The following is a 115,343-nucleotide window of genomic DNA, read 5'->3' on the forward strand; positions in this document are numbered from 1 at the left end:
TAACGTCCTGCGAGTGGTGCAAGATACGCCCGATGAAAATTTCATCCACTTCAGCGCGGTAGATCACAATATGCTGTTCGAAAGGCAGCGAATAGATCTGCTGACCTAAATCCGGTCGTTTACGACCTAAATCAAACATGGAGAGTTTGTCGAAGAGCTGAGCGAATCTGGCGCTATAGTCATCAGCTAACTGCTCTCCATAATTCCAGTAGCCATAAATCCAGATCTTCATTAGATCTGCATCAGCTTCCGGTTTTATCGTGATGGTCCTTTTCATAAATGCCTACCCTGGCTTTTGCTCGTCTTAGAAAATCTTCATGATCCCACTCTTTTCCCGGGCCGCTTTCAAAGCCCTCTCTGACCAACTCTCTGAGCTTTTCCAGCTTTGATTCCGCCTGCTTCTCACGCAGCAAGCGTAGCGAGTCGCGCACCACTTCGCTTTGCGTACGGTAGTCGCCGGATTCAACCAGAGATTCAACAAACTCGCGCAGTTCATCGCCTAAATCGATCGTCATGGTACGTGCCATCATCGTTATCCAGTGTAAGAGTATTTCTTACATTCTGGCACTTTTTTGCGCAACAGGGAATGCGCGTTGCAGCGCAGTTACAGGCTGAACTGCGAGGCAACGCGAGAGATTTTAGGCAGATGATACGGGAAACAGGCGGTCGTCGCGCAACAGATGATCGTTACCACGGCGGCGGGTGAAGCCGCTGCGGTCGAAGAATTCCAGAATCTGTATCGCCACTTTGCGCCCGGTGCCAAGCTGGTTGCGGAAGTCGGCGGCGCTGGTGCTGCCCTCTTGCGCGGCACGGCTCCGAATCAGATCGGCGAAGATCTGGATCTGGTCGCTGCGATAGTAGCGATCGCGAACGATCGCGGTGATATGTCCGAGCCGCGCAGCAGTGAGCAGCAGCGAGCGAATCGCCTGTTCATCCTGCTGCAGCGCCAGCGCGATATCGCGCACCCACAGCGGCTGATCGCCAAACAGCGGGCCGACCTGCTGCCAAAGAGCTTCTTCCTGCGGATTAAAGCGCGGTTCGAAGTCGGGCAGATGCAGCCAGCCTTGTCGCTGTTGTAGCTGACCTTGCGCCAGCAGTTGATCAATCAGCGCTAACACCCATTCCGCAGGCTGATGCGGCATTGCCACACGACGCAAACGATCGTGGCCGATGCCCGGCACCTCGGGATGCTGCTGATGAAAATGCGCCAGTGATTCCAGCAGCTTTTGCCGCCATTGTGCTGCCTGCGCGGCACTCATTAGCGCGTTATCAAGCTGCACCGGCGCTGCATGCTTGATCAGTGCATCCAGCGCGGGCTCGGTAAGCTGGCGCGCCCACGCCAGGTCACGCCGTTCTGTCGGTTGATAGGCCAGATGCGCCTGCAGGCTGGCGTCATCATCTTGTGCGGCGGCCAGCTGCTGTAGCCAGGCAAGATACTCCGCCTGACGTTTGCCGCGCTTTTTACTGTTGAGCAGCAGCACGCGCGCGCCGCCCAGCGTGTGCTGTGCGTTGCTGTCGCGGATAATCAGCCGATCGTTTTCGGCCAGCCACAGCGGCTGATTCAGCACCAGTTCCGCGACATCATCCGCCAGCAGCGTAATGCGTCCAGTGACGTGGCTGGCGGCGTGGTGGAGATGAATCGGCTGCGACGCGCTCTTCAGCGGCTGCAGCAAGCGCAGCGCCACGGTTAAGCGCGTGGTGCCTTCCGCTCTGGCCTGTGACAGCAGCCAGTCGCCGCGCGCGATCTGCGCTTTTTCCACATCGCCGACGATATTCAATGCGATACGTTCACCGGCCTGCGCGCGCGTCACCGATTGGTTCTGCGCATGCAGCGCGCGCACGCGCAGCGGCAGATTCAGGCTGCTAAGCCAAAGAGTATCGCCGACGTTCACTTCGCCCGACAGCGCGGTGCCGGTGACCACCAATCCGCTGCCTTTCAGCGTGAAGGCGCGATCAATAGCGAGACGGAAACGGTAACGAGAGTCGAAGGCCGGTTCCGCCAGCGTGCTGAGATGCTGGCGCAGCGCGTCGATGCCTTGCTGGGTGTGGCTGCTGGTGACAAATTGCGGCACCGCCAGCCAGCCGAGTTGTTGCGTGAGCTGCGCCACCTGCCGCTGGACTTCCGCGATGCGCGTTTCATCCACGCGATCGGCTTTGGTCAGCGCCACGCTGAGCGGCGGCTGTCCGGCCAGGCTCAGCAACTGCAGATGTTCGCGGGTTTGCGGCATCACGCCATCGTCGCAGGCCACCACCAGCAGCGCATGATGAATGCCGCCAATGCCCGCCAGCATATTGGCGAGAAATTTCTCGTGGCCCGGCACATCAATAAAGCCGAGCACGCGACCATCCGGCTGCGGCCAGTACGCGTAGCCGAGATCGATGGTCATGCCGCGCCGTTTCTCTTCCGGCAGGCGATCGGCATCCACGCCGGTCAATGCCTGTAGCAGCGCGGTTTTGCCGTGATCGACGTGTCCAGCGGTGGCAATAATCATGACGCTAAGGCCTGAATCAGCGCGCTTTCATCATCAAGGCAGCGCAGATCCAGCCACAGTTTGCCTTCCTGGATGCGGCCAATCACCGGGCGCGCTAAGCTGCGCCAACGCTGTGACAAATTGACGAGCTGGCTACCGCGCCCATCGCGTGGCGTGAAGGTGAGGGCGAAACTGGGAAGGCGTTCAACCGGTAGCGATCCGCTGCCGATTTGGGATGAACAGGGCGCAATCGCCAGCGAAAAGTCATCTCGATAAATCTGTTGTAACGCGGGCAGCAATCGTTCAGCTTGTTGCTGAATATCCTGCGCTGGACGGGTGAGCAGCCGCAGCGTCGGCAGGGCTTCACGCAGCGTTTCCGGCTGACGATAGAGCTGTAGCGTGGCTTCCAGCGCCGCGAGCGTCATTTTGTCGACGCGCAGCGCGCGTTTCAGCGGATGCGACTGGAGCTGATCAATCAGCGTCTGCTTGCCGACGATAATCCCCGCCTGCGGACCGCCGAGCAGTTTGTCGCCGGAGAAACTTACCAGACTGACGCCTGCGGCGATCAGCTGCTGCGGCATCGGTTCAGCCGGCAGACCAAATTCGGTCATATCGATCAGCGATCCGCTGCCAAGGTCGGTGATCACCGGCAATTGATAAGCGTCACCCAGCTCAACCAGCTCTGCTTCCGTTACCGCATGGGTAAAGCCCTGAATCTGATAATTGCTGGTGTGCACCTTCATCAGCAGGCCGCTGTTTTCCGCGATGGCGGCGCGATAATCTTTCAGGTGCGTGCGGTTGGTGGTACCTACTTCCACCAGTTTGCAGCCCGCCTGGCGCATCACGTCAGGAATGCGGAAGGCGCCGCCAATTTCCACCAGCTCGCCGCGCGAGACAATCACTTCGCGCCCCGGCGCTAACGCGGCCAGCATCAATAACACGGCGGCGGCATTGTTGTTAACGATACAGGCCGCTTCCGCGCCGGTTAACTCGCACAGCAGCGCGCTAACCGCACGATCGCGGTGGCCGCGCGCCGCATCATCCAGCGCGTATTCCAGCGTGACCGGCTGACGCAGGCAATTCACCACCGCGTCGATAGCGCGATCGCTCAGCTGTGCGCGGCCAAGATTGGTGTGCAGCACGGTACCGGTGAGATTGAACACCGGACGCAGCGCACTTTGCTGCTGTTGCTGGCTGCGGCGCAGCGCTTCATCCGGCCAGTTCAGGTGCCACTCTGGCAAGGTTTGGTGCTGCTGAATATGGTCGCGCGCTTCCTGCTGCATGCTGCGCAGCTGGCGCGTGGCGAAGGCGGTTCCGTGATCGGCAAGCAGCGGCTGCAGCGCGGGATCGCGCAGCAGGCTGTCGATAGCAGGTAATTGGCTGTACAGGGTTTTCATCGGGTGACTTACAGAGAGGGCGGAACGGTGCGGGCAAAGCTTTCGCGCGCAAACAGGTTTTCGGCCAGCTTCACCAGCGCCGGGCGATTTACGCACCAGTTTGGCAGCACGCGGCGGAAGTTGAGGTAACCAATCATGCAGCCGGTGGCGATATCGGCCAGATTGAGCGTGCCGCTATTGAGCCATTCGCCTTGGGCGGCGGCGGTTTCTAGCGCATCGAGGCCGCGTTGGATTTTATCACGGTTGCGCAGCAGCACCTCTTCGGATTGCTGATCGCCGGGACGCATCTGCTCGCGCACGATCATCACCGCCGCATCGTTGATGCCGTCGGCCAGTTTTTCCAGCTGGCGGATGTGCAACGCATGCAGCGCATCATCGGGCAGCAGCGCAGGCGCATCGCCGCGCAGCTCAATGACTTGCGCGATGATCGAAGAGTCGAACCAGGTGAGCTGGTTGTCGTCAATCAGCGCCGGTACTTTGCCCAGCGGATTGTACTGCGGTACATCGCTGTCATCGATCCACGGAGAGTGATTAACGAATTCGAAAACCAGGCCTTTTTCCAGCAATATCACTGATATTTTGCGGACAAAAGGGCTGGTGTAGCTGCCAATCAGTTTCATCGTGCGCCTCCGTGTTGAATGAAAATACGCGATAACAAACCGCACATATCCGTAGCGGCGCGCTGGCACAATGCGCGATAAATCGCGCCGCTACGGACCGCAGAAACATGGGAAAAGCTAATCGCCGGGGAACATAAACGGATTCAGACTGCTGCGGGCGAATCCTTCCTGCTCCATGCGGGCATCCAGCACCAGCGAGGCTAAATCATCGGCCACCGGCTCCACGGCGGGATCCTTCTCCTGATACAACATCTTCAGGTAGGTACCGCAATCGCCGCAGCTCTCTGCTTTCACTGCCGCTTTTTCGCTGTCCAGCGACCAGTAATGCAGATCGCCGGTTTGTTCACAGTTGGAGCACTTGCTGCGCACCACATACCATTCGCTTTCACACAGATTGCAGTGCAGATAGCGCAGCCCTTGCTGGCCTACGCTCATGTGCACCACGCTGGTGACCGGCACGCTGGCGCATACCGGGCAGAACTGGCGATGCTCACCGTATTCGGCGCGCGCTTTGCCGGGAATTAATGCCGCCATCTGCGCCCAGTAAATCGACAACGCCGCCCAGATGAACGGCGATTTGTCGCTGCTCACCTGTGCGAAATCGCCTTCCAGCAGCGCATGTGCCAGATTTTCCAGTTCGGTAGTGGAGGATTTTTCCAGATTCTCCAGCACTGCCAGCGCCTGGCCGCTCATCTCTGGCTTCAGCTCGGCGATCAGCGAATGCAGCAAACGCTGCCAGTGCGCATCGCGCGGATAGGTGTGGATATCGAGCGGCGGTTTGCCCTGCTCGGCGCTCTGCGTCAGCCGCTGCTGCAGATCAAGCTGTAGCGGATGGTCATACAGCACGATCTCCTGCGCCTCGGCGATCACCGCGGCAAAGCGCAGGTAATCACCCAGCGGATTCTTCGCGGCCAGGTCGCGCAAACGTGCCGCACGGCGGCTATACAGATTTTTCAGCCGGGGGAAAAGTAACGGCGGAACTTGCTCCGCCGTGTGCTTTTCGCTTTTCTCCAGCTGGTCCTGCGGGATGATGCGAATACTCATCAGGGACGTTTTTCCTGTTGTGTTTGGCGTTGGCGCTGCTCGCGATACCAGCGTGGGTGATGTTTCTTCGCCCACGCGGCCGGAACCCAGCCCTCAACCATGGCGGTAATGGTGCCTTTTACCCACAAGGCGGCGTAAATGTGCACCATAATCACCACGATCAGCGCCACAGCTGAGACCGAATGCACCACTAGCGCGATGCGAATCAGCGGAATAGTGAAGGCACCGGCAAAGTACGGGCGCCAGATAACAATTCCGCTCACCAGCAGCAAGACTAAGCTGATGATAGCAGCCCAGAACACACACTTCTGCCCGAAGTTGTATTTGCCGGTATCGCCGACCTCTTCGTTTTGCACGATTTTGTGGATGTTTTTCGCCCAAACCAGGTCTTCGCGATTGATCAGATTATGTTTCCAATAGCGTAAGAACATGATGATAAAGGCGGCAAACATCACCGTGCCAACAAACGGATGCAGGATACGCGCCAACTGCGGCGTGCCGAGCACGTGCATCAGCCAGTTAAATGACGGGAAAAAGAAACCCAGTCCGCTCAGCGCGGCGAGCACAAAACAGAACGCCACAATCCAGTGATTGATGCGTTCCGGTGCGCTGTAGCGCACCAGACGATCGCGTTTTTTCATTATTCGCGCTCCTCTTTTTCGTGCAGGTTCTCGTCCTCATCCTCTTCCACGCGGTTTGGCCCTACGCCAACGTAGTGGAACACGGATGCAGCAAAGGTAGCGGCAAAACCGATCGCCGCCAGCGGTTTCCAGATCCCTTTCCAGAACGTTACCGCCGGGCTGATGCTCGGATTATCCGGCAAACCGTGATAGAGCTGCGGTTTGTTGGCGTGGTGCAGCACGTACATCACGTGCGTACCGCCGACGCCTTCCGGATCGTACAAGCCGGCGTTGGCATAGCCGCGCGTGTTGAGCTCGGCCACGCGTTCACCGGCCAGCGCCTGCATATCGCTTTTGCTGCCGAAGTGAATCGCGCCGGTCGGGCAGGTTTTCACGCACGCCGGTTCCTGACCGACATTGACACGATCGACGCACAGCGTGCATTTATACACGCGGTTGTCCTCTTTATTCAGACGCGGCACATCGAACGGACAGCCCGCAATGCAGTAGCCGCAGCCAATGCACTGTTCTGACTGAAAATCGACGATGCCGTTGGCGTACTGAATAATCGCGCCTTCAGATGGGCAGGCTTTCAGGCAGCCGGGATCGGCGCAGTGCATGCAGCCATCCTTGCGGATCAGCCACTCTAACTTGCCGTTCTCCTCCACTTCTGAGAAGCGCATCACCGTCCAGGATTTGGCGGTCAAATCGGCAGGATTGTCGTACACCCCAACGTTATGTCCCACTTCATCGCGGATATCGTTCCACTCCGAGCACGCCACCTGACACGCTTTGCAGCCGATGCAGGTGGTCACGTCGATCAGTTTCGCCACTTCCTGCTGATGGTTACGTGCCTGCGGGGCAGGCGTGAGTCCATTGGTGGCGGAGCGGCGGATAATGTCTTGAGATTGATAAGCCATATTCGTTCTCCTTACACCTTCTCGACGTTGACCAGGAACGCCTTAAATTCTGGCGTCTGCGTGTTGGCATCACCGACAAACGGCGTCAGGGTATTAGCGATAAAGCCTTTTTTCGCCACGCCCTGATAACCCCAGTGAATCGGAATGCCGATGGTATCGACGATTTTGCCGTCGACGTTGAGTGGACGGATGCGCTTAGTGACCACCGCTTTGGCTTTGATGTAGCCGCGATTGGAGCTCACTTTCACCGTGTCGCCCTGCGCGATGCCCAGCTTGTTGGCCAGCTTCTCGCCGATTTCAATAAACTGTTCCGGCTGCGCGATGGCATTGAGCCGCGCGTGTTTGGTCCAGTAATGGAAATGCTCGGTGAGACGATAAGTGGTGCCGACATACGGGAACTGCTCCGCCTGGCCCATCGATGCCAAATCGTCCTTGAACACGCGCGCCGCCGGGTTGGATACCACGTTCGGATGCAGCGGGTTGGTGCCGATTGGCGTTTCAAACGGCTCGTAGTGTTCCGGGAACGGACCTTCGGCCATTTTATCGAGCGCAAACAGGCGGCCCATGCCTTCCGGCTGCATAATGAACGGCCCGACATCGCTGCCGGGTGCGGCGGCGCTGTAGTCCGGCACATCCATGCCGCCCCATTTGCTGCCATCCCACTTCAGGATCTGACGTTTCGGATCCCACGGATTGCCTTGCGGATCAGCCGAGGCGCGGTTGTAGAGAATGCGGCGGTTGAGCGGCCACGCCCAGCTCCAGTTCAGCGTATTGCCCAAACCGGTGGGATCGGTGTTGTCGCGGCGCGCCATCTGGTTGCCGTCCGGCGTCCAGCTGCCGGCGAAAATCCAGCAACCGCTGCTGGTGCTGCCGTCATCTTTCAGATGGGCAAAGGTGCTGAGCTGTTGGCCTTTTTTCACCAGCAGCGTGCCTTTGTCATCGTATACATCCGCCAGCGCTTTGCCGTTGTTCTCCATAGCCACTTCTTCCGGCGCCGGATTTTCTGGCGTCAGGTAGTTCCAGCTCATGTTCAGCACTTGCTCAGGCAATGCGCCGCCCTCACTGGCGTACATTTTGCGTAGGCGTGAATAGATGCCGGAAAGAATCTCGCCGTCATTGAGCGCTTCGCCCGGTGCATCCTGACCTTTCCAGTGCCACTGCAGCCAGCGGCCGGAGTTAACGATTGAACCGTTCTCTTCGGCGAAGCAGGTGGAAGGCAAACGGAACACTTCGGTCTGAATTTTTGACGGATCAACATCGTTAAACTCGTCGTGATTCTCCCAGAAGGTGGCAGTTTCGGTGTTGAGCGGGTCGATGGTGACGAGGAACTTCAGCTTCGACAGTGAATCAATCACTTTGCGCTTGTTCGGGAACGACGCCACCGGGTTGAAGCCCTGGCACAGATAGCCGTTGACCTTGCCTTGCGACATCATCTCGAAGTACTGCAGCACGTCGTAACCTTTATCCCACTTCGGCAACCAGTCGAAGCCCCAGCTGTTTTCCGCCTGGGCTTTGTCGCCGAAGAAGGCTTTCATCTGGCTGACAAAGAATTTCGGGTAGTTGCTCCAGTAGTTTACCTGGCCCGGCAGCAGCGCTTTCGGCGTGTTGGCAGCAAGATAACTCTGCAGATCGGTGTGTTTTTCCGACGGCAAAGTCATGTAACCCGGCAAACTTTGCGACAGCAAACCGAGATCGGTCAGACCCTGAATATTCGAGTGACCGCGCAGCGCATTGATGCCGCCGCCAATCATGCCCATGTTGCCGAGCAGCAGCTGAATCATCGCCATGGTGCGGATGTTCTGCGCACCGACCGAGTGCTGCGTCCAGCCGAGCGCATACAGGAACGAGGTGGTGCGATCGCGCGCGCTGGTTTCGCCAATCAGTTCACACACGTGCAGGAAGTCCGCTTTTGGCGTGCCGCAGATGCGTTCAACAATTTCTGGCGTGTAACGGCTAACGTGCTGCTTCAGCAGGTTCCATACGCAGCGCGGATGCGTGAGCGTGGTGTCGCGTTTGGCGAAGCCGTCGGCGTCCAGCTCGTAGTTCCAGCTGGTTTTGTCGTATTTGCGATTCTCTTCGTCGTAGCCGCTGAACAGGCCATCTTCAAAATGATAATCCTCGCGCACGATCAGGCTGGCATTGGTGTACGCCTGCACATATTCATGCTGGATTTTGTCGTTTTGTATCAGCCACAGCAGTACGCCCGACAGGAAAGTGATGTCGGTGCCCGAACGAATCGGCGTATAGAAATCGGCTACCGATGCCGTACGCGTGAAGCGCGGATCGATAACAATCAGTTTGGCTTTGTTGTGAATCTTGGCTTCCATCGCCCAGCGGAATCCCACAGGATGCGCTTCAGCGGCGTTCCCGCCCATCACAACGATCAGATTGGCATTACGGATGTCGACCCAGTGATTGGTCATCGCACCGCGACCAAATGTTGGAGCAAGACTTGCTACCGTTGGTCCGTGTCAAACGCGTGCCTGGTTGTCGACCGCTAACATGCCGAGCGATCGGGTAAATTTCTGGGTTAAGTAGCCGGTTTCGTTGCTGGATGCGGAAGCACACAGCATGCCGGTGGAGAGCCAACGGTTTACCGTCACGCCCGCAGCGTTTTGCGCCACGAAGTTAGCGTCGCGGTCCGCTTTCATCAGCCTGGCGATGCGATCAAAGGCATCGTCCCAGCTAATGCGCTGCCATTTATCGGAGCCTGGCGCGCGGTATTCCGGGTATTGCAGGCGACTTTCACTGTGGATGAAGTCGAGCAGGCCTGCGCCTTTCGGGCACAATGCGCCGCGGCTCACCGGATGATCCGGATCCCCTTCAATGTGGAAAATGGTCTCTTTGGCGTTTTTCGCGCCGTCACCGAGGCTGTACATTAACAAGCCACAGCCAACTGAGCAGTAAGTGCAGGTGTTACGGGTTTCGCGTGCGCGCAGCAGTTTATACTGTCGCGTTTCCGCCAGCGCTACCTCTGGCGCAAAGCCAAGCAGCGCTGCCGTTGTCCCTGCCATACCGCCAGCACAGACCTTGAAGAATTTTCTTCGGCTGACGTTCATGGATTATCCTTTCAACATGAATGATTTTTTACTTTTGCAGAGCAGTGAATCGGGCGTCACAATAACCCGACGAATATTGCGGCAATAGCGACCTAATATTACCACTACTTTAGTAAGGTTGTTATGTGAGGCGAAAAAAGTGACAGAGAATGAGCAGGAAAGTCACATTAATGTGAATAAGATCTCAGGTGCGGTGCAGGCGCAGGTGCATCAGCGGCGTGATATCAGCCTTGCGGAAACAGACTGGCTGGCGCAGGAAGTACCGGTGGCGCTGGTCTATAACGGCATTTCGCACGTTGTGATGATGGCGACACCCAATGATTTGGAAGCTTTTGCGATAGGTTTCTCGCTCTCGGAAGGCATTATTGCGCGCCCGGATGAAATCTTCGGCATCGATGTGGTGCCGGGCTGTAACGGCATTGAAGTACAGATTGAACTCTCCAGCCGCCGCTTTATGGCGCTGAAAGAGCAGCGCCGCGCCATGGCTGGCCGCACCGGCTGCGGCGTGTGTGGCGTGGAGCAACTCGATCAAATCGGTAAGCCATTACAGCCGCTGCCGTTCAGCCAAACCTTTGATTTAGCCAATCTGGATAAAGGCCTGGCGCAGCTGCGCGATTATCAGCCGATCGGCAATCTCACCGGCTGCACGCACGCGGCGGCGTGGATGTCACCGCAAGGCGAATTGCAGGGCGGGTATGAAGATGTCGGTCGCCATGTGGCGCTGGATAAACTGCTGGGGAATCGCAGCCAGCAGCCGTGGCAGCAGGGCGCGGTGCTGGTTTCCAGTCGCGCCAGCTATGAGATGGTGCAGAAATCCGCCATGTGCGGCGTGGAGATTCTGTTCGCGGTGTCGGCTGCGACACAGCTCGCCGTTGAGGTGGCCGAACGCTGCAATCTCACGCTAGTCGGCTTTAGTAAACCGGGCCGCGCCACGGTTTACAGCCATCCGCAGCGGCTGCGTTAAACCACCTGCACCTGCGGCAGCGCCTGTTGCAGCGCCGTCAGCGCGCCGGGTTTTACCGCGCCGCTGTCGCAAATCAGCAGGTCGATTTCCGCAATCGCTGCATAAACGGTGCGGCTCATCACGCCGAGTTTGCTGTGATCCGCCAGTAAAATGGTTCGGTTTGCCTGCTGTACCATGGCGCGGGCAATCGCCGCTTCGTGGGGATGAAAACTGCTGGCACCGTTTTTCGCATCGATGCCGACCGGCGAAAGCAACGCGACATCGGCGCGATAACGATAAATTTCCCCAATCGTCATCTCCCCGCGCGTTTGCTGCGCGCCCGCCATCATCATGCCGCCAATTAAAATCACCTGATTATTCAGCGTCTCATGCTCTTCCGCTGCGCTCAGCGCCAGCGCGGCCTGCAGGCTGTTAGTGATGATGGTTAAACCCGACATGGTGCGCAGTTGTTCGGCCAGCATGGTGGTGGTGGTGCCGGCATCAAGGAACAGCGTTTGGCCAGACTGGAGATGTTGCGCGGCAGCAACCGCAATTGCGCGTTTCTCTTTCGCCTGCGCGTTACGGCGCACCTGCAGCGGCGGCTCTGGCTGACTATCGACGGCGACCAAACCGCCATGCACCCGCCGCGCCAATCCCTGCGCTTCCAGCTCAATAATGTCGCGCCGCGCGGTTTCGCGCGAGATGCCAAGCTCATTGATGATGCGTTCGGTGCTGAGCTGATGTTGCGTGGTCAGCAGCGCGCGAATGCGGTGTAAGCGGGTTTCCTGCAGCATGACTTTTCCCTGTGGCGTGTTCAACCTGGGCCTAAGCTTACCTGAGTGTCATTGCGCCGTCATGTGTATTTGGTTGTATTTGTGTATTTGGTTGCATTTGTCGCCAAAGCAGGCATGATATTGGCAAACGGCGATTTCGCATGCACCCCTTTCACCTTCGCAACGGGAGTTACCATGGCTACACGTTCTACCATCATGGATACCAACAGTTTTCGTGCTGAGCACGCCGACGGACTGGATGCGGCAACCCGCAAGCTAACCGACAAGCGCAGCAAAGTGTTGGGCGAGTCGTATCGCCTGTTTTACCGCAAGCCGGTGCACTTAGTGCGCGGCGAAGGGCAGTATGTGTGGGATGCCGCCGGTGATAAATATCTTGATGTGTACAACAACGTGGCGAGCATTGGTCACTGCCATCCGGCGGTGATTGAGGCGGTGAATCAGCAGATGAAGATGCTGAACACTCACACGCGCTATCTGCACGAACGCATTCTCGATTACACCGAAGAGCTGCTGGCGACCACGCCAGATGCCATCGATCGCGCCATGTACATGTGTACCGGTTCGGAAGCCAACGATTTGGCGATCCGCGTGGCGCGGGCTTTCAGCGGCGGCACCGGCATTATCGTGTCGCAGGAGGCGTATCACGGCACCAGCGATCTCACGTCAGGTGTGTCGCCCGCCCTCGGCAGCGGACAGCCGTTGGCGGCAACCACGCGTCTGGTTTCACCGCCGGATGCCTATCGCGTGAATGCGCCCGATCTCGGCGAGTGGTTTGCCAATGAAATCCAGCAGCAGATTGACGATATGAAAGCGCACGGCATTAAGTTTGCCGGCTTCCTCGCTGACTCGATCTTCTCATCCGATGGCGTATTGCCGAACCCGCGCGGTTTCCTGCAAAAAGCGGTCGATGTGGTGCATGCCAACGGCGGGATTTTCATTGCCGATGAAGTGCAGCCGGGCTTTGGTCGTACCGGCGATGCGTTCTGGGGCTTTGCGCGTCACGGCGTGGTGCCTGATGTGATCACCACCGGCAAGCCAATGGGCAACGGCATTCCGGTTTCAGGTTTGCTGGCGAAAAGCGATGTGCTAGCGGCATTCAGTGACGAGATTCCTTACTTCAACACCTTTGGCGGTAATCCGGTGGCGATGGCCGCCGCGCAAGCGGTGCTGACGGTAATTAAAGAAGAGGGCTTGCAGGAGCACAGCCGCGTGGTGGGCGCCAGGCTGTTGAGTGAACTGCAGAAACTGATGGATCGCCACGAGTCGATCGGCGACGTGCGCGGTGCGGGCCTGTTTATTGGTTTCGAACTGGTGCAGGATCGCGCCAGTAAAACGCCGGATAAAGCGCTGGCGCTGGATTTGATCGAGAAACTGCGCGAACACCGCGTGTTGACGTCAGTGGCGGGACCTTACGGCAACGTGCTGAAGTTGCGTCCGCCGTTGGCGTTCCAGGAAGCGGATATCGATTGGCTGGTGGGCGCGCTGGATAAATCGCTGAGTGAGCTGGGGCGTTAACAGATCATTGATTGTGCACATTTTGTCGCGGCGCGATTTATCGCGCAATAAATTGCGCCGCTACGATATGTGCAGGTTTACGCAGCTGCGGTTTCCTCGGCGAAAATGCTCTCCATCTTCTGCCACGCCTGCGCGACATCGTCATCCAGATTAAACAAACCTGACGTGCCCACAATAAACACATCCACGCCGGAAGCGGCGATTTGTTTAAAAGTGCGCGCATTGCATGAACCATCAATTTCGGTCAGATAGTGATAACCGTGCTCTTCGCGCATGGCGATTAACTGGCGAATCTTATTCAGCGTTTGCGGGATAAATGTCTGCCCGGCGAAACCCGGATCCACTGACATCACCGTGACTTTATCCAGCAGGTGCGCATATTCACGAATAGTTTCTGCCGGTGTGGCCGGATTTAACACCACGCCGCAGCGACGGCCTGCGTCTTTAATTTGCGTCAGCAGGCGGAAAATTTTGTTATTAGCGGTTTCCGGGTGGAAGCTAATAATATCTGCGCCGGCCTCAATGCACATTGGGATAATATCTTCCGGATGATTTACCATTAAATGCACATCAATTGGTACATCAGTAATTTTACGCAGGTTCTCAATAAAGAACGGCGACAGCGTAATATTCTTCACATAGCTGCCATCCATAATATCGACATGATAAAAGGCAGCGGTGCTATTCATCGCTTCAACCTGCTCGCGAAAACGCGTGAGATCCATGCACATTAAGGAGGGGGAGAATTTGGCTTGCATAACTTATTTCCTCATTACAACAACAGCGCCCGCAGGCGCTGTTGATGACATCAATGGAAGAACGAAATAATGTGGCCGAGCACAATACCAACAATGCCGAAGTCGGCATCACCGAAGGTGGTGGAAGCGAAGCCGAGGTCGCCCATCAGCGGCAGCAGAATCGCTGGCAGGAAGGAGATCAGCAAGCCTTGCACAAAGGCGCCGATCACTGCGCCGCGACGTCCGCCAGTGATATTGCCGTAGACGCCGGCGGTCGCACCGCAGAAGAAATGCGGTACCAGACCCGGAACAATAACGCTTAGACCAAACAGCGGACACAGGAACATGCTGATCAAGCCGGCGGAGAAGCTCGACAGGAAGCCGATGATTACCGCGTTCGGCGCGAACGGGAACACGGTTGGGCAATCCAGCGCCGGTTTGGCGTTGGGTACCAGCTTATCGGCGATACCTTTAAAGGCCGGCACGATTTCGGCAATCACCATGCGCACACCGGCGAGGATGATATAGACGCCCGCAGCAAAGGTGATCGACTGAATGATGGCGAACACAATGTAGTTTTGGCCGCCACTGATGCTTTCGGTGAATTCTTTACCGGCAACCAGAACCAGCGCGATAAACAGAATCATCATGGTCAGCGAAATCGCTACCGATGAGTCGCGCAGGAAGTTGAGGGTTTTCGGCACCTTCAGCTCTTCAATCGACGGGCTGCCTTTACCGACCATTTTGCCGACTAACGCGGAGAGCAGATAGCCGGTTGAGCCAAAGTGGCCGAGCGCCAGATCGTCCGAGTTGGTGATTTTGCGGGTGAACGGCTGCAGAATCGCCGGGCAAACCACCATCATGGTGCCGAGAATCAACGAACCAATCAGCACCAGCCAGAAGCCGTGAATGCCGCCTACCGACAGAATTACCGCCAGCATCGCCGACATATACAGCGTGTGGTGACCGGTCAGGAAGATGTATTTCAACGGGGTAATGCGCGCCAGCAAAATGTTCACCAGCATACCAAACACCATGATCATGGCGGTTTCGGTGCCGTAACTTTTCTGCGCCAGCGCGGCCATTGCATCCGTATTTGGCACTACGCCCTGAATATTAAAAGAGTGCTCAAACAGCTGGCTGAAGATGGTCAATGTGGCCGCAATTAAATTGGCCCCGGCGATGAGAATAACAAAACCCATGATGGTTTTAAGCGTACCGGAAATAACATCAGAAACCGGTTTCTTTTGCAGTAATAAACCAAACAGGGAAAAAAGGCCGACAAGTATAGCGGGTGTTCCAAGAACATCCTTAATTATAAACTGCAGCATAACTTACTCCATAGTGAGTAAAGTTTTTCGGGATAAACTGTTATTAGATATTTTCAGCCAGAATTTCTTTAATCTTTGCATTATCCAGCAGGTTTGTCAGACCAACGACTTTCGCGCTGTGCCCGGCTAATTGGTCGGCAATATCTTTTGCGGCAATGATTAAATCAGCCTGTTCAGATTTCGCAGAGGTTAAATCGGTGTGGCCCACTTCCGCCTCTTTGCCTAATTCCGCCACAATCTTCTTCACGTTCATTTCAACAATAAAGCTGCTACCTAAACCATTTCCACACACAATCAGGACTTTTTTCATCATAGGGTTCTCTGGTTATTTATTTTCAATGACAGCTTCAATCGCTGACAGGGTAGAAGCCGACAGCAACTGCTGCAGGCGGGATTCGTCGCTGAACACGTCCGCTAAGGCGGTGATCATCTGAATGTGATCGTCACCAGATACCGCGCACAGCATGATGACCACATAAACCGGATCGTTTTCATCGGCCTGAAAATTCACGCCATTTTTCACATGCAGCAACGACAGGCCGTTTTTGCGCGCGCCTTGTTCCGGGCGGGCGTGCGGCATCGCCAGGCCCGGCGCCAGCACGTAGTAAGGACCGAGTTCGGCATGCGAAGTGAAGATGGCATCGAGATAAGCCGGGCTGATCGCCCCAGCGGCCAGCAGCGGTTCGGCAGATAATCGCACTGCTTCCTGCCAGTCGCTAACCTGCTCGACTACCCGAATATGTTGCGGCGTTAGCCATTGAGTGAGCATCAGTCATTCCTGTTTATTCGTCGATGGAGTGCAATGTAGGTTATTTTCTCAGCGGTTTTCTGTGATGATTGTCGCAAAAGTTAGCGCTAACACCGTTATTGTTAAAAAACGTGTTATCGCTAACATTTCCTTGCTGTGCGTTTGTCTTGGTTGCAAGCACCTGACATGCTCAATCATTCTGAAAAGATCGCGGGGTGAGGCATGCCCGAAACTGTGGTTTTTCACATGGCGCGTTAACAGATTTGGTTTTAAGCTGCGTCCTGGCAAAAAAGTAGCGAGTAATGCAGGAGATCGCATGACAGAAAAAAAACGGCGCGGTACCGGTAAAAGCACTTTAGCCGATGTTGCCCGTTTGGTGGGCGTAAGCACCATGACAGCGTCGCGCGCGCTACGCATGCCGGAGAAAGTGTCGCCTGAAATTCGCGCCAAAATCGATGCGGCAGTGATTGAGCTCTCCTATGTGCCGAATGTGCAGGCGAGCAATCTGGCATCGGCCACATCACGCCTGATTACCATGGTGGTGCCATCGTTTGCCACGCCGGGCAGTGCGATTGTGTCCGAAGCGCTACAGGAAGTGCTGCGGCCGCAGGGCTACAACATGATGCTGGCGGAAGCCAACCATTCGGCGGCAGAAGAGAGCGAGCTGATCGAAATGTTGCTCTCCTATAATCCGGCGGCGATGGTGCATTTCAATTTCGATAACGCCGCCGAAGCGCATCGTCTGCTGAGCAATTCCGGGCTGCCGGTCATGGATATTGGCGGCGTGCATCAGGATTCGGCGGGGATCAGCATTGGTGTCGATTACGCCAAAGCGATTCGCAAACTGGTGCAAAGTCTGGTCGAGCGCGGCTATCGCAATCTCGGTTTGCTGTGCACGCAGAGTAATAACACCATCTTCCGCCAGCTGCTGAATGGCTGGCACAGCGGCATGCTGGCGATGAATCAGGCGCCGCATCGCGTGGTGACCTCGCCGAAAATGCCGACCTTTGCCGCCGGGCACAGCTTGCTGGCGGAAATTCGCCTGACCTGGCCGGAGCTGGATGTGCTGATTTGCACCAGCGACGAAGTGGCCTGCGGCGCTATTATGGCGTGCCATGCGGCGGGGATTGCGATTCCTAGCCAGTTGGCGATTGCCAGCATCGGCGGCGGTCCGCTAGCGGCCGTATGTTCGCCGCCGCTCACCAGCATTGTGCTGCCGTATGAAGAGATGGGGCGCATGGCGGGTAAACGTCTGCTGGCGGCGCTCAAAGGTGATGAGCCGCCAGCCATCAATGAACTGCCGGTGCAGCTAAAACTGCGCGCCAGCAGCCACAAGGTGTAGCCGTGCGTGCGCACCTTTTCCCAGATTCATCAAATCCTTATCAATTCTAAGGCATTGATAACCCTTTTACGGATCATGTTTTTAACTATAATGATCCGACTGCTTACGCGGCACGCCCAGTGAGGTGGTGCTGCAAAACACTAAAATGGAGAGGAAGAACATGAGTTATTCACTGCCATCCCTGCCGTATGCGTACGACGCACTGGAACCGCACTTCGACAAGCAGACGATGGAAATCCATCACACTAAACACCACCAGACCTACGTTAACAACGCTAACGCTGCGCTGGAAGGTACCGAATTCGCTGACCTGCCGGTAGAAGAGCTGATCACCAAACTGGATCAGCTGCCAGCAGACAAAAAAGGTCCACTGCGTAACAACGCAGGCGGCCACGCTAACCACAGCTTCTTCTGGAAAGGTCTGAAGCTGGGCACCTCGCTGCAGGGCGACCTGAAAGCCGCCATCGAAAAAGATTTCGTTAGCGTTGAAGCTTTCCAGGCTGAGTTTGAGAAAGCCGCGACTACTCGCTTCGGTTCAGGCTGGGCGTGGCTGGTGAAAAAAGGCGACAAACTGGCTGTGGTTTCAACCGCAAACCAGGATAGCCCGCTGATGGGTGAAGCCGTTGCTGGCGTTTCAGGCACGCCGATCATCGGTCTGGACGTGTGGGAACACGCTTACTACCTGAAGTATCAGAACAAACGTCCTGATTACATCAAAGCATTCTGGAACGTAGTGAACTGGGACGAAGCTGCAGCGCGTTTCGCTGCTGCGAAGTAAGTTCAGGCGATAGCCGCAACGCACTAAACCGGTGATCTCTTCACCGGTTTTTTTTCGCCTTTATAAACCCTTGCTAAACGACCTGAATATTCCCGCACACGACTATTCCGCTGCGAAAGCTATTAACCTGCCGTTGATAATTTGGGGCATATAGTGGCGATAATTTGTCTCGCCAAGCCTAAATAATCATGTCTACTATCACAACTTCTGTGACGAATAATGATTCGTCAGCACCGCTATTTTTGCCGTTAATAAGCGGAAAGTTCAGGCCAAATAAATTATGGAATAGCGGAAGATTTCGCGCGAAATTTGCCTTAAGATCGCTGGTGTTTCCTGTAACTACCTTTAATTACCTGCACCAGTTGGCGCAATTATCTGCGTTACCACAGCTGTTGACCATGCAGGGTTTGCTGCCGGCGAAGCCACATCGTCCTTATCTGCGTGCGGGATTCAGCGTGGCGCAGCGCGCACAGGCGATCATCGATCACTATACGTTGATGGATCAGTTAGATAATGCGGCGCTGCGTCAGCTGTTGCAGAGTCCGGGTGATAATTTACTGGCCAGCCTGAGCGGCAAAAATGATGAGACGTATGTGATTCACTGCTGTCCGGGCCGCTTTGACCGTGAAGGTGAAATTACTTTGGAATTGCGCTATGAAACGCAGTTAATTGCGTCGCTCTCTTTCTCAATTATTCGCGAACAGCAGAAGCGCACGTTATTAATTGGTGGATTGCAGGGGCCGCGTAAGCATATTTCCAACGATGTGATTCGCGATGCCACCAAAGCGGCGCACGGCGTATTCCCAAAACGCCTGCTGATGGAAGTAGTATTTAATCTGGCGGAACAGTGTGGCGTTGAGGCGATCACCGCCGTTGGCGATACCACGCACGTGTTTCGCAGCCTGCGCTACCGTCACAGTAAAGGTGATAAGTTCTTTGCCAGCTACAGCGAGTTTTGGTTGTCGTTGGGTGGCGTGGCGCGTGGCGATGAGCTATTTACGTTGCCGTTACGCGCGGAGCGTAAAGATTTGGAAGAGATTGCCAGCAAGAAGCGCGCCGAGTATCGCCGTCGTTATGCCTTGCTGGACAGTCTGAATGAACAAGTTCATCAGGCGGCGGGCATCCTACGCGACGTTTCACACGCCGCGTAAGTCAAGATTAGAACGGCTGCTTCGCGTAGCCGGTCATCACTTTCAGTCCCATCTCACGTCCGAGCGCGGTCATTGGGTGTACCACCACCAGGCCGCGCACGCTTTTCTTGAATGCGCCCATGTTGGCTTGTTCTTTTTTGGTGATTTCGCGGCTAAAGCCCAGCTTCTGCAGCTGTTGCGCTTCTTTGCTCAGCTTCTCGGTGCGCACACCGCGCAGGCGCTCAATTTCCAGCTCCAGCTTCTCTTTTTCACGCAGCAGTTCACCGAGCTTTTCGGCATCGCCAGAGGCTAACAGCGGGGCTTCTTTGCGGTTGAGCGCATCGAGCTGATCGCTCAGAAGTTTGATCTCGGCTTTTTCTTGTTCTTTCATTGGGGGAAAACTCGTTAAGGAAAACAGGCAAAGGATACATCAAATTCAGGCAACTTTGCAGCGCATGACTTCGCGCGATAAATCGCGCCGCGACAATGCGTGCTGATTTAAGACGTAGATGCCTCACGCGCACTTATCCGCAGCGGCACGCTTCATCGTGCTTGTTCATACAAAAACTACAGCGCCGGCTTTTTAAACACCTGCTTATGCGAAATCCGTGAAATCAGCTCGGTGAGCGACAGCACCATGGTTGAACGCACCATCTGCAGATAGCGCTGTTGCTGCATGGAGCGCAGTTGGTCGTCGTCGCGGTTGAAGTCTGGCTGCGGTGGCCAGGCGGCCACGCAGTGCAGTTCGCCAAACGGGCCGAGGATCTCATCATCGGTAAAACGATAATCGCTGATGTCGTGATTCAGCTCCTCACGCAGCGCCAGCAGCAGTTCACAATCTTCGTACTCATGCCGGTTGATCACGCCCAGGCCGTAAATCAGCTTGAGGCGAACCGAGAGTTCGCCCAGCGGACCATCACCCAGCAGCAGCGGTTCTACCGCGTATTTAACCGCGTAATCGTCCTTGCGAAACACTTGCAGCACCAGCAGGTTAACCGCTTCGGTCAGCAGCTCAACGGCGGCGATCAGGAAGCTTCTCACCGAACGACCGGCGTTCAGGCGCTCAAGCACCCGGTTTTCAAAAGCCTGCTTCTCTTCCATCATTGCCTGCATCGTTCAGCTACCGCCAGCGGGCACGCAAGCGCGCCCGAGTTAACCACTTAAGGGCGCGCATTATGCCATAGCGTTGTAAGCGCTCACCACTGAGGTGACCACTTCGCTGTTGGCATCCAGGCCAGAAATTTCCGCCAGCGTGGCTTGCGGGCCTTTTTCTGCCAGCAGCGCGACCAGTTCCTGTGCCTGCGGATCGGCTTCGCTGCGATAGTGCATCGCGGCGGCAATGCCCTGAACCAGATTATCGTGCGGCAGCTGATACTCCAGCGTGCCCAGCGTTGGCTTGATCAGGCGATCGCCCGCGCTGAGTTTACGCAGTGGCTGACGACCGACGCGCTCAACGTCATCTTTCAGGTACGGATTTTCGAAGCGGGTGAGGATTTTCTGGATATAGGCAGCATGTTTATCGGCTTCAAAACCATAACGCTTGATCAGCACGGCGCCGCTCTCCTGCATCGCGCCTTGCACTACCGCACGCACGTTCTCATCGAGAATCGCGTCACGAATGGTAGCGTGACCAGCCAGCTGGCCGAGATACGCGGTGATGGCGTGACCGGTGTTAAGGGTGAACAGCTTGCGCTCAACGAATGCCATCAGGTTGTCGGTCAATTCCATGCCAGGAATGTTCGGCAATTCCCCTTTGAACTGGGTTTTATCAACAATCCACTCGCTGAAGGTTTCAACTGTCACTTCCAGCGGATCGGTGGTGCCCGCTTCGGACGGCGGCACGATGCGGTCTACCGCGGAATCCACGAAGCCAACATGCGTTTCAACCCATGCGTGATACTGCTCTGGCAGCGCTTTTAGCACGTGCTGTTTCAGCTGGCTGGTACCGCGCACCATGTTTTCACAGGCGATGATGTTGAGTGGACGCACATTACCGCTGTCGCTGCGTTTGGCCAGACCTTTCGCGACGCCACCGGCGATGCGCTCCAGAATCTGCGGACCAACCGCCGTGGTCACGATATCAACCTCAGCAATCAGCGTAACGATGTCATCGCTGGTGCTGTTAACGGCGCTCACGCCTGTTACGATTTCGACTTTTGCCTGTTCGCCAACCACATGAACCGGATACTCATGACGGGCGTTAAGGGCATCAAGTACCACCTGATTGACGTCAGCAAACACCAGCTCGATGACGGCATCTGCCAGTAACTTACCGATAAAACCGCGACCGATGTTACCTGCTCCAAAATGTAACGCTTTCATAAATTTGACCCATATCAAATGACGAAAGGGCGGGCAAGTCCGCCCCGGAAATGTGGGACGGGCTTACCCGCCCCAGGGAAGGTAAAACGGGGTATTACGCTTTGACGGTGCTGCCCGAGAGCAGATCCAACACGTCCTGCACGCTGGTGGTATTGGCCAGCTTCTCAATCACGCTGTCATCATCCAGCGCGTTGGTCAGGCTGGTAATCACCTGAATGTGCTCGTTATTGCGAGCGGCGATACCAATCACCAAACGCGCCACGTCTTCTGGCTCATCACCAAACTGTACGCCCGCCGGATACTGACAGAACACCACGCCGGTTTTCAGCACGCGGTCTTTCGCTTCTACAGTACCGTGTGGCACAGCAATGGATTCACCGAGGTAAGTTGGCGTCAGCTTTTCGCGTTCCAGCATCGCTTCAACATATTCCGGCTGCACGTAGCCGCCTTTCACCAGCTGCTCACCCGCAAAGCGAATCGCCTGCTCTTTATGGGTGGCACTCAGACCAAGGAACACGTTGTCTGCACCCAGTTTGAATAGGTGCGCATTGCCTTCGTCGTAGCTGTCAGCCAGCGTGGTCTGCACGGTTTCACGACGCGCTTCGCTGCGGTTAGCGGCCACCAGACGTTCGGTCAGGTTGCTGTACAGCGCGCTATCGAGGAAGTTGTTCAGCGAAATGTGCTGCGCCTGCGGCGCCTGACGCATTGCACGTTCGGTCAGATCGCGGTGGGTAATCACCAGATCAACGTCGCCCGGCAGCGAGTTAATCGCCGTGTTGGTGACAGAGATATTGCTCAGACCTGCGTCCTGCACTTTCTTACGCAGCACGCCTGCACCCATCGCACTTGAACCCATACCGGCGTCACAGGCTACGATGATTTTACGCACGTGGTTCAGGTCAACGCTCATCGCATCGCCAGCGACTGGCGAACCGGCAACAGCCTGACCTTTTGACTGCGCTTTCATATCCTGCATGCGCTGTGTCGCCGCTTCGATATCTTCATCTTCTTTCACTTTGCTGGTTTTCAGCAGGATAGCTGAGACCACAAAGGAGACGGCAAACGCAGCGATAATGGCAGCGATATTCGCGAAGTAAGCGCCTTTTGGCGTCATCGCCAGCACCGCCAGGATAGAACCTGGAGAAGCCGGAGAGACCAGGCCGCCGTTCAGCAGTGTCAGGGTGAATACGCCAGTCATACCGCCGAGAATAACCGCCAGCAACAGACGCGGCGCCATCAGCACGTATGGGAAGTAAATTTCGTGGATACCACCAAGGAAGTGGATGATCGCTGCACCGCCTGCAGATTGTTTGGCGCTACCGCGGCCAAATACCATGTAGGCAACCAGCACGCCCATACCCGGACCAGGGTTGGCTTCAATCAGGAAGAAGATTGATTTGCCCGCCTCGCTCGCCTGCTGGATACCCAGCGGAGAGAAGATACCGTGGTTAATGGCGTTATTGAGGAACAGGATTTTCGCCGGTTCAACAAAGATTGAGGTCAGCGGCAGCAGGTTGTTCTGCACCATCAGATTCACGCCCGCGGCGAGAATGTGAGACAGGCCTTCAACCAGTGGACCGATAGCGACAAACGCCAGCAGCGCCAGCAGCATACCGATGATACCGGCCGAGAAGTTGTTAACCAGCATCTCGAAGCCGCTTTTGATCTTGCCATCAACAACGCGGTCAAAGGATTTGATCGCCCAGCCGCCCAGCGGACCGGCAATCATGGAGCCGAGGAACATCGGCATATCGGCACCGACGATCACGCCCATGGTGGTGATCGCACCGACCACGCCACCGCGATCGCCGCCAACCAGACGTCCACCGGTGAAACCAATCAGCAGCGGCAGCAGGTAGGTGATCATTGGGCCGACGAGTTTCGCCAGCGTTTCGTTTGGAATCCATCCGGTTGGGATGAACAGCGCAGTGATGATACCCCATGCGATAAACGCACCGATGTTAGGCATCACCATATTACTCAGAAAGCGACCAAAGCTCTGAACCTTGACCTTTACTGATGAGGACATAAACCCACCCCTTATTGAGACGCGCTGCAATAAGAGAGCGCGTTTGTTTTTGTTTGAACGTTACGGCGGGGGCCGTGGCATTACTGTATGCACGCGGACTCTAGCACTAGTTTATTACGCTGCGTAGAGCTGCACCTAAGTGTGATGCAGATCACGCTAAGCTGGGGTGATTGGGGGGCAATAAGGTGATATCGATCACAAAAATGCGCTGTAAGAAAGCAACGATGCCGAAAAATTAAGCAAAACAAGGCGATGAATGTGACTTAAGTCACCTTTTAAAGTGGGCGCTTTGTTGTGTAAGTGTGATCAATGTCACAAACTATTTTTGGTCGAAAATGCGCCAGATCACAATATGCTGCAGCAGATAAGTGAGCTGTAAGGAAGTGACGAAATTCTGAAAAGGGATAACAGACTTTCAGGGTCGCCATTGATGGCGACCACTAAAATAGTTCGGCTGTTACAACCCGCCTTGCACCGCATTTTGCGCTTGCGTCAGCGCTTGCGCGTTGCTGGAGAGATTGCTCATCAGCGTGTTGTATTGCGTTACCTGATCCTGGGTTGGGAACTGTACGCCGCCATCGTTGAAGGTTACGCGCGTGCCTTGCGATTGCAGATAGTCGCCGGTTTGCACGGCTGCCTGGCTCAGCGCCTGCAGCTGTGGCAGCAGCGGAATCAGCGTGCTCGCTGGCTGCGTCACGACTTTGACGTAGGCCGCGTCATACACTTTCTTCAGATCATCCGGCTGCTTCAGGGTGGCTTTGCTGCTGTCCGCCTGCATTTTGGCGCTCTGAATCTGCTGGGTCAGCACGCTCAGATTGCCGCTGGCCTGGCGCAGGCTATCGCGACGCGTGAGGTAATCCTGCGGTACACGAATCGCTGCTAACTCATCAACCACCGGGCGCATACCTTGCTCAATCGCCTGATTGGTCTGCTGCGAGAAGCCATAAAGGATGGCGTAGTCGCTGGCGTAGTTGCCGAAGGTTTGCTTTTGGTTTTCACTCAGGCTTGGCAGATGTTCGCCGCTGCGCATCACCGTGTTCTGAAGGAAGTCACTGAACGCTTTACGCTGATCGCCCTCTTTGTCACCGCAGGCTGTGAGTTGCAGCACCACTAACGCGCTGACCATCAGCATGCCGGTACGCATCCAGATGCGAGAAATTCCTGACGCCATGATGAACTCCTGTTATGGCTAATTCGATTCGATGGGAATGGTCCTAAAGGATAGTGCAATGGCCTGACGGGTACAACGGGCGGCGTTTGCCTGGTGCGCATAAATGCGCACCCGGTAAGGAAATGGCGAAATTCCAGGGTCACCCATTATGATGACCGTTTTAACACGTTAAATCAAAACACCAGCGCCTGCCCATCCTTACGGCTTTCAGTGGCGGCGATATAGAAGCCTTGCGGATCGCGCACAATCGCCTGCGCACCGCCGAAGTTATAGCCGAGCAAAGGATCTTCCAGCGTGATCTGGTGCCCCATCTCGCGCAGCTTCGCCAGCACGTTACGGTCGATGCCGGGTTCAACCACCACCGCACGTCCTTGCTCAACGCGCCAGCGCGGTGCATCAATCGCTGCCTGCGGGTTTTGCTTATGCTGCATGATGCGCAGCGCCATCTGCAAATGACCTTGCGCCTGCATCGGGCCGCCCATCACGCCAAACGACATCAGCGGCTGGCCGTCACCGTCGAGGGCAAACGCCGGAATGATGGTGTGGAACGGACGTTTGCCGCCGGCGACCACATTGGGATGCTGCGGATCGAGTGAGAAACCGCAGCCACGATTTTGCAGGCTAATGCCGGTGCCCGGCACCACTACGCCAGAACCGAAGCCCATGTAGTTTGACTGTATAAAGGAAACCATCATGCCGCTGGCATCAGCGGTAGAAAGATAAACCGTGCCGCTCTGCTGCGGGGAGCCAAAGGTAAAATCTCCGGCCCGATCGGGATTAATCAACTGCGCGCGCTGTTTTAAATACTCATCACTGAGAAGCAATTCTGCCGGGAACTCGAGGTGATCGTAATCGCTGACATAGCGATCCAGATCGGCCAGCGCCAGCTTCATCGCTTCAATCGACAGATGCAGCCACGGCACCGAATCCGGTTCATAGCGGCCGATATCCCACTGTTCGAGAATGCCCAGCGCAATCAGGGTGGCGATGCCCTGACCGTTCGGCGGCAGTTCCTGCACCGATCCGCCCGCAAACGGACGCGATAACAATTCTACCCAGTCGGCGCGATGATTTTTCAGATCATCAAGGCTCAGCGCCGCACCATGCTGCTCAGCAAACGCCACTATCTTTTCAGCCAGCTCGCCACGATAGAAGGTTTCACCGCGCGTTTCGGCGATTTTTTGCAGCGTTTCGGCTTGCGCCGGATTACGGAACAGCTCGCCGGCACGCGGCGGTCGTCCATCAGGCGCAAAGCACTCGACAAAACCAGGCTGATCTTTCAGCTTGTGGTAGGCGCGCTGCCATAGATGACCAATCAGCGGTGAAACCGGGAAACCATCGCGTGCGTATTCAATGGCCGGTTGCGCTAGCGTGGTGAGTGGTAGCGTGCCAAAGCGTTCGGCCAGCTCCACCCACGCCGAAACCGCGCCCGGCACGGTGACCGCTTCCCAGCCAATTTCCGGCATGGCATCGCGCCCGGCAAAGCGTTCCGGGTTCCATGCGGCGGGCGAGCGGCCCGAGGCATTCAAACCGTGCAGCTGTTTGCCATCCCAGATAATCGCAAAGGCGTCACTGCCGAGTCCGTTGCCGCTAGGCTCCAGCACGGTCAACGCCATTGCACTGGCAATCGCCGCATCTACCGCATTGCCGCCCTGTTGCAACATACGTATCCCGGCCTGCGCCGCCAGCGGCTGCGAAGTGGCAACCGCGTTGCGTCCCATCATCGGTACGCGGTGTGAGGCATAGCTAACGTTAAAATCCAGTTCACTCATGATCGTTCCTTAGTGTGAGGCATCACGTGGGTCGAGCGCGTCGCGCAAACCGTCGCCCAGCAGGTTGAAGCCCTGCACAGTGAGAAAAATAGCCAGGCCGGGAAAATCGACATCCACGGCGCCTGTTCGAGAAAGCCTTTGGCGGTATTCAGCATCGCACCCCATGAAGGCGAGGGCGGTTGCTGGCCGAGGCCAAGGAATGAGAGGCTGGCTTCGGTAATGATCGCCGAAGCAATCGCCAGCGTGGCCTGCACCAGAATTGGCGACAGCACATTGGGCAGCACGTAACGCAGGATGATCCAGCGATCGGGCAGGCCAATCGCTCGCGCGCCGTCAATGTACTCTTCGTGGCGAATGGCGATCACCTGGCCGCGCGTCAAGCGCGCGAAAATCGGCATCGCAGATAAACCGATGGCAATCATTGCATTTGATAAGCTCGGGCCGAGAAACGCTCCCAGCGCGATTGCCAGAATCAGAAACGGGCATGCCAGCAGCGCTTCGATAAAGCGCGAAATAATGCCGTCGCACCAGCCTTGCCAGTAACCGGCAATCAACCCAAGCGGCACACCAATCAGAATGGCGATCAGCACCGAAATGCAGCCCGCCAGCAGCGAAGTACGCGCGCCCCACACCAGGCGAGACAAAATATCGCGCCCCAGCTCATCGGTGCCAAACCAGTGCAGCACCGTAGGTGCTTTACGCACCGCAAGGAAATTGGCTTTGATGGGATCAAACGGTGCCAGCCACGGTGCCAGCAGCGCCACGGCGACAAACAGCAGCACAATCACCGCACCAATCAGCGCACTTTTATTACGCAGAAACTTTTTCAGCACCCGACGATTCGGCTTTGCCACTGCAGGCAGTGCGCCAGCGGTTAATACCTCGCTCATGGTCAGCCTCGCATTTTCGGGTTAATGATCATATAGAGCACATCGGCCAGCAGATTGAGCAGCAAGAAGCCAATCGCCACTACCAGCACCACGCCTTGCACCACGGCGTAATCACGGTTGAATACCGCATCGACAATCATCTTGCCAAAGCCGGGCAGCGTGAAGACCTGCTCGGTCAGCACCGCGCCACCCAGCAACTCGCCAAACAGCAGCGTGGTGAGAGTAACTATCGGCATCAGCGCATTACGTAACGCATGCTTGAGCACCACTTTCTTTGCCAGCAGCCCTTTGGCGCGTGCGGTGCGAATGTAATCCGCTTTCAGCACGGCGATCATTGAAGCGCGAGTGTGGCGCATTAACGTGGCGGCCAGTCCGGTGCCAAGCACCAGCGCCGGCAGCAGCAGCGTTTTCAGGTTCTGCGCCACATCTTCGCTAACCGGCACAAAACCCGATGCCGGCAGCCATTGCAGGTGTACTGAGAACAGCAGAATCAGCAGAATACCGAGCCAGAAGTGAGGCACTGAAATCCCGGAAAGCGCGACAAAGTTGGTGGTGTGATCGACCCAACTGTCTTTGCGCACTGCGGCGATGATGCCCATGCTGATGCCAATCACCAGCGCGATAATCATCGCCAGCAATGACAATTCCAGCGTGACCGGCAATTTGCTGGCGATCAGCGCCGTCACCGGCTCTTTGGTGCGCAGCGACATGCCCAAATCGCCGGTTAGCGCATTACCCATCCAGGCGAAATATTGCGCGGGAATCGGATCGTCCAGATGATATTCTGCCCGCAGCTGGGCGATAACCGCCGGATCGCGCTCTTCGCCCGCCATCGCCAGCACCGGATCGCCCGGCAGCAGCTTTTGCAGTGCGAACACCATAATGCTCACCAGCAGCAGCGTCGGAATGGCCAGCAATAGCCGTTTTACAATCAGTTCCAGCATCCTCGCTCCTTAGCGGTTTACTGCGCCAGACTTACGCCAGCCAAACGTACCAATCCGTCCGGCCAGGCTTTGAAGCCTTGCAGTTTTTTCGACATGCCAAAAATGCGTGGCTCAAAGTAGAGGTAAGCAATCGGCATATCGCTTTGCAGTTGGTTCACCACCTGGGTGTAGAGCGCCTGACGCTGTGCCTGGTCGTTGGTGAGACGCGCGGCATTCAGCCACTCATCGACCTGCGCATTGCTGTAGCGTCCGTCATTGAGCGTGCCTTTGCTGTTAATAAACGAATAGATGCTGCCGTCCGGATCCGGACGACCAGACCAACCCGACAGGCTAAGCTGATAATCCCCACGCTGCTGGCGATCCAACAGGGTGGCGAACTCACTCATTTGCAGATTGAGGTTGAAACCGGCTTCACCGACCATCGCCTGAATCACCTGGCCCACCTGCTGCGCGGTCGGGTTATTGCTGACCAGCAGCGTCAGATTCAGCGGTGTGGTAACACCCGCAGCCTTCAGCAGTGCTTTGGCTTTCTCAACATCGCGCGGTGCGATCGGTGTTTTGACGTGATACGCGCTGACCGGTGAAAACGCCTGATTGGCTGGCGTATACAAGCCTTCAAACGCCACCTGATTCAGCGCATCACGGTCAATCGCCAGTGAGAACGCTTCACGCACCCGCGCATCTTTCAGCGGACTATTAGCATCGACTTTGCCGTTGTTGATATTGAAAGTGATGCCCTGATAACCAAGACCTGTGACTTTTGCCAGCGCCAGTTTGCTATCGGCTTCAACGGTTTTCACATCGCTGGCGGCCACGCCTTCGGTGAGATCCAAATCGCCGGCACGCAGGTTTGCGAGGCGCACGGAAGCATCCGGGATCGGCAGGAAAATCACCTTATCGAAGTGATAGGCGCCTTTATTCCAGTAATTGTCATAGCGCTTCAGCACGATGCGATCCTGCTGAACACGGCTGTCGAACTGATACGGGCCGGAGCAGACCGGATGAGCGGCGAAATCGGGCTTTTTCGCCGCTTCCGGTGCCAGCATGGCTCCGGCGCGGTCGGTCAGCTGGCTCAGCAGCGCCGCATCCGGGTTTTTCAGGTGGAACTTCACCTGCATCGGGCCGCTCACTTCCACGCTTTCAATCGAGGAGATTTCACTTTTACGCAGCGAACCCGGCAGCGTTTGCGCACGTTCGATATTGAATTTCACCGCTTGCGCATCAAATTTTTCGCCATCGTGGAAGGTCACGCCGCTGCGCAGATTCATGGTCAGCGTTTTGCCGTCCTCGCTCCACGCCCAATCGGTCGCGAGACCCGGTACCACTTTGAGGTTTTGGTCAACATCGACCAAACGATCGCACATGGCCGCAAACACAAAACGGCCGTAATAGGTGCGCGCCAGATGCGGATCGAGCATGTCGGGATCGGCGCCCAGGCCGATGCGAATCACGCTGTCAGCCTGGCTGTGGGCGCTAGCCCCGAGCAGTAACAGACCGCTGAGGGCGGTTAATAACGTATGACGAGCTTGCTTCACGGTGTATCTCCAGAGGTTAGGCTTGCTGATTCACCGCCTGCTCAAACAGGGCGCGGCGACGTAAAAAAGCGGCGGAAGGTGGCGCAAGGGTGATGACGCTGCGATCGCGATTAATCTCCTGCCAGCGGTGACAGGCAATTTGACGGCCGCCGCTCAGCACCTGATTAATCGGTTCAAACTGGCGACATTCCGCTGTGGCATAGGGACAACGGGTATGAAAACGGCAGCCGCTAGGTGGATCTGCTGGGTTGGGCAAATCACCCTGCAGCATTGGGATGGTGCGACTGACGCCCGGCTGCATTTGTGGCGCGGAGGCAATCAACGCTTGCGTATAAGGATGGAGCGGCGCATCAAAAATCTCATCGACGCTGGCCAGTTCGACAATCTGACCGAGATACATCACCGCCACGCGATCGCTCATATGCCGGATTACCGCCAAACCGTGCGCCACGATCACCATCGTCAGGCCAAACTGCTGTTTCAGGCTCTCAAGCAGATTCACCACCTGCGCCTGCACGGACACATCCAGCGCTGAAACCGGCTCATCGCCGAGCAGTAATTTCGGCTGTGAGGCCAGCGCGCGGGCAATACCAATGCGCTGGCGCTGACCGCCTGAAAACTCGTGCGGGTAACGTTCGGCCCAGGCCGCAGGCAGGCCAACGGTGCGCAGCAGTTCGGCGACGCGCGCGTGGCGCTGATCGCGGCTCATCTTTTCATGCAGCCACAAAGGTTCGCCAACAATCTGCTGCACCGTCATGCGCGGATTGAGCGAGGCAAACGGATCCTGAAAGATAATCTGCAATTCGCGACGCAGCTGATTGAGTCGCGCGCCGCTGGCATCGGTGATGCTTTCGCCCTGATAGAACACGTCGCCGGCGCTGGCGGCCAATAAACGCAGCAGCAAACGTCCCAGCGTCGATTTACCGGAACCGGATTCGCCGACAATCGCCAGCGTTTCGCCCGGCATCACCTTTAGCGCAACGCGATCGACCGCCGTCACGCCGCGATTGCGTGAAAACAGCCGGTTGCCCGTGGAGAAGGTTTTGCTTAAATCGCGGCACTCTAAAATCGGCTTCATGCACTTTCTCCCAGCGTGACGTGTTGCTCTAACGGAGCGCGGAAACAGGCCACATGATGATCGTTCGCCAGTGCGCGCAACGCCGGACGATGCTGGTGGCAGCGTATTTCGGCGAAGGGGCAACGCGTGGCAAAGCGGCAGCCAGCCGGCATATTTTCCGGCAACGGCACCTGGCCGGGAATGGTAGCTAACGCCCCTTCACGCGCGCTCAGGCTGGGAATTGAGCCCATCAGGCCAATGGTGTACGGATGCTGCGGATCGTTGAAAATACGCTCCACGCTGCCGCTCTCCACCACCTGACCGGCATACATCACCGCCACGCGCTGCGCCACTTCGGCTACCACGCCGAGGTCATGCGTGATCATCAATACTGCGGTGCCAGTGTCCTGTTTTAGGGTGTTTAACAGCGCCAGAATTTGCGCCTGAATGGTGACATCGAGCGCGGTAGTGGGTTCATCGGCAATCAACAGTTTTGGCTGGTTGATCAGCGCCATGGCAATCATCACGCGCTGGCGCATGCCGCCGGAAAGCTGATGCGGATAGGCTTTCAGCCGCTGTTCCGCTGCTGGAATTTGCACTTTTTGCAGAATCGCCAGCGCCGCGTCCATTGCCTGGCGCTTACTCACTTTGCGATGGCGCATCACCGCTTCGCTCAGCTGATCGCCAAGCGTGAAGGCTGGATTAAGCGAGGTCATCGGTTCCTGAAAAATCATCGCCAATTGGTTGCCACGCAGGCTGGCGTATTCACTGCTGCTGAGTTGGCGCAGATCGCGGCCATCAAACAGCATGTCGCCCTGCAAGATTTGCGCACTGTCAGGCTGCAAACCCATTAACGTGAGTGAGGTGATGCTTTTGCCGCAGCCCGATTCACCGACCAGCGCCAGCGTTTCTCCCGCCTGTAGCTCCAGAGAAATATCATCCAGTACCGTGACCGGCGAACCACGAAACTGCACGCGCAGATTGCGTAGCGATAAAACGGGATGTGCGGTCATGGCGCTTCCTCCTGACGGGAATAGAGCGTTTCCATCAGCGCCTGTTGCAGCGCAAGCAGATGCTCACGCATCGCCGCTGCCGCTTCATGGGGCTGGCGCTGGGCGATGTGCATCACCAGCCGCTGATGATGGGTGTCATAGTTATCCAGGCGCGCCGGGGTGCGTGCCTGCACCCGCAAATGCTGCCAGCCGGGATCGCGGCGTACCGCATCGACGGCATCAAACAGCCCGAGCATCAGGCGATTGCCCGCCGCTTCGGCGATGGCGCGATGGAAGGCGCTGTCCCACAGTTCATGCTGATCGCCATCTTCAGGCGGCGTGATGGCGTGCATGCGCTCCAGCAGGCGTTTCATTAAGGCGATTTGTTCTTTGGTGGCGCGCAGGGCGGCAAGACGTGCCAGCCCCGGCTCCAGCTGCAAACGCGCTTCCATCACTTCAAGCAGATTCGATTGCTGCGGCAGATCCTGTAGCACCAGCGGCTGCACTGGCGCGGAGGGCCCAACAAAGGTGCCTTTGCCCTGTTTACGCCAGATGCGGCCCTCTTCTTCCAGCACATCTAATGCCCGGCGAATTTCACGGCGACCGATGCCAAACCGCTCGGCTAACTCACGTTCGGTGGGCAGCGCGCGATCGGGCGTGTGCTCCTGCTGCTGAATCAGCTGGCGCAGTTGCTCAAGTGCGGTGCTGGAGTTGCGGCTGGTTTCTGGCGTGTCATTCATGATTGGTTCGCCTGTTTATGCATCAGAAAAAGATCGGTAATCGCCGCGTATCCAGCACTTTTGCTGATGAAAGGCGAATTCGGCAGCTTTCTTAGCGTAGGCAAGAAGTGAACCAATATTTAATTGGTTCGGATTGGCGTGTCATCAATGTGTGATAACCACATGATCGCAAAGTAAAAGTTTTTTCAGTGCCGGTTGAGAATTGCGATAAGCGTCAACGTCCTCACCGGCATGCTGCTTCACGGTGGTGCGCGCGCGCTGCTTATCTGTGCAATGCCAGCAGTGCGGCGACGCGCGGTGAGTTAATAACCGATGGTTTTCAGCGGGATATAACCTTGGCATCTATTTTGTATGTGTTAACGCAGATGCAGGAGCGATAGCGGGCAACCGAGGTCGCCAGACAATTTGCAATGGGTCACTAGGGTTCCGGTCGAAAGATGCTGGTCCGAGAGTGACCGACCGTCCTCTGACGGTTACACGGCGGGAAAAAAGCCCGGGAGGAAAGCGAGAACGTTGCTCGCCGCCTCCTGCTTTTTTTCGTCCGTTAACGCCAGAGGAACCATCATGATCAAAGCCTGCCTTCGCCTGCTGTTGCTTTGCACCATCACGCTGTTCAGCGTCAACACGCTGGCCGCCGACAAACCCTCCTTTAAGATTTGCTGGTCGATCTACGCGGGCTGGATGCCGTGGGATTACGCGCAGCAGAGCGGCATCGTCAAAAAATGGGCTGACAAATACGGCATCGATATCCAGTTTGTGCAGGTTAACGACTATATTGAGTCGGTGAATCAATACACCGCCGGGGGTTTTGCTGGTTGCACCATGACCAACATGGATGCGCTGACCATTCCGGCCACCGGCGGCGTGGATAGCACGGCGCTGATCGTCGGCGATTACTCCAACGGTAACGACGGCATTCTGCTAAAAGGCGCGGGCAACCTCTCAGCGCTGAAAGGCAAGCCGATAAATCTGGTCGAACTCTCGGTTTCGCATTACCTGCTGGCGCGGGCGCTGGAGAAATCCGGCATGAGCGAGAAAGACGTCAAAGTGGTGAACACCGCCGATGCCGATTTGGTGGCGGCGTTCGGCACCGCCGACGTCAACGCTATCGTTACCTGGAATCCGCTGCTCGCCGAAGCGGAGAAGCAGCCGAACAGCCATCTGATTTTCTCTTCCGCGCAAATTCCGGGCGAAATCCTCGATCTGCTGGTGGTCAACAGCGCCACGCTGCAGAAGTATCCGCAGCTCGGCAAAGCGCTGACCGGCGCATGGTATGAAACGTTGAAAACCATGTCCGGCCCAACCGACAGCGCTAAAGCGGCACGTACACAAATGGCGCAGGCTTCCGGCACCGATCTGGCGGGCTTTGACCAGCAGCTGGCCGCCACGCATCTGTTTAGCGATGCCAAAACCACCCTCGATTTCGTCCAAAGCCCACAGCTCAAAGCCACCATGCAGATGGTCGCCGAGTTCTCTTTTAAGCACGGTTTGCTGGGCGAGGGCGCGCCGAGCGCCGATGTGGTTGGCGTGGCAACGCCTGCGGGCAATTGGGGCGATGCGGGTAACCTCAAACTGCGCTTCACCGATGAGTACACCAAAATGGCCGCCGCCGGGCAGCTGTAAGCGAGGCGATGCCGATGCGTAAGTTGATCAACTACCAACCGCTGCCGCTGGGGCGCTTGCTGCTGGGCATTCTGCCGCTGCTGGCGCTGCTGCTGGTGTATCTGTTCGCGTCGGATGCGCGTCTCAGTCTGAATGCGGCAGACAAGCTGTTGCCGGGCTTTAACGCCATGGGCGACGCCATCAGCCGCATGGCATTTCAGCCCAGCCCGCGCACTGGCGAATATCTGTTGTGGAGCGATACCGCCGCCAGTCTGCTGCGTTTGCTGTGTGGTGTGGCGATCAGCGCGCTATTGGCGCTGGCGCTGGGTCTGTTCACCGGCGCGCTGCCGGTGGTGCGGGCGGTGCTGGCGCCGCTGGTGACGCTGTTTGCGTTGGTGCCGCCGCTGGCGATTCTGCCGATTCTGTTTATCTGTTTTGGTCTCGGCGAAGTATCGAAAGTGGTGCTGATTGTCATCGGCATTACGCCGCTGATTGCCCGCGATTTGCAGCTGCAGGTGCAGAAGATCCCGCGCGAGCAGCTGGTAAAAGCGCAGACGCTCGGCGCGCACAGCGCACAGATTTTATGGCGCGTGATCCTGCCGCAGCTGATGCCGCGCCTGTTGGTTGCGGTACGGCTGTCGCTGGCGTCGGCGTGGCTATTTCTGATTGCCGCTGAAGCCATCGCCGCCACGGAAGGCCTGGGTTATCGCATCTTCCTGATGCGGCGTTATCTGGCAATGGATGTGATTCTGCCCTACGTGGCGTGGATCGCGCTGCTGGCCTTCCTGCTCGACCTGTTGCTGCGGCTGGTTAGCCGTCGCTGCTGGCCGTGGTATCACGCGAAATAAGGGGCGAGCGATGCCGTTACTGCAACTGAAAAACCTTGAGAAACATTACGGCCAGCAAGTGGTGCTGGAGCGCCTCAACATCGAGGTTGAAGAGGGCGAGTTTGTGGCGATTGTCGGTGCGTCCGGCTGCGGCAAAACCACCTTCCTGAATATGCTGCTCGGCACTGAAGCGCCCAGCAAAGGCCAGCTGTTGCTGGATGGCGAACCTATCCCCGACGAACCGGATGCGCATCGCGGCGTGGTGTTTCAGCGTTATTCCGTGTTTCCGCATCTGACGGTGCTGGGCAACGTGATGCTGGGCGACGAGTTCAGCAGTGCGCGTTGGCTGGGCCGCGTGTGGGGAAAGAAGCGTCAGACGATTCGCCAGCGCGCGCAGGCCATGCTGGCGCAGGTCGGGCTTGAACGGGCACAGAATAAATATCCGCATCAGCTGTCGGGCGGCATGCAGCAGCGTCTGGCGCTGGCGCAGGCGTTGATGAAGCAGCCGCGCATTTTGCTGCTCGATGAACCCTTCGGCGCACTCGATCCCGGCATCCGTAGCGAGATGCACCAGCTGATCACCCGTTTGTGGCAGCAGCATAACCTGACCATTTTCATGATCACCCACGATTTGAAAGAGGGATTTAGCCTTGCATCGCGTCTGCTGGTGTTCGACAAGCTGCGCCACGATCCGCACGCGCCTGAAGCCTGGGGCGCGACCATCACTTACGATCTGCCGCTGGATCGCGCACAGCCATCCGAACCGCAGGTCGCCTAAAGGAGAAAACCATGAAGCCTTACCAAACCTTGTTGCCGAGCGGCGCACACTGGTCGCTGGTGATGCGCAGCGGCAGCGCGCTGACCCTCACCGATGTCGAAGGTGGCGCCAACGTCGGCCTGCTGTTTTACAACCCGGAAAACCTGCTGGAGCGCTATAACGCGCCCGACACCCTGAAGTGCCAGCACACTTTCCGCCTCACCGCCGGTCATTGTCTCTATTCAGATATGGGACGTATTTTCTGCGGCATCGAACACGACAGCTTCGGCTGGCACGAAAGCGTGTGCGGCACGCTGAATGCCGTACAAACTGCCGCGCGTTTTGGTGCCAGCACCTATCAGCAGGCGCGCAATCTGCGCCATCAAAATGGCTACGACAGTTTTCTCGTCGAGCTGGCCAAATATGGGCTCGGCCGGCGCGATATGGCGTCCTGCCTCAACCTGTTTGCGCAGGTGCGCGCCGACGACAGTGGCACTTTGCAGCTGGAACGTCAGGGCGCGGCGGGTGCCAGCGTGCGTTTACGTTTCGCGATGGACACGCTGGTGCTGCTGCACACTTGCCCGCATCCGCTCAGCGCATCGCAGGATTATCCGCGCCACCCGGTGCAGATCGAACTGGATGCGCAACACGCGCCGCTGCCGGCGATGTGTCTCGAGCGCGACGAGAATCAGCGCGGTCTGCGCAATAACGCGCTGTATCAACTGCAAGGAGAAATGTGATGATCATTGAAAGTCAGCGCAATCCAGCCGAAGCGCGCTTCCAGCAGCAAATTGATGCCGGTGATTACTGGCTGCAGCGCATCGAGGCGGGCCAAACGCTACGCATCACCGATCTTGAAGGCAATCAAGCCGCAGATACGCTGTTTTTCAATGCTGATGACACCGCCGAACGCTACAGCATGAGCGACACGCTGCGCGGGCAGAACAATGTGTTTCTGACGGCCGGCAGCGTGCTGCGCTCGAACTTTGATCGCCCGATGCTGACCATCACTGCCGATACCTGCGGCCGTCACGACACGCTCGGCGGCGCTTGTTCGTGCGAAAGCAACACGGTGCGCTATGACCTGGAGAAGCGCCATATGCATTCGTGCCGCGATAGCTGGATGCTGGCGGTGGCGGAACAGCCGGAGTTTGGCCTGACGCGCCGCGACATCACCCACAACATCAACTTTTTCATGAACGTGCCGGTGACACAGGATGGCGGATTGACCTTTGCCGACGGCATTTCTGCGCCGGGCAAATATGTCGAGATGCTGGCGCACATCAACGTGCTGGTGCTGATCTCCAACTGCCCGCAGCTCAATAATCCCTGCAACGGTTACAACCCAACGCCGATTTTAGTCAGCGTGTGGTGATTTTCTGACGCAACGGGACGACCCGTTTTCTGCCGTCAATGCTACGCAGGACGACCTGCCGCAACGAGAGTATTCAGTCATGATTGATCGCGTATTAATTGCCAACCGTGGCGCGATTGCCGTGCGCATTATTCGAACCCTGCAAGCCATGAATATCCGGGCGATTGCCGTGTACGCCGAAGCCGACCGTCATGCGCGCCATGTGCGTCTGGCGGATGAAGCCTGGTCGCTCGGTGAAGGTCAGGTGCGAGACACTTATCTCAATCAGGATAAATTGCTGGCGATAGCCGCGCAGAGTGGCGCGCAGGCGCTGCATCCCGGCTACGGTTTTCTCAGTGAAAATCCGGAGTTTGTCACGCGCTGCGAAGCGGCGGGCGTGCATTTTCTTGGGCCGAGCGCCGAGCAGATGGCGGCCTTTGGCCTGAAACACAGCGCGCGTGCGCTGGCTGAACAGAATAACGTGCCGCTGCTGCCGGGCAGCGGCTTACTGGTTTCGCTGGCCGAGGCGCAGCAGATGGCGGCGCAGATTGGCTATCCGGTCATGTTGAAAAGCACCGCGGGCGGCGGCGGCATTGGCATGCAGCGCTGCGACGATGCCGAACAGCTCGACGCGGCATTTACCCGCGTGAAGCGCCTCGCTGGCAACAACTTCGCCGACGATGGCGTGTTTTTAGAGAAGTTTATTGCGCGTGCGCGCCATATCGAAGTGCAGATTTTTGGCGACGGCGCAGGTGAAGTCATCGCGCTCGGCGAGCGTGATTGCTCGGCCCAGCGCCGCAATCAAAAGGTGCTGGAAGAGACGCCCGCACCGGGCTTGAGCGCTGCGGTGCGCGCGCAGTTGCAGGCCACCGCCGTAAGGCTGGCGCGGGCGGTGAACTATCGCAGCGCGGGCACGGTGGAATATGTTTATGACGATGCCAGCCAGCAGTTCTGGTTCCTCGAAGTGAACACGCGCTTGCAGGTGGAACATGGCGTCACCGAAATGGTGTATAGCGTTGATCTGGTGCGCTGGATGGTGGAACTGGCGCAGCAAAAATTGCCGCCGCTGGCCGATTTGCAGCCGGTGGTGCAAGGTCACGCCATTCAGGTACGGCTTTACGCCGAAGATCCGGCTAAGCAGTTCCAGCCCAGCGCGGGATTGCTCAGCCATGTGCAGTTCCCGACTACGATTGAGGGCGCTACGCTGCGCATCGACAGCAGCGTTGAGAGCGGCATGGAGGTTTCGCCATTTTACGATCCGATGCTGGCGAAACTTATTGTACATGCCGCAGACCGTACCAGCGCGCTAGGCAGCATGGCGCAGGCGCTATCCGCCACCGAACTGTACGGCATCGAAACCAATTTGCTGTGGCTGCGCCAGCTGTGCACGCTGCCGGACGTGCAGCAGGGACGCATCATCACCGCCACGCTCGGCACCCTGCAGTGGCAGCCGCCAACGCTGGATATTCTCAGCGGCGGCACCTTAACCACAGTGCAAGATGCGCCGGGCCGCATCGGTTATTGGCATGTTGGCGTGCCGCCTTCCGGTCCGTTCGACAGCCGCGCATTCCAGCTGGGTAATCGCCTGTTAGACAATGATGCGCAGGCCGCCGGGCTGGAGATCACCTTGCGTGGCCCGACGCTGCGCTTCAACCAGGCCTGCAGTTTTGTCCTGACCGGCGCGCCGATTGCCGCGCAGCTTGATCAACAAACGATACCGATGCATCAGCGGCTGACGGCGCAGGTCGGGCAAACGCTGACGCTCGGCGAAGTACGAGATGGCAGCCGCAGCTATTTGCTGCTGGCCGGTGGCCTCAATACGCCGCGCTATCTGGGTAGCCGCAGCACTTTCACCCTCGGCAAATTTGGTGGTCATGCCGGACGCGCGCTGCGCGCCGGTGATGTGCTGCATCTCGCCGCGCCGCAGGTGCTGACAGCGGCCAGCTTGCCGGATAATTTGCTGCCGTCACTGAACGGCAGCTGGCAGCTGCGGGTGATTTACGGTCCGCATGGCGCGCCAATCTTCTTCACCGATGATGACATCGCGGAATTTTTTGCCGCTGAGTGGCAAGTGCACTACAACTCCAGCCGCACCGGCATTCGCCTGATCGGCCCCAAACCGACCTGGGCACGCAGCGATGGCGGCGAAGCGGGCATGCATCCCTCGAACATCCACGACAATGCGTACGCCTTCGGCACCGTGGATTTTACCGGCGATATGCCGGTGATCCTCGGCCCCGATGGCCCATCGCTGGGAGGTTTTGTTTGTCCGGCAACGGTGATCGAAGCCGATCTGTGGAAGCTGGGGCAGCTGAAAGCTGGCGATCGCGTCCAGTTCCAACCGATCGAACTTGCCACCGCCGATCAACTGGCGCAGGCGCAGCGTGACGAGATCATCAAACTGCAATCTCAACCGATTACAGTGAACGCGGCGCTGCCCTTGATTGATCCGGTTCTGCACCATCATGCGGCAACGGAGCAACGTCCTTCGCTCTGTATTCGGGCGGCGGGCGACCGTTTTCTGCTGGTGGAATATGGCGATTTGCAACTGGATATCGCGTTGCGTTTTCGCGTGCATGCGCTGATGCAATGGCTGGAAGCGCACCCGCTGCCGGGGCAACTGGAATTGACGCCTGGCATCCGCTCGCTACAAATTCATTATGACGCACAAATGTGTGCCAGAAGTGAGCGAGTGGCGCAAATATTGCACGCTGATTTAGCATTGGGTAGCCTGGCCGATGCGGCCGTGCCTGCGCGCACCGTCTGGCTGCCACTTAGCTGGGATGATGCGGCCTGTCGTGAAGCGATTGTGCGCTACGACCAATCCGTCAGACCGAATGCGCCGTGGTGCCCAAGCAATATTGAATTTATTCGCCGCATCAATGGGCTGGATAGCATTGAATCGGTAAAAGAGATCGTATTTAGCGCCTCTTATTTGGTCATGGGATTGGGCGATGTCTATCTCGGTGCGCCGGTGGCTACGCCACTCGATCCGCGCCATCGCCTGGTGACCACCAAATACAATCCGGCGCGCACCTGGACGGCGGAAAATTCAGTCGGTATCGGCGGCGCTTATATGTGCGTGTACGGCATGGAAGGGCCGGGCGGCTATCAGTTTGTTGGACGCACTATGCAGATGTGGAACCGCGATCGCCCCACAGCTGCGTTTACCCAGCCGTGGTTACTGCGCTTCTTCGATCAAATTCGCTTTTATCCGGTAGATGCCGACGAGTTGCTGCAGATTCGTGAGCGTTTCCCGTGGGGCGATTATCCGCTACGCGTGGAACAGGGTGAATTCCGCCTCGCCGAGTATCAGGCGATGCTGACGCAGCACGCGCAGGAGATTGATGCCTTCCAGCAGCAGCGCCAGCAGGCGTTTGATGAGGAGTTGGCGCGCTGGCGAGCGGAAGGGCAGTTTACCTTCGATAGCCAGCTGCAAGCGCAGAGCAGCGAAGAGAGTGTGGTGCCAGCCGGTTGTCATCCCGTTGAGAGCCAGGTGGCGGGCAGCGTGTGGCAATGGCTGGTGGAGGAAGGCAGTGAAATCAGTGCGGGGGCCACGGTCGGCATTCTCGAATCAATGAAGATGGAAATCCCGATCGTCGCGCCCGTCAGTGGAAAAATCCATAGTCTGACGCGGCAACCTGGGCAGCAAGTGCAGGCAGGTCAATTGCTTATGGTGATCGACCCAAAAGTGGCATAAGAAAGAATAAAAAATAATCAGGAATCTGGCAGCAAAGTCGGGGATATGTCCCATACTTAGAAACCCGAACTATTGTTGCATTGCCCTGACATCTTTTGCAGTGCTCAACAGGCTGTGTCCCGCATCGGTTTGATAATAACTATGCGAAACCGCTTCGGGATACAGCCTGATCGTCCGGTTTCAGCGCCTGGTGGCGCTTACCTCTCTACTTTCACGTGCTTCATAGTGAGTTTTTAAGGAGTTCTCTATGGAATTAAAAGATCCCATGATCGAGTTGCTCAGCAGCCTTGAGCAGATTGTTTTGACACGTGACGCGAAGCCATCCGTATCAGAAATTTCAATCAATCAGACTACAGTTCCCGAGCCGCAGCGTTTACGCGAGATGACCGGCATGCAGGTTGACGAATTTGCCCGTGTGATGGGTGTCAGCGTTTCGTCAGTGAAAAGCTGGGAGGCGCAACGTACACGTCCTTCCGCTACGGCGCGTAAATTGATGAAGTTGTTGCAGGCCAACCCTTATTTAGGGCGTCAGCTGCTGGAGTAATCCCTTTTTTGGGATGATCCAACCCGCCTTGATGGCGGGTTTTTTAATTTATGGCGCCATACTTTGCTGCCTGTTTAACGAACCAGCTCTCCGGCACGCTGTACGGCGGTTGCGCTAACTGCGCAAGCCCTTGTTTGATGGTCTGTTCTGCCTGCCGCCAAAGATGGCTATCGCCCTGGCGCAACAGCTGAATCTGAATTTGCTTTTCCACCAGATAGACGCGCGCAAAGTCGGCATCGTACTGCACGATGGCGCGGGTGTTGTCGATGATGTCGGCCAGCTTGATGGTTTGCGCTTCGGGCGAGGCATCGGCGGTATGACGAAAATGCGCCAGCTTGCGTGCGGCGCGGTTTTTTGCCGCAGGCTGCGCGCTGTCGGTGAGCTGGTCCACCAGTTCCGCCACGCGCGGGCCGAAATGGCGTTCGATATCGTCAATGGTGCTGGGCGTGTCTTCTACCGTGTCATGCAGCCAGGCGGCGGCAATCATCTGTTCATCATCGGTAACGCTACGCACTAATTCGGCGACGGCAGCCGGATGCACAATGTAAGGCTCGTCAGTGTATTTGCGACGTTGACCCGCAGCGGCATGCGCCTCAGTGGCATAACGGCGCGCTTGCTCTTCCAGTGAATCTCGCATATTTCACTCTCCCAGAGAAAAGTCGCTTGCAATTATCTAGCGCGCTATTTATATTGAAACCCATGAACAGTAATCAAGATGACAAAAAAGTGAAGCAGGCGCCACTTCAGTTAGATCAGCAGCTCTGCTTTGCACTGTATTCGGCGAATCTCGCGATGCACAAAGTCTATCGCCAGCTGCTATCAAAGCTGGAGATTACCTATCCGCAATATCTGGTGATGCTGGTGCTGTGGAATCAGGACGATGTGACGGTCTCTGAGATTGGCGAGCAGCTGTTTCTTGATTCAGCCACGCTGACGCCGCTGTTAAAACGTCTGGAGAGCGCGGGTTTATTGCATCGCCAGCGTTCCCGTCAGGATGAGCGTCAGGTTGTGGTAACGCTGACCGATGAAGGTCGTGCGTTGCGTGACAAAGCAGAAAGTATTCCGGAGGCCATTCAGTGCGCAACAGCCTGCGATGACCAGGTGATGGCATCTCTGAAAGCTCAGTTAGACGAGTTGCGCGATAGCCTTTACCGCGCCAATTAATAAACAGGGGAAGTCGCTGTCCCGACAACCCAAAAGATGACGTTCAGGTTTGCGCATAATAAGTAGTGCGCGATTATATAGCGAATTAATGAGGTTATTATGTCTTTAGAAAAAGTTGTTTACACTGCAAAAGCTAAAGCTACCGGCGGTCGTGATGGTCGTGCTACTTCTTCCGACAACGTGCTGGATGTAAAACTGGGCGTGCCAAAAGAGATGGGTGGCGCAGGCGGCGAAGTGACTAACCCGGAGCAGCTGTTTGCTGCAGGTTATTCAGCGTGTTTCCTCGGCGCGATGAAGTTTGTGGCTGGCCGCGACAAGATTTCGATGCCGAAAGATGCGTGGATTGAAGGCGAAGTTGGCATTGGCCCAATCCCGAACGGTTTCGGTATTGAAGCCAAACTGAATATTCATCTGCCAGAGATGGATGCAGCTGAAGCGCAGAAGCTGGTAGATGCGGCACACATCGTTTGCCCATACTCAAACGCAACGCGTGGCAATATCGACGTGACGCTGAACATCATCAACTAATTGATGTTATTCACGATAACAGGCTCCTGTGGGAGCCTTTTTCACATCTGAATAAAACGCTAACCGGTTCGATTAGAAAATTTATCTGGTCTTACCATTGGTTAAATGTTCTACTGCTCGGCTTCGCGCCATCGCCCTTTCGCCAGTCGGAATCGTCCCGATCCTGCATCTTGCGTCACGCTTTTAATGCGGTTTAGCGAACTCTGCTGTCTTTAAACAGTCACATAACGGTTGATACAACGACACCAGGTCGGGAATAGAAAATTTTCATGAATTATATTAAAAGTTTAACGCAGCAAAAGCTGTCTCTGCTGCTTGCGTTATATCTCGGTATCTTACTGAATTTACCGATATTTTATCGCCGCTTTGACGGCTTCTTAACGAAATCCAATATCTCTAACTGGCTCTCTGCAGCGGCGGAAGTGATGGCAGCGGTACTGCTGACTTTCTTCCTGATGCGCTTGCTGTCGCTGGGCGGCAAATGGGTTTACCGCATTCTCGCCACACTCACCGTGATCATCTCTGTTGCCGCCGCCTATTACATGGCGTTCTTCAACGTGGTGATTGGCTACGGCATTATCGCCTCGGTGATGACCACCGATATCGATCTCTCTAAAGAAGTGATTGGTCTGCATTTCGTGCTGTGGATGGTGCTGGTGAGTGCGTTGCCGCTGCTGCTTATCTGGCGCAATAAGCTTAGCCAGACACTGATTGAACAACTTAAAACGCCAGGGCAACGTTTGAAGCCGGTAGCCATTATGCTGCTGAGCGTGGCGCTGGTCTGGCTGCCGATTCGCTATTTCGACAAGCTGCAGAAGGTGAATGAAGAGATCACCAACATCGATTTGCCGAGCTATGGCGGCGTGGTGGCGCACTCGTATCTGCCATCCAACTGGATTGCCGCGCTGGGCCTGTTCGCCTGGACCAAAGTTGATGAAGAGTGGGATGGCCAGAAGTTACTCGATCCGGCAAAAGAGTTTACTTACGTCGCGCCTGCGGGCATCGACGATACCTATATGGTGTTTGTGATTGGCGAAACCACGCGCTGGGATCACATGGGCATGCTCGGCTACGATCGTGATACCACGCCGAAGCTGTCGAAAGAGAAGAACCTGGTCGCGTTCCGTGGTGAATCTTGTGATACCGCCACCAAGCTATCGCTGCGCTGCATGTTCGTGCGCGAAGGCGGCACCATGGATAATCCGGGCCGCACGCTGAAAGAACAAAACGTTTTCGCCGTGTTGAAAGAGCTGGGCTTCACCTCTGAGCTGTTCGCGATGCAGAGCGAAGTGTGGTTCTACGATAACGCTGACACCAATAACTTCTCGTTCCGTGAGCAGATTGGTTCAGAGAAGCGTAATCAGGGCAAAGCGGTCGATGACATGCTGTTAGTGCCGGAGTTGCAGGCATCGTTACAGCGCTTCCCGAAAGGCAAGCACGTGGTGATTCTGCACACCAAAGGCTCGCACTACCTTTATTCACAACGTTATCCGCGAGACTTCGCGCGCTATCAGCCGGAGTGCATGGGCGTTGATGAGAAGTGCAGTAAAGCGCAGTTGATTAACGCCTACGACAACTCGATTTTATACGTTGATACCATGCTGGATAGCGTGCTCGATCAGTTGCGTGATAAGAAGGCGATTGTGTTCTACGCCTCCGATCACGGTGAATCAATCAGCGAGAATATGCACTTGCACGGTACGCCGCGCGAGATGGCGCCACCGGAGCAGTTCCGTGTACCGATGATGGTGTGGGCTTCTGATAAGTATCTTGAAGATCCAACCAACCGCAGCAACTTCGAACGTTTACAGGCGCAGCAGCGCGTGGGTAAAACCCATCGCCATGTTGAGCTGTTCGACACCATCATGGGTTGCCTCGGCTACACCTCGCCGGACGGCGGAATTAAAGACGCAAATAATTGGTGTTCAGCACCAGCGGCCGCGCCTGCTAAAGCGCTGTGATTTTTTTGGGGTTGTTGACCGCTGCTTGCTTTCCAGGCGATCAGTTGGGTTTTCAGTAAAAGGCATTGACGCTTTTTTAGCAGCGCAGTAATATGCGCCCCCATCGGCGAGTAGCGCAGCTTGGTAGCGCAACTGGTTTGGGACCAGTGGGTCGGAGGTTCGAATCCTCTCTCGCCGACCATCTTTGAAGAAACCTGCTTTTATAAGCAGGTTTTTTTTCGTCTGTAATTTGTTGGGTCTTGTGCCGATCAGGCTGAAATACAGGGCCGCTCCGTAAAGTCGCCGTGGACACATCCCTGTGGGCTCTGCCGGCGCATCCCTGCGCCGGAAGCTTTACTCCGCGGCCCTGTATTCCATCCTTCTTCAAACTCCTCTGCATTTTTTTAACAGCAAAACAGAAGCCAACCTGGCGATGGGAAGGCGGCTCGTTTAGCAAAGCGTCCGCCGCAGGGATGCGGCGGTCGAGGCTACAGGGACGTATTCACGCCGACTTTGCGTTCGAGCCGCCTTTCCTGAGCAACGCACCGAGCGAATAGCAAAATCCCTAAATATACCCATTCCATCCCCTAAACCAGCAATACTCACCATTATCTCCACTAACTCCCGCGTACCCCACGCCAAATCGAACCCGCGCGCTTAATTCGCGAAACATTCTTCTTATGACCGGTTTATGCATCATGCTGATTTCTTATGCCATTTCCCTAGCACATTCCGCTGCCTGAACGTCATAACGCACGCAGAATCGTTCAGATATTCAACATTTACCAATAAGTTTTGTGTGTTTTTTAGCGGTGATAATCACTGCTATTTGACTACATAGCCAGATAATCACGCGGCATTGAGCGCTTTATCACCTTTTTTAATTTTGGCTTAGGCTGAGAAGGGTGTTTTTTATCGTTGCTTGCACTTAGTCACACTCTATGTAAATAACCCCACACTGTATTGACGTTCATTGCAACTGTTGACAAATTGATGCGTCAATAAAATGTAGAGAAGGACGTGTCTGACAGATTCCACGGTGCCAGCACAAAAAAATAACCGCTCACATTTTGCTTACTCTTAATTGACCTGCCCGAACCGCATAAAAAAATCAGAGGTCGGGCGACGCACACAACATCACATCACAATGGAGCAAAACATGATCAACTCCCTGGCTAAATCCAGGATGCTGAAGGTCGGTCTCAGCCTGATTGCTATGACCGTTGCCGCTGGTGTCCAGGCGAAAACCCTCGTTTATTGTTCAGAAGGTTCGCCGGAAGGCTTCAACCCGCAGCTCTTCACATCGGGCACCACCTACGACGCAAGCTCGGTACCGATCTACAACCGACTGGTTGAGTTCAAAACCGGTACCACCGAGCTGCAGCCAGGTCTGGCAGAAAAATGGGATGTCAGCGCGGACGGTAAAACTTATACCTTCCACCTGCGTCAGGGCGTGAAGTGGCAAACCACCAAAGACTTCAAGCCAACCCGCACCTTCAATGCCGATGACGTCGTGTTCTCCTTCGAGCGTCAGCTCGACAAAAACAACAAATATCACGGTGTTTCTGGCGGCAGCTACGAATACTTCGAAGGCATGGACATGCCTAAGCTGATCGCCAAAATCGAAAAAGTTGACGATTACACCGTACGCTTCACGCTGACGCGTCCTGAAGCGCCGTTCATTGCTGACCTCGGCATGGACTTCGCCTCAATCATTTCTAAAGAATATGCCGACAATATGCTGAAAGCGGGCACGCCTGAGAAGCTGGACCTCAATCCAGTGGGCACCGGTCCGTTCGTACTGCAGCAGTATCAGAAAGACTCGCGCATTCTGTATAAAGCTAACCCAGACTTCTGGGGCACCAAGCCGAAGATTGATCGCTTAGTGTTCTCCATCACGCCAGACGCCTCTGTGCGTTATGCGAAACTGCAGAAAGGCGAGTGCCAGGTCATGCCGTACCCGAACCCGGCCGACATCGCCAGCATGAAGAAAGACGATAAAATTAACCTGATGGAACAGCCTGGTTTGAACGTCGGTTACCTGTCGTTCAACACCGAGAAAAAGCCGCTGGATAACGTGAAGGTGCGTCAGGCACTGACCATGGCGGTGAACAAACAAGCCATCATTGATGCCGTTTATCAGGGCGCTGGTCAGGCCGCGAAAAACCTGATCCCACCAACCATGTGGGGCTACAACGACGACATCAAAGATTACGCTTACGATCCTGAGAAAGCCAAAGCGCTGCTGAAAGAAGCAGGTATGGCTGATGGTTTCTCCATCGACCTGTGGGCAATGCCGGTTCAGCGTCCATACAACCCGAACGCACGTCGCATGGCGGAAATGGTTCAGGCTGACTGGGCGAAAATTGGCGTGAAAGCCAAAATCGTCACCTTCGAATGGGGCGAGTACCTGAAACGCGCGAAAGCCGGTGAACACCAGACCGTAATGATGGGCTGGACCGGTGATAATGGGGATCCGGATAACTTCTTCGCCACGCTGTTCAGCTGTGCAGCGGCGAAAGACGGTTCTAACTACTCACGTTGGTGCTACAAGCCGTTTGAAGATCTGATTCAGCCAGCCCGTGCTGAAGCCGATCACAACAAACGTATTGAACTGTACAAACAGGCTCAGGTAGTGATGCATGACCAGGCTCCAGCGCTGATCATCGCCCACTCAACCGTCTACGAGCCAGTGAGTAAGAAAGTCTCTGGTTATGTGGTTGATCCATTAGGTAAACATCACTTCGAAAACGTCGATATCCAGGAATAACCTTTCGGATTATCGCGGTCAGGGCCAGCATTGCTGGCCCTCGGGCGGCACCTTCGCCGCCCGTATTCCGCTCTTTTTTTCCGGCAAATTCTACTAATGAAGCGCTTCTTGCGTCGCGTCCGCCTTTGGCTGGCTGCGAGTGTTGAGCAATGTTGTCCCCGGCGGTAACGCTGTGGGAAATGTCAGAGAACCAGGCTTATGCTGCAATTCATACTCCGACGTTTGGGCCTTGTCATCCCAACGTTCATCGGTATCACGTTATTGACCTTCGCGTTTGTCCACTTGATCCCCGGCGATCCGGTACTGATCATGGCCGGCGAACGCGGTATCTCTCCTGAACGTCACGCGCAATTGATGGCGCAGTTTGGCCTCGATCAGCCGATGTGGAAGCAATACATCACCTACATCAACGGCGTCTTACACGGTGACCTCGGCATCTCGCTGAAAAGCCGTATCCCGGTTTGGGACGAATTCGTACCACGCTTCAAAGCTACGCTGGAACTGGGCATCTGCGCCATGTTGTTCGCGGTCGCTGTCGGCATTCCTGTTGGCGTGCTGGCCGCGGTAAAACGCGGCTCGATCTTCGATCACACCGCCGTGGGCATCTCGCTCACTGGTTACTCGATGCCGATTTTCTGGTGGGGCATCATGCTGATCATGCTGGTCTCGGTGCAGTGGAACCTCACGCCGGTCTCCGGGCGCGTCAGCGACATCATCTTCCTCGACGACAGTCATCCGCTCACCGGCTTTATGCTGATTGACACGCTGCTGTGGGGCGAAGAGGGCGATTTTAAAGATGCGGTGATGCACATGATTCTGCCGGCCATCGTGCTCGGCACCATTCCGCTGGCGGTGATCGTGCGTATGACGCGCTCCTCGATGCTGGAAGTGCTGGGTGAAGATTACATCCGCACCGCGCGCGCCAAAGGGCTGACGCGTATGCGTGTGATTGTGGTGCATGCGCTGCGTAACGCCATGCTGCCGGTCGTCACCGTGATTGGTTTGCAGGTTGGTACGCTGCTGGCCGGTGCGATTCTGACCGAAACCATCTTCTCGTGGCCGGGACTCGGTCGCTGGCTGATCGAAGCGCTGCAACGCCGTGATTATCCGGTGGTGCAGGGCGGCGTGCTGCTGGTGGCGATTCTGATCATCGTGGTCAACCTGCTGGTTGATCTGTTGTACGGCGTGGTCAATCCACGTATCCGTCATAAGAAATAAGGGGGAATCATGTCTGCTGTTGATCCCGCAAGCGTAACTGCTGCACCCAAGCCGATGACCCCGTTGCAGGAATTCTGGCACTACTTCAGGCGTAACAAAGGCGCGGTTATCGGCCTGATTTACATCGTTCTGATGCTGTTAATCGCTATCTTTGCTGATGTGCTGGCACCGCACGCACCGGCTGAGCAATTCCGTGATGCCTTGCTGCATCCGCCAGTTTGGCAGGAAGGTGGCAGCTGGAGCTACATCCTCGGTACCGATGACGTGGGCCGCGATGTGCTGTCGCGCCTGATGTACGGCGCGCGCCTGTCGCTGCTGGTTGGCTGCATGGTCGTCGTGCTGTCGCTGATTCTCGGCGTGATATTTGGCCTGATGGCTGGCTACCTTGGCGGCGTGGTTGACGCCATCATTATGCGTGTGGTCGATATCATGCTGGCGCTGCCAAGCCTGCTGCTGGCATTGGTGCTGGTGGCAATCTTCGGTCCGTCGATCGTTAATGCCTCGCTGGCGATTACCTTCGTCGCCTTGCCGCACTATATCCGTCTGACGCGTGCTGCGGTGCTGGTTGAAGTTAACCGCGACTACGTTACCGCCTCAAGCGTGGCGGGTGCCGGTACGCTGCGCCAGATGTTCATCAATATTCTGCCTAACTGCCTGGCACCGCTGATCGTGCAGGCATCATTAGGTTTCTCCAACGCCATCCTCGATATGGCGGCGTTGGGCTTTCTCGGTATGGGGGCGCAGCCGCCAACGCCGGAGTGGGGCACCATGCTCTCCGACGTGTTGCAGTATGCGCAAAGTGCCTGGTGGGTGGTGACATTCCCTGGAGTGACCATTCTGCTAACGGTTCTGGCATTCAACCTCATGGGCGATGGTTTGCGTGATGCACTCGACCCGAAACTCAAGCAGTAAAGAGGCACCGAGATGGCGTTATTAAATGTAGACAAATTATCGGTGCATTTCGGCGACGAAAAAACACCGTTCCGTGCGGTTGACCGCATCAGCTATCAGGTCGAGCAAGGCCAGGTAGTCGGCATCGTCGGGGAATCCGGTTCCGGTAAATCGGTCAGCTCGCTGGCGATCATGGGCCTGATCGATTATCCCGGCCGCGTGATGGCCGAGAAACTGGAATTCAATCAGCGCGACCTGCAGAAAATCTCCGAAAAAGAGCGCCGCCAGTTGGTGGGCGCCGAAGTAGCGATGATCTTCCAGGACCCGATGACCAGCCTCAACCCTTGCTACACCGTGGGTTTCCAGATCATGGAAGCGCTGAAGGTGCATCAGGGCGGCAGCAAACGTACCCGTCGTCAGCGTGCGATTGATCTGCTCGATCAGGTGGGCATTCCCGACCCGGCATCGCGCCTGGATGTCTATCCGCATCAACTGTCGGGCGGGATGAGCCAGCGCGTGATGATCGCGATGGCGATTGCCTGCAAACCGAAGCTGCTGATCGCCGATGAGCCGACCACCGCGCTCGACGTGACCATTCAGGCGCAAATCATCGAACTGCTGCTGGAGTTGCAGAAGCAAGAGAACATGGCGCTGATCCTGATTACCCACGATCTGGCGCTGGTGGCCGAAGCGGCACAGCACATCATCGTAATGTATGCCGGACAAGTGGTGGAGAGCGGTAAAGCGGTGGATATCTTCAAAGCGCCGCGTCATCCCTACACGCAAGCCTTACTGCGCGCGCTGCCGGAGTTTGCTGCGGACAAAGCGCGTCTGGCCTCGCTGCCTGGCGTGGTGCCGGGTAAATACGACCGCCCAACCGGCTGCCTGTTAAATCCGCGCTGCCCGTATGTGACCGATCGCTGCCGCCGCGAAGAGCCGGAGCTGCGCGACATTCCTGGCCGCCAGGCCAAATGTCACTTCCCACTGGATGATGCCGGGAGACCGACTTATGAGTCTTGATAACGATAAGCAGGATTACCTGCTGCAGGCGATTGACCTGAAAAAACACTACCCGGTGAAGAAAGGTCTGTTTGGCCAGGAACGTCTGGTCAAAGCGCTGGATGGCGTCTCGTTCAACCTCGAACGCGGCAAAACGCTGGCGGTGGTCGGCGAGTCTGGCTGTGGTAAATCCACGCTGGGCCGCTTGCTGACGATGATTGAAACCCCGACCGAAGGCCAGCTGTTCTGGCACGGTCAGGATCTGTTGAAACACGATCCGCAAGCGCAGAAACTGCGTCGCCAGAAAATTCAGATCGTGTTCCAGAACCCGTATGGCTCGCTCAATCCGCGTAAGAAAATCAGCCAGATTCTGGAAGAGCCGCTGGTGATCAACACCTCGCTGACCAAAGCGGAGCGCAAGGAAAAAACGCTGGAGATGATGGCGAAGGTTGGCCTGAAAACCGAGCATTACGATCGCTATCCGCACATGTTCTCGGGCGGCCAGCGTCAGCGTATCGCTATCGCGCGTGGTTTGATGCTCGATCCTGATGTGCTGATCGCCGATGAGCCGGTCTCGGCGCTCGACGTGTCGGTGCGAGCGCAGGTGTTGAATCTGATGATGGATTTGCAGCAGGATTTAGGTTTGTCCTACGTCTTCATCTCGCACGATCTCTCCGTGGTGGAACACATCGCCGATGAGGTGATGGTGATGTATCTCGGCCGCTGCGTTGAGAAGGGCAGCAAAGAGGCGATCTTCAGCAATCCGCGTCATCCTTACACGCAGGCACTGCTGTCGGCGACACCACGCCTCAACCCGGACGATCGCCGCGAGCGCATCAAACTGACGGGCGAGTTGCCAAGCCCGCTCAATCCGCCGCCGGGCTGTGCGTTTAACGCACGCTGCCGTCGTCGTTTTGGCACCTGCGTTCAGCTGCAGCCAAAACTGAAGCAATATGGCGATCAGCAAATCGCCTGCTTCGCGGTGGATCAGGATGAAAATCAGCCGGTAGGCGTGTCATAAATTACTGCCATAAATGAATCAAGGCTCCTGCGGGAGCCTTTCTTTTTGCTGATTAATACATGAGATAAATTAACGACAAAAAGGGTTACTGCCAAAGCCCTGACAAAAGCATTACGCCACTGCATCTGTGAACAATTGGTCCTGATTTAGATATATAGCGTAAAGGCAAATTCCTATTTTCATCATCATTGTGTGAGCAATGTCACTGCAGAATAAAATCCATAACTTGCAGCGCAGTAGAGGTTTTTCAGTAGCTTAGGTTAAAATCCCCTGCGTGATTATTTCTGTTAATTGATACTAATTAATCTCCGTCCATAAATAACTGCATGCTTTTTGCATTCCCGCTTTTTCAATCTTAAAGATAGAATTGTTTTATTGAATGCGCTGTTTTAGTAATCAGATTTGTCTCACCGTCTTTTAATGTGTGTGATATATTCGCGGAAAATTCTCTCCCGCTTTTACAGGCTCTGATCATGAAGAATTACGACGATCTGCAGCGTTTTAAAGAGAAAACGCAGACGCTTGACATCGCTTTTAAGGATATGTCCGGTCAATCGCAGGAAGCCGATCAAAGTCAGTGGGCGTTACTGCGTCAATTGACCACCGAACAAGAGCCTGAATTAGGCAGCGGTCAGCGCATTGATATGCCGCAACCACAGCCGATTCGCGGGGATGAATTCAGCGCACCGCCGGAACCGGCTCAGGCTGCACCAGCCAGCCCGACGCGCGCATCGATTCTCGATAGCCTGAACGCACCTGCCGCCGCGCAACCGGAGAGCGGCTCATCGCTGTTTCCGCCCGCGCCGTCGGTTAAGCCGCTCTCCTCTGCGACGCCATTAGCGCCGAAAGCCACGCTGGTCGAGCGCCAGGCGACAACCTCACTGTTTCCACCAGCAAAACCTGCCGCCGCGCCAGCCGCTCAGCCTGCTGCTGTTGCCGCACCGGCAGCTCCCGCGCCAATCGCGCCAGTGCCTGTGCCAACCCTGGCCGCTGCGGTTGAACCGGCACGTCCGGCTGCGCCGGCCCCGTCTCGCTTTGGTGCGCTGTTCCGCTCGCGTCCAGCCGAGCCGGCTAACCTGTCAAAAGAAACACCGTTAAAACCGCTACTGGAGAAGATTGCGCTATGCCGTTAGTTTGTGTGTGCTCGCCAAAAGGGGGAGTAGGGAAAACCACCATGGCGGCCAACCTTGCGTGGAGTCTGGCTCGCGCTGGCAGCAAGGTATTGGCAATCGATTTCGATGTTCAGAACGCCTTGCGCCTGCATTTCGGTGTACCGCTGAATGATGGTCGCGGCTTTGTGGCACGCTCTGAAGATCAGGCTGACTGGAGCCAATCGATTCTGACCACCGGCGGCAATATTTTCGTCATGCCGTATGGCGAGGTGAGCGAAGAGCAGCGTGAACGCTTTGAAGAGAACCTGGTAAAAGATCCGCATTTCCTGAAGCGCGGGCTGGATACGGTGCTGAATTATCCGGGACTGGTGATTATCGCCGATTTTCCCCCCGGTCCGGGTCCGGCGCTTAAAGCAATGCAGGCACTTGCCGATATGCATTTAGTGGTGATGTTAGCGGATACCGCCTCGGTCTCTTTGCTGCCGCAAATAGAAAATGACCGCATGATCGGTCGGCCGCTGAATAATAAACGTGGTCACTATTTTGTCCTTAACCAGAGCGATAACCGCCGCAATATTAGCCGTGAAGTCACCGCTTTTATGCAGCAGCGGTTGGGTGAGAACTTATTAGGCGTGGTTCATCGTGATGAAAGCGTCGCGGAAGCCAATGCCTCGCAACAATCGGTTTATGATTTCAGCCCAGCGTCTGCAGCTGCGTTTGATATCGAATTAGTGGCAAAACGCGTAGCCAATATCCTGGATATCACCGTGGGTAACGGCGAAGTTCAGGCACCTTTTCGCAGCCACTATTAATAATGAGGCCGACTCCGGCCACATAATAACAACACAGCTTCTTCAGGGTGAATCATGAGTAAACTCGGGTTTTACCTGCTGCTGCTGGTGCTTGCACCGGTGGCGGCGGTAATTGTCATCACGCCTATGGACAGCCAGAAGCAATATATATTTGGCTTAATCAGCATCGGGATGATGTTTTTACTGGGCTTCAGCAAAAGCCGCAAAATAACCATCGTTATGGTTATCTTATCCGCGCTGATGTCGACCCGATATATCTGGTGGCGTACTACGGAGACGCTGCAATTCAATTCTGAGATTGAAGCGATTCTCGGTATCGGCTTATATCTGGCCGAACTGTATGTCTGGCTGATCTTAATTCTCGGCTTCCTGCAAACCACCTGGCCATTAAAACGCACCATCGAACCTTTGCCGGATGATACCAGCCTGTGGCCGACGGTGGATATCTATGTTCCGACCTACAACGAAAGCCTCGATGTGGTGCGTGATACCGTGCTGGCGGCGCAGTGTATTGATTACCCGCGTGACAAGCTGAAGGTCTATTTGCTGGATGACGGTAAGCGCAGTGAGTTTGCGGTATTTGCCGCCGATGTTGGCGTGGGTTACATCACCCGTGACGACAATAATCACGCTAAAGCCGGTAACCTCAACCACGCGATGAAGATCACCAAAGGTGAGCTGATTTGCATCTTCGACTGCGATCACGTGGCCACGCGCACCTTCCTGCAGGCGACGGTCGGTCCGTTCCTGAAAGATCCAAAGCTGGCGCTGCTGCAAACCCCGCACTACTTCTATTCACCGGATCCGTTCGAGCGTAACCTGCGCGCGGCGCGCAGCATCCCGAACGAAGGTTCACTGTTCTACGGCCCGGTGCAGCAGGGTAACGATAACTGGAACGCCACCTTCTTCTGCGGTTCTTGTGCGGTGATTCGCCGTAGCGCGCTGGAAGAGATCGGTGGTTTTGCGGTGGAAACCGTGACCGAAGATGCGCATACCGCGCTGAAAATGCAGCGTCGCGGTTGGGGATCGGCCTTCCTGGCAATTCCGCTGGCGGCCGGTCTGGCGACCGAGCGTCTTGGCCTGCACGTCGTGCAGCGTAACCGCTGGGCGCGCGGCATGACGCAGATCTTCCGCGTTGATAATCCGCTGTTTGGCCGTGGATTGAAGTGGCAGCAGCGTCTGTGCTACCTCAACGCCATGCTGCACTTCCAGTTTGGCTTGCCGCGCGTGGCGTTCCTGACGGCACCGCTGGCCTACCTGCTGTTTAACCTGAATATCATTCATTCGTCAGCCTCGCTGATTTTCGCCTACGTCCTGCCGCATCTGGTGATGTCGCTCTACGTCAACTCGCGAATGAACGGCAAGTTCCGTTACACCTTCTGGGGCGAAATCTACGAAACCGTGATGTGCTTCCACCTCGTCATCCCAACGCTGCTCACCATGCTGGCGCCGAAGCGCGGTAAGTTTAACGTAACGGATAAAGGCGGCCTGCTCGATCAGGGCTTCTTCGACTTCCACATCGTGCGTCCACATGTGATTGTCGCGGTGCTGCTGTCGATCGGCATCATCGCGGGCGTGGTGCGCGCTACTGCGCATGACTACTTTGGCGTCGATCCTTACGTTATTGCGCTCAACGTCGGCTGGGCGGTATTCAGCCTGGTTATCCTGATGGCGGCGATTGCCGTGGCGCGCGAAACCAAGCAGGTGCGTAAAACCATCCGTATTGAAGTGCAGATTCCGGCGGTGATTCACTACGCCAGCGGCATCTCGTCACGCACGAAAACCAGCGATCTGTCGATGGGCGGCGCGCAGTTGGATGCGCCGGACAATCGTCACGAGCACGATGAAATTGAAGAGATCGATCTGCTGCTGAAGTCGGGCACCATCACCATTCCGGTGAACAAAATCTCCGGCGATGAGGAGAGCATCCGTCTGCGCTTTGGCGATATGCCGCTGTCGCGCCGCCGTGAGCTGGTGCGCGTGGTACTGGCGCGTGCCGATGCGTGGATTCAGCCGGAGTATAAGCAAGACAATCCACTGGTTTCGCTTGGCACCATTATTCGTACCGTCTTTGAGCTGTTCTGGCTGACCTGGAAAGATCGCCGTGAGAAGCGTAAGCGTGACAACCAGCCCGCAGTAAAAGAGGACAGCGCTGCATGAAGAATTTGACGCAAAGGTTGCTGGCAAGCTCGCTGGCAACGGCGCTGCTGCTCGCGCCAGCGTGGGCCGAAACCCCGCCAGTCACTCAGGATAGCGCTGCACTTTCAGACGTGCCGCCGCCGCAAGGCATCGAAAATACTGCCGATCCGCAGCTGCAACAGGCAGCGGGCGCTGCACCTTATGCGCCAGCGGAAACCGCACCGCAAACCGCTCCCGAAACCGCACCGGAAGCCGCATCGACAACGGAAAACGATGCGCCTGCTGAACCTGCGCCCAGCGAACCTGCTGCCGCACCAGAAATGGTGCTGCCAACGGTAGCGCCAACCGCACCGGCGATGATGCCAGAAACGTCTTCCGTGACGCTTAACCAGCCAATCAGCAGCACCGTTTCGGTGGCGCAAATGGGCCAGCCGCGCGGCATTACGTTGACCGGCGGCCAGCTGCAATCCGGCATCATGTTCACGCTGCCCAGCGATGAAGTGATCACCAACGCGCGTCTTAATCTGTCGCTGCGCGTCTCGGCGGCGCTGGCCGCGCGTAACACCTCGCTGCAGCTGATGCTGAACGGTCAGCCGCTGGGTACCTTGCCTTTGGGCGCCAGCGACAGCGATGTCAGCGATTACCAGCTGGATATTCCGGCGGCGATGGTGGTGTCCAGCAATAACCTCAGCTTCAAGATTAACGATGCCGACAAGCTGCTGTGCGAGAAAGAGAGCGCGCAGCAGTATCAGGTGTCGATTTTGCCGAAAACCACGCTGAGCCTCGAAGGGCAGCAGCTGAACATCGGCACCAGCCTGCGTAACTTCCCGCGTCCGTTTATCGATGCGCAGCGCATGACGCCCGCCAGCGTCACTTTTGGCTTTGCCGCCAATGTCGCGCCGGACAGCATCAGCGCCGCTGCGCTGGTGGCATCGTGGATGGGCATTCAGTCGGATTATCGTGGCATCCGTTTCCCGGTGGTGCGCGGCGATCTGCCTGAACACAACGGCATTCTGGTCGGCCATCCGGGCGACAAAATTGGTACCGTAACCTTGCCAGCCACCAGTGGTCCGCTGTTGCAGGTGATCGATAACCCGAACAATCCGGTCTACAAACTGCTGCTGGTGGTGGGCGCAAATGACGATCAGCTACGTCAGGCCGCTAACCGTTTAACCACTCAGCCGTTGGCGACCGATGCCAGCAGCCTTAACGTGCAGCCGCAGCCGATAGGTGAACGTAAGCCGTATGATGCGCCGCGCTGGATCAACACCACGCGCCCGGTGCGTTTGAGCGAACTGCTGCGCAAAGATCAGAGCCTGACCACCACCGGCATCTGGCACGATGCGCTGAGCGTCAACTTCCGCGCGGCGCCAGATCTGTTCCTGTGGGATGGCGACACCATTCCGGTGGAGCTGCACTATCGCTTCCCATCCGAAAGCTGGATTGATGAGGACAACTCGTTCCTCAACGTCATGATTAACGGCACGTTCCTGCGCAATCTTACGGTGAATAAAGTCGGCTTGCTGGAGAGCGCCTGGCATCGGCTGGGCGGCGACGCGCGTCAGGAGCATTACACCCTGAAGCTCGAACCGTACCTGATTTACGGTGACAACCAGCTGGCGCTTTACTTCAACATCAAGCCGAAAGCGGATGCGCCGTGTGGCGTGCTGCTGAACAACAACATTAAGAGCCGCATCGAAGAGGATTCGTGGATCGATCTGAGCCATACGCGCCACTTCACCATGCTGCCAAATCTCTCTTACTTTGTTGGCGCTTCGTTCCCGTTCTCGCGTCTGGCGGACTTCTCGCAGACCACGCTGCTGTTGCCGGAACAACCAAGCGATGCGGAGATCGCCACGCTGCTGGATATGGCCTCACGCGCCGGTAACGCTACCGGCGTACCGCTGCTGCAAAATCAGGTGCTGTTTGGCCTGCCAAACGGCGGCACCAACATGACGCGCCTGCAGCAGAGCGATCTGCTGGCGGTCAGCACCACGCAGAACAACGACTTCAACCAGGCAATGCTGGCCAACACGCCGTTCGATACCAGCGGCAACACGCTGGGCGTGAAAGAGCCCACCACCTGGGACAAACTGCGTGGCTGGCTGACCGGCGACTGGTATCGCCAGCCGCTGGATGCCGATCGTTACTTCTCCTCCAACGAAGCGTGGCGCGGCTTTGTCAGCTATCGATCGCCGTGGAACCCGGATCGCTTAGTGGTGATGACGGTGGCGACCAGCGATCAACAACTGCTGCGCCTGCATGAAGATTTGAATTCCGCGCGCATTAACGCCGGGATTCGCGGCGATACCGCCATCATCACCGATGAGAACGGCATCCGCAGTTTCCGCGTTGGCCCGCAATTCCCGAGCGGCGAAATGCCGTGGTACATGATGGTGGTGTGGTATGCCAACCAGCACTCGGTGCTGATGGCGCTGGCGGCGCTGCTGCTTTCAGCGTTGGTCGGCGGCGGTGCGTGGGTGATGCTGAAACGTCATGCGTGGCGTCGTCTCAACCCAAAAGTTGATAGCAAGTCCGGCAAGAAGTAAGGATAAAAACAATGAAAAAACATCTGTTAAGTGCCGGTATTCGCCATGCCTTGATTCTGGGTGGCGCGCTGACGCTCTCTCAGTCGCTGCTGGCGGCGGAGAGCAGTAATCCTGCGTTACAGGCGCTGTTCGATCAGGCGGCTTACTGGCACCAGAAAGCGCATGACGATTTGGCCAAAGCCTCGCTGCAGAAAGTGCTGATGGTTGAGCCCAACAACACGCAGGCGCTCTATCTGCTGGCGCTCTATTCACAGCAGAGCGGCGGCACAGCGGAAGCAGCGCAGTGGCGTGCGCGCCTGAGCGCGGCCTCGCCGAACGATCCGCATCTCACCGAGCTGGATAACGCCCGCCAGCTGCAAACCATTCCGCAGGCGCAGCTGCAGTTAGCGCGCCAGCAGGCACGCAGCGGCAACATCGCGGCGTCGCTGCAAACCTGGCGTAACACCTTCAGCGGCAACGAACCGCCGCCGAGCGTGGCAGCCGAATATTATCTGACCATGGCGGGCGATCGTTCGCTGCTGCCGCAGGCGGTTGAAGCGCTGCGTCAGTTCTCCGCCGATCATCCGCAGGATACCGGCGCCAAGCTGGCGCTGGGTAAAGCGCTGACCTATCAGGAAGCAACGCGTCGTCAGGGTATCGATGTGCTCGGCAGCCTGGCAGACGGCAACAAAGAAGCGGACCGTTCGCTGCGTCAGGCGCTGTTGTGGCTGGGTCCGCAGGCGTCCGATGCGTCGCTGTATCAAACCTGGCAGCAGCGCCATCCGCAAGACAACGCGGTGCTGGATTACTACCGTAAAAACGTTGGCGGTGCGGAGAAGGGCGCAGGCTTTACCGCGCTGAACAGCGGCGACGTCAGCAACGCGCAGAACAACTTTGAGAAAGTACTGCAAGCTAACCCGCAAGATGCGGATGCGCTGGCCGGTATGGGCTATGTTGCCCAGCGCGCCGGACGTTATGCCGAAGCGGCGGATTACCTGACGCGCGCGGCGCAGATGGGTGGCGATCAGAGCGATACGCGCCAGAAGCAGGCCGCCGATGCACGTTTCTACGCGCAGCTGGCCTCCGCGCAGCAGGCGCTGAAAAATGGCGACAGCGCGCAGGCGTTGGCGCTGAGCGAACCGCTGGCGCAGGCCGACGGTGAGAAAGGCGTCTCCGCCAAACTGTTCCGCGCCGATGTGCAGCGTCGCAGCAATCAGCTCGATCAAGCGGAGCAAACCTATCGCGCCATCCTGCAAAGCGATGCCAATAACCGCAACGCCAAAGAAGGCTTGTTTTATGTGCTGCGTCAGCAGAACCGGGGCGCAGAAGCCAACACGCTGCTGGCATCACTGCCCGACAGCGTGCGTCAAAGCGTGGCACCGCGCGGCAGCAGCACCGATCCAATTCGTGCCCAGGCCAAACGTGAAGTGGCGGCGGGCAATAACAGCGCCGCCATCGCCACCTTGACCTCGGGTATTCAGCGCTATCCCAACGATGGCTGGCTGCGTCTCGATCTGGCACGTCTCTACCGCGCGCAGGGCAATAACATGATGGCGGCCAATATCATGCAGCCCACTATGCGCAGCGGCGCCAGCACCACCGAACTCTATGCAGGTGCGTTAAACGCCAGCGAAAGCAGCGCGTGGCAGCAGGCGAGTCAGTTGCTGTCTCGCATTCCCAACAGCAGCAAAAACAGCGATATGCGCGAGCTGGCGCAGCGCGTCAACTTCAACCTGCAGATGGCTACCGCCGATCAGTATCTGGCGCAGGGCTCGAACGCGGCAGCGGCCAACACCCTGCGCGCGCTGGCCTCTACGCCGCCCGCCAATCCGGTGGATGCCGGTAACCTGGCGCAGAAGCTGGCGAAAGCCGGCGATCTCACCAGCGCGGTGTCCGTGGTGCGCAGCAATATGCAGCGCGGCATTCAGGGCAATGCCGGTGATTACGCCGCGCAGGTGGCGGTGCTGAATCAGGCCGGGCTGAATACCGAAGCGCAGAGCTTCCTCAGCAGCCCGGAACTGCAGGCACGCAGCACGCCAACCCAGCTGGCGGGCATCCGCAACGGCTACGTGATCAACGAAGTGGATCGTCTGCGCGAGCAGAACCAGTACGCCGCCGCTTACGACAAGCTGGTGGGCGCGCTGCAGCACGATCCGCAGAACCGCGATCTGATGTTCGCCATGGCGCGACTCTACCAGTCCGGCAAGATGAACAAAGAAGCGGGCGTGGTATACGACTACCTGATGACGCAGGATACCCCGACGCAAGACGCGCGCACCGGCGCCATCAACGTGGCGCTGGCGCAGAATGACGTCAACAAAGCCAATACCTTAACGCGCGGCCTGCGCAACGAGCAGTCACCGGATCGCTTGCTGCTGTTAGCCCGCGTGGCCGAAGCCAACGGCGAACACAGCCAGGCGATGAGCTACCTGCGCACCGCGCGCGGTCAGCTGATTGGTCTGCAGGGCGCAGAAACCGGCAGCGTGCCAAGCGTAGGTGGTCTGGCGCTGGCCGACAATCCGTTTATCAATCGCGGCACCTCGCCGGTGGGGCGTACGCCTTCCAGCTATGGCGCGGTGATGCCGTGGCAGTCGGCACCGGCGGCTACCAGCAGCGCCGAAGGCGTGACGCTGGCGAGCAACACCCCGGCGGTTCAGCAGAGCCAGACGCTGCGCCAAATCGACAACATGATGGATGACCTGCAAGAGAAAACCGGCACCTGGGTGCAGGGTGAAATGCAGGTACGCGGTCGTGATGGCGAATCAGGCTTGAGCAAACTCACCGAAGCCAAAGCGCCGCTCACCTTCTCCACCGTGCCGTTTGGCGAGTCGCGCTTCGACTTCACCATGACGCCGGTTTCCCTCACCGCCGGCAGCGCCGGTGGCGACGCATGGCGTCGATTCGGCACCAACGCGCTGGTGCAGGGCAATGTGGTTGCCACCGGTGCGGCGAAAATTGATGATACGCCCAACTCCACCACCGATTCGCAATCCGCGACCGGCGTGGAGCTGAACATGGCGCTGAAGGGCGACAGCTACAAGATTGACCTCGGCAGCACGCCGCTGGGTCAGGACTTGAGTACGCTGGTTGGCGGCGTGCAGTGGTCGCCGAAGCTGACCGACTTCCTGACGCTGATCCTTACCGGTGAACGCCGCGCGATGACCGACAGTTTGCTGTCGTATGTCGGCGTCGAAGACAAAACCAGCGGTAAACGCTGGGGCCGCGTGACTAAAAACGGCGGTAACGCCTTGCTGAGTTACGACAACGGCGATGCCGGTTTTTATGTCGGCGGCGGCGCGTACAGCTACATCGGCGAAAACGTGGCAAGCAACAACAGCGTGCAGGCGACCGCAGGCGCGTATGTGCGTCCGTATCACCTCGACGATCGCGAGCTGAAAGTCGGCATGAGCTTGTCGTGGATGGATTACTCGAAAAACCTCAGCTACTTCAGTTACGGTCAGGGCGGTTACTTCAGCCCGCAGAACTATGCGTCGGTGTCGTTCCCTATCGAATTCAGCCGCAAGTTTGACGATCTGAAAGTGAACGTCGGCGGTTCGGTGGGTTATCAATCCTACAGTCAGGATAAGAGCGCCTACTTCCCGAATAATCCGTCGTTGCAGGCGCAGCTGCAAAGTCTGGCCGATCAAGGCTACGTGAAGGATGCGTTCTACAGCGGCGACAGCAAAAACGGCATTGGCTACAACCTGCATGCCGGTGCGGATTATAAAATCAACAAAGATGTCACCGTGGGCGGTCAACTTGGCTACGACACCTTTGGCGATTACAACGAGAGCACCGCCAATCTGTACTTCCGTTACATGTTCGGAGATTACTAATGAGTGAGCAAGTAACCGCACGCGTCAGCCATCCGCATCAGCCGGGCTGGTTTGATTTGGTGAGCGCGATGATTGAGAGCATGCTGGACAACGCGGGCGAGGAAGCGGAAGGCTTTCTCAACGGTGTCGGCGTATCGCTGGCAACACGCTATCCTTTACCCGACGCGCGCACCGTGCAGGATCTGGAGCGTGAAATGAATTTGCAGCTGGCGCGATTTAACTGGGGCTTTGTGCAGTTACAGCCGCAGGAGAATGCCATTCTGATTCAGCACCACGCGCTGCCGCAGGGCGACAGCAACGTCGGTGTTGAACGTTGGCAGCTGGCGTTGAGCGCGGTGCTGGCGGGCGTGTATGCGCAGTGGCTGCAGGCACAAGGCGGCAGCGCGGCGGTGCCGGTGACGCTGGAGAACAACGACGGCGGCACGCTGCACTATCGATATCAATAGGATGCTGTAATGAGAGTGATGCGGTTCTGGCGTCAATGGATGCTGTGTTTCATGGTGATGTTTTTTAGCGCTCAGGCGGCCGCAGATGGCTGGAGTACCTATAAAAGCCGTTTTATGGGCAGCGATGGCCGAATCAGCGATACGGCCAACAACAACGTTAGCCATACCGAAGGGCAAGGCTACGGCATGTTGCTGGCGGTGGCGCATGACGATCGCGCCACTTTCGATCTGCTGTGGCAGTGGACGCGCAGCCATCTGCGTAATCCGCAAAACGATCTGTTCTACTGGCGCTACACGCCAGGCGCCGCCGATCCGATTGCCGACAAAAATAACGCTTCCGATGGTGATGTCCTGATTGCCTGGGCGCTGCAACGTGCGGCACAGAAGTGGGGCGGCGATTATCAGCAGGCCTCCGACCGCATTCAGCGTGCGATCGTGAAGCTGAATGTGATCAGCTACGGCGGACATAAAGTGATGCTGCCGGGCGCGCAGGGCTTCAACAAAACCAGCTACGTGGTGCTTAATCCCTCCTATTTCCTGTTTGAGGCCTGGCGCGAATTTGCGGAACACAGCCATCTGCGTATCTGGAATGAGCTGATTGATGACGGCATGGATTTGCTGGGTGAGATGCACTTCGGCAAAACCGGCCTGCCGCTCGATTGGGTGGCGCTGAATGCTGATGGTTCTGTGGCACCGGCGGTCGGCTATTCCAATCGCTTCAGCTATGACGCGATCCGTATTCCGCTAAATATCTGGTGGTACGACCCGCAAAGCCTGCGTCTGGTGCCGTTCCAGCGTGTCTGGCAAGGTTCGGCGCGCATGACCACGCCCGCCTGGTATGATGTGTTGGGCAACACGCCAGCGCCGTACAACATGGAGGGGGGATTGATTGCGGTGCGCGATTTAACCCTGGGCCAAACCCAGTATCTCAATGACACGCTGGCAGCGGATCAAAACTACTTTTCCGCCAGCCTGCAGCTGCTGACCTGGCTGGCATATCAGGAAAAGCGCTAAATCTCATTTTTGGCCTGGTCGACATAAATGACGGCCAGGCCATATTTTCCAGCCTTGTCTGAATCTCATTTCATTGCGCTGCTTATCTTTGATTTCTTGAACGCGATCAAAATGGCAGCACTGACACACATGCAAATTTGTCATGCTAAAATGTATAGACAAAAGTGTATGGTAAAATGCAAACGGAACTTGAATTTGAGTGGGACCTTAGCAAAGCAGAGTCTAATCACCGCAAGCATGGCATCCGCTTCGAAATTGCCGTGCGCGTGTTTGATGATCCTTTTCATCTGTCTAGCCAGGATCGTTGTGAGAATGGCGAATATCGCTGGCAATCAATAGGTAATGTTATGGGCCATATTATTATTTTGGTGGCCCACACGGTACGTTTCGAGCAGGGCACTGAGATTATTCGCATCATTAGTGCACGTCCTGCCACGCGCAATGAGAGGAGACGCTATGAGCAAGGTTAAGTTTAAACGCAGCGAATTACCGCCGCTTTCGGATAGCCTGCAATCTGAACTGGACGCGCTGAGTCAAAAGCCGGATAGCGAGATTGATTGCGGTGAAATCGCCCCGTTAAATGAACGTTTCTGGAACAGGGCTTCCAGCGGGCGATTTTATCGTCCAATTAAAACGCAGGCTTCAGTCAGAATTGACGCGGATGTGCTTGAGTGGTTGAAAGCGCCGGGTAAAGGGTACCAGACGCGTTTGAACGCCATTTTGCGCGCGGCAATGCTGCGCGAATTAGAAAGCAAATAGTGCCCGGGCGGCTTTACAAGTTCGCCGCTATTTAAAATCCGCATACGGCGTCAGCGGTTGTGGCGGCATATCCATATCGCCATTCCAGCCGGACATTGAGTAGCGCATGAAAATCAAACCGTGGCTTGGGGTGTAATCTTTCGCTTGCTGTATATCCATCGCCAGGCCCACCGACCAATGCGGCGTAATGCGTCGCTCCACCAGCGCCTGCAGCGTGTAGCCAAAACCTCTACCCGAACTGCTGTCTGAGGTGGGATTCGACGCCAGCGTAAAGCCAGGATTGACCGGATAGCGCTGCTGCCCGTCGGTATGCGATTGCGACCAGGAAACCGAGCCGCCGAGATCAAACGACCAGTTCTCTGTGCGCTGGCGATAGGTCACCGGCAGCGACAGCGAGAAATATTGCTGCGGGCTGTAATAGCCGCCCTGACCGAAGGTGTAGTCGCTGAGATCCTTCTGGTAATGCCACAGCATACTGTTCAGGCCCACGGTGGCGCGGCGATTATCTTCATTAATCAGCTTGTAGTAATAGCCCGCCATCAGGCGCTCGCGGCTGTTATCCGCCACGTTATCACCGCTGAGTTGATGCGCACTGATATCGCCCCACACGCCATGCGCGCCGCCCTGATCATAACTCAGTCCGAGCGAGCCGCCGGTTGCCACCACGCCGCCCCAGGTTTTGCCGCCGTTCGCTGCGGGATCGCGCGCGCCTGCGTACGCCAGCAGCGAGCTGGAGATCGGTCGGCGTGATGCGGTGAACGTCAGGCCAATGTCTTTGACGTCGGTTTTCCAACTGACGCCGCCGACCCAGTTGCGGGTCTCGAAGCCGAGCGGCGTGGTGCCGAAGTCTGCCGACCAGCGATCGTTATGCCAGCCCACGCCCAGCGCGGTGCCTTCATCGCGCTGAGTAAAGTCGCGGCTGCATCCGCCGGAATTGTCATCGTTACAGCTGCCGAACTGCTCGCTGTGGCTGCCGTTACTGGTGGAGAAAGTGCCGGCTGAAACCCGCACATGATCGACACGTACAAAGCTGCGGCCATCGGCCAGCGGTGTTTCCGCCTGCATCATGGTGGTATGGGCGGTGAAATCGGATGTGCCGCCGTTGCCTTTGTTGCGCGAGTAATCCTGCTCCAGCGTGAACGTGGTGTCCTGCTGACGATAAAGATCGGCGGCGTCGCTGCGGATGCTGCGTTTCAGCCAGTCATCCTGCGCCTGATTGCGGGTTAATTGCGTATAACGATCGTTATCCTGTGGCACATCCGGGCTGATGCCGCTCGCGGCCATCGCCCGTTGATAATCCTGCTGCGCTGGTGCGGGTTGTTGCAGCTGCGTTTCCAGCCGCGCCGCATCGCGAAACACCAACGCTTTTTCCTGTGACGCGGCCTGTTGCGCCGCGCGGGTTTTCAGCTCAGCAAAAATCTGTTGAGCACGAACCGCATCGCCACTGTTCTGCCAGGCGAGCGCCACGCGCCGACCGCTGTTCACACTTTGCTGCGCCACGCCTGGCGGCAAGACTTGTAACGCGCGTTGCGCTTCAGCAGGGCGTTTTAAGGCGATCAAGGCTTCGATACGACCCAGCGCCGCATCGCCGTTTTTACGGTCTTGCTGCTGCACCTGTTGATAGCTCGCCAGCGCACTGCGGGCGTCGCCGCGCTCCAGCGCCCAATCGGCCAGCGTGATATCGCGGCGGATAGAAGCGGGTTGCTGTTGTAGTAATGCAATCGCCGCCGTTTCATCGCCGCGCGTGCGTAAATCACTGGCGCGGGTAAACACTTTGTCCTGCTCGAGACGATCGGCCAGCTCATGCATGTTGCTGTCCCAGCGCGCAGCGGGCAGGCGATGCAAGGTGGCCAGCGCCGCGTCATCGCGGTCGCCAGAAGCCAGCCACAGCGCCGACGCATACAGCGCTGTGGGTTCCTGTGGATGCTGGCGCACCATCGCGTCCATCACCTGCGCGCCCTGAGTTTCTTCGCCGCCGTTGCGCAGCGCGCCAGCCAGTCGATAAGCCAGCCAGATATCATCAGGATTCGCCTGCGCTACCTGGCGATACTTCTCCGCCGCCTGATGCCATTGGCCTTGCTGCGCCAGCGCATCGGCTTCGGCCATCAGCGCATCGGTGCGCAGCTGTAGCAGACGACGTTTCGCCGTGCTATTGCTGCGATCTAAGCGCAGCGCCTGCTGCCAATAACGCTCTGCCTGCGCAGAGTTTTTACGTGCCAGCGCCGCATCACCCAAGCCAATCAACGCCCAGCTATCGCGATTATCCAACCCTTGCGCGCTGCGGTAATAGCCTTCCGCCGCGGCGATATCGCCTTTTTTCAGCGCCGCATCACCGTTGTTGATCGCCAACCAGTAACGGTTGGTTTGCAGCAGCGACTGCCATTTGCCGATCTGCGTGCTGGCCTGACCGGCCTGTATCGCTTTCTCCAGCCAGCGAATGGCGGCGGCGCGATTGTTGGCTCGCGCCTGCGCCTGGCCCATCGCGCCCATCAATTCAGCATCGTTGGGATTGGCGGTTAGCGCGGCATTGAGCGCGGCAATCGCATTGGCGCCGCCACCGGCATCCACCAGCGCTAAGCCACGCATCCGCTGGCGATACGCCGGATCGGCGAGCAGTTGTTGCTGACGCGCCAGCTCTTGCTGACCGCGCTGCTGGGCATCGCCCTCGGTAAAGGTTTGCAGATATTGCTGCAGGCTGGCGACGCTGCTTTCGCTCACCGGCTGATTCTGGATCTGCTGTAGCCACAGCTCGGAAGCGGCATCGCGCCCGCCGTTGCGGTTGGCGAGACGACGCAACTGGGTGAAGGCTTCGGCCGGCTGATTATTATCAAACGCCATGCGCGCCAGCTGCAGTTCTACGCCGATGTTGCCGGGATAGCGCTGTTCCAGCGCCTGCAACTGTTGATACGCTTGTGGCTGCTGGCCGGGTAAACGCGCCACCAGCCGCCAATACTCCAGCTCGGTATTCACATCAGGGAACACGCCGTGGAACAGCGCGTCCCACGCGGCTTTGGCTTCGACAACATGCCCGGCAGTGGCCAGCAGTCGCGCCTGCTGCAGCTGCTGACGCCCTTCCGCAGTCACCAGACGCAATCCGGCTGCTGATTCACGCGTGGCGGCGGCATTCGGTGCCACGCGCTTCAGTTCATCCAGCAGTTTTTGCGCTTTGGCCTGGTCGCCCTGGCGCAGCGCCATGCGGATTTGCGCCGCCAGCACCTGCGGATTATCAGGATCGATTTTTTCCAGTCGATAGAGCGATTGCTGTACCAGATCGATTTTGTTGGTCGATTCGCCGGTACGAATCTGCATCAGCAGCCACTCAACCGGCGAAACCTGGGGACCGATCGGGGCGGCAGTCGCGCCGGCCAACACCCCGAGCGTGCTACTGATCAGCAATCCCAGCTGCAGCTTATTCATCGTCATCCAGCTCGGCCAGACGGCGACGGCTGACCATGCGCATTAAACGCCACGCCATCAGCGCAAACAGAACCACGACCACCACCGCGCAAATCGCCAGCCACACCGGATGGGTGGCCAGCAGATTCCACAGGCGTTCCCACCACGGCAGGTGACCGACGTAATAGGTATCGCCGACGCGGATGCTGTTAACGCCCGATTCACGGATCACCGTGGCGGTACCGAACACTGCCGCGCGTTTGCCGCTGTCGAGCAGCGCGTTATTCAGCAATTCCCAGCCGCGTGGGCTGTCGGCCAGCAATGCCACGACGCTGCGTTGATCGTTAAACGGTGACTGGAAGCCGACAATCGCGCCCATCGGCCCGCGTGAGCTAATGGTGGTTTGGCTTTCTACCGCGCGTTCACTGTCAGAAATCGGTACGTTAGCTGCTGCGTTGCTGCGTGCAGGCATGCTGATCCAGCTGCGGGCGGCATCGGCCAGCAGCGGGATCTTCGTGTCGTCCTGCAGATCCTGTGGAATGCCGCCGATCATCAACATATCCGCATCCGCCGATTTCGCTTTGCTCCAGTCATCGCTCATCTGCACGCGCAGCGCCGGATAACCGGTTTGTGCGCCGATGCTGCCGAGCGCATTCAGCAGCGTGCTGACTTCGTCATTGCTCGGCCTGGATGGCACCAGCACCAGCGTTTGCGCCAGATCGGCGTAGCGGCTGTACGGGAAACCGGCGTTTGCGAACGCGCCCAGCGACGGCATTTCGATGTAGTGACGATAGCCGGAGAAATCGATGCTCGAGGTATCGTCAATCACCACGTGATGTCCGACGGCGGTGACGGTTTCGCAGCGGCCATCGGCGGTACCGCCAATAAAGGTGTTGGCGTAATCAAAGTTAAAACGCAGCTGATTCACCACGCCGAGACGCAGCGCCGGAATGGTCAACTGGCGATTGCTGTCCTGCAAACCTTGCATCAGCGGGATGCGCATCAGCTGCTGACCGGCGCTATCTTTCTGCGTCAGCGGATAATCCTGCATGAACTGATTGTTGAGGTGCACCGCGAGACGCGAGCCATCCTGCTGAATCGGCGAGGTGTAGCGGTAGCGCAGATCCATATCGATGCCGCGCGCGCGCACCAGGAACAGATCCGGCGGCAGATTCAGCGTCAGGCTGATCGGATTCGGCTGCAAACCGTTGCCCTGTAGCTGGTTTTGATACTGCGTCAGCTCGGCAAAGGTGGTGCGGCGATCGGTGCGCACCCAGTTCGGCGCGTCGTACGGCTGGCGTGCGGCCAGCCGTTTTACGCTGTCGATGGTTGAGCTGTCGCCGCGCAGCAGCAGCTCGCCTTGCGCAATGCCTTCGACGGCGGTCAGCAGGTCATTATCGTCACGGCCGAGGATCAGCAGCATCTTCTCGTACGGATTGTCCGGCTGATTCACCATCTCCACCGTCGGTTTCTCCACTGGCGGCAGATCTTTCAGGAAGTCGGGGCGATGATCGTTGGTGGCAAACACCACCGCATGCTGCTCTTTGGGCAGCTGGTTATACAGCACCGGGAAAGATTGTCCGCGCCACTGCGCTTTGCTGCCAAACCAGGAAGCCAGAATCCCGGCCGCACGCTGTTGCAGCAGATTCGGCGGGGCGTTGAAGACCATCGGCAGCTGCAGCGGACGGCTGTCACGCGTATCTAAGAACGGCTCCGGGAAATGCGACAGATCGTTCTTCAGCGGCAGCTTCTGCAGCGTCAAATCGAGTTTGCTGGCTTTGCCGATATCCAGCCAGATGGTGCTGTTGGCCGGGTTTTCACATACGTTGGCATAGTGACCTACCAGCTCAAGCCGCACGCGGTTGAAGTCGCTGATAAAGCGCGGATCGATAGGGATTTGCGTTTGGTTCTCTTTGCCGAGCTGCTCGGCGGTGACCGTCACCAATCCCACCAGTTCATCGTTGAGATAGACTTTGAGCTGCGACAGCGTCGGAATCAGCGCCGGCGAGGGACGATAGCTCAGATTCAGCAGCGCGCGCGTCACCACTTCATCGCTGCGCACGCCGAACTCAATCTGGCTGCTTGGTTCGGTACCGCGCAGCGTCATGCTACCGGGCGGCGGAGCGACCTGATTAAACACCAGCTGGCTGTCACGCAGCGGCGCGTTGGCGTCGACCCGCGCGTTCACCTCCGGTAACGGCTGCGGCGCAGTCATGGCGCCAGAAGTCAGCGGCGCGGCCTGCACCACAGAGACGCAGCCCAGCAGCAGGGCGGTGAACCAACTCAGTTTTTTCGTCATGGTCATATCATCAACTTAAGTAAAATCGGCTTTGATCGTCGCAGGCTGGCGGTCAATACGCTGCGGTAGCAGTGTCGCCAGCCAACTCACCAACGCGGTGAGGCAACGGAATAAGCGGCGCAGCGGCGCAGGTCCATACTCGGCCAGACGCAGATAGCCTTTAAAACCCAGCACCATAATGTCGGCCAGACTTTGCACCGGTTTATCTTCCGGGAAGCCGTCCTGCCACAGCGCCCAGGTATCGGCGCGAGCGAAGGTGCACTGAATAAATTCAATGTGCTGGCGCGTCGTGAGTTGATGTAGGCGAATCCCGGCGCGACGGCCAAACACGCGCTGCACCTGACACGGGAAGCTGAACTCTTGCTGACCACGGCGCAGCAGCAGCGACACGGTTTCGTCCTCTTTCAGCGCATTGGCTTCGCGCAGCTCAACGCCCACGCCGCCGTCGGAATAGTCACGCAGCGTGCACGGCACCATGTGTCCATCTTCACGTGCGATGGCGGCAGGCATGGCGATTTCCACACGATGCGCTTCGCGGATCTGGCGCGCTTCAACCGATACCGCCACCGCGCCGCCGAGGATAATCATGTTGTAAATCACCCACACCAAACTGACCCAAATGGTGAGCATTTCGTTGGCCGGACCGTACGCCATGCGCCAGAAGGCCATGCCAATACCGGCGATATTCAGCAGCACCAGCATCATGTACGGCTTGGTAATCACCCAATCGAGATGACGTTCAGCCACCAAACCACCTTTGGCGGTAACGTTGAATTTGCCTTTGTGCGGATTAAACAGCGCCACCGTGGTTGGCCGCGCGATGTACCACGCCAGCACAGTTTCATACACTTCGCTCCAGAACGAATGTCGCCAGCGGCCCTGAATGCGCGAGTTGGTCAAACTGGTGTGCAGCATGTGCGGCAACACGTAGATGGCGATCGCCAGCGCGGGCGCGTAGATGATGTAGGCGTGGAACAGCAGAAACGCCAGCGGTGCCAGCAGGAAGATCAGACGCGGAATCCCGGCGAGAAAGTGCAGCATGGCGTTGGCGTAACACAGGCGCTGCACCAGCTTTAATCCTTTACCGAACAGCGGGTTATCGAGGCGGAAAATCTGCACCATACCGCGCGCCCAGCGGATACGCTGACCGATATGCGCGGACAAACTCTCGGTGGCCAGACCCGCAGCCTGCGGAATACGAATATATGCCGAGGTGTAACCCTGGCGATGCAGACGCAGCGAGGTGTGCGCATCTTCGGTGACGGTTTCTACCGCAATGCCGCCGATCTGATCCAGCGCAGTTCGGCGCAATATGGCGCAAGAGCCGCAGAAGAACGCCGCATCCCAGGTATCGTTGCCATCCTGCACCAAACCGTAAAATAGCGAGCCTTCGTTAGGCGTCTGGCGGAAACGACCGAGGTTACGTTCAAACGGATCGGGTGAGAAGAAGTGGTGCGGCGTTTGCAGCATCGCCAGCCGATGATCTTTCAGGAACCAGCCCATCGTCAGCTGCAGGAACGAGCGCGTCGGCACATGGTCGCAGTCAAAAATGGCAACATATTCGCTGCGGCACACGGCTTTCAAAGCATGGTTGATGTTGCCCGCTTTGGCGTGTTCGTGGGTGGGACGCACCACGTAATTGACGCCGACGCTGGCGGCAAACTCGCGGAACTCTTCGCGCGTGCCGTCGTCCAGCAGGTAGATATTGAGCTTGTCCTGCGGCCAGTCGATGCCCATCGCCGCGTAGAGGGTCGGTTTCACCACGCTCAGCGGTTCGTTGTAGGTCGGTACCAGAATATCGACGCTCGGCCACGAGGTGATTTCCGGCGGCATCGAGACCGGCTGACGATTGAGTGGCCACAGCGTCTGGAAATAACCCAGCACTAATACCGCCCACGCATAGGTTTCTGCACCTATCAGCAGCAAGCCAAACGTCAGGCTGATCGGGTCATCCCAGTTGAGGGTTTCGGTGTAGCGCCACCACAGATAACGGCAGGAAATCGTCAGCGATAACACGATCAGCATGATGGTGGACAAGCGGCCCGGCACGCGACGCACCAGCATCGCCAATCCCCATAACAGCAGCACGAAGACAAACTGCGTAGTGATGCCGAAGGGCTGCGAGATGCACAGCAGCGCCAGCAGGCTGGCGACAATCGCTGCCACGATAAACAGCAGCTGCCGCAACCACGCGGGCAGCGCCTGAATACGTTGTTCGCTGCGCTGGGCGAACCGGTTTCGTTCCAGCCGTGCCGGCAGCGCACCGAGCCACTGATAGAGCGGCTCGCGCCAGCGGAACAGCGGTTTGACGCTGAAACTTTTACGCGTGCGTTTATCCAGCGGCAATACCAGCATCAGCCACAGGCTTTGCAGTGCATAGCGCAGCGGGTCAAGCGGACGTGGGCGCAGCGGCGAAATTTGCGGGTAGTAACGTTGACGATGTTGCAGGATGCGCTGCCATCCCGGTGTTTCCAGCCGCAACAGCGACCACGCGAGTACGCACCACATTAAATGCAGCGCGATGGTGAAACGGCCCGCGCCATGCTGATGCGCCAGCTGAGCGCGGCGTTGCAGCGCCTGCCACGCTTGCGGCATCAGCAGCCAGCGTAATGGATTCACGCCGCGCCTCCCGGCACATGCAGCAGCAGCCAGTTAGCCAACGTGTTGATCTCTTCGCTGGCCAGCGCATGCGGCCGATATTCGCCCACCGGCTGTTTCATCATCAGCGCTTCCGCCAGCGCTTCATCGCGGTGAATCACTTGGGGAATCAGTTTTTTCAGCGAGCTGATCCACAGCTGATGCAGATCCTGCTGTAGCTGGCTGTTGGCGTTGAACTGGTTGATCAGAAACAGCGTGTGCGCAGGAAAACGCGCGTGATGCAGACGCAACTGACAGTTGGCATCCAGCGTTAGCACCTGCAGCAGACGATCGGCCGCGGTAACCAGGGATCGCTGCCACGGCAACAGATCCGCTGGCATGTCGAAAATAATCCAGTTGTAGTGCGATTTCAGGGCCGGTAGCGCGTGTAGCAGCGGTGCGGCAAATTCTGCGTTGATAGCGCTGATGCTGGCGTACTGTTGCGACGTGAGTGCGCCAAACGGCAGAAAATCCAGCCCTGCTTGATAGCGCTGCGCGCACTGCTGCCACGCTTGCTGTTCGAGCAGCGCGGGCGCCCAGCCCTGAGAGCGGTCGAGCGGTATATTAAAATGGGCAGCTAGCTGATTTACCGGGGAAAAATCGATAACCAGCACCGATTGCTGCAGCGCGTTAAGCGCCCAGCCGAGTGCGGCGCTCAGCGAGGTAGCGCCACAACCGCCACGCGATCCTTGTAATGCAATAACAGGCATTAACGTTCTGACTCCTGTGCGGCGCTTATTTCACGCAGCAATGGCCAGCGCGTCATAATGGTATTCAGTCGCGCTTCGCGGGCAATATCAATGTAACGAAATGCCTTGAGAGAAAAGGCATCACTCAAGGCAGTAATGTCATCGTGCTCTTCGCTGCTAGTCGCATTCGGCGAAAATGCATTCTCTGTTTTCATTATTTTTTTGCCACCAAAAAATCGACAACGGATGAATTGTGGTTTTATTTTTTGTAAAGTTTAAACCTGAAGTAAAGACAAATGCTATCCACAGATCAATATGATTTGCGCTAATACGCTATTTTTTATTTCACCCGTTCCAATTGCGGCTGTCTCGATTAAACTAGCCTGGATTGTATCGATCGCGAATCAAATATGAAAAAAAATTATGCGCTTGGCCTGCAGCAGATTCAGCAGGAATTAAATACTCTGCAGAATCCGGGGTTTTACTGGATTACCAGCCAGCGTCAGGATGATGCACGAACGCTGCTGCGTCAGGTAGTTAGCCAACAAAAGGCGGCTACGCTCATCAGTGCGGATGAGAAACCGCAGGCGCTTTTGACGCCCGATCCCATCGGCGGTCCGGCGCGTATGCCGTTATTTTCACTGCCGGCTAATAAACGCAGCCTAAAGCAGCTTGAAAGTGATTTTTCCCGTGCGCTTAATAGTCGCAGTGGCCTGGTGATTTTTTATAGTAATGCCGCGCTGTGGGGAAAATTATCGCCCGATGAGTTAAGCTTCTGGCTTAAGCGCATGCGCCGTTTGTTATGTAAAAAACAAATTACGTTGTTAATGATCACCTCCGGTACGTCAATAATTCACCTGCGTAATCATCTGCAAGGTTATTTTCGCCAGCTTGATGGTCTCGCACATTTGGAGTTTCAGCAGGACAGTTGGCATTATCGAATTAACTGGTGGTATGCGGCAGATAAATTACTGGCCGACCGCGCTATCCGTTTGAGTTATGTCGATAATCAATTTATTGCCGTTAATCAAGCGGAACAAAATATTCCCTTAAGCCGCAATGATGAAAACCAATTCCTTGCTCAGGAAGGTGTGCTGGAAGGCGCGCCGCCGCTTTCGGCGCAATGGCAATTGTTTAGCGATAATGAAAGCGTGTTCTCGCGTGCGCAGCAGGCGAATGCCGCCACGGTCATCTTTACTCTGGTTCATAATCAAGACATTAATTCTTTAGCAACGATGGTCCATAGTTTGCGGCGCTCACGCGGTAGCGCGCTTAAGATTGTGGTGCGCGAAATCAGTACCACGCTACGCTACAGTGATGAGCGTTTGCTGCTGGCCTGCGGCCTGAATGCCATTGTGCCGACCGCGGCCAGCCTGTCGCGCTTTCTTACCACGCTGGAAGGGGTTCAGGGGCAGCAGTTCTCGCGCCATGTGCCTGCCAATCTCAATACCCTGATGCAGGCGCTGCAGCCGCTGCAGCAGAAAGGCTATCTACCGCTGGACGCATTTTGCGCGGCGGTGCAGCAGCTGATGACCAACACGCTGCTGCCGGAAAATGACAAAGGCTTGATGGTGGCGCTGCGCGCGGTGCCGCAGCTGAAACCTGAACAGATTCTGACGCTGTGTAAACCGCGCCGCTTCGGCGATTTGGTGACGCTGGTGAACGACCGCATCTATCTGTTCCTCTCTTCATGCCGATTCAATGATTTGGATATCGCGCTGAAGTCGATCTTCTCGCTGCCGCACGACGAGCTGTTTAGCAATCGTATCGTCTGGTTTGAAGACAATCAGATCGTGTCGGAGGCGGACAAAATTCGTCAGCTGACGCCGGTGGCACAGCGCGACCGGCAGGCCACGCCGCTGGCCGCTGCGCCAGTCAGCACGCAAACCGCCGCGCCTGAGCGCGGGGCACAAACGCCGCAGCCGATTACCCTCAACCTCGACGGAGTAAGCCACCAATGACGCTGATGGATTGGGTGCAGGTGGCGATCCTGCTGTTACTGATTTTGCTGTTCCTGACATCACTGTTTGGGCGCGGACGAGCGCGTAGCGGCTCTAATCCGCTGCTGCGTTTGCTGCCGACGCGCGCATTGAGATCAGAAGGACAGTGGCAACGCAAAACCCATAAAACGGATAAACATGAATAACAGATTTACGATGCACGGTTCGTGGTGGCGAGGCCTCGGCGGCTGGAACTTTTACTTCCTGATCAAATTTGCGCTGCTGTGGTACGGCTACCTTAATTTTCACGCGCTAAGTAATCTGGTGTTTCTGGCGTGGCTGCTGTTCCCGCTGCCGGGCGTGCGGCTGCATCGCTTGCGTCAGTGGATTTCGCTGCCGATTGGCGTGGCGCTGTTCTGGCACGATACCTGGCTGCCGGGACTCAATTCGATTATGAGCCAGGGCAGCCAGCTGGCAGGTTTCTCGCCCAGCTATCTGCTCGATCTTGCCAATCGCTTTATCAACTGGGAGATGATTGGCGCGGGCTTTGTACTGCTGGTGCTGTATCTGTTTATCGCGCAGTGGATTCGCGTCACCGTGCTGGTGTCGCTGATGCTGATCTGGCTCAACGTGCTGACGATCGCCGGACCGGCAATGAATTTACTGCCGAACAGTGCCGCCACGCCGACGGTGAAGCTCAACGATACGCCAGCGGCGAAAGCGCCAGATGGCCTCGATCAATCCGCGCCGCCAACCAGCGCCAACCTCACCGCGTGGCTCAACCGTTTTTACGATGCCGAGCGCCAGCGTGCGACCCATTTCCCGGACGCCTTGCCAGCTGATTCGCAGCCGTTCGATATTCTGGTGATCAACATCTGTTCGCTGTCGTGGTCGGATTTGAACGTCGCGCAGCTGCGTAATCATCCGCTGTGGCAGCACTTCGATATTCTGCTTAACAACTACAACTCTGCTACCGGTTACAGCGGCCCGGCGGGGATTCGTCTGCTGCGCGCCAGCTGCGGCCAGAGCTCGCACAGCGATCTGTACAAAGCCACCGATCAGCGTTGCTATCTGTTTGATAATCTGGCGAAGCTGGGCTTTAAGCAGCAATTGATGATGGATCACACCGGCGTGTTTGGTAACTATCTCAAAGAGCTACGCGAAGAGGGCAATCTGCAGGCGCCGCTGATGTCGCAGGCGGGCATCTCGCCGGAGGTGACGTCATTTGATGGCTCGCCGGTATTTAATGATGCGCAGCTGATGCAGCGCTGGCTCGACGATCGCACCAAGAGCAGCGATGCGCGCTCCGCGACCTTCTATAACCTGATTCCGCTGCATGACGGTACGCGCGAGTTGGGCAGTACGCGCAGCGCAGACTGGCAGCCGCGCGCCAAAGTGCTGTTTGATCAGCTCGATGCCTTCCTGACCAATCTGGAGAAGTCGGGCCGTCGCGTGATGGTGCTGGTGGTGCCGGAACACGGCGCGGCGCTGCAGGGCGACAAGATGCAGATGTCAGGATTGCGTGATATCCCCAGTCCGGATATCACCCATGTGCCGGTCGGCATTAAGTTTGTTGGCATGAAAGCACCGCATCAGGGCCAGCCGCTTAGCGTGGAGAGGCCAACCAGCCTGATGGCGATCTCGGAAATCGTGTCGCGCGTGGTGGATGGCCAGGTATTTAACGCGCCGAACGTTAATATGTCGGTGCTGACCGATAATTTGCCGCAGACGCCGGTGGTGTCTGAGAACGATAACGCGGTGGTGATGATGTATCAGGGTAAACCGTGGATCCGCCTGAACGGCGGCGATTGGGTGCCGTATCCGCAGTAGGGCGCCATTAATGGTGTGATGCCGCTCAGTTAAGCGCGGAGCGACTTTCGTTCGCCATGTGCTGAGGCAGTTGCAGCACCTACGTGCGGCGACCGAGCAGAGGACGCCTGGCCGCGCCCTCTGCACTCCCGGGCCTTGCGCCAGCCCAACCCGCCGCTTCGCGGTGCCTTCACTCATTCACGATTCCTGACGGACCGGTGGCGATTCGCTCCTGCTCAGCGCCACCTCTCGCCGCATCCATGCGGCTCGCCCTGGAATCCCTCATTCGCTCAGCGGCTCGGGATGTCGCCTCAACACCCGCGCTGCAGCATTAACGCGTATTATTCACTCGCAATCGCTACAAATCTCATGGGGTTGTCATCCATGACGGCCAGGCGCGCTTGAATGCGCGTCAAAACCTGCATAATTCCGAATCACTTCATAAATAACCAAACTTGCTTATTTTTCGCCTTTATCCCGGCGAAAAAAACGCGTGACCTGGGATATACTCGCTGCGAATTTCATCTCATTACACGCCTTTGGTGGCCTGGAGAAGTTTTGTTGCGCGTCAGTCGTTCTCTAACGATAAAGCAGATGGCGACGGTTTCCGCCGTGGCGATGGTGACCATCTGCATCTTTATTGTCATCCAGCTCTTTCACTTTGTGCAGCAGCGCAGGATTGACTACGCCCAGCAAATGGAAAATGTGGCGCACACCGTGCGTCAGCCACTCTCCGAAGCGGTGCTCAAAGCCGATATACCGCAAGCCGAACGCATCCTTAATACCCTGAAACCGGCCGGTATTTTATCGCGCGCCGATGTGGTGTTGCCAAATGCCTTCCAGGCGCTGCACGCCGATTTTGCGCCGGAAAAACCGGTGCCGCGCTGGGTCGCACGCCTGTTTGAGCTGCCGGTACAAATCACGCTGCCGCTCTATTCCGTGGAGCGTTCCGGTTTGCCGAAGCCGATTGCCTATCTGGTGCTACAGGCTGATTCCTCCCGCGTCTATCAGTTCCTGCTCAGCACGTTATCCACCATGATCACCACCTATCTGCTGCTGGCGCTGATTCTCTCGATCGCCATTAGCTGGTGTATCAACCGCTTGATTGTGCATCCGCTGCGCGATCTTTCGCGTGATTTACAGGAGCTGCCGCCGCAGGCGATTCTGACCCACAAAATGAAGCTGCCGAATAATCATCGCGATGATGAAATCGGCATGTTGATCCGCAGCTACAACCGCAATCAGCAGGTGCTGGAGTCGATTCACGACGAAATGAGCCGCATGACCACGCATTTTGCCGTTACGGATCTGCCCAATCGCGCGCTGTTCCTTGCGCTGCTCGAACAGCACATCAGCCATCGCCACAATCGTCAGGCGTGGGGCTTGATGGTGATTCGCATTGAAACGTTGCAGGAAGCCAACGGCGTACTGAGCGATGAGCAGCGCGATACGCTGATGCTGACGCTGGTGGAGAAGATTCGCAGCACCGTTGACGATCACTCACTGCTGGCGCAAACCGGGCCCAGCGACTTCGCCTTGCTGATGAAACGCGCGCACAATCCGTTCCGCGCCATGCGCCTGGCGCGTAACCTGATGATTCGCATTAATCAGCCGGTGAACCTGCAACAGCTGCAGCTGCGTCCGAACGCCAGCATTGGCCTGGCGCTGCACGAAGAGAGCAGCATCTCGGCCAGCGAACAGCTCGATCGCGCAACCTCGGCGATGATGTCGGCGCGGCATCAGGGCAAAAACCAGATTCTGTTCTTCGATCCGGCGCTTACCGAGCGGGCGCAAAAGCGTTTAACGCAGGAACACGACATCTTGCAAGGTCTGCAGGACGAGCAGTTTGCCCTCTATCTCCAGCCACAAATCAATATGGAAACCGGCGAGCTGGCCGGTGCCGAAGCGCTGCTGCGCATGCGCATGCCGGATGGCAGCTACGGATTATCGGAAGAGTTTATTGCCAGCGCCGAAGAGATTGGCGTGATCTCGGCCATTGGCCGCTGGGTGTTTGAAGAAGCCTGCCGCATTCTGGCCGGCTGGCAGAAGCAGGGCATTAACATCCCGCTCAGCGTCAATATCTCGGCGGTGCAGCTGCGTGATGCCAGCATGGTCAGCCATTTGCAGGGCTTGCTGGAGCGCCATCGCATCGCGCCGGGCAACTTCGTATTGGAAATCACCGAAACCGCGCAGATTGGCGATGCCGAACAGGCGATTGCGCTATTGCGCTTGCTGCAGCAAACCGGCGTGGCGGTAGCGCTCGATGATTTCGGAATGGGCTACTCCAACCTCAACTATCTGCATCAGTTCAAAGCGCTGCCGGTAAATAAGCTGAAAATGGATCGCAGCTTCGTCGCCGCGCTGCCGGATGACGACACCATGGTGCGCATCGTGGCGGCGATTGCCGACATCATTCACCTCGACGTCATCGCCGAAGGTGTGGAAACCGCCGAGCAGCGCGACTGGCTGCTGGCGCGCGGAATTACTATAGGGCAAGGCTACTTATACGCTGAAGCGCTGCCGCTCCACATCTTTAACCAACGCTGGCTCAATAGCTCGCAACTCCCTGAATAATCACCTTGGTTATTGATTTTCCTTACAAAATTGTAGCGGATCGCTGTGCTGAAGCGTTTCAGTTCATAGTTAGAGTTTTGTAACTTTTGTAAGGAATAGTAGGGGATATTAATCTTGTTAACAGGGTGTTATTTTCCTCGCCATCGGTAAGGTTTTACGCTTCTGGCGGCTTGCCGCATGCGTTCTCCACAACAATGGCGGTGCGAACCGTCTTACTGGACACCTGTTATGAAAATCTTAAAAAGCCTCTATTTTCAGGTACTGGTTGCCATCGGCATCGGCGTCCTGTTGGGCCACTTCTATCCTGAGTTAGGCGCGCAAATGAAGCCGCTTGGCGATGGTTTCGTTAAGTTGATCAAGATGATCATCGCCCCCGTGATTTTCTGTACGGTGGTGACCGGTATTGCCGGCATGGAGAGCATGAAAGCCGTTGGACGTACGGGCGCAGTGGCGCTGCTGTACTTTGAAGTAGTCAGCACCATCGCGCTGATCATCGGTTTGGTGGTGGTTAACGTGGTGCAGCCTGGCGTGGGCATGAACGTTGATCCAGCCACGCTGGATGCTAAAGCAGTCGCGGTTTACGCGCAGCAGGCGGAGCAGCAAGGTGTGGTCGCCTTCCTGCTGGATGTGATCCCGAATAGCGTCATTGGTGCCTTTGCCAGCGGCAACATTCTGCAAGTGCTGCTGTTCGCTATCCTGTTCGGCTTCGCCCTGCATCGCCTGGGCAGCGCCGGCACCGTGATGTTCAACGTCATTGAGAGCTTCTCGAAAGTGATCTTCGGCGTGATCAACATGATTATGCGTCTCGCGCCAATCGGTGCCTTCGGGGCGATGGCCTTCACCATCGGTAAATATGGCGTCGGCTCGCTGGTGCAGTTGGGGCAGCTGATCATCTGCTTCTATATCACCTGCGTGCTGTTCGTGGTGGTGGTGTTGGGGCTGATTGCACGCTTCGCTGGCTTCAACATCTTTAAATTTGTCGCCTACATCAAAGAAGAGCTGCTGATTGTGCTGGGCACGTCATCTTCCGAGTCTGCGCTGCCGCGCATGCTGGATAAGATGGAGAAGCTGGGCTGTAAGAAATCGGTGGTGGGGCTGGTGATTCCAACCGGCTACTCCTTCAACCTGGATGGCACCTCGATTTACCTCACCATGGCGGCGGTGTTTATCGCTCAGGCGACCAACGCGCATATGGATGTGTTCCACCAAATCACGCTGTTAGTGGTGCTGCTGCTCTCCTCAAAAGGCGCAGCGGGTGTAACCGGCAGTGGCTTTATCGTGCTGGCGGCGACCTTGTCAGCGGTGGGACATTTACCGGTTGCGGGCCTGGCGCTGATTCTCGGTATCGACCGCTTTATGTCCGAAGCGCGTGCGCTGACCAATCTGGTGGGCAACGGCGTGGCGACCATCGTGGTGGCGAAGTGGGTCGGCCAACTGGATGAGAAACAACTGAATGCGACGCTTTCTGCCGGGAAAAAGGTGAATAACGCACCAGAAACCGCCGCATAACCTGCTATTTGCGTTAATTTGCCGAGAAATGCCCGCTGTCGCTTGCCCTGACAGCGGGCATTTGCATAATAAACCCCATTGATTTTTTTCCCGATTTTTTGCCTCGTTGCGCGACATCCTGACCTTCTCGTGGTCAAAGAGTCTGTTATTAAATAAACGTGGCGGCACAATGCCGCGCCGGTCACCCCAGATGTGACCGAACATGCCGCGCTAACGAGCGTTGATCTGTTTGAGTAGGGGTTCACATGCAGGGCACCAGAATTCGGCTTTTGGTTGGCGGATTGCTACTGGCAGCGTCCGGTTTTGGCGTGCACGCCGAGACGCTCCAACCCGATCCCGCCTGGCAGGAAGGCAAACTGGACAATGGTTTTAGCTGGCAGCTGCTAACCACACCACAACGTCCAAGCGATCGTATTGAGCTGCGCCTGATTGTTAACACCGGTTCGCTGGTGGAGAGTGCGCAACAAACCGGCTATAGCCATCTTTTACCGCGTTTAGCGATGGTGCATAACGCCACGCTGGACACCAATCAGCAACGTGCGCTGTGGCAGCAAGCCATGGATCCGCAACGTCCGCTGCCACCCGCTATTTCGTCGTACGATTACACCCAATACAACCTGAGCTTGCCGAATAACCGCCCTGATCTGCTGAAAGAAGCGCTCAGCTGGCTGGCGGCGACCGCCGGGAAAATGACGATTAATGAGCAGGTGGTTTCTACCGCATTAATGGCGACCGATCCGATTGCCACCTGGCCTGCCAATACGCAGGATGTGTGGTGGCGCTATCGCCTGAAAGGCTCGGCGATGCTGGCGCACGATCCCGGCGAGCAACCGCGCGCGCCGGTGGATATCGCACAGCTCAACAGCTTCTATCAGCAGTGGTACACGCCCGACGGCATGACACTCTATGTGGTAGGTAACGTCGATAGCCGCAGCATGGCGGAGCAAATCAACAAAGCTTTTGCGCCGCTGAAAGGCAAGCGTGTCGCACCTGCCGCGCTACCGACGCTGTCACCGCTGCCGCATCAGCCGGTGAATCTGGTGAATGGCGGCATGAATCAGGATCGCCTGTCGCTGGTGTGGGACACCGCATGGCAGCCGATTCGTGATTCGCAAAATTTGCAGCGCTACTGGCAGAGCGATTTAGCGCGTGAAGCGCTGTTCTGGCATGTGCAGCGCGCGCTGGCTGACAGCAAAGCGCAAAGCGTGCAGGTTGGCTTCGATTGCCGCGTGCTCTATCAACGTGCGCAGTGCTCGATCAACATGGACAGCCCGAATGCCTCTTTGCCGCAGAATATGAATCAGGTGGCGAAAGAGCTGGCGGCGGTGCGCGACAAAGGGTTACCGCAGGAGGAGTTTGATGCGCTGATGGCGCAGAAGCTGCTGGAGCTCAACAAGTTGTTTGCCACATACGCCCGCACCGACACCGATATTCTGATGGGCCAGCGTCTGCGCTCGCAGCAAAACGCGGTGGTGGACATTGCGCCTGAGCAGTATCAGAAGCTGCGTCAAACCTTCCTCAGCGAGATGACGCGCGATCAGCTAAATCAGGAACTGCGCCAGCAACTGTCGCAGGAGCTGACCATGGTGCTGATTCAGCCGCAGGGTGAAGCCGAGACCAACGTGAAGATGCTGCAGGAAAGCTGGGATAAAGTGATGAAGCTACCCGAACCGCCAGCGGTACCCGCGAGCCCGGAAGAAGTGAAACCGGATAACAGCGCAGGCGCGGCGGATCAGACCGCGCCATCATCCTAAACATTAGGTCTTAGCACGTAGCCATTCGGTTACCAGCATCGGCCAACTGGCGAGCGGTAAATCTGCCACGCCACGGATACCAAATCCGTGGCCGCCTTTCTGGTAGAAGTGAATCTCCACCGGCACTTTGTGCTCACGCAGCGCGCTGAAGAACACCATGCTGTTGTTCACCGAAACCGATTCATCATCGGAAGCGTGAATCAGCAGCGTCGGTGGCGTTTGTGCGTGTACGCGCGTCTCCAGCGAATAAGCATCAACCATCTTCTGATCCGGCCATGCGCCGAGCAAGCGGGTGCGTGCACCTTCATGCGCCAGACCTTCACGCATGCTGATCACCGGATAGAGCAGCACCATCGCATCCGGGCGCGGTGTGAAGCTGTCGGCTTGATCCTGCACCGGATAGAGTTTCTCGCCAAAGCGGGTGCCGAGGCTGGCGGCAACGTGTCCACCCGCCGAGAAGCCCATCATCACGATATATTTGCCGTTCAGCCCGCGCTGCGCACGTTCACGCAGCACGCGCACCGCACGCTGCGCATCGGCCAGCGGCGCGTCTGGACCTTCATGGTGACCGTCATACGGCAGGCGATACGTCATCACCGCCAGCGTGTAGCCCATTGACGTGAAGAAAGTGGCAAGCGCGCTGCCTTCGCGGTCGATCAATACCCGCTGATAACCGCCGCCCGGCGCGACCAGCAGCGTGATGCCGTTCGAGGTTTCCGGATGCCAGATGGCAATTTCCGGGCAGCGCACGCCGGTGGCGGCGCGGTCATAAGGTTCATACTCTTTGGCGAGATCGACGATCTGCGGCTGAGCGCGCGAATCGCTCGCGCCTGGCGCATCACCGTGTGGCCAGATATTGATGATTTCTGTGTGCATAAGTCAGTCCTGAGCGAGTCATGTTGTCGTTATTTTTTTCGCGGCCGGAGTAACAGCGTCCTGCTGTTGTTGATTAAAACATGGTCTTTTTTGCTGCTGGCGTCCAGCCGAAAACCGCCGATTTCGCCAGTTTCGGACTATGCCTGGCGGCCAGATTTCCTGCCATAACACATTGAATTTAAATCGATCTGATTAGCGCGAGTGAAGAAGTAATACCGTTTTTGTTACAGAAGTGGATGAGTCAGGTCGTTAGCGGAAATTGGCAGGGAAAAATGCTGCGTTAAGGCAAACTGCGCGGGCGGGTTGGTTAGCACAGGTAATGAATGGCGCAGAGATTTGTAGCGGCGCGATTCATCGCGCAATCAATTGCGCCGCTACGGTTGGTGCAGGTGGTTAAGTCATTTCGGCATCGCGCTGAGCGGGATAATCGCCCCGCGATACTGGATCACCGTGCTGGCGGTGAGATGACCGCGTGCGGCGGCATCTTCGGCGCTTCCTCCGGCTAAACGCACCGCCAGATAACCAGCGCTGAAGGAGTCGCCAGCCGCGGTGGTATCGATCACTTTCTCTTTCGCCAGCTTGATGGCGGCGACCTCGCGCAGCGGCTCATCGCCAACCGCCACCAGACAGGAGTCCGCACCGCGTTTGATGGCAATTTCCTGCACGCCCGCAGCGCGTGTGCGAGCAATCACCGCATCCAGCGGCTGCTCGCCCCACAGCAAATCTTCGTCGTCGAGCGTCAGAAATGCCATGTCGGTATGACGCAGCATCTCGGCATACGCCTGCTGAGCGCTGGCTTTATCGGCCCACAGACGCGGACGATAGTTGTTATCGAAAATCACCTTGCCACCGTTCTGACGACAGGCGCTAAGCAGCGTCATCAGTTTTTCGCGACTGGTCGCAGGCAGAATCGCCAGGCTGATGCCGCTCAAATAGAGATAATCATAGTGCGCCAGCTGCTGGCAAATCGCGTCCGCTTGCGCGCTGTCCAGCCAGAAACGGGCGGCGGCGTCGTTGCGCCAGTACCAGAAGGTCCGCTCGCCGTGGTCGTCGGTTTCGATGAAGTACAAACCCGGCATTTTATTGTCGAGGCGCTGAACCAGCGCGGTTTCGACATTTTCCTGCTGCCAGGCGGCGATCATCTGGTCACTGAAACTGTCGGTGCCGAGTGCGGTGACATAATCGACACGCAGCTGTTTATCTGACTGACGCGCCAGATACACCGCCGTGTTCAGCGTATCGCCGCCAAAACCGCGTTTGATGTTCTCACCTTTCTCGGACAGCTCAATCATGCATTCGCCAATAATAGCGATTTTCTTCTGCGTCATGGTCTTCAGCCTGTAGTGAATTCTGCCTTAGTCTCGCGTCTGGTATGGCAGTCGTCAATGGTTTTTAAAACGATGTTTTGATTTAACTTAAGGCAGCAAACCGCCTGCGCCACGGTGATTTAGCGGCCAAAGCGCGTTTTGTTTTGCCGATTAAGTGCGAAGCACGCTGTTACACTCAACTCTTCATGGGACTAACGAGATTGATAAAGTTATCCCGGCGATCGCCGATACTTGCCGCTGAGATGCTATTTGCAGGCACTCAACACCAACCAGGAAAAAACCATGGTGATGAAGAATTTGAGTCATCGGCTGCCTGTTTCAAATGAATTGGAGCAACAACAGGAAACGCGTCTCTTCTGGCAGCAGTGCCAACGATTCTATACTTTCCAGCCGATTTACCAGGTCTCAGGCCGCATGCTGGCTATTGAATTACTGACGGCGGTTACCCATCCCTCCGCGCCAGAAAAAAGGCTGTCGCCCGAAGACTATTTTGAAGCACTGACTATCGCGCAGCGGCTTGGTGTCGTCCAGGAACAACTCGAGCTGCTGATAACATGGTCAGCGTTTTTCAATCAGCGTCAGCTGGTGGCGTCGGTTAATATCGACGGTCCAACGCTGATGGAGATTGAGAAGCATGAGTCGATTCGCACGCTGATTGCGCAGCTGCCGTGGGTGCGCTTCGAGCTAACGGAGCATCATGCGCTGCCACAGGAAGAGATGGTGGCGAAGATGCCGGAACTCGGGCCGCTGTGGCTGGATGATTTTGGCTCTGGCATGGCGAACTTCTCCGCGCTGACCGAACTGCGTTACGACTACATCAAACTCTCGCGCGAGCTGTTTATGCTGCTGCGCGCCAGCGATGAAGGCCGCTCGATGTTCTCGATGCTGCTGGCGTTGATTAACCGTTACTGCAACGGCGTCATCGTTGAAGGCGTGGAAACCGAAGAGGAGTGGCAACAGGTGCGTAGCTCGCCAGCGATGGCGGCGCAGGGCTACTTCTTCTCGCGTCCGGTGCCATTCAGCGAGCTGGAACGTATGGCACTTGAGCTTCCCTGATCCCGTTCCGCGGCGTCTCGACTATCCTTAGTCAGACGTGGAAGGGCAAGGAGGAAGCAATATGTCACGTACTCGAAAGATCCTGAGCTGGGTGTTCGGGATTTTTTTGTTATTGGTTGTAGTGATTGTGGTGCTCATCGCCACCTTTGACTGGAACCGCTTGAAACCAACGATTAATCAAAAAGTTTCAGCCGAACTGAACCGACCTTTCGCGATTCGCGGCGATCTCGGCGTGGCCTGGGTTCGCAACCGTGAAGAACCTGGCTGGCGCAGCTGGGTGCCGTGGCCGCAGGTGCATGCCGATGATGTGATGCTCGGCAATCCGCCCTCTATTCCTGATGTCACCATGGTTCATCTGCAGCGGGTTGAAGCCACCATTGCGCCGCTGGCGCTGCTGCATCAGCAGATCTACCTGCCGTGGATCAAGATGCAAAAGCCGGATGCGCGGCTGGTGCAAACCGCAGACAAAAAGAATAACTGGACCTTTGATCTCGCCAGCAGCCAGAACAGCGATGCTAACGCCGCGCCTTCTGCCTGGTCCTTCCGCCTCGACAACATCCTGTTCGATCAGGGACAAGTGCGCTATCGCGACGCCGTCAATAAAGCCGATGTCACAGTGACCATCAATCCGCTGGGCAAACCGGTGCCCTACGCCCAAGTGGCGGGCGGTGACGATCAGCAGAAAGGCGCGGGTGATTTTGTCTTTGGCTGGCAGGCGAACGGCACCTACAACAATCAGAAGCTGGATGGCGACGGCAAAATTGGCGGCATGTTATCGCTGCGCAGTAAAACCACGCCGTTCCCGCTGCAGGTGGATGTGCGTAATGGCACCACGCGTGTACGTATTGACGGTACCTTGCAGGATCCGCTCAATCTTGGCGGACTTGATGTGCGCCTGCGCTTCGCGGGCGATACGCTGGCCAATCTGTATGGCCTGACCGGCGTGCTGCTGCCCGATACGCCGCCCTATGAAACTGACGGCCATTTGATTGCGCGTTTCAATGAGGCGAAAGGGCCGCTATTCCGCTACGAGAAGTTTAACGGCCACATCGGCGACAGCGATATTCACGGCTCGCTCACCTATCGTCAGGGCAAACCGCGTCCAACGCTGACCGGTGAATTGACCTCGAACCAGCTGCGGATGGAAGATTTGGGGCCGCTGATTGGCGTCAACTCCGGCAAAGGCAGCGAGAAAACGCAGCAGGCCAAAGCGCAGCGCGGCGAAGCCTCATCGCAGCCCGCCGATCGCGTGTTGCCACACGACAAGTTTGATACCAAGAGCTGGGACGTGATGGATGCGGATGTGAAGTTCAGCGGCAAGCGCATTGAACACAGCAGCAAGCTGCCGCTCAGCGATCTCTATACGCATCTGCAGCTGAAAAACGGCGACCTGTTGCTCGATCCGCTGCGCTTCGGTATGGCCGGCGGCAGCATTAACTCCACCATTCATCTGGAAGGCGATCGCAGCCCGATGCGCGGACGCGCCGATTTGCACGCGCGTAAGCTGCGTCTGCGTCAGCTGTTCCCGGATGTCACGGCGATGCAGAACAGTTTGGGCCAGCTCAACGGCGATGCCTCGCTGAGCGGCACCGGCAATTCGGTGGCGGATCTGCTCGGCACCAGCAATGGCGAACTGAAGCTATTGATGAATGATGGCCTGATCAGTCGCAGCCTGATGGAGATTGCCGGACTGAACGTCGGTAACTATGTGGTGGGTAAGCTGTTCGGCGATGATGAAGTGAAGATCAACTGCGCGGCGACCGATATGAATATTCGTCAGGGCTTAGCGACGCCGAAACTGTTCCTGCTGGATACCGAGAACGCGGTGATCAACGTGACCGGCAACGTTAATTTCGCGAATGAACGCATGGACTTGTCGATCAATCCGGAGAGTAAAGGGATTCGCATCATCACGCTGCGTTCGCCGCTGTATGTGCGCGGCACCTTTAAAAATCCGGATGCCGGGGTGAAAGCCGGACCGCTGATTGCACGCGGTGCCGCAGCAGTGGCGCTCGGGGCGGTGGTTGCTCCCGCCGCCGCGTTGATCGCACTGATTTCGCCTAGCGATACTGACGACAATCAGTGCAGTAATGTGCTGCAGCAGATGAAGAATCAGAAGTGATCAGTTACGCCACAGCACTTTGATGATGTGGTAACCAAAGGCGGTTTTCACCGGTCCGTAAGGCTGTAGCAGCGGACAGGAGAAGACCGCCTTATCAAATGCCGGTACCATTTGTCCTTTACGGAACTCACCCAAATCACCGCCGTTGCGTCCGGATGGGCAGGTAGAGTGTTTCTTTGCCAGCTGCTGGAAGTTCGCCCCTTTCTCAAGTTGCGCCAGCAGGGATTTGGCCTGCGCTTCCTCTTTCACGAGGATATGTAAAGCCGCCGCGGTTTTCGCCATGATGAAGTCCTAATGTGTATAATCCGGCCATTATAACCTCCTTTCTTTTGATTCAACTGAGCGAATTCCGTTATGCGTTTAAACCCCGGCCAACAACGAGCTGTCGAATTTGTCACCGGTCCTTGTCTGGTGCTGGCCGGTGCTGGCTCGGGTAAAACCCGCGTGATCACCAACAAAATCGCCCACCTGATCCGCGAATGTGGCTATCAGGCGCGCCATATCGCCGCCGTAACCTTTACCAATAAAGCCTCGCGCGAGATGAAAGAGCGCGTGGCGCAGACGTTGGGGCGTAAAGAGGCACGCGGCCTGATGATTTCCACCTTTCATACGCTGGGACTGGAGATCATTAAACGCGAATACAAGGCGCTGGGAATGAAAGCCAGCTTCTCGCTGTTCGACGATCAGGATCAGCTGGCCTTGCTTAAAGACCTGACCAAACAGTGGCTGGAAGAGGACAAGACGCTGTTACAGCAGCTAATTTCCACCATCTCCAACTGGAAGAACGATCTGGTCGATCCGCAGGGCGCCGCGGGTTTGGCGCAATCGCAGCGCGACCAGATTTTTGCTCACTGTTATCAGCTGTATGACCAACACCTGAAATCCTGCAACGTGCTGGATTTCGACGACTTAATCGCGCTGCCCACGCTACTGCTGCAGCGCAATCAGGAAGTGCGCGAACGCTGGCAGCAGCGCATCCGCTATCTGCTGGTGGATGAGTATCAGGACACCAACACCAGCCAATATGAGCTGGTGAAGCTGCTGGTGGGTGCGCGCGCGCGCTTTACCGTGGTGGGCGATGACGATCAGTCAATTTACTCGTGGCGTGGCGCGCGTCCGCAAAACCTGGTGCTGCTGCAGCAGGATTTCCCGGCGCTGGAAGTGGTGAAGCTGGAGCAAAATTATCGCTCGACGCAGCGCATCCTGAAATCGGCCAACATCCTTATCGCCAACAATCCGCACGTATTTGAGAAGCGCCTGTTCTCAGAGTTGGGGCAGGGCAGCGAGCTGAAGGTGCTGAGCGCGAATAACGAAGACCACGAAGCGGAACGCGTGGCGGGCGAATTGATCGCGCATCACTTCATCAACAAAACCGCCTATAAAGATTACGCCATTCTTTATCGCGGCAATCATCAGTCACGCGTGTTCGAGAAGCAGCTGATGCAGAACCGTATTCCGTATCGTATCTCGGGCGGCACGTCGTTCTTTTCTCGTCCGGAAATCAAAGATTTGCTGGCTTATCTGCGCGTGCTGACCAATCAGGAAGATGACAGCGCGTTTCTGCGTATCGTGAATACGCCTCGCCGTGAGATTGGTCCGGCAACGCTGCAGAAGCTGGGCGAATGGGCCAACCTGCGCAATAAAAGCCTGTATAACGCCAGCTTCGATATGGGGCTGGAGCAAACGCTGAGCGGGCGCGGACTGGAGCATCTGCAGCGCTTTACGCACTGGCTGAGTGAAATCGTCCAGCTGACCGAACGCGAGCCGGTGAATGCGGTGCGTGATCTGATTCGCGGCATCGACTACGAAAGCTGGCTGTTTGAAACCTCGCCCAGCCCGAAAGCCGCTGAGATGCGCATGAAGAACGTTAACCTGCTGTTCCAGTGGATGACCGAGATGCTGGAAGGCGATGAGCTGAACGAGCCGATGACGCTGGCGCAGGTGGTGACGCGCTTTACGCTGCGCGACATGATGGAGCGCGGTGAGAGCGACGAAGAGCTCGATCAGGTGCAGCTGATGACGTTGCACGCCTCGAAAGGTCTGGAGTTCCCGTATGTCTATCTGGTTGGCATGGAAGAGGGGTTATTGCCGCACCAGAGCAGCATCGATGAGAACAACATTGAGGAAGAGCGGCGTCTGGCTTACGTGGGGATTACGCGAGCGCAGAAAGAGCTGACCTTTACGCTGTGCCGGGAACGCCGCCAGTATGGCGAGCTGATGCGCCCGGAACCGAGTCGCTTCCTGCTGGAGTTGCCGCAGGACGATGTAGTATGGGAGCGCGAGAAAAAAGTGGTGAGCGCCGAAGAGCGCGTGAAGACCGGGCAGACGCGCGTCGCTGGATTGAGAGCGATGCTGGAGAATGCGAAGAAGGGTTGAGTTCCCGGTCCGTGCTCGCAGTCCCCCTCCTCGGTCCGTGCTCACAGTCCCCCTCCTCGGTCCGTGCTCGCAGTCCCCCTCCTCGGTCCTCCCCCATGAATGGGGGAGGAAGATGCTGCCACATGTTAGTGATGGAGCTGCATGTGGCAGCATCTCCTTCCCCCGCGGGCGGGGGAAGGTCGGGATGGGGGACAGCCAGCGCAATCCCAATCAGGAAATCGTCAGTAACCAGTGCACGTAGGACTGATAATGACTCTCCTGCTCTAACAGCTCAGAACGCAGCGGATGCGCTTCGCGCCAACCGGCCGGCAACGTCAAATGCAGTGCATCATCATCCGCCTGTAAACGCACGGCAGGCAAAGTGTCATCGCGACGACGACTTGAGAAGATAATCGCTAAGCGTAGCAAACGACTTAAACGCTCCGCCATGCGCGGCGGTACGGCGTTTTGCTGGGTCAGCAAGGCTAAATCGATGCTGCCGCTTTGGTTCTGCAGCAGGCAAGCCAGCATTTTTTTCTGCGCGGGAGTGAAGCCAGGAAGATCGAGATGACGAATCAGGTAAGCGGCGTGTTGCGGTGCCTGGCGGAAATCGACGCTCAGGCCAATTTCGTGGATAGAACAGGCGCTAAGGAGTAGATCGCGACATCGGTTATCCAGCTTCCAACTGCTGCTCACCTGACGGAAGAAACTCTCCGCCAACTGACGTACGCGACCGGCCTGGTCAATATCAATGGCAAAACGACGCTGCACGTTCTGCAATGTGCGGCTGCGGATATCACGATCCACCGGCAGATGCAGCATGCCATACACTAAACCTTCGCGCAGTGCGCCGCCGGCTAGCGTCATGCCTTCAATGCTGAGTTCCTGGAAGATAGCGATGAGAATCGATAAACCGCTCGGGAACACTAAGGCGCGCTCCAGCGTCAATCCTTCAATTTCCAGCTCTTCCAACTTGCCGCACTGAATCGCGCGCTGTTTCAGTTGTTGCAGTTTGCTAAGGGTGATGCGCTCATCCATGCCCTGCGCCATCATAATTTCCTGCAACGCTTGTACGGTGCCCGACGCTCCGACGCAGATTTGCCAGCCTTTTTCGCGCAGCGCAGCGGCCACCGGACGGATCATCTCGCGCGCGGCCAGTTCGGCCTGCTCGAAATTCTCTTTGGCCAGATGACGGTCGCTGAAGTAGCGTTCAAGCCAGGTTACGCAACCCATCGACAAGCTGAACAGCGTGGTGGCATGTGAACCTTCGCCAGTCACCAGTTCGGTGCTGCCACCGCCGATATCGACCACTAAACGCTGATCGGAACCGCCGGTGGTATGCGCTACGCCCTGATAAATCAGGCGTGCTTCCTCTTCGCCGCTGATGACATTCACCGCGCAGCCAAGAATGTGTTCAGCCGTTGTGAGGAAATCCTGCGCATTTTCGGCAAAGCGCAGCGTGGCGGTTGCCACCACGCGGATTTGTTCCGGAGGAATATCCTGCAGCTGTTCGGAGAACAACCTCAGGCACTGCCAGCCGCGTTGCATCGCCTCAGCGGAGAGGTGATTCGCTTTGTCGAGGCCAGCCGCCAGACGCACTTTGCGCTTTATCCGCGCGACGGTCTGAATGCTGCCAGACACCTCGCGCACCACCAACATATGAAAGCTGTTAGAACCTAAATCAATCGCTGCATAAAGTGACGATGCGCTTAGCATGGTGTGCTTAACCCGAACGTTTACGGTTGCTATTGCGCGGCGCGCCGCTCCGACGGTTACTGTTGTTCCCGCCACGGCGTGGGCCGTTACCCGAGCGGCTGCGTTGCAGACGTTTCGGCGGTGGCAGTTCGCTCATCAGCGCATCGCTGTTGTACTTGCTGACCGGAATACCGTGACCAATATACTCTTCGATTGCCGGCAGGTTCAGCGCGTACTCTTCGCACGCCAGGCTGATGGAGTGACCGCTGGCACCCGCGCGGCCAGTACGACCGATACGGTGAACGTAGTCTTCGCGATCGTCAGGCAGATCGTAGTTGAACACATGCGTGACGGCAGGAATGTGCAAACCCCGTGCCGCGACGTCGGTGGCAACCAGGATATCCACATCGCCTTTGGTGAAGTCATCGAGGATACGCAGACGTTTTTTCTGCGCCACATCACCCGTCAGCAGACCTACGCGATGACCATCGGCAGCCAGATGGCCCCAAATGTCTTCACAGCGGTGCTTGGTATTGGCAAAGATAATGGCGCGATCTGGCCACTCTTCTTCTACCAGCGTCTGCAGCAAGCGCATTTTCTCTTCATTTGAAGGGTAGAAAAGCTCTTCTTTAATACGGTGGCCGGTTTTCTGCTCGGGTTCCACTTCCACGTATTCGGCGTTGTTCATGTGCTCAAACGCCAGTTCACGCACGCGGTAAGACAAGGTTGCAGAGAACAGCATACTCAGGCGTTGGGTGGCCGGCGGCATGCGGCGGAACAGCCAACGAATGTCTTTAATAAAACCGAGATCGAACATGCGATCGGCTTCATCCAGCACAACAACCTGAATCGCGCCCAGGTTGACATGGTTCTGCTTGGCGTAGTCGATCAGACGTCCGGTGGTGCCCACCAGAATATCGACACCATCAGCCAGCACTTTCAGCTGTTTATCGTAGCCGTCGCCACCATAAGCCAGGCCCAGCTTTAAGCCAGTGACCTTGGCTAACGGTTCTGCATCGGCATGAATTTGTACGGCGAGCTCACGCGTCGGGGCCATGATCAGCGCACGTGGCTGATTGAGCTGGCGACCTTCTGCGGCAGGATGAGAAAGAAGATAATGAAACGTTGACGTCAGGAACGCCATCGTTTTGCCGGTACCGGTTTGCGCCTGACCCGCAACATCACGCCCTGAAAGCGTAAAAGGCAATGCGAGCGCCTGGATAGGCGTGCAGTTAGAAAAGCCTTTGGTATCAAGGGCTTCTACCACCTGAGGGTGCAGGGCGAAGTCGGAAAACTTCTGTTCAGTTAAGTGTGTTTTGCTCATAGTGTGGTAGAATATCAGCTTACTAGCGCTTTACGAAAGCGTATCCGATGAAATAAAGTCAACCTACGTTGGTATCATTTCCGCCAATTCGCCAGGCGCAATCTTTTGGAGTTAAACATGAGCAGCGATAAGATCGTTCACTTGACCGATGACAGTTTCGACACAGACGTACTGAAAGCAGACGGTGTCACTCTGGTAGATTTCTGGGCTGAATGGTGTGGTCCTTGCAAAATGATCGCCCCAATTCTCGACGAAGTCGCAGAAGAGTACGAAGGTAAACTTACCATCGCTAAGTTGAATATTGATGACAACCCGGGTACAGCGCCAAAATATGGCATCCGCGGTATTCCAACTCTACTGCTGTTCAAGAACGGTGAAGTGGCGGCAACCAAGGTTGGCGCACTGTCTAAAGGACAGTTGAAAGAGTTCCTGAACGCCAACCTGGCCTAAGCCCGGCGCGGTGTTTGTTCGGCAGTGGTGAATTTTTTCGCCACTGCTGGACGTCTCACTTTAAGCGTGTTAAGTTAATTTCACTGCATTACGCTCTTACCTTGTAGTTTGCATCTAAGTTTTCCCTTGTCAGACCCTACTCGCAATGAACGTTATCGTGGTTTGGCAATCTGATGACTAGCACATTCGGCATCATCTTTCGACTGTCTCCTCGTTTCCTATCGCCACATCTGACGATAATCGTCGAGCTGAGTTGAAAAAGAGCCATTAACAGGCATGGAATTTTTGCCATACCACTCACGACAATCATTTCGAGAATTACCCCGAGTTTAAGAACCCATCACTATGAATCTTACCGAATTAAAGAATACGCCGGTTTCTGAGCTGATTACCCTCGGCGAAAATATGGGGCTGGAAAACCAGGCGCGTATGCGCAAGCAGGATATTATTTTCTCTATCCTGAAACAGCACGCAAAAAGCGGCGAAGACATCTTTGGTGATGGTGTGCTGGAGATATTGCAGGACGGATTTGGTTTCCTCCGTTCTGGAGATAGTTCCTACCTCGCCGGTCCCGATGATATCTACGTCTCTCCCAGCCAAATCCGCCGCTTCAACCTCCGCACTGGTGACACCATTTCTGGCAAGATTCGCCCGCCAAAAGAGGGTGAACGCTACTTTGCGCTGTTGAAAGTTAATGAAGTTAACTATGACAAGCCGGAAAACGCGCGTAACAAGATTCTGTTCGAAAACCTTACGCCGTTGCACGCCAGCAAGCGTATGCGTATGGAACGCGGTAATGGCTCGACTGAAGATCTGACCGCACGCGTGCTGGATCTGGCTTCTCCGATTGGTCGTGGTCAACGTGGTCTGATTGTGGCGCCGCCGAAAGCGGGTAAAACCATGCTGCTGCAGAACATCGCGCAGAGCATCGCCTACAACTATCCAGATTGCCTGCTGATGGTGCTGCTGATTGACGAACGTCCGGAAGAAGTGACCGAGATGCAGCGTCTGGTTAAAGGTGAAGTGATCGCTTCGACCTTTGATGAGCCAGCGTCACGTCACGTGCAGGTTGCTGAGATGGTGATCGAGAAGGCCAAGCGCCTGGTTGAGCACAAGAAAGATGTGATCATCCTGCTTGACTCCATCACGCGTCTGGCGCGTGCCTACAACACCGTGGTTCCAGCATCAGGTAAAGTGCTGACCGGTGGTGTGGATGCCAACGCCCTGCATCGTCCAAAGCGTTTCTTCGGTGCGGCACGTAACGTGGAAGAGGGCGGCAGCCTGACCATCATCGCGACCGCGCTGGTTGATACCGGTTCGAAGATGGACGAAGTGATTTACGAAGAGTTTAAAGGTACAGGTAACATGGAATTGCACCTCTCGCGCAAAATCGCCGAGAAGCGTGTATTCCCAGCGATTGACTACAATCGTTCCGGTACCCGTAAAGAAGAGCTGCTCACTACGCAGGAAGAGCTGCAGAAGATGTGGATTCTGCGCAAAATCATCCATCCAATGGGTGAAATCGACGCGATGGAGTTCCTCATCAACAAACTGGCCATGACGAAAACCAACGACGAATTCTTCGATATGATGAAGCGTTCCTAAGTTGCGAATGGCGAATCGCTAAGCCAAGCGGTGATTCGCACAATTTGCCAGGAAATATTGCTAACGCCACGTCTTAACGTGGCGTTTTTTATTTATGGGCATTAGGATTAGCGCAGTCAGGAAGCTTTTATATTGACTGTGACAGAGATTCGTTTGTTTTTTCAGCAATCAGACTTTTCTGTAGCAGAATTCGGAATAGGGATATACGGCAATGGCGGGTGTTTTGCATATTGTTGTCCACGATTTTAGCTGAGAGCATTAACGTGAATTTACTCACTATGAGTACTGAGCTTGGTTTAGTTTTTCTTTTTACTTTAGTGTTCCTGTTTTTTGCTCGCAAAGCAGCTAAAAAAATTGGGCTTGTGGACACACCAAACTCCAGAAAAAGGCACCATGGCGCCATTCCGTTAGTTGGCGGCATTTCCGTGTACGCGGGAATCTGCTTCGCTTTTGCCATCTCAAATTATTATTTGCCGCACGCGATGCTGTATCTGAGTTGCGCGGGCGTATTGGTGCTGGTTGGCGCACTGGACGATCGCTTCGATATCAGCGTTAAAATTCGTGCGCTGGTGCAGGCGGCGGTTGCCATCGTGATGATGGTCGGCGCCAAACTCTATTTGCTCAGTCTGGGCTTCATTATCGGGCCGGTTGAGTTAATTGTCGGTCCCTTTGGCTACGTATTGACGCTATTCGCCGTATGGGCCGCCATCAATGCGTTCAATATGGTGGATGGGATTGATGGCCTGCTTGGCGGCCTCTCCAGCGTCACTTTCGCCGCCATCGGCATCATTCTCTATTTCGACGGCCAGACCAGCCTCGCCATGTGGTGCTTCGCGATGATCGCCGCCACCATTCCTTATATCCTGCTTAATCTCGGCTTGATTGGCCGTCGCTACAAAGTGTTTATGGGCGATGCCGGTAGCACCATGATCGGTTTCACCATCATCTGGATTCTGCTGGAAACCACCCAAGGCCTGAGCCATCCGATCACGCCCGTCACCGCGCTGTGGCTGATCGCGATTCCGCTGATGGATATGGTGGCGATTATGTATCGCCGTTTGCGCAAAGGCATGAGCCCGTTTTCCGCTGACCGCCAGCACATCCACCATTTAATTATGCGCGCCGGATTCACGTCACGTCAGGCGTTCCTGCTGATTACCGTCGCCGCCGCGCTTCTGGCGGGTATTGGTGTGCTCGGCGAGTATCTGGCTTTCATCCCGGAATGGGTGATGCTGGTGCTGTTCATGATGGCATTCCTCCTTTATGGCTATTGCCTGAAACACGCATGGCGCGTGGCGCGCAAAATCCGTCGCATTAAACGTCGCTGGCAAAGCAGCGAAGATAAAAAATAAATTACCCAGAAAGTACCCTGATAAGGATTTTGTTATGACCTCTGTCGTTGTGGAGAACGAACTGGATATACGTGGCCTTGGCTGCACACTCTGGCGTGGTAAACGCTGGATTATCGGTCTGGCGCTGCTGTTTGCGCTGGTTGCCTGGTTAGCATCGATGTTAATGAAGCAGGCGTGGAGCACCACGGCGGTGACCGATCGTCCAACGGTCAATATGCTGGGTGATTTCTTCGTACAGCAGCAATTCCTCAATAATCTGGATGTGCGCACCAATACGCTCAATCTCAGTTCGCCAGCGCCGACCGTGATGGATGAGGTTTATCAGGAGTTCACCATGCAGCTGGCATCATGGGATACGCGCCGTGATTTCTGGCAGCAGACCGAATACTTCAAAAGCCGCAAAAGCGGTAACGCGCACAACGATGCGGCGCTGCTCGACGACCTGATCACCAACATTCAGTTCACCGCTGCCGACCCGGCGCGCAATATCTTAGATAACATTAAGCTGGTGGCCGAAACCGCCAGCGATGCTAACAATCTGCTGCGTCAATATATTGCCTACGCCAGCGAGCGTGCGGCGCGTCATCTTAATGCGGAGCTGAAAGGCGCCTGGCAGGCGCGCAGCGTGCAGCTGGCGTCGCAGGTTAACCGCCAGCAGGAAGTGGCGCAGGCGGTATTTGAACGTCAACGTCAGCGCATCGAGCAGGCGCTGAAAGTGGCGAGCGAGCAGGGGATTAAAGAGAACCGCGCGCCGGCAACCGGCGAAGCGCTGCCAGACAGCGATCGTTTCCTGCTGGGTCAGCAAATGCTGCAGGCGCAACTCGACACTTTACAAGCCAGCGGGCCTGCTTACGATTTAAGCTATGATCAAAACAAAGCGATGCTGAGTACGCTGCAGGCCGGTCCGCGTCTGGATAAACAATTTCAGACTTACCGCTATTTGCGCACCCCGGAAGAGCCGGTGTCGCGCGATAGTCCGCGCCGCCTGTTTATGATGATCATGTGGGGCGTAATTGGCGCGCTGGTCGGTGCGGGAGTGGCGCTGATGCGTCGTCCGCGTTCAACGTTAGCAACGAGCCATTAAGAGAAGCCACGTGAAAGTTCTGACGGTATTTGGCACGCGTCCTGAAGCGATCAAAATGGCTCCGCTGGTGCAGGCGCTGGCGCAGGATGCTGCGTTCGAGTCACGCCTATGCGTCACCGCACAACATCGTGAAATGCTCGACCAGGTGCTGCGTTTGTTCCAGCTGCAGCCTGATTATGATCTGAATATCATGCGCCCGGAGCAAGGGCTGACGGAGATCACCAGCCGCATACTGCAGGGCATGAAAACCGTACTCGCTGATTTCCAGCCGGATGTGGTGTTAGTGCACGGCGATACCACCACCACGTTTGCGGCCAGCCTGGCGGCGTTTTATCACCAGATTCCGGTGGGTCACGTAGAAGCGGGATTGCGTACCGGCAACCTGATGTCGCCGTGGCCGGAAGAGGCCAATCGCACGCTCACCGGCCATCTCGCCAGTTATCACTTCACGCCCACGCAAAATTCGCGACAAAATCTGCTGCGCGAGAATCTGCCGGATGCGCGCATTTTCGTGACGGGCAACACGGTGATTGATGCGCTGCTGTGGGTGCGTGATCGCGTGCTGGACGATGCCGATCTCAATGCCCGCCTCGCCGCGCGCTATCCGTTCCTCGACGCTGACAAAAAACTCATTCTGGTTACGGGTCATCGCCGCGAAAGTTTTGGCGACGGCTTTGAACGCATTTGCAGTGCGCTGGCGCAAATCGCGCGCCAGCATCCGCAGGTGCAAATTGTCTATCCCGTGCACCTCAATCCCAACGTCAGCGAGCCGGTTAACCGCATTCTCAGCGGCATCGAAAATATCATCCTGATTGAGCCGCAAGAGTATCTGCCGTTTGTCTGGCTGATGAATCGCTCATGGCTGATTCTCACCGACTCCGGTGGCATTCAGGAAGAAGCGCCGTCATTAGGCAAACCGGTGCTGGTGATGCGCGATACCACCGAGCGTCCGGAAGCGGTGGAGGCAGGCACGGTGAAACTGGTCGGCACCGATATCAGTAAAATTGTCGCTGAAGTCAGCCTGCTGTTGCAAGACGATGAAGCCTGGCAGGCAATGAGTCGCGCGCACAATCCGTATGGCGATGGCCATGCCTGCGCGCGCATCTTGCAGGCCCTAAAACAACACAGAGTGTAACCATGCGTTTTGAAACCATTTCCGTTATCGGACTGGGCTACATTGGGCTGCCAACGGCGGCCGTTTTTGCCTCAAAGGGAAAGAAAGTCGTTGGCGTGGATATTAATGTCCGCGCCGTTGAAACCATCAATCGTGGCGATATCCATATCGTGGAACCCGAGTTGGGTGATGTGGTGCGCGAAGCCGTGCGTGCCGGTCATCTACGTGCGACTACACAGGCCGAAGCCGCCGATGCATTCCTGATCGCCGTGCCCACGCCGTTTATCGGCGACCATCAGCCGGATCTCAGCTATGTGCAGGCCGCGGCGCTGTCGATTGCACCCGTGTTAAAAGCGGGCGATCTGGTGATCCTCGAATCGACGTCGCCGGTGGGCGCCACCGAGCAAATGGCGGAATGGCTGGCGGCGGCGCGTCCCGATTTGCGTTTCCCGCAGCACGGTGATGTGTGCGATGTGTTTATCGCTTACTGCCCGGAGCGCGTTTTGCCCGGCAAAGTGATGGTTGAACTGCTGGAAAACGATCGCGTCATTGGTGGCATGACGCCAGCCTGTTCCGCACGCGCCAGCGAGCTGTACCGCATTTTCCTGCGCGGCGCGTGTGTGGAAACCAATGCGCGTACCGCCGAGATGTGCAAATTGACAGAAAACAGCTTCCGCGATGTGAATATCGCCTTTGCCAATGAGCTGTCGCTGATTTGCGCCGAGCAGGGCATCAACGTGTGGGAGCTGATAGCGCTGGCGAATCGCCATCCGCGCGTCAACATCCTGCAACCCGGACCGGGCGTCGGCGGGCACTGTATCGCCGTCGATCCGTGGTTTATCGTGGCGCAGAATCCAGAACAGGCGCGACTGATTCGCACCGCACGTGAAGTGAATGATGCCAAACCGGGCTGGGTGCTGGATCAGGTAAAGCAGGCGTTAGCAGAGTGCCTCACCGCCAGCGGCAAACGCGCCAGCGATGTCACCATTGCCTGCTTTGGTCTGGCCTTCAAACCGAATATTGACGATCTGCGCGAAAGTCCGGCGATGAGCGTCGCCCATCGTATTGCCGAGTGGCACAGCGGCGCAACCTGGGTGGTTGAACCGCATGTGGAAGACATTCCGCAACGTCTGGCGCACGAAGCCACGCTGGTTGCTACGGATGTAGCGCTGCAGCAGGCGGATATTCTGGTGATGCTGGTTGATCACGCGCAGTTCCGCGCGATTGATGCGGCCCAGATTGCCCAGCCGTGGATTGTTGATACCAAAGGCGTTTGGCGATGAAACAGTTTCTGGTGACCGGCGGGGCAGGATTTATCGGTTCTGCGCTGGTACGTTTTCTGCTTGAAAACACCGAACACCGCGTGGTGGTGGTCGATAAGCTGAGCTATGCCGGCAATCTGGCGTCGCTGGCGCCGGTGCAACAGAATGCACGTTTCGCGTTCGAACAGGTGGATATTTGCCATCGCGCTGAGCTGGATCGTGTCATGGCGCACTATCAACCGGATTGCATTATGCATCTGGCGGCAGAAAGTCATGTTGACCGCTCGATCGATGGACCTATCGCCTTCGTCGAAACCAATATTGTCGGCACCTATCAGCTGCTGGAAGCGGCGCGTCATTACTGGAATGGCATGGCAGATGAACGCAAAAAAGGCTTCATTCTGCACCATATCTCCACTGATGAAGTGTTTGGTGACCTGCACGGTAGCGACGACTTCTTTACCGAAACCACGCCGTATGCGCCGAGCAGCCCCTATTCGGCGACCAAAGCCAGCAGCGATCATCTGGTGCGCGCCTGGCTGCGCACCTACGGTTTGCCGGTCATCATCACTAACTGCTCCAACAATTACGGACCGTATCATTTCCCGGAGAAGCTGATCCCGCTCACCATCATTAATGCGCTGGCGGGCAAACCGCTGCCAGTGTATGGCAACGGCAGCCAGATACGCGACTGGCTATATGTAGAGGATCACGCGCGGGCGCTGTATAGCGTGGTGAGCAGCGGCAAAGTAGGGGAAACCTACAATATTGGTGGTCATAACGAGCGACGTAATCTTGAAGTGGTGGAAACGCTGTGCGATCTGCTGGATGAGTTGGCGCCGCAGCAGCGTGCACCGCACCTGAGCCACTACCGTGACCTGATTACCTTTGTTAGCGATCGTCCCGGCCACGACCAGCGCTACGCCATCGACGCCAGTAAAATTGAGCGTGAGCTGGGTTGGACGCCGCAGGAAACCTTTGAGAGCGGCATTCGTAAAACCGTGCAATGGTATCTGGCAAACCCGCAATGGTGGCAGGCAATTCTTAACGGCAGCTATCGCGGTGAGCGTCTGGGATTAGCCACGCCGCGTTAAACGCACTTCAGAAGGAGCAGCGATGAAAGGCATTATTTTAGCCGGAGGTTCGGGCACGCGTTTGCATCCGATTACCCGCGCCATCTCGAAACAGCTGTTGCCGGTATATGACAAACCCATGATTTATTATCCGCTGTCGGTACTGATGCTGGCAGGGATTCACGAAATTTTGATCATCACCACGCCAGAAGATCGCGCCCATTTTGAACGCTTACTGGGCGACGGCAGTGAATTTGGGATTCAGCTAACCTATGCAGAACAACCCCGTCCTGATGGGCTGGCGCAGGCATTTATCATTGGCGAAAGTTTTATTGGTGACGATCACTGTTGTCTGGTGCTGGGCGACAATCTCTATTTCGGCCAGGGTTTCAGCCCCAAGCTGAAGAAAGTGGCCGCGCGCAGCAGCGGCGCGACCGTCTTTGCTTATCAGGTGATGGATCCGGAGCGTTTTGGCGTGGTGGAGTTTGATGACGACTTTAACGCGCTCTCCATTGAGGAAAAACCGCAGCAGCCGAAATCGCGCTGGGCGGTCACCGGACTCTATTTTTACGACAACCGCGTGGTGGAGTTTGCCAAACAGGTGAAACCTTCCGAGCGCGGTGAGCTGGAAATCACCGCCATCAACCAAATGTATCTCGATCAGGGCGAGCTTGCGGTGGAGTTGCTGGGGCGCGGATTTGCCTGGCTGGATACCGGCACGCACGACAGCCTGATTGAGGCGAGTATGTTTGTGCAGACGGTGGAAAAACGGCAGGGCTTTAAAATTGCCTGCCTGGAAGAGATTGCATGGCGTAACGGCTGGCTGAGCGATGCCCAGCTTTTAGCCGCGGCTCAGGCGCTAACCAAAACCGGCTACGGCCAGTATCTGCTGGATGTTCACAATGCCCGTCCGCGTCAATATTGATTCCCTTACGTGGGAAAATGAGTTCTTCGGTCAGAACAGCGCGCGCTTATCGCTGGATGGCGATTTGACGCTGGCCGAGGCCCTTCAGCAGCCGTATGCGCTGTGGCAAGTGAAGGTGCCCGCTGAACGCGTTGATGCCATCGATGCGCTGAGCCAGCATGGTTTTCAGTTAGTGGAAGGCGAAGCTGACCTTTCCCTCAGCATCAAACATACCGAGCGGCAAGTTGGCGTGCGCATTGCGCGGGAAGCACAAATCCCGGCACTGCGTGAAGCGGGTGCGCAGGCGTTTAGCCAAAGTCGCTTCCGCGCGCCGTGGTTTGCTGCGGCGGACAGCGGACGTTTCTACGCGCAGTGGATTGAAAATGCGGTGCGCGGCACCTTTGATAATCAATGTCTGGTGGCCTGCGATGAGCAGGGCGCGCTGCAAGGTTTCGTCTCGATGCGCGAAGTGGACGGCGACATGCGCATCGGTCTGCTGGCGGTATTGCCCGCCGCACAAGGTTGCGGCGTCGGCCAGCGCTTACTGCTCGCCGCCGCCGACTGGGGCCGCGTACGTCAGCTAACGCATCTGCGCGTGGCGACCCAGCTCAGCAATCTCACGGCGATGCGCCTCTATTTACGCAGCGGTGCGCGGCTGGAAAGCACCGCTTACTGGTTCTACAGGAAAGCCTCATGATCCCATTTAATGCGCCGCCGATTGTCGGCAGCGAAGTTGAATATATGCAGTCGGCGATGGCCAGCGGCAAGCTGTGCGGCGATGGCGGCTTTACTCGCCGCTGCCAGCAGTGGATGGAACAGCATTTCGGCAGCAGAAAAGTGCTGCTGACGCCATCCTGCACCGCGTCGCTGGAGATGGCGGCGCTGCTGATTGACCTGCAGCCTGGCGATGAAGTGATCATGCCGAGCTACACCTTCGTCTCCACCGCCAACGCCTTTGTGCTGCGCGGCGCGACCATTGTGTTTGTCGATGTGCGCCCCGATACGCTAAATATCGATGAAACGCTGATTGAAGCGGCGATCACGCCGAAAACCCGCGCCATCGTGCCAGTGCATTACGCGGGCGTGGCCTGCGAGATGGACAGCATCATGGCGCTGGCGGCGAAGCATAAACTCTATGTTATCGAGGATGCCGCGCAAGGCGTGATGTCGCAGTACAAAGGACGCGCGCTCGGCACCATTGGTCACATTGGCTGCTTTAGCTTTCACGAAACTAAAAATTACACCGCCGGCGGTGAAGGCGGCGCAACGCTGATCAATGACGCGAAGCTGGTGGATCGTGCCGAGATCATTCGTGAAAAAGGCACCAACCGCAGCCAGTTTTTTCGTGGTCAGGTAGATAAATATACCTGGCGCGATATTGGCTCCAGCTATTTGATGGCGGATTTGCAGGCGGCCTATTTGTGGGCGCAGCTGGAAGCGGCGGAGCAAATTAATCAGCAGCGTTTGCGTTTGTGGCAACGCTACTACGATGCGCTGCAGCCGCTGGCTGCTGCCGGCCGTATTGAGCTGCCGGTAGTGCCAAAAAATTGCCGCCACAATGCACATATGTTCTACATCAAGCTGCGCGACAGCGACGATCGTCAGGCGCTGATCAACTGGATGAAAGAGGCGGAAATCCTCACGGTGTTCCATTACATCCCGCTGCACTCGTCGCCAGCGGGTGAACGTTTTGGCCGCTTCCACGGTGATGATGCCTTTACCACGCGTGAAAGCGAGCGCCTGCTGCGCCTGCCACTGTTCTACAACTTATCGGATAACAACCAGCGTACGGTGATCAGTTCGCTGCTGAGTTTCTTTGCCTGATGTCATTAGCAAAAGCATCAGTCTGGACCGCTTCTTCCACGCTGGTAAAAATCGTTGCTGGCCTGCTGGTGGTGAAACTGTTAGCGATAAGCTTCGGACCCGAAGGGATCGGGCAAGCCGGTAACTTCCGCCAGTTGATTACTGTACTCGGCGTATTGGCGGGCGCGGGCATCTTTAACGGCGTCACTACGTTAGTCGCGCAACATCAGCAACAGCCACAACAACTGCGCGCGGTGACGGGCACGGCTTCGGCAATTGTGCTCGGCTTTTCAACGCTGCTGGCGCTGGTGTTTTTGCTGGCGGCAACGCCCATCAGCACGGCGCTGTTTGGTCATGCTGAATATGCCAACGTGGTACGCATTGTCGCCTTTCTGCAGCTCGGTATTGCCTGGGCCAATCTGACGCTGGCGTTGCTGAAGGGCTTCCGCGATGCGCGCGGCAATGCGCTGGCGCTGATTGCCGGAAGTATCGTCGGCGTGCTGGGTTATGTGCTGTGCTGGTGGCTGGGCGGCTATGCTGATGCGTTAGTGGGGTTGGCGCTGGTGCCGGCGCTGCTGGTGTTTCCGGCGTTGCTGATGCTGCGTCGCCATCGCGATCGGCTGCCGCTGAGCTGGCTGATGCCAGGCTGGCATCCTGACCTGGCACGCAATCTGGCGAAGTTTACGCTGATGGCGCTGATCACCTCATTCACCTTGCCGGTGGCGTGGGTGATGATGCGAAATCTGCTGGCCGAGCAGCAAGGTTGGGCGCAGGTCGGTTTATGGCAGGGCGTGACCAGTATTTCCGATGCCTACCTGCAATTTATCACCGCCACCTTTAGCGTCTGGCTGCTGCCCACGCTGGCGCGGCTGGAGCAGAAACCGCAAATCGCCCGTGAGATTGGGCGTGCGCTGCGCTTTGTGTTACCTGCCGTCGCAGCGGCCAGTTTCTGCGTATGGCTGCTGCGCGATGTCGCTATCTGGCTGCTGTTTTCGCCGCAGTTCAGCGCGATGCGTGACCTTTTCATCTGGCAGTTGTGCGGTGATGTGTTTAAAGTCGGCGCCTATGTTTTCGGATATCTGGTGATCGCCAAAGCGTCACTGCGCTTCTATATTCTGACGGAAATCAGCCAGTTTGCCCTGCTGACCGGTTTTTCCCATTGGCTGATTCCGCTGCACGGGACCGCCGGGGCCGCGCAGGCTTACATGGCAACCTACGTTCTCTATTTCGCCCTTTGTTGTGGCGCCTTCATGATTTATTGCCGGAAAAAATGACGACTTTTCACGTATTGGGATCGGATATCCCGCATCACAATCATACGGTGCTGCGCTTCTTTGATGACGTGATGAGCGCCGAGCTGCCTGGCGCTGCGCCGCGTCAGTTTATGGTGGTATCCAGCGCGCCCGAAACGCTGCAAGCGTATGCTTCATTGCAGATTGAAACCTTTGCCAGCAAGCGTGCGCTGGCGCAAGCGGTGGTGACGCGTGCTGCCGATCGCTCGCAGCGCTTCTTCTTTCACGGCCAGTTTAATCCCAGCATTTGGTTGGCCTTGCTGAGCGGCAAACTGCGTCGTCAGCAGGCGTTCTGGCACGTATGGGGCGCGGATCTCTACGAAGAAGGGCGCGGCCTTAAGTATCAGCTGTTTTATCTGCTGCGCAGAATGGCGCAAGGGCGCGTGGCGCGCGTGTTTGCGACGCGCGGTGATTTGCACCATTTCCAGCAGCGTCATCCGCGCGTTCCCGCCTCGCGACTCTATTTCCCGACGCGCATGCCGGACGTGGCGCTGCCTGCGCCAGTGGAAAGCCCCGATTTCACTATTCTGCTCGGTAACTCCGGCGATCGCAGTAATCGTCACATTGCCGGTTTAGAGGCGATTCGAGCCCAGTTTGGTGAACAGGTGAAAATCGTCGTGCCGCTCGGTTATCCGCAGAACAATCACGCTTACATCGATGAGATTGCCGCCGCCGCACAGCGCCTGTTCCCGGCGGGGCAAGTGACGCTGCTGCGCGACAAGATCGACTTTGATGCCTATCTGACATTGCTTAGCCGCTGCCAGCTCGGCTATTTTATGTTCGAGCGCCAGCAAGGCATTGGTACGCTTTGCTTGCTGATTCAGGCCAATATTCCGTTTGTGCTGAACCGCAAAAATCCGTTCTGGCGCGATCTTAGCGAGCAAGGTTTGCCGGTGCTGTTTAGCGAAGATGCGCTGGATAGCGCCAGCGTGGCCGAAGCGCAACGGCAATTAGCGCAATGCGATCACTCTTCGATTGCCTTTTTTGCCCCCGGCTATCTGGCAGGCTGGCGCGACGCGCTAACCCTGAGTGAAAGGGAGAGAACATGAGCCTGATGCAGTTTAGTGGTCTGCTGGTGGTTTATCTGTGTTCGCTGGGTTTCATTCTGATCCTAACCTGGCGGGAATTTAAACGGGTGCGCTTCAACTTCCACCTGTTCTTCACCATTCTGTTTTTGTTGACCTTCTATTTCGGCTTCCCGCTGACCAGCGTGCTGGTATTCCGCTTTAACGTGGCGGTGGTGCCGCCGGAATATCTGCTGCAGGCGCTGCTGGCCGCTACCAGCTTTTATGCCATCTATTACGTTAGCTACAAGGTGCGGCTGCGGCCGGCCAATGCGCCTGCGCGCAAACCCTGGCTGCAGATGAACCGGGTTGAAACCCATCTGACCTGTCTGCTGCTGGCGCTGGTGGCAATTGGCACCGTGACGGTGTTCTTTATGCACAACGGCCTGCTGCTGTTCCGGCTTTCGGCTTACAATCAGATCTTCTCCAGCGAAGTGTCCGGCGTGGCGCTTAAACGCTTCTTCTACTTCTTTATTCCGGCGATGCTGATTCGCTACTTCCTCAAGCCAACCCAGCGTCAGTGGCTGTGGTTTTTGCTGGTGTCGGTGGCATTTGGCTTGCTGACCTACGCGCTGGTGGGCGGCACGCGCGCCAATATCATTATCGCGTTCGCGCTGTTCTTGTTTATTGGCATTACGCGCGGCTGGATCACGCTGTGGATGCTGGTTGGCGCCGGTGTGATGGCGATTGGCGGTATGTTCTGGCTGGCGTTGCGTCGCTATAACCTCGACGTAGTGGGCGATGAAGCGTTTTATACCTTCCTTTATCTGACGCGCGACACCTTCTCGCCGTGGGAAAATCTGGCGCTGTTACTGCAAAACTACGACAAGATCGATTTTCAGGGGCTGGCACCGATTTGGCGCGATTTCTACGTGTTCATTCCCAGCTGGATGTGGCCGGGACGTCCAACAGCCATTCTTAACAGCGCTAACTACTTTACCTGGGAAGTGCTGAATAACCATTCCGGCTTGGCGATCTCGCCCACGCTGTTGGGTTCGCTGGTGGTGATGGGCGGCGTGTGGTTTATCCCAATCGGTGCGGTGGCTGTCGGCCTGCTGATGAAAGGCTTCGATAACCTTTATCTGTATGGCCGCGATACCAGCAATCGTTACAGCGGGGCGATTTTGCAGAGTTTCTGCTTCGGCGCGGTGTTTAATATGATCGTGCTGGCGCGTGAAGGGCTGGATGCTTTCGGCTCGCGCGTGGTGTTCTTTTGTCTGATTTTTGCGGCCTGTATGTGGGCGGCTAAATTGCTTTACTGGCTGTTGGCGCGCGCGGGGTTGATTCGTCCGCGCAGCAAGCCGGTTTTACACAGCCCTTCTTAACCTTTGGGCACAACGGGAAATTCATACCATGGAAACCGATAAGCCGCGCTATAGCCTGCGCGGAGTCGATCTTCACGCCTTCAACGATATGGCGAGCTTTCTGCGCTTTCTGCTGCCCGACGGTAAACCGCGTTGCGGCACGCTGGTGGCGATGAATGCCGAGAAAATGCTCACGCTGGAAGAAGATGCGCAGCTACGCGCACTGATCGCTGAGGCTGAGTTCAAATATCCGGATGGCATCAGCATCGTCCGTTCGCTACGCAAGAAGTATCCTCAGCTGCAGGTAAACCGCATTGCAGGCGCGGATTTATGGGAAGCGTTGATGGAGAGTGCAGGGCGTAGCGGCATTCCGGTGTTTCTGATTGGTGGACGTCAGGCGGTGCTGCAGGAAACCTGCGACAAGCTGCGCCGACAGTGGAATGTGAATATCGTTGGCAGTCAGGATGGTTACTTTGCGCCTGAAGCGCGCGACGCGCTGTTTGCCCGCATCGCCGCGAGTGGTGCGCAGATTGTCACGGTGGCGCAAGGTTCGCCGCGCCAGGAGCTGTTGATGCGTGATTGCCGCGCCCATTGGCCGCATGCGCTCTATATGGGCGTTGGTGGCACTTACGATGTGTTTACTGGGCACGTTAAGCGCGCGCCCGTTTGGTGGCAAAAGTCCGGACTGGAATGGCTTTATCGCCTTATTCGTCAGCCTTCGCGTCTGCGTCGCCAATTAAAGCTGCTGAAATACTTACGCTACCATTGGCGGGGCGACCTCTGAAATTGCTGGTTTTTCCAGCGAAAATGAGAGGGTAAGCGCCTCAAACTGCTGTAATTATCGATGGAATGCACAAAGCGTAATCAAACGCGTTTTTTTTCTAAAAAAGGGCTGGACAGTATGAGGTCAAGCCCGTAGTATGCCCATCCGCAACGGCGCTACGCGCCCGTAGCTCAGCTGGATAGAGCGCTGCCCTCCGGAGGCAGAGGTCTCAGGTTCGAATCCTGTCGGGCGCGCCATTTAGTTTGTGCGCAAGAGCTTCGGTGGTTGGTTAGACCGCGTTATGCAGTGAATTAGTAAGCGAAACACGCTTACGCACCAGAATTATGGTGGCTATAGCTCAGTTGGTAGAGCCCTGGATTGTGATTCCAGTTGTCGTGGGTTCGAGTCCCATTAGCCACCCCAGATTTTGCTCGGTCACGCGATGGTGGCGGAATTGGTAGACGCGCTAGCTTCAGGTGTTAGTGTTCTTACGGACGTGAGGGTTCAAGTCCCTCCCTTCGCACCAGGCAAAATTACGCTGTAGCGTTAAAGAAGTAAAAAATCGGCGAGTAGCGCAGCTTGGTAGCGCAACTGGTTTGGGACCAGTGGGTCGGAGGTTCGAATCCTCTCTCGCCGACCATATTCGAAAAGCCTGCTTGAAAAAGCAGGCTTTTTTCGTTTGTATCCGCCATTCATATTCTCAACTCTTCCCATCATTTCCTTTGAGCGTTATTCCGCACATTGTCGCTATTTAGATACATATAAATCATTGATTTATATGGGAATGACAATTCCTTGCATAGCTTGTCGTTCTGCGGAGACAGCTTATTGAATGATCGTCGCGTTTTACCGACAGTGACTAACACCGGGATTGTGGCAGGGACTATATCCTGTTGATATTAATTAGCTTATTGCACGTGCTGCAACTTTGGCACGTCTTGTGCAATAATCTACCTGTAGATGCTCATTCCACCTCTTATGTTTGCTGATGCTACATAAACCTGGGAATGATGCAGAGCCCCTTACGGCATCCGTTGTCCAGCCTGGCAGTATTTGCGCACGCTTTACTGCAGTAAGAAGGACATTACGTTGAGTCGGATGCCATCAGTTGTCTTAACGACCTGATCTTACACCTGCTTATGGCAGGGGTTTTTTTTGTCTGCAGTATATGACAGGCAAAAAAAAGCCGGGACAAGCCCGGCGTGCACAAAAGTAACAATCGTAAAATCAGATGCTGGTATTGGTCTTCAGCGTAAGTAGCAGGCCTTCACGACGCATTTTGGCAGCGTCTTCCGGACGATGCAGGCGGTCGTAAACATCGGCCAGCCAGGCATAATCAAACGCATCCGGACGCTGCGCCAGCGCTTGCTGGAACGCTTCTGCCGCCTGCTGCCATTCCCCATGACGCATCAGCAGCTGACCCAGCGTGCTATGGAGCAGCGGCGTGGCGCCATGCTGTTTAATCTGCTGACGCAATGCTTTCTCCAGAGATTGCGGATCGCCACTTTTGATGCGCGGCATCAGCAACACCAGACGATCGTCATATTGACGTTTCAGACCTTCCAGCACGATGCTCTGTGCGGTATCCGGGTCGCCACACTCAATCAGATGTTCTGCCATAGCCACCTGCAAGGCGGTTTCCTGACGCGTTTTGCGGCTCTGGTTTTGCCACCATTTCTTCAAACCGTCGCTGCCTTGATCGGCCATCGCCTGGTTCATCAGGCCCAGCCAGGCTTGCTGCTGCAAGGCATCGCGCTGTGCTTCATCATTGATCTGCACTTTCTGCATCGCAGGCAGAATGTCGAGCAATGCGCCCCATGCGCCGGTACGAATATAGGCTTGTTCTGCCAGACGCAACACTTCCGGATGGCGCGGCGCGACTTCCAGCAGGCGATCAACGCCATGGCGTGCCGCATGATCTTCGTTGCGCGCCAGTTGCAGACGTACGCGTGTGATTTCAACCGGAATCGTGTCATTCACCGACAGCTCAGAAGCGCGCTCCAGATGCTGATTAGCACGGATTTCGTCACCGCGTTGCTGTGCCGCTTCGGCAGCCAGCAAGTAGTTTGCCACTGGCTGATCGGCGTGGTCGGCATTTTTCGACAGCAGTTTTTCGGCCTGTTTAAAGTCACCTTCCGCCAGTTTCATCAGCGCGCTTTGCGTGTGACGCTGCGCGCTACGGCGCTTGCGGCCAGTGAACCAGCCGCGTGTGCGTGCGCCGGTACGGAATAGGCGACGCAGAATCCATTCCACCAACAAAATCACCAGCAGGCTGAGGATCAAGATGATCGCCAGGCCGGTTACGCTGGTTTCAATGTTCCAGTTGTCGGTTTGGATCAGCACGTAGCCCTGATGGCCGGCTACCATCGGACCAACCACAATGCCCGCAATCAGTAGCAGGAAAAGCACCAATACTTTCAGCATGGTTAGCCTCCTTGTTGATCAGCAGCAACCGATGGCTGAGCCAGCAAATTACGTACGCGGGTTTGCATCAGTTTTTCCAGCAGCGGCTGGCTTTCCAGCGTATCCGGCACATCCATTGAAATGCTTTGCTGGCTCAATTCATCCAGCTGTGCAAGGAAGGCTTTGGTGGCGGCATCGTTGGTGTCATACCAGGCGCGAACCCAGGTTGATACCGCATCGATAGACTGTTTGTAGATCTCATCCTGATGACGCGGTACGGCCTGAGCCGCAATCAGCAGGCGCGAACGAATGTTTTCGCGCAGGTAAACGTCCTGATTCGGTGCCAGCAGCGGCTGTGCGGTGTTGTCGCGGCGGCGGATGGTGATGAAATCATCCATAAAGTTATGCCAGCTTTTCACCAGATTTTGACGCCACTCGTGCAGCGAACTGGAGAGTTCACCACCATCGGCGTCCATAGGCGAATCATCGCTGTCGTTGTCGGCCAGGCGTAGATTATCGACGCCGTTCGACAGCTGATTAAGCTTGAGGATGGTGCCGTCATAATCAACCTGGCTGACGGCGGAGAGTGAACTGATGTCCTGCGTTAGCGCACGACGCACATTCATCACGCTCGGATCGTTCATGTCGGCCAGGCTGGAATCAGCACTTTTCAGTAACGCTGCCGCGGTAGTGACATCCTGATCGCTCCACAGTTTGCGGCCCGCCAGTTTGACGAGGTAGTCCGCTTGCGCCAGTAGCCAGGTACGCGTGTCGTTTCCAGAGATGGTAGCGACTTTATCACGCAGGGTTTCCAGCTCTTTTGCGCTGTTATCCTGCTGCGTGCGCGCCTGCTGCAAGGCGCTGTTGGCGCTATCCAGCTGTTGCGTCAGCTGCTGTTTGTCGCTGCCCAGTTGCTGCTGCAAGGCGCTCAGCTGCTCACTGAGATTCTGGTTAGTTTGAGCCTGTAAATCGGCCTGGTGTTTCCCATTAAGGTAAAGTCCCGCCCCAATCGCCAGCGCAATCACAATCGCCACGGCACTCAGCACCTTGCCATCGCCTTTTTTATCGCGAGGTGGTTTGGTTGCTGGCGAGGGAGAATTGTCCGCTGGGGTGGTTTCTTCAACCATGGCGGAGGAGGCTTTTTGTTCCGTCATTATGGCTCATCCCATTGTTAAGTTCAGCGTAACGCGCGCAGCAGCGCATCGTTATCGGCACCATCGGCTACATCAATGTCCTGCCAGCCTAATTCAGCGGCTTGCGTAGCCAAACGTTCACTGACGACCACAAGCCGACAGTGCAGTAACCATTCCCGACGATCAATTGGCGGAAACAGAGAAAAGAGTTGTTGTAACATTTCGCCGCTGGTTACCACCAGCGTTGTAATGCCGCGATCGCGCCAGCGTCGGCCTTCAGTCGCGCCGTTGTAGTGCTTTTCACAGCGCTGATAACACTCGCAGTATTGCACCTCAACGCCGCGTTCAATCAGCGTTTCTGCCAGCAACTCGCGCCCCGGACTGCCGCGCAGAATCAGCGCGCGTTTGCCACTAACCTGCTGCAGACGGTTCAGGCGCACCAGCTCTTCGCTGGTCTCCCGCGCATGAGGATAGTCTACTTTGAGATTACTGACGGTATGCAGGGCTAAAGCGGTGCTGCGACCAATAGCATAATAGTTGAGGGCTTCAGGCCATGTTGTCGCGCTTTGCTGTAAAGCGGGCTCGGCGAAAGTAACGACCTGCTGCGACAGTAAAAACACCAGATCGCCTGGCTGTAACGCCGCAAGTTGGCTTGGCAAATGGATAAGATCGCGACCCGGCGTAAATTCAATCAGCGGGAAGCCCCATGCCAGCTTGCCCAGGCTGCGCAAACGCGAGACCAGTTCAGTGGCGGCCGGTTCCGGGCGGGTCACGAGGATGGTCATACTGGCGGTTGACCTTGATACACTTCACGCAGAATGTCGCGCGCGCCGCCATCCAACAGCTCTTCGGCCAGCGAAACCCCCATTCTTTCGGCGTGATCGCGTGGACCGCGACGCTCGCCGACCACCATTTGACTGCCGTCCGGTGAGCCAACTAATCCGCGCAGCCACAGCTGATCGTCTTCCAGCACCGCGAAGCTGCCGATAGGCACCTGACAACCGCCTTCCAGCCGCGTGTTCATTGCGCGTTCGGCGCGCACGCACACGGCGGTATCGTCGTGATTCAACGCCTGTAGCAGCGTAATCAATTGCTCATCATCTGCGCGGCATTCAATGCCGACGGCGCCCTGACCCACGGCGGGCAGGGAGATCTCGGCAGGCATTGCCTGACGGATGCGATCTTCCAGACCTAAACGCTTCAAACCGGCCGCCGCCAGAATGATGGCGTCATATTCACCGGCATCAAGTTTGCCAAGACGCGTGCCGACGTTGCCGCGCAGTGAGCGAATCACTAAATCCGGACGACGGGCGCTAAGCTGGCACTGGCGACGCAGGCTGGACGTCCCGACAACCGCGCCTTGCGGCAGCTCATCAACACTGTTGTAACGATTGGAGACGAAAGCATCGCGCGGATCTTCACGCTCGCAAATGGTCACCAGACCGAGGCCTTGTGGAAAATCGATCGGCACATCTTTCATTGAGTGCACGGCGAGATCGGCGCGGCCTTCCAGCATTGCCAGCTCAAGCTCTTTAACGAACAGCCCTTTGCCGCCAACCTTTGCCAGTGGCGTATCAAGGATGACATCACCTTTGGTGACCATCGGCAGCAACTCAACTTGCAGACCCGGATGAGCCGCCATCAGACGCTGTTGGACATATTGTGCCTGCCACAAAGCAAGGGGACTTTGTCTGGTAGCAATTCTGAAAATTTTGTTTAACATGCTGTTAACCATTTTGATCGTTCATCGAATATCCTATCATTGATAGGGGAATGCTGTCAGTTTCAACGGATTGAAAAGGCCGCGATGTCAGACTGCGCCTGGATCTTGCGGGTCGCAGTTTTGTGTCGAAGTCTGAAAAAAGCAGGGCTACGGTCGGAACATGCTAAACTGTTAAGTAGCGCAACTTTCTTTACGGTCAATCCTCCGGGTGTTAGATTGATCACGTTTCCAGCAATTAATTGCCCGATATCTTTATTATTAAGCGGCAGAATGCGGAAACAGGGTGCTTAACACTGGGACAATCAGGCGAAACGTCTTGTACCTCTACATTGAGACACTGAAACAGAGACTGGATGCGATTAACCAGCTGCGTGTAGATCGCGCACTGGCTGCCATGGGGCCTGCTTTCCAGCAAGTCTACAGTCTGCTGCCAACATTATTGCACTACCATCATCCGCTGATGCCGGGCTACCTCGAAGGTAGCGTTCCGCATGGCGTCTGCCTTTACACGCCCGATGAAAATCAATTCCAGCTGCTGCAGAACTTAGCGGGCGGACAACCACTCGATCTCACCGCCGCCGTCGCGGGCGAACGTCCAATTACCGGCATTTACTCAATGGGCAGCACCTCGTCGGTTGGGCAAAACAGCATTTCCGATCTCGACATCTGGGTATGCCACCAATCGTGGCTGGATAATGAAGAGCGCCTCAATCTGCAGCGTAAGTGTACGCTGTTGCAGAAATGGTGTGTGTCGATGGGTGTGGAAGTCAGCTTCTTCCTGATTGACGA

At 56.6% G+C, this 115,343-nt stretch carries 93 protein-coding genes, 5 tRNA genes, 1 pseudogene and 1 riboswitch (2 of these 100 only partly in view); of the genes and pseudogenes, 58 read left to right on the forward strand and 41 right to left on the reverse strand.

The window, feature by feature from the left end; translation table 11 throughout:
• From KVT28_RS18255 to fdnG, 9 genes are all read right to left on the reverse strand, one after another.
• Positions 1-277: the 5' portion of a type II toxin-antitoxin system RelE/ParE family toxin gene (locus KVT28_RS18255; protein WP_217549573.1), read on the reverse strand. It extends 14 nt beyond the left edge of the window; only the first 277 of its 291 coding nucleotides appear in the window; it begins with the start codon at positions 275-277; the stop codon falls past the left edge of the window.
• Complete coding sequence (locus KVT28_RS18260) at positions 243-527, reverse strand: type II toxin-antitoxin system ParD family antitoxin (RefSeq protein ID WP_061719305.1); 285 nt, start codon at positions 525-527, stop codon at positions 243-245. Before KVT28_RS18260 ends, KVT28_RS18255 begins: the two co-directional genes overlap by 35 nt.
• Before the next feature lie 111 nt (positions 528-638).
• Positions 639-2,492: a selenocysteine-specific translation elongation factor gene (gene selB, locus KVT28_RS18265; RefSeq protein ID WP_217549575.1), complete on the reverse strand. Its 1,854-nt coding sequence runs from the start codon at positions 2,490-2,492 to the stop codon at positions 639-641.
• Entirely contained in the window at positions 2,489-3,868 is a 1,380-nt protein-coding gene (selA, locus tag KVT28_RS18270) for an L-seryl-tRNA(Sec) selenium transferase (RefSeq protein WP_217549577.1), read from the reverse strand. Before selA ends, selB begins: the two co-directional genes overlap by 4 nt.
• Positions 3,869-3,876: 8 nt before the next feature.
• Complete coding sequence (locus KVT28_RS18275) at positions 3,877-4,488, reverse strand: glutathione S-transferase (RefSeq protein ID WP_101763839.1); 612 nt, start codon at positions 4,486-4,488, stop codon at positions 3,877-3,879.
• 117 nt (positions 4,489-4,605) lie between these two features.
• On the reverse strand, positions 4,606-5,532 hold the full coding sequence (gene fdhE / locus KVT28_RS18280; RefSeq protein ID WP_101763838.1) for a formate dehydrogenase accessory protein FdhE: 927 nt from the start codon (positions 5,530-5,532) through the stop codon (positions 4,606-4,608).
• Entirely contained in the window at positions 5,532-6,173 is a 642-nt protein-coding gene (fdoI, locus tag KVT28_RS18285; RefSeq protein WP_101763837.1) for a formate dehydrogenase cytochrome b556 subunit, read from the reverse strand. The genes fdhE and fdoI overlap by 1 nt, the downstream gene beginning before the upstream one ends.
• Positions 6,173-7,072, reverse strand: a complete 900-nt coding sequence (gene fdxH, locus KVT28_RS18290; RefSeq protein WP_101763836.1) for a formate dehydrogenase subunit beta — start codon at positions 7,070-7,072, stop codon at positions 6,173-6,175. The genes fdoI and fdxH overlap by 1 nt, the downstream gene beginning before the upstream one ends.
• An 11-nt stretch (positions 7,073-7,083) precedes the next feature.
• Positions 7,084-10,131 (reverse strand): formate dehydrogenase-N subunit alpha, encoded by a 3,048-nt coding sequence (gene fdnG / locus KVT28_RS18295; protein WP_146001307.1) that lies wholly within the window; start codon positions 10,129-10,131, stop codon positions 7,084-7,086.
• A 139-nt stretch (positions 10,132-10,270) separates the two neighbouring features.
• On the opposite strand from fdnG, the gene fdhD reads away from it, so the two are divergent.
• Positions 10,271-11,095 carry a formate dehydrogenase accessory sulfurtransferase FdhD gene (gene fdhD / locus KVT28_RS18300; protein ID WP_217549579.1) on the forward strand — a complete coding sequence of 275 codons (825 nt, stop codon included), beginning with the start codon at positions 10,271-10,273 and terminating at the stop codon, positions 11,093-11,095.
• Here fdhD and KVT28_RS18305 read toward each other — a convergent pair.
• On the reverse strand, positions 11,092-11,868 hold the full coding sequence (locus tag KVT28_RS18305) for a DeoR/GlpR family DNA-binding transcription regulator (protein WP_217549581.1): 777 nt from the start codon (positions 11,866-11,868) through the stop codon (positions 11,092-11,094). The two genes, fdhD and KVT28_RS18305, sit on opposite strands and share 4 nt — an antisense overlap.
• 174 nt (positions 11,869-12,042) lie before the next feature.
• Between KVT28_RS18305 and KVT28_RS18310 the strand changes: the two genes are divergently transcribed.
• On the forward strand, positions 12,043-13,383 hold the full coding sequence (locus KVT28_RS18310; protein WP_110867874.1) for an aspartate aminotransferase family protein: 1,341 nt from the start codon (positions 12,043-12,045) through the stop codon (positions 13,381-13,383).
• 77 nt (positions 13,384-13,460) lie between these two features.
• Here KVT28_RS18310 and alsE read toward each other — a convergent pair whose 3' ends face one another.
• The 4 genes from alsE to KVT28_RS18330 are packed head-to-tail and all read right to left on the reverse strand — an operon-like array spanning position 13,461 to position 16,220.
• Positions 13,461-14,141 (reverse strand): D-allulose 6-phosphate 3-epimerase, encoded by a 681-nt coding sequence (gene alsE / locus KVT28_RS18315; RefSeq protein ID WP_192236849.1) that lies wholly within the window; start codon positions 14,139-14,141, stop codon positions 13,461-13,463.
• A 50-nt stretch (positions 14,142-14,191) separates the two neighbouring features.
• A complete protein-coding gene (locus KVT28_RS18320; RefSeq protein ID WP_110867875.1) occupies positions 14,192-15,451 on the reverse strand; it encodes a PTS ascorbate transporter subunit IIC in 1,260 nt (419 codons plus the stop codon).
• Between the two features lie 43 nt (positions 15,452-15,494).
• Complete coding sequence (locus KVT28_RS18325; RefSeq protein WP_101763934.1) at positions 15,495-15,761, reverse strand: PTS sugar transporter subunit IIB; 267 nt, start codon at positions 15,759-15,761, stop codon at positions 15,495-15,497.
• Positions 15,762-15,776: 15 nt separating this feature from the next.
• Entirely contained in the window at positions 15,777-16,220 is a 444-nt protein-coding gene (locus KVT28_RS18330) for a PTS sugar transporter subunit IIA (RefSeq protein WP_137384868.1), read from the reverse strand.
• A gap of 295 nt (positions 16,221-16,515) precedes the next feature.
• On the opposite strand from KVT28_RS18330, the gene KVT28_RS18335 reads away from it, so the two are divergent.
• From KVT28_RS18335 to KVT28_RS18345, 3 genes are all read left to right on the forward strand, one after another.
• Complete coding sequence (locus KVT28_RS18335) at positions 16,516-17,541, forward strand: LacI family DNA-binding transcriptional regulator (protein WP_217549583.1); 1,026 nt, start codon at positions 16,516-16,518, stop codon at positions 17,539-17,541.
• 160 nt (positions 17,542-17,701) lie between these two features.
• The gene (gene sodA, locus KVT28_RS18340) at positions 17,702-18,319 is read left to right on the forward strand and encodes a superoxide dismutase [Mn] (RefSeq protein WP_217549585.1); all 618 of its coding nucleotides are present in this window, start codon (positions 17,702-17,704) and stop codon (positions 18,317-18,319) included.
• 188 nt (positions 18,320-18,507) lie between these two features.
• Positions 18,508-19,470 carry a VirK/YbjX family protein gene (locus KVT28_RS18345; RefSeq protein ID WP_101763825.1) on the forward strand — a complete coding sequence of 321 codons (963 nt, stop codon included), beginning with the start codon at positions 18,508-18,510 and terminating at the stop codon, positions 19,468-19,470.
• 7 nt (positions 19,471-19,477) lie between these two features.
• Here KVT28_RS18345 and KVT28_RS18350 read toward each other — a convergent pair whose 3' ends face one another.
• From KVT28_RS18350 to KVT28_RS18405, 12 genes and pseudogenes are all read right to left on the reverse strand, one after another.
• The gene (locus tag KVT28_RS18350) at positions 19,478-19,840 is read right to left on the reverse strand and encodes a YibL family ribosome-associated protein (protein WP_007893377.1); all 363 of its coding nucleotides are present in this window, start codon (positions 19,838-19,840) and stop codon (positions 19,478-19,480) included.
• A gap of 176 nt (positions 19,841-20,016) precedes the next feature.
• Positions 20,017-20,562, reverse strand: coding sequence for a mannitol operon repressor MtlR (mtlR, locus tag KVT28_RS18355; RefSeq protein WP_192236852.1), 546 nt, complete (start codon positions 20,560-20,562; stop codon positions 20,017-20,019).
• 60 nt (positions 20,563-20,622) lie between these two features.
• On the reverse strand, positions 20,623-21,771 hold the full coding sequence (mtlD, locus tag KVT28_RS18360; RefSeq protein ID WP_217549587.1) for a mannitol-1-phosphate 5-dehydrogenase: 1,149 nt from the start codon (positions 21,769-21,771) through the stop codon (positions 20,623-20,625).
• A 94-nt stretch (positions 21,772-21,865) separates the two neighbouring features.
• A complete protein-coding gene (locus KVT28_RS18365; RefSeq protein ID WP_217549589.1) occupies positions 21,866-23,800 on the reverse strand; it encodes a PTS mannitol transporter subunit IICBA in 1,935 nt (644 codons plus the stop codon).
• A gap of 457 nt (positions 23,801-24,257) precedes the next feature.
• Positions 24,258-24,971, reverse strand: coding sequence for a DUF3053 domain-containing protein (locus tag KVT28_RS18370; protein ID WP_101763822.1), 714 nt, complete (start codon positions 24,969-24,971; stop codon positions 24,258-24,260).
• Positions 24,972-25,144: 173 nt separating this feature from the next.
• Entirely contained in the window at positions 25,145-26,743 is a 1,599-nt protein-coding gene (locus KVT28_RS18375; RefSeq protein ID WP_192236853.1) for a gamma-glutamyltransferase family protein, read from the reverse strand.
• 9 nt (positions 26,744-26,752) lie between these two features.
• A pseudogene (locus KVT28_RS18380) lies at positions 26,753-27,633 on the reverse strand (ABC transporter permease).
• A gap of 2 nt (positions 27,634-27,635) precedes the next feature.
• Positions 27,636-28,577 carry an ABC transporter permease gene (locus tag KVT28_RS18385; protein ID WP_137384873.1) on the reverse strand — a complete coding sequence of 314 codons (942 nt, stop codon included), beginning with the start codon at positions 28,575-28,577 and terminating at the stop codon, positions 27,636-27,638.
• 17 nt (positions 28,578-28,594) lie between these two features.
• Entirely contained in the window at positions 28,595-30,112 is a 1,518-nt protein-coding gene (locus KVT28_RS18390; RefSeq protein WP_192236854.1) for an ABC transporter substrate-binding protein, read from the reverse strand.
• 16 nt (positions 30,113-30,128) lie between these two features.
• The gene (locus tag KVT28_RS18395) at positions 30,129-31,190 is read right to left on the reverse strand and encodes an ABC transporter ATP-binding protein (RefSeq protein ID WP_217549591.1); all 1,062 of its coding nucleotides are present in this window, start codon (positions 31,188-31,190) and stop codon (positions 30,129-30,131) included.
• The gene (locus KVT28_RS18400) at positions 31,187-32,182 is read right to left on the reverse strand and encodes an ABC transporter ATP-binding protein (RefSeq protein ID WP_217549593.1); all 996 of its coding nucleotides are present in this window, start codon (positions 32,180-32,182) and stop codon (positions 31,187-31,189) included. Before KVT28_RS18400 ends, KVT28_RS18395 begins: the two co-directional genes overlap by 4 nt.
• Positions 32,179-32,901, reverse strand: a complete 723-nt coding sequence (locus KVT28_RS18405; protein WP_192236857.1) for a FadR/GntR family transcriptional regulator — start codon at positions 32,899-32,901, stop codon at positions 32,179-32,181. Before KVT28_RS18405 ends, KVT28_RS18400 begins: the two co-directional genes overlap by 4 nt.
• Before the next feature lie 407 nt (positions 32,902-33,308).
• Positions 33,309-33,403, forward strand: a riboswitch (guanidine-I (ykkC/yxkD leader).
• A gap of 62 nt (positions 33,404-33,465) precedes the next feature.
• Here KVT28_RS18405 and KVT28_RS18410 point away from each other — a divergent pair.
• The 7 genes from KVT28_RS18410 to KVT28_RS18440 all read left to right on the forward strand — a co-directional run bounded on the left by KVT28_RS18410 (position 33,466) and on the right by KVT28_RS18440 (position 41,685).
• A complete protein-coding gene (locus KVT28_RS18410; RefSeq protein ID WP_061719325.1) occupies positions 33,466-34,524 on the forward strand; it encodes a putative urea ABC transporter substrate-binding protein in 1,059 nt (352 codons plus the stop codon).
• A 14-nt stretch (positions 34,525-34,538) separates the two neighbouring features.
• Entirely contained in the window at positions 34,539-35,351 is an 813-nt protein-coding gene (locus KVT28_RS18415; protein ID WP_217549595.1) for an ABC transporter permease, read from the forward strand.
• A 10-nt stretch (positions 35,352-35,361) separates the two neighbouring features.
• Positions 35,362-36,108 (forward strand): ABC transporter ATP-binding protein, encoded by a 747-nt coding sequence (locus KVT28_RS18420; RefSeq protein WP_217549597.1) that lies wholly within the window; start codon positions 35,362-35,364, stop codon positions 36,106-36,108.
• Between the two features lie 11 nt (positions 36,109-36,119).
• The gene (locus KVT28_RS18425; RefSeq protein ID WP_217549599.1) at positions 36,120-36,827 is read left to right on the forward strand and encodes an urea amidolyase associated protein UAAP1; all 708 of its coding nucleotides are present in this window, start codon (positions 36,120-36,122) and stop codon (positions 36,825-36,827) included.
• Positions 36,827-37,462, forward strand: coding sequence for an urea amidolyase associated protein UAAP2 (locus KVT28_RS18430; protein WP_101763810.1), 636 nt, complete (start codon positions 36,827-36,829; stop codon positions 37,460-37,462). Before KVT28_RS18425 ends, KVT28_RS18430 begins: the two co-directional genes overlap by 1 nt.
• 79 nt (positions 37,463-37,541) lie before the next feature.
• Positions 37,542-41,141, forward strand: coding sequence for an urea carboxylase (uca, locus tag KVT28_RS18435; RefSeq protein ID WP_217549601.1), 3,600 nt, complete (start codon positions 37,542-37,544; stop codon positions 41,139-41,141).
• A gap of 247 nt (positions 41,142-41,388) precedes the next feature.
• Positions 41,389-41,685, forward strand: coding sequence for an HTH-type transcriptional regulator (locus KVT28_RS18440; protein ID WP_217549603.1), 297 nt, complete (start codon positions 41,389-41,391; stop codon positions 41,683-41,685).
• 43 nt (positions 41,686-41,728) lie between these two features.
• On the opposite strand, the gene KVT28_RS18445 is transcribed toward KVT28_RS18440, so the two are convergent.
• On the reverse strand, positions 41,729-42,322 hold the full coding sequence (locus KVT28_RS18445) for an HD domain-containing protein (protein ID WP_101763808.1): 594 nt from the start codon (positions 42,320-42,322) through the stop codon (positions 41,729-41,731).
• Between the two features lie 62 nt (positions 42,323-42,384).
• On the opposite strand from KVT28_RS18445, the gene KVT28_RS18450 reads away from it, so the two are divergent.
• The 18 genes from KVT28_RS18450 to KVT28_RS18535 all read left to right on the forward strand — a co-directional run bounded on the left by KVT28_RS18450 (position 42,385) and on the right by KVT28_RS18535 (position 64,862).
• Entirely contained in the window at positions 42,385-42,849 is a 465-nt protein-coding gene (locus tag KVT28_RS18450) for a MarR family winged helix-turn-helix transcriptional regulator (protein WP_110867890.1), read from the forward strand.
• A 99-nt stretch (positions 42,850-42,948) separates the two neighbouring features.
• On the forward strand, positions 42,949-43,377 hold the full coding sequence (locus KVT28_RS18455; RefSeq protein ID WP_101763806.1) for an organic hydroperoxide resistance protein: 429 nt from the start codon (positions 42,949-42,951) through the stop codon (positions 43,375-43,377).
• A gap of 269 nt (positions 43,378-43,646) precedes the next feature.
• Complete coding sequence (eptB, locus tag KVT28_RS18460; RefSeq protein WP_101763805.1) at positions 43,647-45,338, forward strand: kdo(2)-lipid A phosphoethanolamine 7''-transferase; 1,692 nt, start codon at positions 43,647-43,649, stop codon at positions 45,336-45,338.
• Positions 45,339-45,442: 104 nt separating this feature from the next.
• Positions 45,443-45,519: transfer RNA gene (locus KVT28_RS18465), tRNA-Pro, on the forward strand.
• 957 nt (positions 45,520-46,476) lie between these two features.
• A complete protein-coding gene (dppA, locus tag KVT28_RS18470) occupies positions 46,477-48,087 on the forward strand; it encodes a dipeptide ABC transporter periplasmic-binding protein DppA (RefSeq protein ID WP_101763804.1) in 1,611 nt (536 codons plus the stop codon).
• Positions 48,088-48,285: 198 nt separating this feature from the next.
• Positions 48,286-49,305, forward strand: a complete 1,020-nt coding sequence (dppB, locus tag KVT28_RS18475; RefSeq protein WP_101763803.1) for a dipeptide ABC transporter permease DppB — start codon at positions 48,286-48,288, stop codon at positions 49,303-49,305.
• Between the two features lie 9 nt (positions 49,306-49,314).
• On the forward strand, positions 49,315-50,217 hold the full coding sequence (gene dppC, locus KVT28_RS18480) for a dipeptide ABC transporter permease DppC (RefSeq protein ID WP_101763802.1): 903 nt from the start codon (positions 49,315-49,317) through the stop codon (positions 50,215-50,217).
• Between the two features lie 12 nt (positions 50,218-50,229).
• Positions 50,230-51,216, forward strand: a complete 987-nt coding sequence (gene dppD / locus KVT28_RS18485; RefSeq protein ID WP_008104610.1) for a dipeptide ABC transporter ATP-binding protein — start codon at positions 50,230-50,232, stop codon at positions 51,214-51,216.
• Positions 51,206-52,216, forward strand: a complete 1,011-nt coding sequence (dppF, locus tag KVT28_RS18490; RefSeq protein WP_137384884.1) for a dipeptide ABC transporter ATP-binding subunit DppF — start codon at positions 51,206-51,208, stop codon at positions 52,214-52,216. The genes dppD and dppF overlap by 11 nt, the downstream gene beginning before the upstream one ends.
• Positions 52,217-52,689: 473 nt before the next feature.
• Positions 52,690-53,349, forward strand: a complete 660-nt coding sequence (gene bcsO, locus KVT28_RS18495) for a cellulose biosynthesis protein BcsO (protein ID WP_101763800.1) — start codon at positions 52,690-52,692, stop codon at positions 53,347-53,349.
• Positions 53,340-54,140 carry a cellulose biosynthesis protein BcsQ gene (bcsQ, locus tag KVT28_RS18500; protein ID WP_101763799.1) on the forward strand — a complete coding sequence of 267 codons (801 nt, stop codon included), beginning with the start codon at positions 53,340-53,342 and terminating at the stop codon, positions 54,138-54,140. The genes bcsO and bcsQ (KVT28_RS18500) overlap by 10 nt, the downstream gene beginning before the upstream one ends.
• Positions 54,141-54,194: 54 nt before the next feature.
• On the forward strand, positions 54,195-56,300 hold the full coding sequence (gene bcsA, locus KVT28_RS18505) for a UDP-forming cellulose synthase catalytic subunit (RefSeq protein WP_217549605.1): 2,106 nt from the start codon (positions 54,195-54,197) through the stop codon (positions 56,298-56,300).
• Positions 56,297-58,828: a cellulose biosynthesis cyclic di-GMP-binding regulatory protein BcsB gene (gene bcsB / locus KVT28_RS18510; RefSeq protein WP_217549607.1), complete on the forward strand. Its 2,532-nt coding sequence runs from the start codon at positions 56,297-56,299 to the stop codon at positions 58,826-58,828. The genes bcsA (KVT28_RS18505) and bcsB (KVT28_RS18510) overlap by 4 nt, the downstream gene beginning before the upstream one ends.
• Positions 58,829-58,839: 11 nt before the next feature.
• The gene (locus KVT28_RS18515) at positions 58,840-62,643 is read left to right on the forward strand and encodes a cellulose biosynthesis protein BcsC (protein WP_217549609.1); all 3,804 of its coding nucleotides are present in this window, start codon (positions 58,840-58,842) and stop codon (positions 62,641-62,643) included.
• Entirely contained in the window at positions 62,643-63,089 is a 447-nt protein-coding gene (gene bcsD, locus KVT28_RS18520) for a cellulose biosynthesis protein BcsD (RefSeq protein ID WP_008104594.1), read from the forward strand. The genes KVT28_RS18515 and bcsD overlap by 1 nt, the downstream gene beginning before the upstream one ends.
• 9 nt (positions 63,090-63,098) lie before the next feature.
• Entirely contained in the window at positions 63,099-64,103 is a 1,005-nt protein-coding gene (locus KVT28_RS18525; protein ID WP_101763795.1) for a glycosyl hydrolase family 8, read from the forward strand.
• A gap of 176 nt (positions 64,104-64,279) precedes the next feature.
• Positions 64,280-64,573, forward strand: a complete 294-nt coding sequence (locus KVT28_RS18530) for a BrnT family toxin (RefSeq protein ID WP_110867898.1) — start codon at positions 64,280-64,282, stop codon at positions 64,571-64,573.
• Positions 64,560-64,862 (forward strand): BrnA antitoxin family protein, encoded by a 303-nt coding sequence (locus KVT28_RS18535; protein ID WP_101763793.1) that lies wholly within the window; start codon positions 64,560-64,562, stop codon positions 64,860-64,862. Before KVT28_RS18530 ends, KVT28_RS18535 begins: the two co-directional genes overlap by 14 nt.
• 27 nt (positions 64,863-64,889) lie before the next feature.
• Here the strand turns inward: KVT28_RS18535 and bcsC are convergent, their stop codons facing one another.
• The 5 genes from bcsC to bcsR are packed head-to-tail and all read right to left on the reverse strand — an operon-like array spanning position 64,890 to position 74,098.
• Positions 64,890-68,279, reverse strand: a complete 3,390-nt coding sequence (gene bcsC / locus KVT28_RS18540; protein ID WP_217549611.1) for a cellulose synthase complex outer membrane protein BcsC — start codon at positions 68,277-68,279, stop codon at positions 64,890-64,892.
• Positions 68,272-70,557 (reverse strand): cellulose biosynthesis cyclic di-GMP-binding regulatory protein BcsB, encoded by a 2,286-nt coding sequence (gene bcsB / locus KVT28_RS18545; RefSeq protein ID WP_217549613.1) that lies wholly within the window; start codon positions 70,555-70,557, stop codon positions 68,272-68,274. Before bcsB (KVT28_RS18545) ends, bcsC begins: the two co-directional genes overlap by 8 nt.
• Before the next feature lie 15 nt (positions 70,558-70,572).
• Positions 70,573-73,176 carry a UDP-forming cellulose synthase catalytic subunit gene (gene bcsA, locus KVT28_RS18550; protein ID WP_217549615.1) on the reverse strand — a complete coding sequence of 868 codons (2,604 nt, stop codon included), beginning with the start codon at positions 73,174-73,176 and terminating at the stop codon, positions 70,573-70,575.
• Positions 73,173-73,904 (reverse strand): cellulose biosynthesis protein BcsQ, encoded by a 732-nt coding sequence (bcsQ, locus tag KVT28_RS18555; RefSeq protein WP_217549617.1) that lies wholly within the window; start codon positions 73,902-73,904, stop codon positions 73,173-73,175. The genes bcsA (KVT28_RS18550) and bcsQ (KVT28_RS18555) overlap by 4 nt, the downstream gene beginning before the upstream one ends.
• Positions 73,904-74,098, reverse strand: coding sequence for a cellulose biosynthesis protein BcsR (gene bcsR / locus KVT28_RS18560; protein WP_217549619.1), 195 nt, complete (start codon positions 74,096-74,098; stop codon positions 73,904-73,906). Before bcsR ends, bcsQ (KVT28_RS18555) begins: the two co-directional genes overlap by 1 nt.
• A gap of 195 nt (positions 74,099-74,293) precedes the next feature.
• On the opposite strand from bcsR, the gene bcsE reads away from it, so the two are divergent.
• The 6 genes from bcsE to KVT28_RS18590 all read left to right on the forward strand — a co-directional run bounded on the left by bcsE (position 74,294) and on the right by KVT28_RS18590 (position 83,469).
• Entirely contained in the window at positions 74,294-75,844 is a 1,551-nt protein-coding gene (bcsE, locus tag KVT28_RS18565; protein ID WP_217549621.1) for a cellulose biosynthesis protein BcsE, read from the forward strand.
• The gene (locus KVT28_RS18570) at positions 75,841-76,029 is read left to right on the forward strand and encodes a cellulose biosynthesis protein BcsF (RefSeq protein ID WP_101763786.1); all 189 of its coding nucleotides are present in this window, start codon (positions 75,841-75,843) and stop codon (positions 76,027-76,029) included. The genes bcsE and KVT28_RS18570 overlap by 4 nt, the downstream gene beginning before the upstream one ends.
• On the forward strand, positions 76,022-77,653 hold the full coding sequence (bcsG, locus tag KVT28_RS18575; protein ID WP_101763785.1) for a cellulose biosynthesis protein BcsG: 1,632 nt from the start codon (positions 76,022-76,024) through the stop codon (positions 77,651-77,653). The genes KVT28_RS18570 and bcsG overlap by 8 nt, the downstream gene beginning before the upstream one ends.
• A 540-nt stretch (positions 77,654-78,193) precedes the next feature.
• A complete protein-coding gene (gene hmsP / locus KVT28_RS18580; protein ID WP_217549664.1) occupies positions 78,194-80,206 on the forward strand; it encodes a biofilm formation regulator HmsP in 2,013 nt (670 codons plus the stop codon).
• Between the two features lie 228 nt (positions 80,207-80,434).
• Positions 80,435-81,715: a dicarboxylate/amino acid:cation symporter gene (locus KVT28_RS18585; protein ID WP_101763784.1), complete on the forward strand. Its 1,281-nt coding sequence runs from the start codon at positions 80,435-80,437 to the stop codon at positions 81,713-81,715.
• A gap of 245 nt (positions 81,716-81,960) precedes the next feature.
• Positions 81,961-83,469 carry a pitrilysin family protein gene (locus tag KVT28_RS18590; protein WP_101763783.1) on the forward strand — a complete coding sequence of 503 codons (1,509 nt, stop codon included), beginning with the start codon at positions 81,961-81,963 and terminating at the stop codon, positions 83,467-83,469.
• Between the two features lie 3 nt (positions 83,470-83,472).
• Here the strand turns inward: KVT28_RS18590 and KVT28_RS18595 are convergent, their stop codons facing one another.
• Both KVT28_RS18595 and KVT28_RS18600 read right to left on the reverse strand, forming a co-directional pair.
• Entirely contained in the window at positions 83,473-84,345 is an 873-nt protein-coding gene (locus tag KVT28_RS18595) for an alpha/beta hydrolase (protein ID WP_137384896.1), read from the reverse strand.
• Between the two features lie 398 nt (positions 84,346-84,743).
• Entirely contained in the window at positions 84,744-85,673 is a 930-nt protein-coding gene (locus tag KVT28_RS18600; protein ID WP_101763781.1) for a sugar kinase, read from the reverse strand.
• A gap of 282 nt (positions 85,674-85,955) precedes the next feature.
• Here KVT28_RS18600 and pdeH point away from each other — a divergent pair, with 282 nt between their 5' ends.
• Complete coding sequence (gene pdeH, locus KVT28_RS18605; RefSeq protein WP_101763780.1) at positions 85,956-86,729, forward strand: cyclic-guanylate-specific phosphodiesterase; 774 nt, start codon at positions 85,956-85,958, stop codon at positions 86,727-86,729.
• 61 nt (positions 86,730-86,790) lie between these two features.
• Positions 86,791-88,851: an AsmA family protein gene (locus KVT28_RS18610; RefSeq protein ID WP_137384898.1), complete on the forward strand. Its 2,061-nt coding sequence runs from the start codon at positions 86,791-86,793 to the stop codon at positions 88,849-88,851.
• Here KVT28_RS18610 and ppiC read toward each other — a convergent pair whose 3' ends face one another.
• Positions 88,852-89,133 carry a peptidylprolyl isomerase PpiC gene (gene ppiC, locus KVT28_RS18615; RefSeq protein WP_008105734.1) on the reverse strand — a complete coding sequence of 94 codons (282 nt, stop codon included), beginning with the start codon at positions 89,131-89,133 and terminating at the stop codon, positions 88,852-88,854.
• A 72-nt stretch (positions 89,134-89,205) separates the two neighbouring features.
• Between ppiC and rep the strand changes: the two genes are divergently transcribed.
• Positions 89,206-91,227 carry a DNA helicase Rep gene (rep, locus tag KVT28_RS18620; RefSeq protein ID WP_137384900.1) on the forward strand — a complete coding sequence of 674 codons (2,022 nt, stop codon included), beginning with the start codon at positions 89,206-89,208 and terminating at the stop codon, positions 91,225-91,227.
• 210 nt (positions 91,228-91,437) lie between these two features.
• Here rep and gppA read toward each other — a convergent pair whose 3' ends face one another.
• Positions 91,438-92,922: a guanosine-5'-triphosphate,3'-diphosphate diphosphatase gene (gene gppA / locus KVT28_RS18625; RefSeq protein WP_217549623.1), complete on the reverse strand. Its 1,485-nt coding sequence runs from the start codon at positions 92,920-92,922 to the stop codon at positions 91,438-91,440.
• Between the two features lie 7 nt (positions 92,923-92,929).
• A complete protein-coding gene (gene rhlB / locus KVT28_RS18630) occupies positions 92,930-94,225 on the reverse strand; it encodes an ATP-dependent RNA helicase RhlB (RefSeq protein ID WP_101763776.1) in 1,296 nt (431 codons plus the stop codon).
• Between the two features lie 117 nt (positions 94,226-94,342).
• Here rhlB and trxA point away from each other — a divergent pair, with 117 nt between their 5' ends.
• The 18 genes from trxA to KVT28_RS18720 all read left to right on the forward strand — a co-directional run bounded on the left by trxA (position 94,343) and on the right by KVT28_RS18720 (position 109,935).
• Complete coding sequence (gene trxA / locus KVT28_RS18635) at positions 94,343-94,675, forward strand: thioredoxin TrxA (protein WP_008105741.1); 333 nt, start codon at positions 94,343-94,345, stop codon at positions 94,673-94,675.
• A 345-nt stretch (positions 94,676-95,020) separates the two neighbouring features.
• Positions 95,021-96,280, forward strand: a complete 1,260-nt coding sequence (gene rho, locus KVT28_RS18640) for a transcription termination factor Rho (protein ID WP_008105744.1) — start codon at positions 95,021-95,023, stop codon at positions 96,278-96,280.
• 278 nt (positions 96,281-96,558) lie between these two features.
• Positions 96,559-97,632, forward strand: coding sequence for a UDP-N-acetylglucosamine--undecaprenyl-phosphate N-acetylglucosaminephosphotransferase (gene wecA, locus KVT28_RS18645; protein ID WP_101763775.1), 1,074 nt, complete (start codon positions 96,559-96,561; stop codon positions 97,630-97,632).
• A gap of 34 nt (positions 97,633-97,666) precedes the next feature.
• Positions 97,667-98,716, forward strand: a complete 1,050-nt coding sequence (wzzE, locus tag KVT28_RS18650) for an ECA polysaccharide chain length modulation protein (RefSeq protein WP_217549625.1) — start codon at positions 97,667-97,669, stop codon at positions 98,714-98,716.
• 10 nt (positions 98,717-98,726) lie between these two features.
• Positions 98,727-99,851 carry a non-hydrolyzing UDP-N-acetylglucosamine 2-epimerase gene (gene wecB / locus KVT28_RS18655; protein ID WP_101763773.1) on the forward strand — a complete coding sequence of 375 codons (1,125 nt, stop codon included), beginning with the start codon at positions 98,727-98,729 and terminating at the stop codon, positions 99,849-99,851.
• 2 nt (positions 99,852-99,853) lie between these two features.
• Entirely contained in the window at positions 99,854-101,113 is a 1,260-nt protein-coding gene (wecC, locus tag KVT28_RS18660; protein WP_217549627.1) for a UDP-N-acetyl-D-mannosamine dehydrogenase, read from the forward strand.
• Positions 101,110-102,186 (forward strand): dTDP-glucose 4,6-dehydratase, encoded by a 1,077-nt coding sequence (gene rfbB / locus KVT28_RS18665; RefSeq protein ID WP_192414402.1) that lies wholly within the window; start codon positions 101,110-101,112, stop codon positions 102,184-102,186. The genes wecC and rfbB overlap by 4 nt, the downstream gene beginning before the upstream one ends.
• Positions 102,187-102,208: 22 nt before the next feature.
• Positions 102,209-103,090: a glucose-1-phosphate thymidylyltransferase RfbA gene (rfbA, locus tag KVT28_RS18670; protein ID WP_217549629.1), complete on the forward strand. Its 882-nt coding sequence runs from the start codon at positions 102,209-102,211 to the stop codon at positions 103,088-103,090.
• Complete coding sequence (gene rffC / locus KVT28_RS18675; protein WP_192236881.1) at positions 103,068-103,766, forward strand: dTDP-4-amino-4,6-dideoxy-D-galactose acyltransferase; 699 nt, start codon at positions 103,068-103,070, stop codon at positions 103,764-103,766. The genes rfbA and rffC overlap by 23 nt, the downstream gene beginning before the upstream one ends.
• Positions 103,763-104,893 (forward strand): dTDP-4-amino-4,6-dideoxygalactose transaminase, encoded by a 1,131-nt coding sequence (rffA, locus tag KVT28_RS18680; protein WP_101763768.1) that lies wholly within the window; start codon positions 103,763-103,765, stop codon positions 104,891-104,893. The genes rffC and rffA overlap by 4 nt, the downstream gene beginning before the upstream one ends.
• On the forward strand, positions 104,893-106,146 hold the full coding sequence (wzxE, locus tag KVT28_RS18685) for a lipid III flippase WzxE (protein WP_217549632.1): 1,254 nt from the start codon (positions 104,893-104,895) through the stop codon (positions 106,144-106,146). Before rffA ends, wzxE begins: the two co-directional genes overlap by 1 nt.
• Positions 106,143-107,213 carry a TDP-N-acetylfucosamine:lipid II N-acetylfucosaminyltransferase gene (locus tag KVT28_RS18690; RefSeq protein WP_217549634.1) on the forward strand — a complete coding sequence of 357 codons (1,071 nt, stop codon included), beginning with the start codon at positions 106,143-106,145 and terminating at the stop codon, positions 107,211-107,213. The genes wzxE and KVT28_RS18690 overlap by 4 nt, the downstream gene beginning before the upstream one ends.
• Positions 107,210-108,553: an ECA oligosaccharide polymerase gene (gene wzyE, locus KVT28_RS18695; protein WP_101763765.1), complete on the forward strand. Its 1,344-nt coding sequence runs from the start codon at positions 107,210-107,212 to the stop codon at positions 108,551-108,553. The genes KVT28_RS18690 and wzyE overlap by 4 nt, the downstream gene beginning before the upstream one ends.
• A gap of 28 nt (positions 108,554-108,581) precedes the next feature.
• A complete protein-coding gene (gene wecG, locus KVT28_RS18700; RefSeq protein ID WP_217549636.1) occupies positions 108,582-109,316 on the forward strand; it encodes a lipopolysaccharide N-acetylmannosaminouronosyltransferase in 735 nt (244 codons plus the stop codon).
• Between the two features lie 159 nt (positions 109,317-109,475).
• Positions 109,476-109,552: transfer RNA gene (locus KVT28_RS18705), tRNA-Arg, on the forward strand.
• Between the two features lie 90 nt (positions 109,553-109,642).
• Positions 109,643-109,718: transfer RNA gene (locus tag KVT28_RS18710), tRNA-His, on the forward strand.
• Between the two features lie 16 nt (positions 109,719-109,734).
• Positions 109,735-109,821, forward strand: a tRNA-Leu gene (locus tag KVT28_RS18715).
• 37 nt (positions 109,822-109,858) lie between these two features.
• A tRNA-Pro gene (locus KVT28_RS18720) sits at positions 109,859-109,935 on the forward strand.
• 587 nt (positions 109,936-110,522) lie between these two features.
• Here the strand turns inward: KVT28_RS18720 and hemY are convergent.
• From hemY to hemC, 4 genes are read right to left on the reverse strand one after another with little or no spacing between them, the layout of a single operon-like run.
• Positions 110,523-111,719: a protoheme IX biogenesis protein HemY gene (gene hemY, locus KVT28_RS18725; protein ID WP_217549638.1), complete on the reverse strand. Its 1,197-nt coding sequence runs from the start codon at positions 111,717-111,719 to the stop codon at positions 110,523-110,525.
• Between the two features lie 2 nt (positions 111,720-111,721).
• Entirely contained in the window at positions 111,722-112,852 is a 1,131-nt protein-coding gene (gene hemX, locus KVT28_RS18730) for a uroporphyrinogen-III C-methyltransferase (protein WP_101763760.1), read from the reverse strand.
• A gap of 23 nt (positions 112,853-112,875) precedes the next feature.
• Positions 112,876-113,616, reverse strand: a complete 741-nt coding sequence (gene hemD / locus KVT28_RS18735) for a uroporphyrinogen-III synthase (RefSeq protein ID WP_101763759.1) — start codon at positions 113,614-113,616, stop codon at positions 112,876-112,878.
• Positions 113,613-114,554 carry a hydroxymethylbilane synthase gene (gene hemC / locus KVT28_RS18740; RefSeq protein ID WP_101763931.1) on the reverse strand — a complete coding sequence of 314 codons (942 nt, stop codon included), beginning with the start codon at positions 114,552-114,554 and terminating at the stop codon, positions 113,613-113,615. The genes hemD and hemC overlap by 4 nt, the downstream gene beginning before the upstream one ends.
• A 316-nt stretch (positions 114,555-114,870) precedes the next feature.
• Here hemC and KVT28_RS18745 point away from each other — a divergent pair, with 316 nt between their 5' ends.
• A protein-coding gene (locus KVT28_RS18745; RefSeq protein WP_101763758.1) for a class I adenylate cyclase crosses the window boundary here: on the forward strand, positions 114,871-115,343 show its start. It continues 2,089 nt past the right edge of the window; 473 of the gene's 2,562 nt are visible here — the first part of the coding sequence; the start codon lies at positions 114,871-114,873; the stop codon falls past the right edge of the window.

The organism is Pantoea sp. GbtcB22 (assembly GCF_019091025.1).
GTDB classification, from domain to species: Bacteria; Pseudomonadota; Gammaproteobacteria; order Enterobacterales; family Enterobacteriaceae; genus Pantoea; species Pantoea leporis.

What these genes read in the sequence shown, in the direction of transcription:
- KVT28_RS18260 (WP_061719305.1), bottom strand. Translation starts at nt 527, where the DNA reads ATGGCACGTACCATGACGATCGATTTAGGCGATGAACTGCGCGAGTTT.
- selB (WP_217549575.1), bottom strand. Translation starts at nt 2,492, where the DNA reads ATGATTATTGCCACCGCTGGACACGTCGATCACGGCAAAACCGCGCTG.
- selA (WP_217549577.1), bottom strand. Translation starts at nt 3,868, where the DNA reads ATGAAAACCCTGTACAGCCAATTACCTGCTATCGACAGCCTGCTGCGC.
- KVT28_RS18275 (WP_101763839.1), bottom strand. Translation starts at nt 4,488, where the DNA reads ATGAAACTGATTGGCAGCTACACCAGCCCTTTTGTCCGCAAAATATCA.
- fdhE (WP_101763838.1), bottom strand. Translation starts at nt 5,532, where the DNA reads ATGAGTATTCGCATCATCCCGCAGGACCAGCTGGAGAAAAGCGAAAAG.
- fdoI (WP_101763837.1), bottom strand. Translation starts at nt 6,173, where the DNA reads ATGAAAAAACGCGATCGTCTGGTGCGCTACAGCGCACCGGAACGCATC.
- fdxH (WP_101763836.1), bottom strand. Translation starts at nt 7,072, where the DNA reads ATGGCTTATCAATCTCAAGACATTATCCGCCGCTCCGCCACCAATGGA.
- KVT28_RS18305 (WP_217549581.1), bottom strand. Translation starts at nt 11,868, where the DNA reads ATGCTGCAGGAAACCCGCTTACACCGCATTCGCGCGCTGCTGACCACG.
- KVT28_RS18310 (WP_110867874.1), top strand. Translation starts at nt 12,043, where the DNA reads ATGGCTACACGTTCTACCATCATGGATACCAACAGTTTTCGTGCTGAG.
- alsE (WP_192236849.1), bottom strand. Translation starts at nt 14,141, where the DNA reads ATGCAAGCCAAATTCTCCCCCTCCTTAATGTGCATGGATCTCACGCGT.
- KVT28_RS18320 (WP_110867875.1), bottom strand. Translation starts at nt 15,451, where the DNA reads ATGCTGCAGTTTATAATTAAGGATGTTCTTGGAACACCCGCTATACTT.
- KVT28_RS18325 (WP_101763934.1), bottom strand. Translation starts at nt 15,761, where the DNA reads ATGAAAAAAGTCCTGATTGTGTGTGGAAATGGTTTAGGTAGCAGCTTT.
- KVT28_RS18330 (WP_137384868.1), bottom strand. Translation starts at nt 16,220, where the DNA reads ATGCTCACTCAATGGCTAACGCCGCAACATATTCGGGTAGTCGAGCAG.
- KVT28_RS18335 (WP_217549583.1), top strand. Translation starts at nt 16,516, where the DNA reads ATGACAGAAAAAAAACGGCGCGGTACCGGTAAAAGCACTTTAGCCGAT.
- sodA (WP_217549585.1), top strand. Translation starts at nt 17,702, where the DNA reads ATGAGTTATTCACTGCCATCCCTGCCGTATGCGTACGACGCACTGGAA.
- KVT28_RS18345 (WP_101763825.1), top strand. Translation starts at nt 18,508, where the DNA reads ATGTCTACTATCACAACTTCTGTGACGAATAATGATTCGTCAGCACCG.
- KVT28_RS18350 (WP_007893377.1), bottom strand. Translation starts at nt 19,840, where the DNA reads ATGAAAGAACAAGAAAAAGCCGAGATCAAACTTCTGAGCGATCAGCTC.
- mtlR (WP_192236852.1), bottom strand. Translation starts at nt 20,562, where the DNA reads ATGCAGGCAATGATGGAAGAGAAGCAGGCTTTTGAAAACCGGGTGCTT.
- mtlD (WP_217549587.1), bottom strand. Translation starts at nt 21,771, where the DNA reads ATGAAAGCGTTACATTTTGGAGCAGGTAACATCGGTCGCGGTTTTATC.
- KVT28_RS18365 (WP_217549589.1), bottom strand. Translation starts at nt 23,800, where the DNA reads ATGTCCTCATCAGTAAAGGTCAAGGTTCAGAGCTTTGGTCGCTTTCTG.
- KVT28_RS18370 (WP_101763822.1), bottom strand. Translation starts at nt 24,971, where the DNA reads ATGGCGTCAGGAATTTCTCGCATCTGGATGCGTACCGGCATGCTGATG.
- KVT28_RS18375 (WP_192236853.1), bottom strand. Translation starts at nt 26,743, where the DNA reads ATGAGTGAACTGGATTTTAACGTTAGCTATGCCTCACACCGCGTACCG.
- KVT28_RS18385 (WP_137384873.1), bottom strand. Translation starts at nt 28,577, where the DNA reads ATGCTGGAACTGATTGTAAAACGGCTATTGCTGGCCATTCCGACGCTG.
- KVT28_RS18395 (WP_217549591.1), bottom strand. Translation starts at nt 31,190, where the DNA reads ATGAAGCCGATTTTAGAGTGCCGCGATTTAAGCAAAACCTTCTCCACG.
- KVT28_RS18400 (WP_217549593.1), bottom strand. Translation starts at nt 32,182, where the DNA reads ATGACCGCACATCCCGTTTTATCGCTACGCAATCTGCGCGTGCAGTTT.
- KVT28_RS18405 (WP_192236857.1), bottom strand. Translation starts at nt 32,901, where the DNA reads ATGAATGACACGCCAGAAACCAGCCGCAACTCCAGCACCGCACTTGAG.
- KVT28_RS18410 (WP_061719325.1), top strand. Translation starts at nt 33,466, where the DNA reads ATGATCAAAGCCTGCCTTCGCCTGCTGTTGCTTTGCACCATCACGCTG.
- KVT28_RS18415 (WP_217549595.1), top strand. Translation starts at nt 34,539, where the DNA reads ATGCGTAAGTTGATCAACTACCAACCGCTGCCGCTGGGGCGCTTGCTG.
- KVT28_RS18420 (WP_217549597.1), top strand. Translation starts at nt 35,362, where the DNA reads ATGCCGTTACTGCAACTGAAAAACCTTGAGAAACATTACGGCCAGCAA.
- KVT28_RS18425 (WP_217549599.1), top strand. Translation starts at nt 36,120, where the DNA reads ATGAAGCCTTACCAAACCTTGTTGCCGAGCGGCGCACACTGGTCGCTG.
- KVT28_RS18430 (WP_101763810.1), top strand. Translation starts at nt 36,827, where the DNA reads ATGATCATTGAAAGTCAGCGCAATCCAGCCGAAGCGCGCTTCCAGCAG.
- uca (WP_217549601.1), top strand. Translation starts at nt 37,542, where the DNA reads ATGATTGATCGCGTATTAATTGCCAACCGTGGCGCGATTGCCGTGCGC.
- KVT28_RS18440 (WP_217549603.1), top strand. Translation starts at nt 41,389, where the DNA reads ATGGAATTAAAAGATCCCATGATCGAGTTGCTCAGCAGCCTTGAGCAG.
- KVT28_RS18445 (WP_101763808.1), bottom strand. Translation starts at nt 42,322, where the DNA reads ATGCGAGATTCACTGGAAGAGCAAGCGCGCCGTTATGCCACTGAGGCG.
- KVT28_RS18450 (WP_110867890.1), top strand. Translation starts at nt 42,385, where the DNA reads ATGAACAGTAATCAAGATGACAAAAAAGTGAAGCAGGCGCCACTTCAG.
- KVT28_RS18455 (WP_101763806.1), top strand. Translation starts at nt 42,949, where the DNA reads ATGTCTTTAGAAAAAGTTGTTTACACTGCAAAAGCTAAAGCTACCGGC.
- eptB (WP_101763805.1), top strand. Translation starts at nt 43,647, where the DNA reads ATGAATTATATTAAAAGTTTAACGCAGCAAAAGCTGTCTCTGCTGCTT.
- dppA (WP_101763804.1), top strand. Translation starts at nt 46,477, where the DNA reads ATGATCAACTCCCTGGCTAAATCCAGGATGCTGAAGGTCGGTCTCAGC.
- dppB (WP_101763803.1), top strand. Translation starts at nt 48,286, where the DNA reads ATGCTGCAATTCATACTCCGACGTTTGGGCCTTGTCATCCCAACGTTC.
- dppC (WP_101763802.1), top strand. Translation starts at nt 49,315, where the DNA reads ATGTCTGCTGTTGATCCCGCAAGCGTAACTGCTGCACCCAAGCCGATG.
- dppD (WP_008104610.1), top strand. Translation starts at nt 50,230, where the DNA reads ATGGCGTTATTAAATGTAGACAAATTATCGGTGCATTTCGGCGACGAA.
- dppF (WP_137384884.1), top strand. Translation starts at nt 51,206, where the DNA reads ATGAGTCTTGATAACGATAAGCAGGATTACCTGCTGCAGGCGATTGAC.
- bcsO (WP_101763800.1), top strand. Translation starts at nt 52,690, where the DNA reads ATGAAGAATTACGACGATCTGCAGCGTTTTAAAGAGAAAACGCAGACG.
- bcsQ (WP_101763799.1), top strand. Translation starts at nt 53,340, where the DNA reads ATGCCGTTAGTTTGTGTGTGCTCGCCAAAAGGGGGAGTAGGGAAAACC.
- bcsA (WP_217549605.1), top strand. Translation starts at nt 54,195, where the DNA reads ATGAGTAAACTCGGGTTTTACCTGCTGCTGCTGGTGCTTGCACCGGTG.
- bcsB (WP_217549607.1), top strand. Translation starts at nt 56,297, where the DNA reads ATGAAGAATTTGACGCAAAGGTTGCTGGCAAGCTCGCTGGCAACGGCG.
- KVT28_RS18515 (WP_217549609.1), top strand. Translation starts at nt 58,840, where the DNA reads ATGAAAAAACATCTGTTAAGTGCCGGTATTCGCCATGCCTTGATTCTG.
- bcsD (WP_008104594.1), top strand. Translation starts at nt 62,643, where the DNA reads ATGAGTGAGCAAGTAACCGCACGCGTCAGCCATCCGCATCAGCCGGGC.
- KVT28_RS18525 (WP_101763795.1), top strand. Translation starts at nt 63,099, where the DNA reads ATGAGAGTGATGCGGTTCTGGCGTCAATGGATGCTGTGTTTCATGGTG.
- KVT28_RS18530 (WP_110867898.1), top strand. Translation starts at nt 64,280, where the DNA reads ATGCAAACGGAACTTGAATTTGAGTGGGACCTTAGCAAAGCAGAGTCT.
- KVT28_RS18535 (WP_101763793.1), top strand. Translation starts at nt 64,560, where the DNA reads ATGAGCAAGGTTAAGTTTAAACGCAGCGAATTACCGCCGCTTTCGGAT.
- bcsC (WP_217549611.1), bottom strand. Translation starts at nt 68,279, where the DNA reads ATGAATAAGCTGCAGCTGGGATTGCTGATCAGTAGCACGCTCGGGGTG.
- bcsB (WP_217549613.1), bottom strand. Translation starts at nt 70,557, where the DNA reads ATGACGAAAAAACTGAGTTGGTTCACCGCCCTGCTGCTGGGCTGCGTC.
- bcsQ (WP_217549617.1), bottom strand. Translation starts at nt 73,904, where the DNA reads ATGCCTGTTATTGCATTACAAGGATCGCGTGGCGGTTGTGGCGCTACC.
- bcsR (WP_217549619.1), bottom strand. Translation starts at nt 74,098, where the DNA reads ATGAAAACAGAGAATGCATTTTCGCCGAATGCGACTAGCAGCGAAGAG.
- bcsE (WP_217549621.1), top strand. Translation starts at nt 74,294, where the DNA reads ATGAAAAAAAATTATGCGCTTGGCCTGCAGCAGATTCAGCAGGAATTA.
- KVT28_RS18570 (WP_101763786.1), top strand. Translation starts at nt 75,841, where the DNA reads ATGACGCTGATGGATTGGGTGCAGGTGGCGATCCTGCTGTTACTGATT.
- bcsG (WP_101763785.1), top strand. Translation starts at nt 76,022, where the DNA reads ATGAATAACAGATTTACGATGCACGGTTCGTGGTGGCGAGGCCTCGGC.
- KVT28_RS18585 (WP_101763784.1), top strand. Translation starts at nt 80,435, where the DNA reads ATGAAAATCTTAAAAAGCCTCTATTTTCAGGTACTGGTTGCCATCGGC.
- KVT28_RS18590 (WP_101763783.1), top strand. Translation starts at nt 81,961, where the DNA reads ATGCAGGGCACCAGAATTCGGCTTTTGGTTGGCGGATTGCTACTGGCA.
- KVT28_RS18595 (WP_137384896.1), bottom strand. Translation starts at nt 84,345, where the DNA reads ATGCACACAGAAATCATCAATATCTGGCCACACGGTGATGCGCCAGGC.
- KVT28_RS18600 (WP_101763781.1), bottom strand. Translation starts at nt 85,673, where the DNA reads ATGACGCAGAAGAAAATCGCTATTATTGGCGAATGCATGATTGAGCTG.
- pdeH (WP_101763780.1), top strand. Translation starts at nt 85,956, where the DNA reads ATGGTGATGAAGAATTTGAGTCATCGGCTGCCTGTTTCAAATGAATTG.
- KVT28_RS18610 (WP_137384898.1), top strand. Translation starts at nt 86,791, where the DNA reads ATGTCACGTACTCGAAAGATCCTGAGCTGGGTGTTCGGGATTTTTTTG.
- ppiC (WP_008105734.1), bottom strand. Translation starts at nt 89,133, where the DNA reads ATGGCGAAAACCGCGGCGGCTTTACATATCCTCGTGAAAGAGGAAGCG.
- rep (WP_137384900.1), top strand. Translation starts at nt 89,206, where the DNA reads ATGCGTTTAAACCCCGGCCAACAACGAGCTGTCGAATTTGTCACCGGT.
- gppA (WP_217549623.1), bottom strand. Translation starts at nt 92,922, where the DNA reads ATGCTAAGCGCATCGTCACTTTATGCAGCGATTGATTTAGGTTCTAAC.
- rhlB (WP_101763776.1), bottom strand. Translation starts at nt 94,225, where the DNA reads ATGAGCAAAACACACTTAACTGAACAGAAGTTTTCCGACTTCGCCCTG.
- trxA (WP_008105741.1), top strand. Translation starts at nt 94,343, where the DNA reads ATGAGCAGCGATAAGATCGTTCACTTGACCGATGACAGTTTCGACACA.
- rho (WP_008105744.1), top strand. Translation starts at nt 95,021, where the DNA reads ATGAATCTTACCGAATTAAAGAATACGCCGGTTTCTGAGCTGATTACC.
- wecA (WP_101763775.1), top strand. Translation starts at nt 96,559, where the DNA reads ATGAGTACTGAGCTTGGTTTAGTTTTTCTTTTTACTTTAGTGTTCCTG.
- wzzE (WP_217549625.1), top strand. Translation starts at nt 97,667, where the DNA reads ATGACCTCTGTCGTTGTGGAGAACGAACTGGATATACGTGGCCTTGGC.
- wecC (WP_217549627.1), top strand. Translation starts at nt 99,854, where the DNA reads ATGCGTTTTGAAACCATTTCCGTTATCGGACTGGGCTACATTGGGCTG.
- rfbB (WP_192414402.1), top strand. Translation starts at nt 101,110, where the DNA reads ATGAAACAGTTTCTGGTGACCGGCGGGGCAGGATTTATCGGTTCTGCG.
- rfbA (WP_217549629.1), top strand. Translation starts at nt 102,209, where the DNA reads ATGAAAGGCATTATTTTAGCCGGAGGTTCGGGCACGCGTTTGCATCCG.
- rffC (WP_192236881.1), top strand. Translation starts at nt 103,068, where the DNA reads ATGCCCGTCCGCGTCAATATTGATTCCCTTACGTGGGAAAATGAGTTC.
- rffA (WP_101763768.1), top strand. Translation starts at nt 103,763, where the DNA reads ATGATCCCATTTAATGCGCCGCCGATTGTCGGCAGCGAAGTTGAATAT.
- wzxE (WP_217549632.1), top strand. Translation starts at nt 104,893, where the DNA reads ATGTCATTAGCAAAAGCATCAGTCTGGACCGCTTCTTCCACGCTGGTA.
- KVT28_RS18690 (WP_217549634.1), top strand. Translation starts at nt 106,143, where the DNA reads ATGACGACTTTTCACGTATTGGGATCGGATATCCCGCATCACAATCAT.
- wzyE (WP_101763765.1), top strand. Translation starts at nt 107,210, where the DNA reads ATGAGCCTGATGCAGTTTAGTGGTCTGCTGGTGGTTTATCTGTGTTCG.
- wecG (WP_217549636.1), top strand. Translation starts at nt 108,582, where the DNA reads ATGGAAACCGATAAGCCGCGCTATAGCCTGCGCGGAGTCGATCTTCAC.
- hemY (WP_217549638.1), bottom strand. Translation starts at nt 111,719, where the DNA reads ATGCTGAAAGTATTGGTGCTTTTCCTGCTACTGATTGCGGGCATTGTG.
- hemX (WP_101763760.1), bottom strand. Translation starts at nt 112,852, where the DNA reads ATGACGGAACAAAAAGCCTCCTCCGCCATGGTTGAAGAAACCACCCCA.
- hemD (WP_101763759.1), bottom strand. Translation starts at nt 113,616, where the DNA reads ATGACCATCCTCGTGACCCGCCCGGAACCGGCCGCCACTGAACTGGTC.
- hemC (WP_101763931.1), bottom strand. Translation starts at nt 114,554, where the DNA reads ATGTTAAACAAAATTTTCAGAATTGCTACCAGACAAAGTCCCCTTGCT.